The sequence below is a fragment of the Kineosporia mesophila genome, assembly GCF_021129235.1.
GTDB classification, from domain to species: Bacteria; Actinomycetota; Actinomycetes; order Actinomycetales; family Kineosporiaceae; genus Kineosporia; species Kineosporia mesophila.
In genome coordinates, this window is the sequence record NZ_JAJOMA010000003.1 from 56,788 (window position 1) to 172,130 (window position 115,343).

Annotated in this window: 97 protein-coding genes, 1 pseudogene and 1 riboswitch (2 of these 99 only partly in view); of the genes and pseudogenes, 55 read left to right on the forward strand and 43 right to left on the reverse strand. The window is 71.0% G+C overall.

Going from position 1 to position 115,343, the window contains the following annotated elements; all coding sequences use genetic code 11:
• The 4 genes from prcA to dop all read right to left on the reverse strand — a co-directional run.
• Positions 1-473, reverse strand: the 5' portion of a protein-coding gene (gene prcA / locus LR393_RS05220; protein ID WP_231482009.1) for a proteasome subunit alpha. It extends 406 nt beyond the left edge of the window; only the first 473 of its 879 coding nucleotides appear in the window; its start codon is at positions 471-473; its stop codon lies beyond the left edge, outside the window.
• On the reverse strand, positions 470-1,297 hold the full coding sequence (gene prcB / locus LR393_RS05225; RefSeq protein WP_231482010.1) for a proteasome subunit beta: 828 nt from the start codon (positions 1,295-1,297) through the stop codon (positions 470-472). Before prcB ends, prcA begins: the two co-directional genes overlap by 4 nt.
• Before the next feature lie 175 nt (positions 1,298-1,472).
• A complete protein-coding gene (locus LR393_RS05230; protein ID WP_231482011.1) occupies positions 1,473-1,673 on the reverse strand; it encodes a ubiquitin-like protein Pup in 201 nt (66 codons plus the stop codon).
• A 230-nt stretch (positions 1,674-1,903) separates the two neighbouring features.
• Positions 1,904-3,424 carry a depupylase/deamidase Dop gene (dop, locus tag LR393_RS05235; protein WP_231482012.1) on the reverse strand — a complete coding sequence of 507 codons (1,521 nt, stop codon included), beginning with the start codon at positions 3,422-3,424 and terminating at the stop codon, positions 1,904-1,906.
• Between the two features lie 177 nt (positions 3,425-3,601).
• Between dop and LR393_RS05240 the strand changes: the two genes are divergently transcribed.
• On the forward strand, positions 3,602-4,120 hold the full coding sequence (locus tag LR393_RS05240) for a DUF3054 domain-containing protein (protein WP_231482013.1): 519 nt from the start codon (positions 3,602-3,604) through the stop codon (positions 4,118-4,120).
• Positions 4,121-4,123: 3 nt separating this feature from the next.
• Here the strand turns inward: LR393_RS05240 and arc are convergent, their stop codons facing one another.
• The 3 genes from arc to LR393_RS35005 all read right to left on the reverse strand — a co-directional run bounded on the left by arc (position 4,124) and on the right by LR393_RS35005 (position 8,503).
• On the reverse strand, positions 4,124-5,863 hold the full coding sequence (gene arc / locus LR393_RS05245; protein WP_231482014.1) for a proteasome ATPase: 1,740 nt from the start codon (positions 5,861-5,863) through the stop codon (positions 4,124-4,126).
• A 303-nt stretch (positions 5,864-6,166) separates the two neighbouring features.
• Positions 6,167-7,243, reverse strand: a complete 1,077-nt coding sequence (locus LR393_RS05250; RefSeq protein WP_231482015.1) for a tRNA (adenine-N1)-methyltransferase — start codon at positions 7,241-7,243, stop codon at positions 6,167-6,169.
• A 135-nt stretch (positions 7,244-7,378) separates the two neighbouring features.
• Entirely contained in the window at positions 7,379-8,503 is a 1,125-nt protein-coding gene (locus LR393_RS35005) for a site-2 protease family protein (protein ID WP_269326710.1), read from the reverse strand.
• 147 nt (positions 8,504-8,650) lie between these two features.
• Between LR393_RS35005 and LR393_RS05260 the strand changes: the two genes are divergently transcribed.
• The 3 genes from LR393_RS05260 to LR393_RS05270 all read left to right on the forward strand — a co-directional run bounded on the left by LR393_RS05260 (position 8,651) and on the right by LR393_RS05270 (position 13,094).
• Positions 8,651-9,508, forward strand: a complete 858-nt coding sequence (locus tag LR393_RS05260) for a RecB family exonuclease (RefSeq protein WP_231482017.1) — start codon at positions 8,651-8,653, stop codon at positions 9,506-9,508.
• Between the two features lie 309 nt (positions 9,509-9,817).
• Positions 9,818-10,564, forward strand: a complete 747-nt coding sequence (locus LR393_RS05265) for an ABC transporter ATP-binding protein (protein ID WP_231482018.1) — start codon at positions 9,818-9,820, stop codon at positions 10,562-10,564.
• Between the two features lies 1 nt (position 10,565).
• Positions 10,566-13,094, forward strand: a complete 2,529-nt coding sequence (locus LR393_RS05270) for an ABC transporter permease (protein ID WP_231482020.1) — start codon at positions 10,566-10,568, stop codon at positions 13,092-13,094.
• 131 nt (positions 13,095-13,225) lie between these two features.
• Here the strand turns inward: LR393_RS05270 and LR393_RS05275 are convergent, their stop codons facing one another.
• From LR393_RS05275 to LR393_RS05285, 3 genes are all read right to left on the reverse strand, one after another.
• Positions 13,226-13,417, reverse strand: a complete 192-nt coding sequence (locus LR393_RS05275; RefSeq protein WP_231482021.1) for a hypothetical protein — start codon at positions 13,415-13,417, stop codon at positions 13,226-13,228.
• A 489-nt stretch (positions 13,418-13,906) separates the two neighbouring features.
• Entirely contained in the window at positions 13,907-15,481 is a 1,575-nt protein-coding gene (locus tag LR393_RS05280; RefSeq protein WP_231482023.1) for a ferredoxin reductase family protein, read from the reverse strand.
• Between the two features lie 437 nt (positions 15,482-15,918).
• Positions 15,919-16,635, reverse strand: coding sequence for an HAD family hydrolase (locus LR393_RS05285; RefSeq protein WP_231482025.1), 717 nt, complete (start codon positions 16,633-16,635; stop codon positions 15,919-15,921).
• Between the two features lie 256 nt (positions 16,636-16,891).
• Here LR393_RS05285 and LR393_RS05290 point away from each other — a divergent pair, with 256 nt between their 5' ends.
• A complete protein-coding gene (locus LR393_RS05290) occupies positions 16,892-17,764 on the forward strand; it encodes a PAC2 family protein (RefSeq protein ID WP_331282907.1) in 873 nt (290 codons plus the stop codon).
• Between the two features lie 81 nt (positions 17,765-17,845).
• Here LR393_RS05290 and mshC read toward each other — a convergent pair whose 3' ends face one another.
• The 5 genes from mshC to LR393_RS05315 form a co-directional block, all read right to left on the reverse strand.
• Complete coding sequence (mshC, locus tag LR393_RS05295; protein WP_231482037.1) at positions 17,846-19,102, reverse strand: cysteine--1-D-myo-inosityl 2-amino-2-deoxy-alpha-D-glucopyranoside ligase; 1,257 nt, start codon at positions 19,100-19,102, stop codon at positions 17,846-17,848.
• Between the two features lie 87 nt (positions 19,103-19,189).
• Positions 19,190-20,158, reverse strand: a complete 969-nt coding sequence (locus LR393_RS05300; protein ID WP_231482304.1) for an SCO1664 family protein — start codon at positions 20,156-20,158, stop codon at positions 19,190-19,192.
• Positions 20,086-20,652 carry a DUF3090 domain-containing protein gene (locus LR393_RS05305; protein WP_231482039.1) on the reverse strand — a complete coding sequence of 189 codons (567 nt, stop codon included), beginning with the start codon at positions 20,650-20,652 and terminating at the stop codon, positions 20,086-20,088. The genes LR393_RS05300 and LR393_RS05305 overlap by 73 nt, the downstream gene beginning before the upstream one ends.
• A 10-nt stretch (positions 20,653-20,662) precedes the next feature.
• On the reverse strand, positions 20,663-21,397 hold the full coding sequence (locus LR393_RS05310) for a histidine phosphatase family protein (protein WP_231482041.1): 735 nt from the start codon (positions 21,395-21,397) through the stop codon (positions 20,663-20,665).
• A gap of 11 nt (positions 21,398-21,408) precedes the next feature.
• The gene (locus LR393_RS05315) at positions 21,409-22,254 is read right to left on the reverse strand and encodes an undecaprenyl-diphosphate phosphatase (RefSeq protein WP_231482043.1); all 846 of its coding nucleotides are present in this window, start codon (positions 22,252-22,254) and stop codon (positions 21,409-21,411) included.
• A gap of 42 nt (positions 22,255-22,296) precedes the next feature.
• On the opposite strand from LR393_RS05315, the gene LR393_RS05320 reads away from it, so the two are divergent.
• Positions 22,297-23,226 carry an aldo/keto reductase gene (locus tag LR393_RS05320; protein ID WP_231482049.1) on the forward strand — a complete coding sequence of 310 codons (930 nt, stop codon included), beginning with the start codon at positions 22,297-22,299 and terminating at the stop codon, positions 23,224-23,226.
• 74 nt (positions 23,227-23,300) lie between these two features.
• On the opposite strand, the gene LR393_RS05325 is transcribed toward LR393_RS05320, so the two are convergent.
• Together LR393_RS05325 and LR393_RS05330 are read right to left on the reverse strand one after the other, a co-directional pair.
• Complete coding sequence (locus LR393_RS05325; RefSeq protein ID WP_231482050.1) at positions 23,301-25,568, reverse strand: SulP family inorganic anion transporter; 2,268 nt, start codon at positions 25,566-25,568, stop codon at positions 23,301-23,303.
• A gap of 494 nt (positions 25,569-26,062) precedes the next feature.
• Positions 26,063-26,404, reverse strand: a complete 342-nt coding sequence (locus LR393_RS05330; protein WP_231482051.1) for a primosomal protein — start codon at positions 26,402-26,404, stop codon at positions 26,063-26,065.
• 108 nt (positions 26,405-26,512) lie between these two features.
• Here LR393_RS05330 and LR393_RS05335 point away from each other — a divergent pair, with 108 nt between their 5' ends.
• A complete protein-coding gene (locus LR393_RS05335) occupies positions 26,513-26,764 on the forward strand; it encodes a DUF5703 family protein (protein WP_231482052.1) in 252 nt (83 codons plus the stop codon).
• 59 nt (positions 26,765-26,823) lie between these two features.
• Here the strand turns inward: LR393_RS05335 and LR393_RS05340 are convergent, their stop codons facing one another.
• Positions 26,824-28,188 (reverse strand): M20/M25/M40 family metallo-hydrolase, encoded by a 1,365-nt coding sequence (locus tag LR393_RS05340; RefSeq protein ID WP_231482053.1) that lies wholly within the window; start codon positions 28,186-28,188, stop codon positions 26,824-26,826.
• A 241-nt stretch (positions 28,189-28,429) separates the two neighbouring features.
• Here LR393_RS05340 and LR393_RS05345 point away from each other — a divergent pair, with 241 nt between their 5' ends.
• From LR393_RS05345 to LR393_RS05365, 5 genes are all read left to right on the forward strand, one after another.
• Positions 28,430-31,033, forward strand: coding sequence for a sensor domain-containing diguanylate cyclase (locus LR393_RS05345; protein ID WP_231482054.1), 2,604 nt, complete (start codon positions 28,430-28,432; stop codon positions 31,031-31,033).
• Positions 31,030-33,603: a diguanylate cyclase domain-containing protein gene (locus tag LR393_RS05350; protein ID WP_231482055.1), complete on the forward strand. Its 2,574-nt coding sequence runs from the start codon at positions 31,030-31,032 to the stop codon at positions 33,601-33,603. Before LR393_RS05345 ends, LR393_RS05350 begins: the two co-directional genes overlap by 4 nt.
• An 88-nt stretch (positions 33,604-33,691) precedes the next feature.
• Entirely contained in the window at positions 33,692-35,530 is a 1,839-nt protein-coding gene (locus LR393_RS05355; protein WP_231482056.1) for a DUF429 domain-containing protein, read from the forward strand.
• Between the two features lie 15 nt (positions 35,531-35,545).
• Positions 35,546-36,715, forward strand: coding sequence for a 4-hydroxybenzoate 3-monooxygenase (locus LR393_RS05360; RefSeq protein WP_345718719.1), 1,170 nt, complete (start codon positions 35,546-35,548; stop codon positions 36,713-36,715).
• A gap of 96 nt (positions 36,716-36,811) precedes the next feature.
• Entirely contained in the window at positions 36,812-39,070 is a 2,259-nt protein-coding gene (locus tag LR393_RS05365) for a putative bifunctional diguanylate cyclase/phosphodiesterase (protein ID WP_231482058.1), read from the forward strand.
• Here the strand turns inward: LR393_RS05365 and LR393_RS05370 are convergent.
• On the reverse strand, positions 39,051-39,806 hold the full coding sequence (locus tag LR393_RS05370) for an IclR family transcriptional regulator (RefSeq protein ID WP_231482059.1): 756 nt from the start codon (positions 39,804-39,806) through the stop codon (positions 39,051-39,053). The two genes, LR393_RS05365 and LR393_RS05370, sit on opposite strands and share 20 nt — an antisense overlap.
• A gap of 79 nt (positions 39,807-39,885) precedes the next feature.
• On the opposite strand from LR393_RS05370, the gene pcaH reads away from it, so the two are divergent.
• The 4 genes and pseudogenes from pcaH to pcaC all read left to right on the forward strand — a co-directional run.
• The gene (gene pcaH / locus LR393_RS05375; protein WP_231482060.1) at positions 39,886-40,665 is read left to right on the forward strand and encodes a protocatechuate 3,4-dioxygenase subunit beta; all 780 of its coding nucleotides are present in this window, start codon (positions 39,886-39,888) and stop codon (positions 40,663-40,665) included.
• Positions 40,662-41,189 (forward strand): protocatechuate 3,4-dioxygenase subunit alpha, encoded by a 528-nt coding sequence (gene pcaG / locus LR393_RS05380; RefSeq protein ID WP_231482061.1) that lies wholly within the window; start codon positions 40,662-40,664, stop codon positions 41,187-41,189. Before pcaH ends, pcaG begins: the two co-directional genes overlap by 4 nt.
• Positions 41,190-41,235: 46 nt before the next feature.
• The gene (locus LR393_RS05385; protein ID WP_407937292.1) at positions 41,236-42,441 is read left to right on the forward strand and encodes a lyase family protein; all 1,206 of its coding nucleotides are present in this window, start codon (positions 41,236-41,238) and stop codon (positions 42,439-42,441) included.
• A 13-nt stretch (positions 42,442-42,454) separates the two neighbouring features.
• Positions 42,455-42,904, forward strand: a pseudogene (gene pcaC, locus LR393_RS05390) (4-carboxymuconolactone decarboxylase); the annotation flags it as partial.
• On the opposite strand, the gene LR393_RS05395 reads toward pcaC, so the two are convergent.
• Positions 42,803-43,423 carry a LysE/ArgO family amino acid transporter gene (locus tag LR393_RS05395; RefSeq protein WP_231482064.1) on the reverse strand — a complete coding sequence of 207 codons (621 nt, stop codon included), beginning with the start codon at positions 43,421-43,423 and terminating at the stop codon, positions 42,803-42,805. The pseudogene pcaC and the gene LR393_RS05395 overlap by 102 nt on opposite strands.
• Before the next feature lie 69 nt (positions 43,424-43,492).
• Between LR393_RS05395 and LR393_RS05400 the strand changes: the two genes are divergently transcribed.
• Positions 43,493-44,386 carry a LysR family transcriptional regulator ArgP gene (locus tag LR393_RS05400; protein WP_231482065.1) on the forward strand — a complete coding sequence of 298 codons (894 nt, stop codon included), beginning with the start codon at positions 43,493-43,495 and terminating at the stop codon, positions 44,384-44,386.
• On the opposite strand, the gene LR393_RS05405 is transcribed toward LR393_RS05400, so the two are convergent.
• Both LR393_RS05405 and LR393_RS05410 read right to left on the reverse strand, forming a co-directional pair.
• The gene (locus tag LR393_RS05405) at positions 44,383-44,880 is read right to left on the reverse strand and encodes an ATP-binding protein (RefSeq protein WP_231482066.1); all 498 of its coding nucleotides are present in this window, start codon (positions 44,878-44,880) and stop codon (positions 44,383-44,385) included. The genes LR393_RS05400 and LR393_RS05405 overlap by 4 nt on opposite strands.
• Entirely contained in the window at positions 44,877-45,362 is a 486-nt protein-coding gene (locus tag LR393_RS05410; protein ID WP_231482067.1) for an STAS domain-containing protein, read from the reverse strand. The genes LR393_RS05405 and LR393_RS05410 overlap by 4 nt, the downstream gene beginning before the upstream one ends.
• A 115-nt stretch (positions 45,363-45,477) precedes the next feature.
• Here LR393_RS05410 and LR393_RS05415 point away from each other — a divergent pair, with 115 nt between their 5' ends.
• Together LR393_RS05415 and LR393_RS05420 are read left to right on the forward strand one after the other, a co-directional pair.
• Positions 45,478-46,083 (forward strand): biliverdin-producing heme oxygenase, encoded by a 606-nt coding sequence (locus LR393_RS05415; RefSeq protein WP_231482068.1) that lies wholly within the window; start codon positions 45,478-45,480, stop codon positions 46,081-46,083.
• On the forward strand, positions 46,080-48,299 hold the full coding sequence (locus tag LR393_RS05420; protein ID WP_231482069.1) for a SpoIIE family protein phosphatase: 2,220 nt from the start codon (positions 46,080-46,082) through the stop codon (positions 48,297-48,299). The genes LR393_RS05415 and LR393_RS05420 overlap by 4 nt, the downstream gene beginning before the upstream one ends.
• A 4-nt stretch (positions 48,300-48,303) precedes the next feature.
• On the opposite strand, the gene LR393_RS05425 is transcribed toward LR393_RS05420, so the two are convergent.
• Entirely contained in the window at positions 48,304-48,621 is a 318-nt protein-coding gene (locus LR393_RS05425) for a DUF202 domain-containing protein (protein ID WP_231482070.1), read from the reverse strand.
• Positions 48,621-48,983, reverse strand: a complete 363-nt coding sequence (locus LR393_RS05430; protein ID WP_231482071.1) for a YidH family protein — start codon at positions 48,981-48,983, stop codon at positions 48,621-48,623. The genes LR393_RS05425 and LR393_RS05430 overlap by 1 nt, the downstream gene beginning before the upstream one ends.
• 156 nt (positions 48,984-49,139) lie before the next feature.
• Here LR393_RS05430 and LR393_RS05435 point away from each other — a divergent pair, with 156 nt between their 5' ends.
• Positions 49,140-50,066: an LLM class F420-dependent oxidoreductase gene (locus LR393_RS05435; RefSeq protein WP_231482072.1), complete on the forward strand. Its 927-nt coding sequence runs from the start codon at positions 49,140-49,142 to the stop codon at positions 50,064-50,066.
• 98 nt (positions 50,067-50,164) lie between these two features.
• The gene (locus LR393_RS05440; protein WP_231482073.1) at positions 50,165-50,917 is read left to right on the forward strand and encodes an enoyl-CoA hydratase; all 753 of its coding nucleotides are present in this window, start codon (positions 50,165-50,167) and stop codon (positions 50,915-50,917) included.
• On the opposite strand, the gene LR393_RS05445 is transcribed toward LR393_RS05440, so the two are convergent.
• Complete coding sequence (locus tag LR393_RS05445; protein ID WP_231482074.1) at positions 50,904-51,236, reverse strand: thioredoxin family protein; 333 nt, start codon at positions 51,234-51,236, stop codon at positions 50,904-50,906. The genes LR393_RS05440 and LR393_RS05445 overlap by 14 nt on opposite strands.
• Before the next feature lie 22 nt (positions 51,237-51,258).
• Positions 51,259-52,179, reverse strand: coding sequence for a DMT family transporter (locus LR393_RS05450; RefSeq protein WP_231482075.1), 921 nt, complete (start codon positions 52,177-52,179; stop codon positions 51,259-51,261).
• Between the two features lie 51 nt (positions 52,180-52,230).
• Here LR393_RS05450 and LR393_RS05455 point away from each other — a divergent pair, with 51 nt between their 5' ends.
• Entirely contained in the window at positions 52,231-53,184 is a 954-nt protein-coding gene (locus LR393_RS05455) for a LysR family transcriptional regulator (protein ID WP_231482076.1), read from the forward strand.
• 19 nt (positions 53,185-53,203) lie between these two features.
• Complete coding sequence (locus LR393_RS05460; protein WP_231482077.1) at positions 53,204-53,857, forward strand: GntR family transcriptional regulator; 654 nt, start codon at positions 53,204-53,206, stop codon at positions 53,855-53,857.
• 3 nt (positions 53,858-53,860) lie between these two features.
• On the opposite strand, the gene LR393_RS05465 is transcribed toward LR393_RS05460, so the two are convergent.
• Both LR393_RS05465 and LR393_RS05470 read right to left on the reverse strand, forming a co-directional pair.
• Positions 53,861-54,424, reverse strand: a complete 564-nt coding sequence (locus tag LR393_RS05465) for an Rv1733c family protein (RefSeq protein WP_231482078.1) — start codon at positions 54,422-54,424, stop codon at positions 53,861-53,863.
• Positions 54,425-54,598: 174 nt separating this feature from the next.
• Positions 54,599-56,197, reverse strand: coding sequence for an LCP family protein (locus LR393_RS05470; RefSeq protein ID WP_231482079.1), 1,599 nt, complete (start codon positions 56,195-56,197; stop codon positions 54,599-54,601).
• Between the two features lie 215 nt (positions 56,198-56,412).
• Here LR393_RS05470 and LR393_RS05475 point away from each other — a divergent pair, with 215 nt between their 5' ends.
• The gene (locus LR393_RS05475; protein ID WP_231482080.1) at positions 56,413-57,141 is read left to right on the forward strand and encodes a VOC family protein; all 729 of its coding nucleotides are present in this window, start codon (positions 56,413-56,415) and stop codon (positions 57,139-57,141) included.
• Here LR393_RS05475 and LR393_RS05480 read toward each other — a convergent pair.
• Positions 57,138-57,614 (reverse strand): VOC family protein, encoded by a 477-nt coding sequence (locus LR393_RS05480; protein ID WP_231482081.1) that lies wholly within the window; start codon positions 57,612-57,614, stop codon positions 57,138-57,140. The genes LR393_RS05475 and LR393_RS05480 overlap by 4 nt on opposite strands.
• A 172-nt stretch (positions 57,615-57,786) precedes the next feature.
• Here LR393_RS05480 and LR393_RS05485 point away from each other — a divergent pair, with 172 nt between their 5' ends.
• The 3 genes from LR393_RS05485 to LR393_RS05495 all read left to right on the forward strand — a co-directional run bounded on the left by LR393_RS05485 (position 57,787) and on the right by LR393_RS05495 (position 59,652).
• Positions 57,787-58,476 (forward strand): DUF2975 domain-containing protein, encoded by a 690-nt coding sequence (locus tag LR393_RS05485; RefSeq protein WP_231482082.1) that lies wholly within the window; start codon positions 57,787-57,789, stop codon positions 58,474-58,476.
• Between the two features lie 41 nt (positions 58,477-58,517).
• Positions 58,518-58,784 carry a helix-turn-helix domain-containing protein gene (locus LR393_RS36190; protein WP_345718718.1) on the forward strand — a complete coding sequence of 89 codons (267 nt, stop codon included), beginning with the start codon at positions 58,518-58,520 and terminating at the stop codon, positions 58,782-58,784.
• A 97-nt stretch (positions 58,785-58,881) separates the two neighbouring features.
• Positions 58,882-59,652 carry a hypothetical protein gene (locus LR393_RS05495; RefSeq protein ID WP_231482083.1) on the forward strand — a complete coding sequence of 257 codons (771 nt, stop codon included), beginning with the start codon at positions 58,882-58,884 and terminating at the stop codon, positions 59,650-59,652.
• Between the two features lie 6 nt (positions 59,653-59,658).
• Here LR393_RS05495 and LR393_RS05500 read toward each other — a convergent pair whose 3' ends face one another.
• Positions 59,659-60,846: a type III PLP-dependent enzyme domain-containing protein gene (locus tag LR393_RS05500; RefSeq protein ID WP_231482084.1), complete on the reverse strand. Its 1,188-nt coding sequence runs from the start codon at positions 60,844-60,846 to the stop codon at positions 59,659-59,661.
• A 542-nt stretch (positions 60,847-61,388) separates the two neighbouring features.
• On the opposite strand from LR393_RS05500, the gene LR393_RS05505 reads away from it, so the two are divergent.
• Genes LR393_RS05505 through LR393_RS05515 form a run of 3 tightly spaced genes read left to right on the forward strand, consistent with a single transcriptional unit; the run spans position 61,389 to position 62,933 of the window.
• Positions 61,389-61,565, forward strand: coding sequence for a hypothetical protein (locus LR393_RS05505; protein ID WP_231482085.1), 177 nt, complete (start codon positions 61,389-61,391; stop codon positions 61,563-61,565).
• Entirely contained in the window at positions 61,544-62,116 is a 573-nt protein-coding gene (locus LR393_RS05510) for a GNAT family N-acetyltransferase (protein WP_231482086.1), read from the forward strand. Before LR393_RS05505 ends, LR393_RS05510 begins: the two co-directional genes overlap by 22 nt.
• Positions 62,117-62,138: 22 nt before the next feature.
• Positions 62,139-62,933: a nuclease-related domain-containing protein gene (locus LR393_RS05515; protein ID WP_231482087.1), complete on the forward strand. Its 795-nt coding sequence runs from the start codon at positions 62,139-62,141 to the stop codon at positions 62,931-62,933.
• A gap of 71 nt (positions 62,934-63,004) precedes the next feature.
• Here LR393_RS05515 and LR393_RS05520 read toward each other — a convergent pair whose 3' ends face one another.
• Both LR393_RS05520 and ppdK read right to left on the reverse strand, forming a co-directional pair.
• Positions 63,005-63,427 carry an OsmC family protein gene (locus LR393_RS05520; RefSeq protein WP_231482088.1) on the reverse strand — a complete coding sequence of 141 codons (423 nt, stop codon included), beginning with the start codon at positions 63,425-63,427 and terminating at the stop codon, positions 63,005-63,007.
• Positions 63,428-63,449: 22 nt separating this feature from the next.
• Positions 63,450-66,128 carry a pyruvate, phosphate dikinase gene (gene ppdK / locus LR393_RS05525; protein ID WP_231482089.1) on the reverse strand — a complete coding sequence of 893 codons (2,679 nt, stop codon included), beginning with the start codon at positions 66,126-66,128 and terminating at the stop codon, positions 63,450-63,452.
• Between the two features lie 358 nt (positions 66,129-66,486).
• On the opposite strand from ppdK, the gene LR393_RS05530 reads away from it, so the two are divergent.
• The 3 genes from LR393_RS05530 to LR393_RS05540 all read left to right on the forward strand — a co-directional run bounded on the left by LR393_RS05530 (position 66,487) and on the right by LR393_RS05540 (position 69,115).
• Complete coding sequence (locus LR393_RS05530; protein ID WP_231482090.1) at positions 66,487-67,368, forward strand: hypothetical protein; 882 nt, start codon at positions 66,487-66,489, stop codon at positions 67,366-67,368.
• Entirely contained in the window at positions 67,365-67,829 is a 465-nt protein-coding gene (locus LR393_RS05535; protein WP_231482091.1) for a hypothetical protein, read from the forward strand. The genes LR393_RS05530 and LR393_RS05535 overlap by 4 nt, the downstream gene beginning before the upstream one ends.
• 83 nt (positions 67,830-67,912) lie before the next feature.
• On the forward strand, positions 67,913-69,115 hold the full coding sequence (locus LR393_RS05540; protein WP_231482092.1) for an amidohydrolase family protein: 1,203 nt from the start codon (positions 67,913-67,915) through the stop codon (positions 69,113-69,115).
• Here the strand turns inward: LR393_RS05540 and LR393_RS05545 are convergent.
• The 3 genes from LR393_RS05545 to LR393_RS05555 all read right to left on the reverse strand — a co-directional run bounded on the left by LR393_RS05545 (position 69,093) and on the right by LR393_RS05555 (position 71,593).
• The gene (locus tag LR393_RS05545) at positions 69,093-69,959 is read right to left on the reverse strand and encodes a nicotianamine synthase family protein (RefSeq protein WP_231482093.1); all 867 of its coding nucleotides are present in this window, start codon (positions 69,957-69,959) and stop codon (positions 69,093-69,095) included. The two genes, LR393_RS05540 and LR393_RS05545, sit on opposite strands and share 23 nt — an antisense overlap.
• A gap of 20 nt (positions 69,960-69,979) precedes the next feature.
• Positions 69,980-70,549, reverse strand: coding sequence for a GNAT family N-acetyltransferase (locus tag LR393_RS05550; protein WP_231482094.1), 570 nt, complete (start codon positions 70,547-70,549; stop codon positions 69,980-69,982).
• A gap of 117 nt (positions 70,550-70,666) precedes the next feature.
• On the reverse strand, positions 70,667-71,593 hold the full coding sequence (locus LR393_RS05555; RefSeq protein WP_231482095.1) for a LysR family transcriptional regulator: 927 nt from the start codon (positions 71,591-71,593) through the stop codon (positions 70,667-70,669).
• Positions 71,594-71,665: 72 nt separating this feature from the next.
• On the opposite strand from LR393_RS05555, the gene LR393_RS05560 reads away from it, so the two are divergent.
• The 3 genes from LR393_RS05560 to LR393_RS05570 all read left to right on the forward strand — a co-directional run bounded on the left by LR393_RS05560 (position 71,666) and on the right by LR393_RS05570 (position 73,438).
• Complete coding sequence (locus tag LR393_RS05560; protein ID WP_231482096.1) at positions 71,666-72,604, forward strand: EamA family transporter; 939 nt, start codon at positions 71,666-71,668, stop codon at positions 72,602-72,604.
• A 73-nt stretch (positions 72,605-72,677) separates the two neighbouring features.
• Positions 72,678-72,923, forward strand: a complete 246-nt coding sequence (locus tag LR393_RS05565) for a hypothetical protein (RefSeq protein ID WP_231482097.1) — start codon at positions 72,678-72,680, stop codon at positions 72,921-72,923.
• A 62-nt stretch (positions 72,924-72,985) separates the two neighbouring features.
• Entirely contained in the window at positions 72,986-73,438 is a 453-nt protein-coding gene (locus tag LR393_RS05570) for a GNAT family N-acetyltransferase (protein ID WP_231482098.1), read from the forward strand.
• A gap of 45 nt (positions 73,439-73,483) precedes the next feature.
• On the opposite strand, the gene cydC is transcribed toward LR393_RS05570, so the two are convergent.
• The 3 genes from cydC to LR393_RS05585 are packed head-to-tail and all read right to left on the reverse strand — an operon-like array spanning position 73,484 to position 79,741.
• Entirely contained in the window at positions 73,484-77,230 is a 3,747-nt protein-coding gene (gene cydC / locus LR393_RS05575; RefSeq protein WP_231482099.1) for a thiol reductant ABC exporter subunit CydC, read from the reverse strand.
• Positions 77,227-78,225 carry a cytochrome d ubiquinol oxidase subunit II gene (gene cydB / locus LR393_RS05580; RefSeq protein WP_231482100.1) on the reverse strand — a complete coding sequence of 333 codons (999 nt, stop codon included), beginning with the start codon at positions 78,223-78,225 and terminating at the stop codon, positions 77,227-77,229. Before cydB ends, cydC begins: the two co-directional genes overlap by 4 nt.
• A 19-nt stretch (positions 78,226-78,244) precedes the next feature.
• Positions 78,245-79,741 (reverse strand): cytochrome ubiquinol oxidase subunit I, encoded by a 1,497-nt coding sequence (locus LR393_RS05585; protein ID WP_231482101.1) that lies wholly within the window; start codon positions 79,739-79,741, stop codon positions 78,245-78,247.
• 161 nt (positions 79,742-79,902) lie between these two features.
• Between LR393_RS05585 and LR393_RS05590 the strand changes: the two genes are divergently transcribed.
• From LR393_RS05590 to LR393_RS05655, 14 genes are all read left to right on the forward strand, one after another.
• Positions 79,903-80,289: a BlaI/MecI/CopY family transcriptional regulator gene (locus LR393_RS05590; RefSeq protein WP_231482102.1), complete on the forward strand. Its 387-nt coding sequence runs from the start codon at positions 79,903-79,905 to the stop codon at positions 80,287-80,289.
• Positions 80,286-81,296 (forward strand): M56 family metallopeptidase, encoded by a 1,011-nt coding sequence (locus LR393_RS36195; RefSeq protein ID WP_231482103.1) that lies wholly within the window; start codon positions 80,286-80,288, stop codon positions 81,294-81,296. The genes LR393_RS05590 and LR393_RS36195 overlap by 4 nt, the downstream gene beginning before the upstream one ends.
• A 133-nt stretch (positions 81,297-81,429) precedes the next feature.
• Complete coding sequence (locus LR393_RS05600; protein WP_231482104.1) at positions 81,430-82,365, forward strand: ABC transporter ATP-binding protein; 936 nt, start codon at positions 81,430-81,432, stop codon at positions 82,363-82,365.
• Positions 82,362-83,174 carry an ABC-2 transporter permease gene (locus LR393_RS05605; RefSeq protein WP_231482105.1) on the forward strand — a complete coding sequence of 271 codons (813 nt, stop codon included), beginning with the start codon at positions 82,362-82,364 and terminating at the stop codon, positions 83,172-83,174. The genes LR393_RS05600 and LR393_RS05605 overlap by 4 nt, the downstream gene beginning before the upstream one ends.
• Before the next feature lie 31 nt (positions 83,175-83,205).
• Positions 83,206-84,354: a sensor histidine kinase gene (locus tag LR393_RS05610; RefSeq protein WP_231482106.1), complete on the forward strand. Its 1,149-nt coding sequence runs from the start codon at positions 83,206-83,208 to the stop codon at positions 84,352-84,354.
• A gap of 16 nt (positions 84,355-84,370) precedes the next feature.
• Positions 84,371-85,051, forward strand: coding sequence for a response regulator (locus LR393_RS05615; protein ID WP_231482107.1), 681 nt, complete (start codon positions 84,371-84,373; stop codon positions 85,049-85,051).
• A 544-nt stretch (positions 85,052-85,595) separates the two neighbouring features.
• The gene (locus LR393_RS05620) at positions 85,596-88,604 is read left to right on the forward strand and encodes a sensor histidine kinase (protein ID WP_231482108.1); all 3,009 of its coding nucleotides are present in this window, start codon (positions 85,596-85,598) and stop codon (positions 88,602-88,604) included.
• 3 nt (positions 88,605-88,607) lie between these two features.
• A complete protein-coding gene (locus LR393_RS05625) occupies positions 88,608-89,033 on the forward strand; it encodes a roadblock/LC7 domain-containing protein (protein WP_231482109.1) in 426 nt (141 codons plus the stop codon).
• Positions 89,034-89,041: 8 nt separating this feature from the next.
• On the forward strand, positions 89,042-89,389 hold the full coding sequence (locus LR393_RS05630) for a DUF742 domain-containing protein (protein WP_231482110.1): 348 nt from the start codon (positions 89,042-89,044) through the stop codon (positions 89,387-89,389).
• A complete protein-coding gene (locus LR393_RS05635; protein ID WP_345718717.1) occupies positions 89,370-89,987 on the forward strand; it encodes a GTP-binding protein in 618 nt (205 codons plus the stop codon). The genes LR393_RS05630 and LR393_RS05635 overlap by 20 nt, the downstream gene beginning before the upstream one ends.
• A gap of 63 nt (positions 89,988-90,050) precedes the next feature.
• Entirely contained in the window at positions 90,051-91,010 is a 960-nt protein-coding gene (locus LR393_RS05640; RefSeq protein ID WP_231482112.1) for an ABC transporter substrate-binding protein, read from the forward strand.
• 320 nt (positions 91,011-91,330) lie between these two features.
• Entirely contained in the window at positions 91,331-94,894 is a 3,564-nt protein-coding gene (locus LR393_RS05645; RefSeq protein WP_231482113.1) for a glycoside hydrolase family 26 protein, read from the forward strand.
• A 399-nt stretch (positions 94,895-95,293) separates the two neighbouring features.
• Positions 95,294-95,453, forward strand: a riboswitch (cyclic di-AMP (ydaO/yuaA leader).
• Between the two features lie 39 nt (positions 95,454-95,492).
• Positions 95,493-96,311, forward strand: coding sequence for a C40 family peptidase (locus LR393_RS05650; RefSeq protein ID WP_231482114.1), 819 nt, complete (start codon positions 95,493-95,495; stop codon positions 96,309-96,311).
• 202 nt (positions 96,312-96,513) lie between these two features.
• Positions 96,514-97,722: an FAD-dependent monooxygenase gene (locus LR393_RS05655; RefSeq protein ID WP_231482115.1), complete on the forward strand. Its 1,209-nt coding sequence runs from the start codon at positions 96,514-96,516 to the stop codon at positions 97,720-97,722.
• Positions 97,723-97,747: 25 nt separating this feature from the next.
• Here LR393_RS05655 and LR393_RS05660 read toward each other — a convergent pair whose 3' ends face one another.
• The 3 genes from LR393_RS05660 to LR393_RS05670 all read right to left on the reverse strand — a co-directional run bounded on the left by LR393_RS05660 (position 97,748) and on the right by LR393_RS05670 (position 105,786).
• Positions 97,748-98,746 (reverse strand): malate dehydrogenase, encoded by a 999-nt coding sequence (locus tag LR393_RS05660; protein WP_269326715.1) that lies wholly within the window; start codon positions 98,744-98,746, stop codon positions 97,748-97,750.
• Positions 98,747-98,844: 98 nt separating this feature from the next.
• Positions 98,845-100,311, reverse strand: coding sequence for a bifunctional 3-(3-hydroxy-phenyl)propionate/3-hydroxycinnamic acid hydroxylase (locus LR393_RS05665; protein ID WP_231482117.1), 1,467 nt, complete (start codon positions 100,309-100,311; stop codon positions 98,845-98,847).
• A gap of 18 nt (positions 100,312-100,329) precedes the next feature.
• Positions 100,330-105,786 carry a diguanylate cyclase gene (locus tag LR393_RS05670; protein WP_231482118.1) on the reverse strand — a complete coding sequence of 1,819 codons (5,457 nt, stop codon included), beginning with the start codon at positions 105,784-105,786 and terminating at the stop codon, positions 100,330-100,332.
• A gap of 288 nt (positions 105,787-106,074) precedes the next feature.
• Between LR393_RS05670 and lon the strand changes: the two genes are divergently transcribed.
• The gene (lon, locus tag LR393_RS05675) at positions 106,075-108,426 is read left to right on the forward strand and encodes an endopeptidase La (RefSeq protein ID WP_231482119.1); all 2,352 of its coding nucleotides are present in this window, start codon (positions 106,075-106,077) and stop codon (positions 108,424-108,426) included.
• 84 nt (positions 108,427-108,510) lie between these two features.
• Here the strand turns inward: lon and LR393_RS05680 are convergent, their stop codons facing one another.
• Together LR393_RS05680 and LR393_RS36200 are read right to left on the reverse strand one after the other, a co-directional pair.
• Complete coding sequence (locus LR393_RS05680) at positions 108,511-109,254, reverse strand: copper homeostasis protein CutC (RefSeq protein ID WP_231482120.1); 744 nt, start codon at positions 109,252-109,254, stop codon at positions 108,511-108,513.
• 78 nt (positions 109,255-109,332) lie between these two features.
• Positions 109,333-110,547: a DUF1996 domain-containing protein gene (locus tag LR393_RS36200; protein ID WP_231482121.1), complete on the reverse strand. Its 1,215-nt coding sequence runs from the start codon at positions 110,545-110,547 to the stop codon at positions 109,333-109,335.
• Between the two features lie 166 nt (positions 110,548-110,713).
• Here LR393_RS36200 and LR393_RS36205 point away from each other — a divergent pair, with 166 nt between their 5' ends.
• The 4 genes in view from LR393_RS36205 to hrpB are tightly spaced (at most 31 nt apart) and all read left to right on the forward strand, a layout consistent with a single transcriptional unit that may run on beyond the window.
• Positions 110,714-111,895 (forward strand): sensor histidine kinase, encoded by a 1,182-nt coding sequence (locus tag LR393_RS36205; RefSeq protein WP_231482122.1) that lies wholly within the window; start codon positions 110,714-110,716, stop codon positions 111,893-111,895.
• Complete coding sequence (locus LR393_RS05695) at positions 111,892-112,629, forward strand: LuxR C-terminal-related transcriptional regulator (RefSeq protein WP_231482123.1); 738 nt, start codon at positions 111,892-111,894, stop codon at positions 112,627-112,629. Before LR393_RS36205 ends, LR393_RS05695 begins: the two co-directional genes overlap by 4 nt.
• 2 nt (positions 112,630-112,631) lie before the next feature.
• Positions 112,632-113,312 carry a carbohydrate-binding protein gene (locus tag LR393_RS05700; RefSeq protein ID WP_231482124.1) on the forward strand — a complete coding sequence of 227 codons (681 nt, stop codon included), beginning with the start codon at positions 112,632-112,634 and terminating at the stop codon, positions 113,310-113,312.
• A 31-nt stretch (positions 113,313-113,343) separates the two neighbouring features.
• Positions 113,344-115,343, forward strand: the 5' portion of a protein-coding gene (gene hrpB / locus LR393_RS05705; protein ID WP_231482125.1) for an ATP-dependent helicase HrpB. 511 nt of this gene lie beyond the right edge of the window; the window shows 2,000 of its 2,511 coding nt (coding positions 1-2,000); its start codon is at positions 113,344-113,346; its stop codon lies off the right edge, out of view.

Sequence of the window (115,343 nt, forward strand, 5' to 3'; positions counted from 1 at the left end):
GCCTGACCACCCATCACCACGAAACCCTGCTCGTCGGCGACGGATCCGTCGTAGGTGAGCCGGTAGATCTGGTCCTGCTCGGGGGTCGCGCCGACCTCGGCGACCGCGAGCTCGACCTCCATCGGCTTGGAGTCCTGGGTGAACACGTTGCCCAGGATCTGGGCGTAGGCGTTGGCCAGGCCCCGGGCCGTGACATCGCTGCGGTCGTAGGAGTATCCGCGCAGGTCGGCGTACCGGACGCCGGCCACGCGCAGGTTCTCGAACTCGTTGTAGCGGCCTGCGGCGCCGAAGGCCATGCGGTCGTAGATCTCACTGATCTTGTGCAGCGAGCGCGAGGCGTTCTCGGCGACGAAGGCGATGCCGTTGTCGTAGGCGAGGACGATGACCGGCCGGCCGCGGGCGATGTTGCGCCGGGCGTAGTCGGCCCGGTCTTTCATCTGCTGTTCGGGCGGGACGTAGAACGGCATGCTCATCGGGCACTCCCTCCCTCGGCGTTCCGCGCGACGACGGCCTGGAACGCGGCCTCGGTCTCGTCCTGCGAAAGCCGCCGGTAACCCTGGGCCGTCACCACGACGAGCACCGGGTAGATGCGCCGGCCGACGTCGGAACCGCCGGTGGCCGAGTCGTCGTCCGCGGCGTCCTGCAGGGATTCCAGCACCACGCCGACCGTCTCGTCGGCGGTCAGGCCGGGACGCCAGCGTTTCTTCAGCGAGCCCTTGGCGAACAGCGAGCCGGAACCGGTGCTGTGGTAGCCGTGTTCCTCGTAGCGGGCACCGCTGACGTCGTAGGAGAAGATGCGCCCGACGTTGCGGTCGAGGTCGTAGCCGGCGTAGAGCGGCACCACGGCCAGGCCCTGCATGGCCAGCGGCAGGTTGCCCCGCAGCATGGTGGCCAGGCGGTTGGCCTTGCCCTCGAGGGACATCAGCGTGCCCTCGATCTTCTCGTAGTGCTCCAGTTCGACCTGGAACAGGCGGACCATCTCGATGGCGGGCCCGACCGTTCCGGAGATGCCGACGGCCGAGTAGTCGTCGGCCGGATAGACCTTCTCCATCTCGCGATGGGCAATGTAATTGCCCATCGTGGCGCGCCGGTCGCCACCCATGACCACTCCGCCGTCGAACGTGGCGGCAACGATCGTGGTCGAGTGCGGCAGTTCCGGCATGACGGCTCCGGCGGGCAGATTTCGCCCGGGCAGGAGGTGTTCGGCGTGGGCGGCGAGGAAGTCCGTGAACGAGGAGTTGCCCGGAGCGAAGAACGCCTCCGGCAACCGCCCTTCACGGAAGGGATCGGCAGTCACGGGCGAAACCCTATCCAGATGGACGGCGTTCGCTCATCGGCTCGGCACGAGAAGTTTTCCGCGTAGCGCGAACCGGTGGACGACGGCGTCGGGGCGATGTCCGGGGCGGTGTGAGGGCGGCATGAGGGGTTCGACCGGGCCCGCGAGGGGCCCGGTCCGCCCCGGGCGGCTGCCGTCACTGGCCGCCCTTCTGTACGAATCCCTTGACGAACTCCTCGGCGTTGCTCTCCAGGACGTCGTCGATCTCGTCGAGGATCGCGTCCACGTCGGCGTCCGTGGTCTGGGCCGCACCACCCGCGGGCGGCGCCGCGGGGGCGGCGTCGTCGGCGGGCTCGTCGTCGCGTCGGGTCGGGCGCTGCTGTTCCTGACCGGCCATGACTGCCTCCTGCGCTCTGCGATTGCGAGCTTCCTTGCAGTGATCCTAAGCATGTGCCCGCGATTTAGGCGCGTGCCGTAGCCCACTCTGCGAAGAATTACCTGATGGACACCGTGCAGGGGACGGGAAACGGTGCGCAACCGGGCGTGCCGGACCTGGTTCCGGGCCCAGCGCGGACACGGTCCCCGGCGGTGCTCGGTCAGCGGTCGCTCCGGGCGGGCGCTGTGCGCCTATTCGGCGGCCAGGGCGTCCACCAGGTCGGCCGCCGTGCGGCAGCGCTGCAGAAGGGCCTCCACGTGCTCCTTGGTGCCCCGGGACGGGTCGAGGGTGGGCACCCGCTGGAGGGCTCCCCGGCCCGGGATGTCGAAGATCACCGAGTCCCAGCTCGCCGCGGCCACGTTCTCGCCGTAGCGGGCCAGGCAGCGGCCCCGGAAGTAGGCCCGGGTGTCGTGCGGGGGCTCGTGCACGGCCTCGGAGATCTGCGCGTCGGTGACCAGCTGCTCGACCTGCCCGCGCGACGCCAGACGGTGGTAGAGCCCCTTCTCCGGGCGCACGTCGGCGTACTGCAGGTCGATCAGCTGGAGGCGCGCGGCGTCCCAGTTCAGGTTCTCGCGGTTGCGGAAGCCTTCGAGCAGACGCAGTTTGGCCACCCAGTCCAGCTCCCGGGCGCAGAGCATGGGGTCTTCGCCGAGACGGCTGAGCACGCTCTCCCAGCGGGTGAGCACCTCGGTGGTGGCCTCGTCGGCATCGTCGCCGAACCGGTCGCTCACGTAGGCGCTGGCCTGCTCGAAGTACAGCCACTGCAGTTCGAGTGCGGTCATCGAGTTGCCGTCCCGCAGCGTGACCTGCTGTTTCAGCGTCGGGTCGTGCGAGACGTCGTGCAGTGTGCCGACCGGGCGCTCGAGCGACAGGTCGCGGGTGAACGCGGCATCTTCGATCATCGCCAGCACCAGGTTGGTGGTGCCGACCTTGAGCAGGGTCGCCACCTCGCAGAGGTTCGCGTCGCCGATGATGACGTGCAGGCGGCGGAACTTGTCGGCGCTGGCGTGGGGCTCGTCGCGGGTGTTGATGATGGGGCGCTTGAGCGTGGTCTCCAGCCCCACCTCGACCTCGAAGAAGTCGGCGCGCTGGGAGATCTGGAAACCCGTGCCGGTGCCGTCCTGCCCCAGGCCGACCCGGCCGGCCCCGGTGATGACCTGCCGCGACACGAAGAACGGCGTGAGATGACGGACGACGTCGGCGAACGGCGTGGACCGGCGCATCAGGTAGTTCTCGTGGGTGCCGTAGGAGGCGCCCTTGTTGTCGGTGTTGTTCTTGTACAGGTTGACGTCGCCCAGGCCCGGGTTCGCGGCGATGCGCCGGCAGGCCTCGAGCATGACCCGCTCACCGGCCTTGTCCCACCGCACGATGTCGCGCGGGGTCAGCACCTCGGGCGAGGAGTACTCCGGGTGCGCGTGGTCGACGTAGAGCCGGGCGCCGTTGGTGAGGATGACGTTGGCCAGGCCCGGGTCGTCGGGGGCGTCGGTGAGCTGGCTGGAGTGCGCGCTGTCGCGGCTGATCTCCCAGCCGCGGGCGTCGCGCAGCGGGGCCTCGTCCTCGTAGTCCCACCGGGCCCGCCCGGCGCGACTGCCCAGGGGCGCCGCATAGGCGTTCACCACCTGCGACGACATCAGCATCGCGTTCGCGGCGGGGTCGCCGGGGGCGGAGACCCCGTACTCGGTCTCGATCCCCATCACCCGGCGCGCGGTCATCGGGGCACCGCCCTGGTTCGGCTCATGGAACTCAGCCTAGGCGCCGGGTACGACAAGCATCCGGCCACCGGGCCCCGACACCGTCGCGGTACCGGGTTCCCCTCCGGTGAACCCGGCTCAGTGGCTACGCTGACGAGCCCGTAGTTCCGCGACGAGTGACTCCTAGGAGCGCAGGTCATGATCCCCTCCACCTCCCGCACGGCCGGTCGGGCCCTGGCGGTCACCGCACTGGCCGACCTGGTCTGCGTGCTGGTGTTCGTGACGATCGGGCGCAGTTCGCACGAGGAGGGCATCACCCTCACCGGGCTGCTCACCACCGGCTGGCCGTTCTGGCTCGGCGTGGCCGGCGGCTACGCCGGGGTGGTGGCGTTCCGCCTGGCCCCGGCGAGTCTTCCGGGCGCCGCGATGGTGCTGATCAAGACGCTGGTCATCGGCATGATCCTGCGTAGCGTCGTCCAGCACGACGGCACGCCGTTCTCGTTCGTCATGGTCGCCACGGTGTTCCTGGCCCTGACCCTGGCCGGATGGCGCACCGCGGCCCGGTTCGCCCTGCTGCGCCGGATGCGCACGGCCTCCCCGAACTCGCCCCACGCCCTCCCGCAGCAGACCCGCACAGGCTCAACGACGTCCTCAGGCAAAAACACCGACCCGGCCGGCCCGCACGAGGCGAGCCGACCGGAATCGCTGCGCAGCTAGGACTTACAGGTACTGGCCGGTGTTGGCCACGGTGTCGATCGAGCGGCCGGGCTCGGTGCCCTGCTTACCCTGGATGATGGTGCGGATGTAGACGATCCGCTCACCCTTCTTGCCGGAGATCCGCGCCCAGTCGTCGGGGTTGGTGGTGTTCGGCAGGTCTTCGGACTCCTTGAACTCGTCGACGCAGGCGTCCAGCAGGTGCTGCAGCCGGATGCCCCGCTGGCCGAAGTCGAGGAAGTTCTTGATCGCACCCTTCTTCGCCCGGTCGACGATGTTCTGGATCACCGCACCGGAGTTGAAGTCCTTGAAATAGAGGATCTCCTTGTCACCGTTGGCGTAGGTGACCTCGAGGAACTGGTTCTCCTCGGACTCCGCGTACATCCGCTCGACGGTGCGCTGGATCATCGCGTCGACGGTGGCGCTGCGGGAGCCGCCGTTGGCGTCCAGGTCGTCCGGGTGCAGTGGGAGGTCCTCGGTCAGGTACTTGGTGAAGATGTCCTTGGCGCCCTCGGCGTCGGGCCGCTGCACCTTGATCTTCACGTCGAGCCGGCCGGGACGCAGGATGGCCGGGTCGATCATGTCCTCCCGGTTGGAGGCGCCGATCACGATGACGTTCTCGAGCCGCTCCACACCGTCGATCTCCGACAGCAGCTGCGGCACGATCGTGGTCTCGACGTCGCTGGACACACCCGAACCACGGGTGCGGAACAGGGACTCCATCTCGTCGAAGAACACCACCACCGGGGTGCCCTCGCTGGCCTTCTCGCGGGCCCGGCTGAAGATCAGCCGGATGTGCCGCTCGGTCTCGCCGACGTACTTGTTCAGGAGCTCGGGGCCCTTGACGTTGAGGAAGTAGGACTTGGAGTCCTTCTGGCCCCTGGCCTCGGCGGCCTTCTTCGCCAGCGACCGGGCGACAGCCTTGGCGATCAGCGTCTTACCGCAGCCGGGAGGGCCGTACAGCAGAACACCCTTGGGCGGCTTGAGGCCGTGCTCGCGGTACAGCTCGGGGTGCAGGAACGGCAGCTCCACGGCATCGCGGATGTTGGCGATCTGCGGCCCCAGGCCACCGATGTCGGTGTAGTCGATGTCGGGCACCTCTTCGAGGACGAGCTCCTCGACCTCGGCGCGGGGGACCTTCTCGAAGGCGAACCCGGACCGGGGATCCATGGTCAGGGCGTCGCCGACCTTGAGTTTGACCTCCGGGTCGCGCAGGGCGCCGGCCAGGTGGACGACGCGCTCCTCGTCGGCGTGCGCCATCACCAGCGCGCGCTCGCCCTCGTCGAGGATCTCCTTGACGATGACGATCTCGCCGGTCTTCTCGAACTGCCGCGCCGCCACCACGTTGAAGGCCTCGTTGAGCATCAGCTCCTGGCCCGCCCGCAGCTCGTCGACCTCGATCGACGGGCTCACCGCGACCCGCATCTTGCGACCGGAACTGATGATCTCGACCGTGCCGTCCTCGGCCTGGCCGAGGAAGACGCCGAAGGTGTTGGGGGGCTGGGCGAGCCGGTCCACCTCGGCCTTGAGCTGGACGATCTGCTCGCGAGCGTCGCGCAGGGTGCCCGCGAGACGCTCGTTCTGGGATCCGAGTTGGTTGACCTGGGCACGGAGACGCTCTATCTCGTCCCCGGCCGCCCCTGGAGTCCGTGCAGCCGAGAGTCGCTCGACCTCCTGCTGGAGGCGAACGATCTCGCGCCGTAGCGCGGCCTCGTCAAGGCCGTACCCGCTGCTGTGGTCGGTCATGGCGGTAACCCTCCCGTCCGGCGCAAGGTCGATGCTTCGACCCTAGCCCGCCTTCACGCCCTAACGGCGGTCTGGCGTAAATCCATCCACGAGATGAAATCTCGTGCCGGCCGACACCGTCGCCGACCGGAAAGGAGTCATCCTGGCACGTGCGGAGTGACAATGGGTGTCTCAATGGTCACTTGACCGTCCGTAACCGGACAAGCAAGGTGACCGAGATCTCCCCATCGTTCCCGGACGACTGGCGCCCTTTGGCTCAGAACCATCGCCCGGGAACGCGGAAAAAGCCACCCCGCACGGGCATCAATTAGCGGGATCGAAACCTGGACGGGGTTCGCCGTCCTGCTCGTCGGCCGGATCGGAGTCCAGATCCTCGGCGAGCGCAAGCGCCTGGGCGGAGGCGCCGGTGACGTCGCGACGCACCTTGCGGACCTTCTTGTCGGACACCGGGCGCTCCCCCAGGTCGACGGCGGTCCACTCGCCCCAGGCCTCGGCCACGCCCACCTCACCGTCGGCGGCGGCCTTGGCCGGGCGACGGCGCCGCAGCGGCGCGGTCAGGCCGTCGGCCATGCGACGGGTGGTGAGCAGGAAGCCGGTGTGGCCGACCATACGGTGCTGCGGGCGGACCGCCAGCCCCTCCAGGTGCCAGCCGCGCACCAACGACTCCCAGGCCTGCGGCTCGGTGAAACGACCGTCCGCCCGCAGCGCCTCCGCGGTTCGGGACAGCTGGGTGGCGGTCGCCACGTAGCAGATCAGCACACCGCCCGGCACGAGCGCCTTGGCCACGGCCTCCAGGCAGTCCCAGGGGGCCAGCAGGTCGAGCACGAACCGGTCGGCGTCGGTCTCCACCACGTCGGTGGCGACGTCACCTACGGTGATCTGCCAGGACGGGTGCTCGGCGCCGAAGAACGTCTCGATGTTCGCCTTGGCGATGGCGGCGAAGTCTTCGCGGCGCTCGTAGGAGTGCACGAGGCCGGTGTCGCCCACGGCCCTGAGCAGGGACATCGTCAGAGCGCCAGATCCTACTCCGGCCTCGACCACACGGGCCCCGGGGAAGATGTCGGCCATCTGCACGATCTGCCCGGAGTCTTTCGGGTACACCACTGCGGCACCGCGCGGCATCGACAGAACGTAGTCGGCCAGCAGGGGACGCAGCGCCAGGTACTCGACGCCGGCGGTGTTGCGGATCACCGAGCCGTCGGGCTGCCCGATCAGCTCCTCGTGACGGAAGTAGCCACGGTGGGTGTGGAACTCCTTGGCGGGGTCGAGGGCGATCGTGTGCAGCCGGCCCTTGGGGTCGGTGAGCTGCACCCGGTCACCGGCCCGGAACGGGCCCCGGCGGCGATCGGCGCCGGTGGGGGCGGGGGGTGCTTCGGTCATGAGGAGCGAGTCTATGGGCGCGGTGGGGGTGGGTCGCGCCGGGCCGGTTCCGGCCGGTGATGTCGGCAACTTCGGTGACTTCGGCGACGGAGGACGCGGGTGCGCACCGGTGCGGGTCGGTCGGTGGGTCTCTGGTCAGGGGGCGACGAACCGGGCGACGTCCTCCCAGTCGAGCACGCCGACCACGACGTCACCCGGGCCGAGCACGGCGTAGCGGGAGGACGGGAAGTCCTGCAGGGCCTGGATCAGCTCCTGACCGGCCAGGCCGGTGGCCAGGACCGCCCCGGCGGGCAGGGCCTCGGCCACGGCACCCGCCCGGACCTCCTGGGCCCGGGCTGCGGGCACACCGGCGGCCGCGCGCTCGTCGACGATGGCGGAGGGCCGGCCGTAGACGTCGAGCACGACCACGGCGGTCGCCCCGGCCCCGGCGGCCGACATCAGGGCCCCGGCCACGGTGGCCCCGGAGGACACGGCCACGGCGGGCTGGAACAGGTCGTCCACGAGCACCGAATCGGCCCGGATGTTCCAGCGCGCCACCTCGACCGCCTGCCCGGCCGCCCGCCACAGCAGGATGCCGACGAGGACCAGCCAGAAGGCACTGGCCGGCTCGCGCTCGCCGGTCAGCACGGAGAACCCCGCGTAGACCAGGGTGCCGACCGCGATCACCCGGCCGGCGTGACCGGCCACCACGGCGGCCATCAGCCGGTCGCCACTCCAGCGCCAGATCACGCCCTCCAGCACCCGGCCGCCGTCCAGCGGCAGGCCGGGCAGGGCGTTGAAGCCGGCGACCACCAGGTTGGAGGTGGCGGTGGCGACCAGGAGGAGCCGGGCCACGCCGCCCGGCGCGGCCGTGGGCACGGCCTGCTGGGCGGCCAGGGCGATGAGGGCGTTCGACAGCGGGCCGACGACGGCCACGGCGACGGCGCGCCAGGGACCGGCGGAGGGGGTGTCGAAGGCGGTGTGACCGCCCCACAGGTCGAGCACGATCGCCGTGGCCGGGGTGCCGGTGGCCGCGGCGGCGACCGCGTGCGCGGCCTCGTGGACGAACACCGACAGCAGCAGGATCAGGGCGAAGACGAAGCTGATCAGATAGACGCCCGGACCGGTCAGGTCCACCCAGGCCCGCACGGTGGGCGCGAACAGCAGGGTCATCGCGGCGGCGACGAGGAACCAGGACGGGCGCAGGTAGACCGGCACCGGGCCGACCCGGCCCAGGCGGATCCCGGACTCCGTCGCCGGGGTCGGCTCGGCGGCACTCACCGGGCGGGGCCGGATGTCGGGCGGGAGATCTGTCCGCCGGGCCCGGGGTTGCTCACCTGCAGGATGTTAAAGCAGGTCCCGCCACCTGCCCCGGGGACATTCCGGTCCTCACCAGAACTGTCGGACCCCCCGTCTAGGGTTTTCGGCATGGCAGCAGCACTCAGCCCGTCCCGGGCCTCCGACTTCATGCAGTGCCCGCTGCTGTACCGCTTCCGCGTGATCGACCGGCTGCCCGAGGCCCCGAGCTCCGCCGCTGTGCGCGGCACGCTGGTGCACGAGGTGCTGGAACGGCTGTTCGACCTGCCCGCCGACCGGCGCACGGTCGAGGCGGCGCAGGAGCTGCTCCCGGCGGCCTGGGCCCACGTGCAGCAGGAGCGGCCCGAGGTCTCGGCGCTGTTCGACGGCGACGAGCCGCCGGAAGAGCTGGACAGCTGGCTGGCCTCGGCGTCCCGGCTGATCGGCCGCTGGTTCGCCCTCGAAGACCCGACCCGGCTGGAGCCGGCCGACCGCGAGCTCTACGTCGAGACCACGCTGGACGACGGGCTGATGCTGCGCGGTTACGTCGACCGGCTCGACGTGGCCGCCGACGGCCGGCTGCGGGTGGTCGACTACAAGACGGGCCGGGCCCCGTCCGAGGCGTTCGAGGCCAAGGCCCTGTTCCAGATGAAGTTCTACGCGCTGGTGCTGTGGCGCACCCGGGGCATCCTGCCCGCGGTGCTGCAGCTGGTGTACCTGGGCGACGGCGAGATCCTGCGGTACGAGCCGGACGAGGCCGACCTGCTGGCCGTGGAGCGCAAGGTGAAGGCGCTGTGGGAGGCGATCACCGAGGCCGCCCGCACGGGCGACTGGCGCCCCTCCCCCAGCCGGCTGTGCTCATGGTGCGACCACCAGGCTCGGTGCCCGGCCAAAGGCGGCACGCCACCGCCCGTCCCGGCCGGCGCGGTGAGTCGCTTCCTCGATCCGGCCCCGGCCGACGAGCTCCTGGTCATGGCGGAACCCGGATGACGTCGGGGTCCCGGCACGGTGAGATCGTCGCGGTGGCGGCCCCGGCGTATCGGGAGGCCGCGGATCCGGCTCTTTACCGGTGTGTCAATTCTCCGCGCTCCCGCGGCCGGTCCCGGGCCGCACGCGGCCCGGGTGACAAACTGGTCATCGACCGATGCATGATCCCTGACCCGGGCCGGAGCAAGATCGGGGTCGGATCAGGGAGGGACCCGAGGCGTGGGGGTACGCATCTCGGGAACGGTAGGAGGGGGACGCACCTGTCCCCGCTGTTCTGTGCCAGTCGGACGACGAACTCATGGGGAGTACAGGGTGGGAGCGGAAGCAATCGCGCGAGCGATTGATCTGGAAAAGGTCTACGGGCAGGGCGAGGCGCAGGTCAAGGCCCTGCGCGGCGTCAGCGTCGACTTCGGCCGGGGCGAGATGACCGCCATCATGGGGCCTTCCGGGTCGGGCAAGTCCACGCTCATGCACTGCATGGCGGCGCTGGACCGGCCCACCGGGGGCGACGTGGAGATCGACGGTGTGCCGGTCCGTGGGCTCAAGGACAAGGCGCTCACCCAGCTGCGGCGCGACCGCCTGGGCTTCATCTTCCAGTCGTTCAACCTGGTGCCGACGCTGACGGCCAGGGAGAACATCACGCTTCCCGTCGACATCGCCGGCCGCAAGGTCGACCAGGAGTGGTTCGACCGGGTCGTCGACACGGTCGGGCTGCGCGACCGGCTCAGCCACCGGCCCACTGAGCTGTCCGGTGGTCAGCAGCAGCGGGTGGCGTGCGCCCGCGCCCTGGTCAGCCGGCCGGCCATCGTGTTCGCCGACGAGCCGACCGGCAACCTCGACTCCCGGGCCAGCGCCGAGATCCTGTCGTTCCTGCAGAACTCGGTGAAGGAGTTCGGGCAGTCCATCGTCATCGTCACCCACGACCCGGTGGCGGCCGGGTACGCCGACCGCGTGCTGTTCCTGGCCGACGGCGAGATCGTCGACGAGATGGTCGATCCCACCGCCGACAAGGTGCTCGAGCGGATGCGCGGTTTCGACGCCACCGGACGGCGAAGCTGACATGTTCAAGATCACCGTCAAGGGAATCTTCACCCACCGGCTCCGTTTCGCCCTGACAGCACTCGCGGTCTGCCTCGGCGTCACGCTGGTGGCGGGCACGCTGGTGCTCAGCGGCAGCATCACCCGCACGTTCGACGCGATCGTCGAGCAGACCGCGGCCGGCACCGACGTGCAGGTGCGCGGCGCCCAGCTGGAGACCACCGCGGTCGACGGCTCGAAACAGCGCGAACCGCTGCCGCTCTCGCTGGAGAAGAAGATCGAGGCCGTCGACGGCGTGGCTCGGGTCGCACCCGACATGAGCGGCACGGCGATCCTGGTCAACAAGGACGGCACCGCCACCCGGAACGGCGGCGCGCCCAACCTCGGCTTCGGCTACGACCCGGACGACCCGACCATCCGGATCACCTCCGGCCGGGCCCCGGAGAAGAAGGGTGAGGTCCTCGTCGACGAGTCCACCCTCGAGCTGGCCGGGCTCGCGGTCGGCGACACCACCAAGGCCCTGATCCAGAACGATCCGCAGAACGTCACGATCACCGGGGTCTTCACCTTCGGCAGCAGCCTGGCGGGTGCCACCCTGGTGCTGCTCGACGAGCAGACCGCCGAGGCCACCTGGGCCCCGGACGGTGAGGTTCCGTCGTTCACCATCGGCGCCGACGACGGCGTGAGCCAGGAGACGCTGCGCGACCGGATCGCCCAGGTCGTCCCGGCCGGTACCGAGGTCGTCACCGGCGACGTCGTCTACCAGGAGCAGAAAGACTCCTTCGGCACGGCGATCGGGTTCATCACCACGTTCCTGCTGGTGTTCGCCCTGATCGCGGTGTTCGTCGGGGCCTTCATCATCGCCAACACGTTCTCCATGCTGGTCGCCCAGCGCACCCGTGAGCTGGCCCTGCTGCGGGCGGTCGGCGCCTCCCGCGGTCAGGTGCTGCGGGTGGTGCTCGGTGAGGCGGCCATCCTCGGCCTGACCGGCTCGGTGGTCGGCCTGGGCCTGGGCATCCTGCTCGCGGCCGGGCTCCAGGCCGTGGTGAAGCAGTCCGGGCTGGAGATCACCGGCGGCCTGCCGGTCACCGTGTCCACGGTGGTCGTGAGTCTGCTGATCGGTCTGGTCGTGACCATGCTTTCGGCGATCTTCCCGGCCCTGCGGGCCTCCCGGGTCGCCCCGATTGCGGCGCTGCGCGACGACGCGCAGACCCCGCCCGGCGGCGTACTGCGCCGCGGCATCATCGGCCTGGTGCTGGTGCTGGCCGGTTTCGCCACCATCCTGCCCGGGTCGCTGGGCGACAAACCGCAGTGGGCCCTGGTCGGCGTCGGGGCCGCGCTGCTGCTCATCGGTCTGCTGGTGGCCGCGCCCTGGCTGACCCGGCCGGTGGTGCGCCTCATCGGCATCCCGTACACGGCGCTCTACGGCACGGTCGGCCGGCTGGCCCGGGAGAACGCGCTGCGCAACCCGCGCCGCACGGCGACCACGGCGAGTGCCCTGATGATCGGCCTGGCGCTGATGTCGAGCGTCGGGGTGTTCGCCTCCTCGGCGAACGCCAGCGTCTCCGACATCGTGGACAGCGAACTCACCGCCGACTACGTGCTCAGCAGTGGCGGTTTCACCATGATCCCGACCACGGTGGCCGACGAGGTGACCACGATGCAGGGCGTCACCTCGGTGGCGACCATCCGCTCGGCGCCGGTGCAGCTGGCCGACGGCTCGGTGTTCGCGATCGCCGCCGACCCCCGGGCCATGACCGAGAACGTGAAGCTCGACGTCGTGGCCGGTTCGCTGGACTCGATCGATGCGGGTGACGTCGTGGTCAGCCGGACCGCGGCCGACGACCGCGGCTGGAAGGTCGGCGACACCCTCACGGCCGAGGTCGGCACCCGGAAGAATCAGAGCCTCACCGTCGGCGGCATTATCGACGACTCCCAGGCACTGAACAACCCGAACATGATCGTCCCGCTCGACCTGTACGCCAAGACGGTGCCGGCTGCCCAGCAGGGCGACTTCCTGCTCTACGTGAAGTCGGACGGCACGAACACGGCGGCACTGCGCTCGCAGCTGGAAGACGTGGTCAAACCGTTCCTCGTGGTCTCGGTGCAGGACGGTGACGAGTTCGCGGACGCCCAGGCGGCGCAGATCAATTCACTGCTCTACCTGATCTACGCGCTACTGGCCCTGAGCGTGCTGATCGCGGTACTGGGCATCATCAACACGCTGGCCCTGTCGGTGTTCGAGCGCACCCGGGAGATCGGGCTGCTGCGGGCGGTCGGTATGAGCCGGCGTCAGCTGCGGCGCATGATCAGCGCGGAGTCGGTCAGCACGGCGGTGTTCGGTGCGGTGCTGGGCATGGCCCTGGGCCTCGTGCTCGGCCTGGTGCTGCAGCGGGCCCTGGTGTCGCAGGGCCTGGAGACCCTGTCGATCCCGTGGCTGACCCTGGCGATCGTGCTGGTGTCCTCGGCCCTCGCCGGGATGGTCGCCGCGATCATACCGGCCTGGCGCGCGGTGCGCCTGGACGTGCTGAAGGCGATCACGGCCGACTGAGAGCCTCTTCCGGTCGCTATCGACCGGTCGCTATCGGCAGGCATCGTCGGCAGGCATCGTCGGCAGGCATCGTCGGGGAACATCCGTGCGGGCAGAGCGCACGGATGTTTCCCGACACCGGAGGGCTGAGGTCAGATCGGCACTCCGAACGGGGCCGGCGAGGCGAGGTCCAGGGCGTGGCAGTCACTCCCGCCGGGCCAGCTGATCCCGGGAAGATGAGGTAGGTGGCCGGAATCGGACCGGGCGGTGGCACTGATCAGCGCCACCGCGAGGCCGAGACCGATGACCAACTTGAGGAACCGGGAAGGGGGTCTGCGTTCCACGGTGAAGGCTCCTGTCAGGCGGAGTTCAGGGAGGGTTCAGGGAGCGGCAAGACTCAGGAGAAACAAGAGTTTCGGGAGTGCACAAGGTTCGGGGGAACAGGTTCGGGGAAACAGGTTCGGGGAAACAGGCTTGGGGAAACAGGCTTGGGGAAACAGGCTTGGGGAAACAGGCTTGGGGAAACAGGCTTGGGGAAACAGGCTTGGGGAAACAGGCTTGGGGAAACAGGCTTGGGGAAACAGGGCTCCGGGATGAAACTCTTCGGATAGGAACCTCCGGTTCCGACTCCCGAAGATTCCTGCCGAGAAGGCCTTTCGCGAGACATTACCTGGAGTACATCTCGCAGGGAGCGCCTCCCGGGACATGAGCCTCAGCGCGCATCTTTCGAGGCATGGCCCCCAGGAAATGCCCCCAGAACACCTCCCCCGCGAAGAGATCCCTGGAGAGAGATTCCGAAAACCTCTTCCGGGAGGTTTTTGATCTCCCACCGGTCAGATCATGTCGAACTGCTCGGTGTGGATGCGGTGTTCGGGCACCCGCAGACGCCGCAGACCGGCCAGCACCCCGCCGACCATCTGCGGTGAACCGCAGATGTACACGTCGGTCTCGGTGCGCTCCGGACGGGTGCGGAGCACCGAGTGGAGGGTTCCGGCGTCCACCCGTCCTCGCCGGCCGGGCCAGTCGTCCGGGGGCGCCGACAGTACTTCGACCACCTGGAGCGGGAGGTGAGTGGCGAGCGTCCTCAATTCTTGCCGGAACAACAGGTCCTGCTCGTGCCGCGCCGCCATGATGAGGGTGGCGGGACGGAAGTCGCTGCGGTGCGAAAGGGTTCGCAGGATGCTCATCATCGGGGTGACCCCGACGCCGCCGGCGATCAGGAGGAGGGGCCGGGCCTCACGGATGTCGACGGTGAAGTCACCGTAGGGTCCGTCGAGGCGCACCTGGGCACCTACCCGGAGCCGGCCGACGGTGCGGGTGAAGTCGCCGACGTGGCGGATGGTGAACTCCACCTCACGGGGCCGGTCGGCGCTCGAGGCGATCGTGAAAGGGTGCTCCTCCCAGGGTTTACGCGCACTGTCGAGGCGGATCCAGGCGAACTGGCCGGGCAGGAACCGCAGGCCCGGCTGCCAGTTGTGCCGCGGCGCCAGCACCAGTGTGCTCACGACCGGGGACTCCGCGATCACTTCCTGCACCACGAACCTCCGGTCGTGATGCATCAGGGGCCGGACGACCCAGCGCCGGGCGAGCGTCACCAGCAGCACGATGCTGATGCCGATGAACCAGGCCCGCATCGCCCGGTCCCGGATCAGGTGGTTCAGCAGGTAGACGTGGAATCCCGCCGTCACCAGGGCCAGCAGTGCCAGGGTGATGTGGATCCAGCGCCAGACCTCGTACGGCCAGTTCAGTTTCCGGCGGAAGACGGCGAACAGGCAGATGGCCACGATGGCGAGCGTGGACACGGTGGCGTTGCGGGCCCGGGCGGGGGCGTGCACCCAGGTGATCAGGGCGAGGTTGCGGCCCGGGTCGTCGGCGATCACCAGGCCGGTGTGCACCAGCACCATGATCATGACGAGCATGCCGAACGAGCGGTGCGAGACGATCAGCCGCTCGATGCCGAAGGCCTTGGTCAGGGAGCTGCTCCGGCTGATCGACACCACCACGACGACCAGGAACGACGCCGCGAGAAGACCGGTGGAGAGCGACATCTCGAGCACGAAGTCACCGGTCAGCCCGGCCGCCGGGCTGAGCATCAGGGGCAGGACGACCGCCACCGGGACCGCCGCGCCCCAGAGCAGGCGCGCGGCCTGCGTGCGGAACCGGCGCGAGATCAGCGGACGGTGCTCGGCCGCGACCCGGGACCGGCGGGCGGGGACGGCGGGGCGTCCGCGCCGGATGATGCGCTCGCCGGTCTCACGGGAGCGCCGGCTGGGAGCGACGAGAGGCATCTCCTGGGTGAGCAGGAGATCAGTGGTGTTCTCGGGGATTCCGGTGGCCGGAGACAGGGGCGAGGTGGGCTGACTCGGGGGGATCCAGACGGGTCGCGCCTTGCGCTGAGAGGTTGACATCGTGCGCATAGACAAGCGCCCGTTCGCCTAAACGATTCTCAGTCATCGGTCAAGGTCATAAGTCCTACTGACGCTGAATTTGGGAGCCCACAGCAAGACCACATCAAGAAATTCCGGCGCCATTTGACCCATCGACACCGAATCGCAACCGGCTGCCGGGCAACCCGTTCCGGAGGCCCGAGGCCCCGACGAGGCCTGATGTCGCCGCGACCCGGCACGATGTCACGCTGCGAACCGGGCGGTCTCCGTTCGGTGCCCGGCCGGAGGGGATCCGGCGGACGACCGGTGCGGGGGTGCACGTTGAGACGGGGTCAAATCTGTGCGCTAGGACCAAAGACCTAGAAACCTGGGGATCCGGGCAGGAGCGGGCACCAGGATCACCGGAACAGTTTGCGTGATCGCGGAAGGTTCCTGGAGTGCCGCCCGCCCCGGGGGGTTCAGCTCGTGACGAGCTTGCCCAGGTCTTTCGCCGTCCAGCCGGCCAGGCTCCGGGTGACCGTGCGGCCTTCGCGCCCGGGGACGGGGACCAGGTGCTCCACCGCCAGGAGGGGCACACCGGCGGCCTCGGCGGAGGCCACGCCGGTCAGGCTGTCCTCGATGGCCACGCACTCCCCCGGCTCGACACCGAGCAGCTGGGCCCCGCGCAGGTAGGGCTCGGCGTGCGGCTTGCCGTGGGTGACCTCGTCACCGGTGACCAGGAAGCGGAAGAATTCGCCCTGCTCGCGGGGCAGCGTGCCGACGATCGCCTCGGCCATCTCACGGTAGGACATGGTGACGAGGGCGCAGGGCACGCCCAGCTCGTGCAGCTCGAAGAGCAGTTCACGGGCGCCGGGCCGCCAGGGCACGTCGACCGCGATGCGCCGCACGACGCCGGTGGTGAGGCGGGCGATGATCTCGTCGGCGGGCAGGGTGACGCCGCCGTGCTGCTGGATGTACCGGGCCGAGTCGATCAGCGCGTTACCGATGAGGGCGTGGGCGTGCTCGTCACTCCACTCGCCCCCGAACTCGGAGACCAGGAGGTGCTCCTCCGCCATCCAGTACGGCTCGGTGTCGACGAGGGTGCCGTCCATGTCCCACAGCACCGCGGCGGGAAGGCCGGCGGCCCGCAGGGCCGCAGTCGTCGGGCTGGTCGGGGACGCGCTGATCTCTGTCACGGTGGTGGGGTTCTCGCCTCTGACGCCGGATGCGGACTGGGGTACCGCGCGTGACCTCGTCGACGCACGCAGTGGCCCGGAGCGCTCACTCACCGTCGTCATCGGAGGGAATCCGGAATGACTCGGGCGCAGGCTCTCTTACCGAGTCTAGAGTCCGCGTCCAGCCCGTCTGCGGCGGCCGGACCCGCACCGCCCGTAGGCTGGGCGGCGAGGGCGGTGACCTCACCGCGATGACGAGTGTGAGCGAGGAGAAGGCGTGACAGATCTGTCGGGAGTGCCGCCACTGCGGGACCCCGTGATGGTGGCTGCCTTCGAGGGCTGGAACGACGCAGGTGAGGCCGCCAGCGGAGCCGTGGCACACCTGGAACGGGTCTGGGGCGCGACCAGCGTCGGAGAGCTCGATCCGGAGGAATACCACGACTTCCAGGTGAACCGGCCGAGTGTGGGCACGGACGAGGACGGCAGCCGCACCATCACCTGGCCCACGACCCGCGTCTACTGGGCGCGGCCTCCGGGGGCCAGCCGCGACATCGTGATCGTCCGCGGCATCGAACCCTCGATGCGATGGCGCAAGTTCATCGGCGAGCTCCTGCAGTACGCGGACGACCTCAAGGTCGGCACGATGATCACGCTGGGTGCACTCCTGGCGGACGTGCCGCACACCCGCCCGATTCCGGTCACCACGACGAGTGACGACGAACGGCTGCTGGACAAGCTCGCCGTGGAACCGTCCCGCTACGAGGGACCGACCGGCATCGTCGGGGTGCTCCAGGACGCCGCCATGAAGGCCGGGCTGCCGAGCCTGTCGCTGTGGGCCGCCGTACCGCACTACGTGGGCCAGTCGCCCTCCCCCAAGGCCACCCTGGCGCTGCTGCGCCGCATCGAAGACGTCCTCGACGTCACGGTGCCGCTGGGTGACCTGCCGGAGGACGCCCGGGCCTGGGAGCGCGGCGTGGACGAGCTGGCCGAGGAGGACACCGAGATCGGCGAGTACGTGCGCCAGCTGGAGCAGGCCAAGGACACCGCGGACCTGCCCGAGGCCAGCGGTGAGGCGATCGCCAAGGAGTTCGAGCGGTACCTGCGGCGACGCCGGCCGGACGAGGACGGCGGCAAGCCGGGCATGCTGTAGGAAGCCTGGAAACGACGGACGCCCCACGCTCGGTGAGCGTGGGGCGTCCGTCGTGGGGGGCGTCCCCCATTTTCCCAGAGCTCAGAAACGCACGCCCAGCAGCCCGTCGATGGTGCGGGCCACCAGGCCCGGTGCCCCCTCGACCGAACCGCCCGTGGTGAGCACCTCGTCCACCCACGCGTCCACCGCGGCGAGCGCCTTCGGGGCGTCCAGGTCGGTGCCGACCGCCTCACGGACGGCGGCGAGCACGGGCTCCGGGTCGGGGCCCTCCTGCCGGGACAGCGCGTCCTTCCAGCGGTCCAGGCGCACCTGGGCGGCGGCCAGGCCCTCGTCGGTCCAGTCCCAGCTGGTGCGGTAGTGGTGCGCCAGGATGGCCAGGCGGATGGTCTGCGGGTCGACGCCGGCCGCGCGCAGCTTCGAGACGAAGACCAGGTTGCCGCGGGACTTGCTCATCTTCTCGCCGTCCAGGCGCACCATGCCGGCGTGGGCGTAGTGCTGCGCGAACGGCTGGTCACCGGTGATGACCTGGCCGTGCGAGGCGCTCATCTCGTGGTGCGGGAAGAGCAGGTCGTCGCCGCCCGCCTGCACGTCGAAACCCATGCCGAGGTGGCGCAGGGCGATCGAGGCGCACTCGATGTGCCAGCCCGGCCGGCCGGCGCCAAGGGTCTCGCCCTCCCAGGAGGGCTCGCCCTCGCGAGCCACGCGCCACAGCAGCGGGTCGAGGGGGCCCCGCTTGCCCTCGCGGTCGGGGTCGCCCCCGCGCTCGGCGAACGTCGACCGCGCCTGGTCGGCGGGCAGCTGGGCCACCCGGCCGAAGTCCGGGTCGGCACTGACGTCGAAGTACACGTCCTGGGCACCGGAGTTCAGCGCGTCGGGCGTGGGGACCAGGTAGGCCTTGCCGTCCTTGAGTAAATTCTGCACGGCCTCCACGACCAGCGGCACGGACTCCACGGCGGTCATGAAGACGCGGGGGGCGATCACGCCGAGCGCGACCATGTCGTCCTTGAAGCGGTCGGTCTCGCGGTCGGCGAGGGCCCGCCAGTCGTCACCGGTGGCGTTCGCGCGCTCGAGCAGCGGGTCGTCCACGTCGGTGACGTTCTGCACGTAGAACACCTCGTGCCCGGCATCGAGCCAGGCGCGGTGCAGCAGGTCGAAGGCGACGTAGGTGGAGGCGTGCCCGATGTGGGTGGCGTCGTACGGGGTGATCCCGCAGACGTACATGCGGGCCTCACCCTCCGGCCGCGTGGTCACCAGGGTGCGCTCCGAGGAGTCGAAGACGCGGACCGGCGCACCGGAGCCGGGCAGACGGGGGACAGCGGGAGAAGGCCAGGGGATCACGAACGGAGCCTAACTGACGACTCCGAGCGATGTCCGTGCTGGTCCGGCGCCAGTTCCGGGGTATTTCCGGGAATAAATCCGAGCGTTCTAGAAGGGCGGCCAGGGGATCGCGTGCCAGTCGCCCGGGGGCTTCGGGAAGCGCCGGCGCCGCAGCAGCTGGGCGGCCCGGCGGGCGGTGCGGTGCACCTCGTCGGCCTCGAGCAGGCCCGACAGCGCCGTGTGCAGCTCGCTGTCACCGGACAGGTCGGTGACCAGTCGCCCGAGCAGCTCCGCCAGCTCGTCGTCGAGAGGTTCACCCGCCCAGCCCCAGAGCACGGTGCGCAGCTTGTCGTCGAGGTTGAAGGTGAGCCCGTGGTCGACGCCGAACAGCCGGCCGTGGGCGCCGCGCAGGATGTGCCCGCCCTTGCGGTCGGTGTTGTTGGCCACCGCGTCGAACAGGGCCAGGCGGCGCAGGCCCGGGTCGTCGGCGTGCGCGAGGACGATCGGGTCGCCGACGGCGTCCTCGGCCACCAGGACCTGTTTCCAGTCGCCGGGCACGGCCGCGGGCGGCAGCACGTCGACGACGCCCGCCCCCGGCTCACCCATCAGCGGCTCGACCGCGAGCGGCAGGCCACCCAGGCCGGTGGCCCCCTCACCGGCGACCGCCTCGTCCTGCGCGGACGCGTTCACCCACAGCTGCACGCTGCCGGGACCGAACGGCCCGTCGCGCAGGGCCGTCGGCGGGACCACGTCGAGCCCGCTGTAGGCCGACAGCGCGTAGCTGGCGGTCTCGCGCAGGCCGAGGGTGCCGGACGGGAAGTCCCAGAGCGGCTTCTCGCCGGAAATCGGCTTATACACGGCACCCGTGCTGACGCCGTCGAGGGTGACGGCCACGTAGAGCGTGGCGTTGCTCGCCCCGGTGATCCGGCCCTGGACGTCGATCTCGCCCTCGGCGAGGAGCTGGAGCAGTTCCGGCTCCTCGAGCGTCCCGGGCCCGGTCCCCGTCAGCGCCGGTACCCGTTCGCCCGCGGGCAGATGTGCCCTTCCGGATCGAGCGGGAACGTGCAGAACGGGCAGGGCGGACGACCGGCCCCGACCACGGCGAGCGCCCGCTTGGCGAAGGCCCGGGCGGCGGCGCCGGCGAGCGACACCCGCAGGACGGCGCCCTCGGCCTCCTCGTCGGTGTCGGGCAGCTCGTCCTCGTCCTCGTTGAGGTTCTCGCCGGCCTCGAAACACTCGATGACCACGCGCTCGAGCTCGCCGTCCCAGGCGAGGCTCATCGTGCCGACCCGGAACTCCTCCTCGATGGGGGTGTCCAGCGGGGCGGTGTCCTCGGTGCGGGTGGGCGCGAGCGCGGGCACGGTGACGCTGCCCTGGGTGCGGCGCAGCACCTCGTCGAGGAGCTCGTCGACCCGTTCGGCGAGCACCGAGACCTGTTGCTTCTCGAGCTGGACGGTGGTCAGCCGGTGACCGGTGCGGACCTGGAGGAAGAAGGTGCGGGAACCGGGCTGGCCCGTCGTACCCGCGACGAACCGGTCCGGTGACTCGTACTCATATACCTGGCGCGGCATACCCGGGACCCTACGACGTTCCGGACGACGGTGCCGCACCACCACCGACGACCGCGTCGGACGAGGACATCGCGTCGTCGTCCGGGGCGGGGTCGGCGGGCGGAACCGGTACCAGGGACGCCAGGTCGGTGCCGGAGTCGTTGATGCGCACGGCGAACGGGCGCAACGGTGTGAAACGGATCACGGAGACCGAGCAGGGGTCGACGACGAGCCGCTGGAACTGGTCCAGGTGCATGCCGAGGGCATCGGCGAGGATCGCCTTGATCACGTCACCGTGCGAGACCGCCATCCAGACCGCGTGGTCGCCGAACTCGGCCGCGACCCGGGCGTCGTACTCGCGGATCGCGGCGACGGCCCGGTGCTGCATGGTCGGCATCGACTCGCCCTCGGGACCGGGGAAGGTCACCGCCGAGGGGTGCGCCTGCACGACCGGCCAGAGCTTCTCCTTGACCAGTTCCTTCAGCGGGCGGCCGGTCCAGTCGCCGTAACGGCACTCCCCCAGCCGGTCGTCGGTGAGGAGCCCGGGACGGCCCGGGGACCCCAGGAGGGTGGACGCGGTTTCCTGGCAGCGCTGGAGGGGGCTGGAGACGGCGAGCCGGACCGGAATGTTCTCCAGCCGGGAGGCCAGGGTCGTCGCCTGGGCCTGCCCGGTCTCGTCCAGCGCCACTCCCGGCGTCCAGCCGGCCAGGATGCCGCTCGCATTGGCGGCAGTACGGCCGTGACGGACGAGCAGAACGGTGGGCACGGTCGAGCAGCCTACGTTGCCGACAGGACGCCCGACGCGAGCATCCCCATCACCGCGAGCCCCGCCACGATCCGGTACGGGTTGAACACGGCGATCGAGTGCCCGGCGACCAGCTTCAGCAGCCAGGCGATGGCGGCGTAGGCGACCAGGAACGAGACGAAGGTACCCACCGCCATCGGGCCCCAGCCCACGACCTCGGTGTTCACGTCCTTCAGCGAGTAGACCCCGGCGCCGGTGAGGGCGGGGACGGCCAGGAAGAACGACAGGCGGGTGGCCGCGACCCGGGTGGCGCCGACCATCAGCCCGGCCGAGATCGTGGCGCCGGAGCGGGACACGCCGGGCACCAGGGCGACGCACTGCATCAGGCCGATGATCAGGACCTCCCGCACGCCCAGCTCGGTCTCCTCGTACTCCTGCCGCGGGTTGCGCTCGGCCCACCAGATCACCGCGCTCCAGGCGATCAGGGCGCCGGCGACCACCCAGAGGTTGCGCAGCGGGCCGTCGATCAGGTCCTTGCCGACCAGGGCGACCACGACGATCGGGCTGGAGCCGAGGATGACGAGCCAGGCGAAGCGGTAGTCGGGGTCGGGCGCGTGGTGCCGGCCGCGGGCCGGGCCCAGGCCCCGCAGCCAGGCCAGGGCCAGGCGGACGAAGTCGGCCCGGAAGTACAGGAAGGTCGCGACGATCGCGCCGAACTGGATGATCGCGGTGAAGGACGTCACCGCCGGATCGTCGATCTTCAGGCCGAGCAGCCCCTCGGCCACGGTGAGGTGGCCGGTGCTGGACACGGGCAGGAACTCGGTGAGGCCTTCGACCACACCCAGGACGATGGCATCGAGATATCCGACGGAACTCATGTGGGCCACTTTGTCAGCCCGCGCGCGCTAGGTTGACACGTCATGGAGCAGCGATACGTGGGCCGCACCGGCTTACGTGTCTCCCGGCTGGGCCTGGGCACGATGACCTGGGGCCGGGAGACCGACCCGGACGAGGCCGCCAACCAGCTGAAAGCCTTTCTCGACGCGGGCGGATCGCTGGTCGACGCCGGTACCCGTTACGGCGCCGGTGCCTGTGAGGAGACACTCGGCAAGCTGCTCGAGACCCTGGGCGTACGTGATCATCTCGTGATCTCCGCCAAAGCGGTCGTGCCGCTGCACCGGCCGGGCCCCGACCTGTCCCGCCGCTCACTGCTCGCCGCGCTGGACGCCACCATGGCCCGTCTGGGCACCGACCACGTGGACCTGTGGACGGCCCCGGGCTGGAGCGAGGCGGTGCCGCTGGAGGAGACGCTCTCGGCGCTGGAGATGGCCGTGCGCTCCGGGCGGGCCCGGTACGTGGGCATCGCCAACGTCGCGGCCTGGCAGGCCGCCCTGGCGTGCTCGGGCAGCAGCCGGCCCGCCGCCGTGCACAGCGAGTACTCGCTCGTGCAGCGACATCCGGAGAACGAGCTGATCCCGGCGGCCGAGCACCTGGGACTGGGCGTGATCGGCTGGTCACCCCTGGGCCGCGGCGTGCTCACCGGCAAGTACCGGCACGGTACCCCGGCCGACTCCCGCGCGGCCTCGGTCCATCTCGCCCGGTTCGTGGAGCCCTACCTGGACCGCCCGTCGCGCCGCATCACCGATGCCGTGATCGCCGCGGCGGACGGGCTGGGGTTCAGTCCTCTGGAGATCTCCCTGGCCTGGGTGCGTGACCGGCCCGGCATCAGCTCGGTGCTGCTCGGGGCCCGCACCTCCGGTCAGCTGCGTCAGGCCCTGGGCAGCGAGGACGTCGAACTGCCCGCCGAGATCCTCGGCGTGCTCGACGAGGTGTCGGCCTCGGCCCTGTGAGAAGCCCCGCGCACCCGATGCGTTCGTGATCGTGCAGAACCCCCGGGGAGGTTCTGCACGATCACGAACCGGTTCTACACGCCGGCGGGCAGGTCGAACTCTCCCGTCACCGGTTCCAGCACCCGCACCTCGGCCTCGCCGATGTCGAAGAACATCCCGACCAGTTCCAGCGAGCCCGCATCCACCCGGCTGCGCACCAGCGGGTGCTCCATCAGGTGCCCCAGCTGGGCGATCACGTTCAGCTGGGCCAGCCGGTCGGTGTCGTCGGTGCCACCCAGGTCACGGAACCGGTGCAGCGAGTCCTGCGCGTGGGCCAGCCAGCCGGGCAGGGCACCGCCGAGGTCCCCGTCCGGTTCCAGCAGGGCCCGCATCGCACCGCACCCGGAGTGCCCGCAGATCGCGATGGTCGTCACTCCGAGCACCCCCACCGCGTACTCGACCGCGGCCACGGTGGAGTCTCCCGGGTCGGAAGGCCGCACCGGCACCAGGTTCCCGACGTTGCGCACGGTGAACAGGTCGCCCGGGCCGGAGTGGGTGATGAGGTTCGGCACCACCCGTGAGTCGGCGCAGGTGATGAACAGCGTGCACGGTGACTGCCCCTCCCGCAGGTCGTGCAGCACCCCCCGCATCCGGGGACCCAGCCGGTCGTGGAAACTGCCCACGCCGTCGAGGACCCGGACCCGGTCGGCCGGCTCGCCGGCGTCCACCGGGACGTTCGAGGAGATCTCCACCAGGCCGTGGTCCCAGGGTGCGGCCGACCCGGAGCTGCCGTCGTCGAGATTTCTTCCCTTGCGGGCCTTCCCGCCACCGATCAGCTCGCTCAGCACGGGTGCGCCCTGTTCCCGCACGCTGACGGGGCCGCCGCCGCGGCGGTGCTCCTCCACCCAGTCGAGCAGGTGCTCGCTCGCGGCCTGGTCGAGGTAGTCGACCTCCAGCTCGACCTTGACCGGCGCCCCGGCCGGGACGGCCGACAGGCGGCGCGCCAGGGTGGGCAGCGACACGAAAGTCACGGTGCCCGCGAGCACGACCCGCCAGGTGCCGTCCGGGTCGTCGGCCGGGGGCACGACCTCGACCTTGGCCAGGATCGAGCGGCGGGCCGCGAAGCCGAGCGCCACCACCAGACCCACGACGACGCCCTCGAGCAGGTTGAGCAGCAGCACCCCGGCCAGTGTGGCCACCCAGACCGCCGCCTCGCCGTGCCGGTGGGCACTGCGCAGATGGCCGAGATTGACCAGCCCGAGCCCGATCACGACGAGCAGGCCGGCCAGCACCGACAGCGGGATCCGCATGACCACCGAGACCAGCACGACGGAGAACAGGGCCACCCAGACCGAGTGCAGCACGGCCGACCACTTCGTCCTCGCGCCGGCCCGGACGTTGGTGGCGCTGCGCACGATCACCCCGGTCACCGGCAGGCCGCCGGCCAGACCGGAGAGGATGTTCGCCGAGCCCTGACCGATCAGCTCCCGGTCGAGATCGGCCCGCCGGCCCTCGTGCATCTTGTCCACCGCGACGGCCGACAGCAGCGTCTCCACGCTGGCCACCAGCGCCACGGTGAGCACCCCGACCCCGATCGAGAGCCAGGCGGTGTCGGGTAGTTCCGGGAGCTGCACGGCGGACAGCAGGTTGCCGGGCAGATCGACGCGCTCGACGCTGAACGGCAGCGAGACGAGCGTCATCAGGGTGACGGACGCCAGCGGGGCCGGCACCGTGCGCAGCGGGCCCAGGTACGTCACCACACGGGGCCAGAGCAGGGTGAGGGCGATCGTGCCGAGCCCCAGCAGTGCGGACGCCGTGTGCAGGCCGATGACCTCCCCCGGCATCTGGGTGATGCTCTCCAGCGCCGAGCTGGGCGATTTCGCTCCGAGCAGCACGTGTAGCTGGCCGACCACGATGGTCAGGCCGATACCGGCGAGCATGCCGTGCACGACCGCCGGGGAGATGGCCAGGGCCGCCCGGGCCACCTTGGCCAGGCCGAAGCCGATCTGGACGATGCCCGCCATCACGGTGATCAGGCAGGTCACCCGCCAGCCGTGCTCGGCGACGAGCCCGGCCACGACGGCGGTGAGACCGGCGGCGGGGCCGGTGACCTGAAGTGGCGCACCACCGATCAGCCCGCAGACGATGCCGCCGATGACGGCGGCGATGATGCCGGCCACCACGGGCGCGCCCGAGGCGACGGCGATCCCCAGTGACAGGGGCAGGGCGACCAGGAAGACGACCAGCGACGCCTCGATGTCGGATCGCCAATGAGACTGCGGTGCAGTGGTTTTAATCTCTTCGTCACGGTTCTCCGGCACACCGGCGGGCGGCGTGACGGTGGACGTGGACTCCTCGCTCATGGATCTCTCCTGGCGTCGTTCGGCGGCGTCGGGGAGGTGCATGGGACATGTGGGTCGGGCGTCCATGCCCGGAACTCCAGTCGGTGGCCCTCGGAAGACACGTGGTCGAAACCGAGCGTGACCGAATGCGGTCGACTGGAGACTTACAGTGAACAGATTGCGGGCCGTCCGACCCTGCGGTCAATCCGAGATGCAGGAGAATTCGCTCATGCATCGGCGCAATCCGCCGGGAGGACCACCAAAGACGCTGCCGGGAAACGTCTTACAGATTCATCAAAAGATTTGCGGAAGGCGATGCGCGGGCGCGGGATTTCTCCGGATGCCACGGGAACGGGAACGACGCGGAGTATTCACACGTTGAACCGTGGTCCCGGCGAGATACTGCTTAGTAATTGAATGGCGTTTCACCACTGCCCCGGACAGCACGAAGTGCCGGCCCGGCTCAGCCGGCCGGCACCCCTGGTCGGGCGGGCTACGAAGAAGGACGCAAGAGGTCAGGGCCGCTGTGCCGCGGCCGGCGTGCCGTCCTTCTCGTCCTCCTCTTCCTCGTCGTCGTCCTCGTCGTCCTCGTAGTCGTCGTCGAGGTCGTCCTCGTCGTCCTCGTCGTCGTCCTCGCCGTCGATCGCGTCCTCGGCCTCGTCGTAGAGGACGAAGGGCGTCACCTCGTCGAAGGCGTCGTAGAGCGACTCGTCGTAGGTCTCGAAGGCGTCGGCCAGGGTCTGGTAGGCCGCCACCACCGCGGGGTCGGCCTCCCCCGTCCGCTTGCTGGCGGCGTCCAGGTGCGCCTCAAGAGCAGCAATCAGGCGGTCAAGCGCAGCTCGGGGCTCCGTCGTCATGGCATGACCGTATCGGTTCGTGATGACATGGGCAGACCCGACTCGTGCGGGCCTGCGTCCGAAGGGATCGGACTCCGACCGATGGGAATACCGACGAAGAGAGCTGCCTTGAGCGACAACGTGCGTGATCTCGCCCCCAGGGTGCGCCCCACCAGCGCAGAAGCGACCCCGTTCTCCGCCGACTACGAGTACCGCATCATCAATCTGCCTCGCGGAATCAGCAGGTCAGAGGCTCGGCAGCAGCTCACGGAACAGGCCGAGTACGGCCGCTGGGAGCTGGCCCGCGTGCAGTTGTCGTTCGGCGGCGGCCGGAGGGTCTGGCTCCGCCGGCGCATCATGCGCGTCGAGCGCACGATCTAGACGCGAGCGCGGCGGGGCCCGGCCCGGGCCCCGCCGCGACCAGCGTCACCAGCGAGCGTTCAGGCCAGTTGCAGGAAGCGGTCGAACGTGCGCACGCCGAAGCGCAGCGACTCCAGCGGGACCCTCTCGTCGATGCTGTGGAACATGCCGGCGAAGTCCAGGTCGGCCGGCAGCTTGAGCGGCGCGAAACCGTAGCCCCGGATGCCCAGCCGGCTGAACGCCTTGTTGTCGGTGCCCCCGGACAGGCAGTACGGCAGCACCGCGGCCCCCGGGTCCAGCTCCAGCAGCGACTGGCGCATCGCGTCGACCAGACCGCCCTCGAAGCCCGCCTCCAGGGCCACGTCGCCGTGCAGCACCTCGACCGTGACGCGATCGCCCGCCAGTTCGGTCAGGGTGCGCATCAGCTCGTCGCGCTGGCCCGGCAGGTAACGGCAGTCGATCAGGGCCGACGCCTGGCCGGGGATGACGTTGTGCTTGTACCCGGCGTCCAGCACGGTCGGGTTGGCGGTGTTCTGCACGGTGGCCTCGAGCCAGCGCGCGGTGGTGCCGAACATCTCGCGCAGCTTCTCGACGTCCACCTCCTCGCCCGCCAGCAGCGACACGCCGGTCTGCTCACGCACACCCTCGAAGAAGGCCCGCACGGTCGCCGGGATCACGGTCGGCCAGCGGTACGCGCCGATCCGGGCGACCGCCTCGGCCAGGTGCGTCACCGCGTTGTCGCCGTTCACCTGGGAGCCGTGACCGGCCCGCCCGCGCGCGGTCAGCCGCACCCAGGCGATGCCCTTCTCCGCGCTCTGCAGCAGGTACGTGCGCCGGCCCTGGAGCTCGACCGAGAAACCACCGACCTCGCTGACCGCCTCGTCCACTCCCTCGAACAGACCGGCGTGGTTGTCCACCAGCCAGCTCGAGCCCTTGACCCCGCCGGCCTCCTCGTCGGCCATGAACGCCAGCACGATGTCGCGCGGGGGCTTGCGGCCCTCCCTGCGCATCTGCCGGACCGTGGCCAGGATGATCGCGTCCATGTCCTTCATGTCCACGGCGCCGCGGCCCCACAGGCAGTCGTCCGCGATCTCGCCGGAGAACGGGTCGATCCGCCAGTCCTCCTTCTGCGCGGGCACCACGTCGAGGTGACCGTGCACGAGCAGCGCCGGGCGGCTGGAATCGGTGCCGGGGAACCGCGCGACCACGCTGGTGCGGCCGGGCTCGCTCTCGAACACCTCCGGCTCGATCTGCACGTCGGACAGCAGCCCGGCCACGTACTCGGCGGCCTGGCGCTCGCCGGGGCCGCTGTTGTCGCCGTAGTTGCTCGTGTCCATCCGCAACAGGTCACGGCAGATCGACACGACCTCGTCGCCGGCCGATGGGTACTCCCCGGCGAGCGCCGGGTCGGCTCCGGCGGGCACGGGTGCCGATGGCCTTCTCATGACGTGGACCTCCGCAAGTCGTCTGGTCCGGCCACCGTACACACGAACGGGCACGAGCTCTGATGGAGGACGCGTGAACTGACCCTTTGCGTCCAGGCTCACGGACGTGGTTGCGAGAGTCCCGGGTCAAGTCCGGTGACCGGCGCGCCGATCTTCCTGCCAGGAGCGTGAAGAAGACGCGCGAACAGGGGTGTCAGCAGTGCCGATCTCTGCGGTCCGCCGACCCGACAGGAGGCACGCCGTGACTGCCCCGGGGCGGCTCGCGCGGGCCTGCCTGCTCCTCGTGAGCTGCCTGCTGATCGGGCTCGGGGTGTCCGAGTTCGGGATCCGCCTGCTGCGCGACCCGGCCCTGCACGTGTCGGTCTGGTGGCCGCTCTCCGGTTTCGGGGTGGCTCTGCTGGCCCGGCTGCGGCCCCGGTCCTGGCCGATCGCCCTGCTCGCGCTGGGCGCCGGGCAGTTCGTCACCAATCTCAGCACGTACTACGCGTCCCCGGACCGAGCCCTGCTGGTGCTGAGTGCCGCCCTCGGCGAGACCCTCGTCATCAGTCTGCTGCTGCGCCGGGCCTTTCCCGGCGGGGTACTGCTGGACTCGCCCCTCGCGGCCGCGCGGTTCGCGGGCTGCGCGGTGGGCGGGGTGATGTGCGGGGCGACCGTGTTCGCCCTGGTGCAGAACGCCCCGGACGGGCAGTCGGTCCTCGGCCTGGGGAACGGGTACCTGCGCAGCCACTCCCTGGGGCTGCTCATGGTGTCGCCCCTGTTCCTGGCCTCGGCCGACGCGCACAGTCTGCTGCGGGAGGTCGGGCGGCACCGGCTGAACCTGGAGTGGGCCGCCCAGGCCCTGGTGCTCGGCCTGACCACCGCGGGCGTCTTCCTGACCGACCAGCGGGTCGTGCCCGACTTCGTCTGTGCGGTCCCGCTGATCTGGGGCGGCCTGCGCCTGGGCCCGACCCGGGCGATGGGCTCGCTGCTGATGATGGCGGTGATCACGACCGTCGGCACGTTGCGCGGAGTCGGCCCGGTGGTGCAGGAACCGCCGGCCGCCCAGACGTTCGCGGTCCAGGCCGTACTGGTCTCGGCCACCCTGTGCACGCTGTTCGTGGTGCTCGCCGCCGAGGCCCGGTCCCGGCTGCTGGAGAGGACCCGGACCGATGGCGCCGATCTCGTGGAGGCCGAGCGGATCGCCGGCCTGGGCTCGTCCATCTGGGACCTGCACTCGAACGAGACTCGTTGGAGCGCCGGCATGTTCGTTCAGATGGGACGCGAGCCGGGGAGCGTGGTCCCGACCGCCGACGCGTACCTGGAACTGATCCACCCGGACGACCGGGGCGTGGTGGTGGCCTCCCTGTCCCGGGCCCTGGAGGGTGGCGGGCTCCCGGACATGCAGTTCCGCCTGCTGCGCCCGGACAACACCGAGCGCACGCTGATGGTGCGTAACCGGCTCGAGCGCGACCCCGACGGCCGGCCCGCCCGGATGCGCTCGACGGTGCTCGACGTGACGCAGATGCGGCAGGCCGAGCTGGATCTCCAGCGCGCCCACACCCGGCTGGCCGGCGTACTGGACGCGGTGGAGGACGTGGCGATCGTCGGGTGCGACGCGACCAGTCTGCTGATCACGTTCTTCAGCCGGGGCGCGGAGAGGATGCTGGGGTGGCGGGCGGACGAGGTGGTCGGCATTCACCAGCCCTCGATCTATCACGCCCCCGAGGACCTGGAGCGGGCGCAGGCCGGGGCCGGCGTGGGTGAGCAGCTGCTGGGGCTGGGCGACGAGGTGATCCGGACCGGTCATTCCAGCAGCCGCTGGATCTGTGTGCGCCACGACGGCTCGAGGTTCCCGGCTCAGGGCAGCCTGACCCGGGTCCTGGGACAGGACGGGCAGACGGAGAGCTTCATCGCCGTCATCGTCGACCTGACCCAGGTGCTGCGGGCGCAGGCCGAACTCCAGGAGAGCGAGGACCGGTTCCGGCTGGCCTTCGACTTCGCGCCGATGGCGATGGCCGTGGTGATGCTGGAGGACGGCGACCCGGGCCGGATCGAGCGGGCCAACCCGGCGCTGTGCCGGTTCGCGGCCCTCACCGAGGCGAAGCTGGTGGGACGCCGCCTGGCCGACCTGATGACCCCCGCCCACGCCGCTGCGGCCGCCACCGACCTGCAGAGCCTGCTGCTGGAGGGGGGCGACTCGACCACTGCCGAGCGGGCCTTCCACCGTGCCGACGGCAGCGAGGTGTGGGGGCTGCTGTCCACCTCGGTGGTGCGCCCGGCCGACGGCCCGCCGTACCTGATCACGATGATCGAGGACATCACCGCCCGCATGCAGCTCACCGAGCGGCTGCGGCACGAGGCCTCGCACGACCCGCTCACCGGGCTGCCGAACCGGCAGGTGCTGCGCCGGCGGCTGGAGGACGCGCTGGGTGAGGCTCCCGCGGACGGCCCGGTCGCGGTGCTGTACGTCGACCTCGACGGGTTCAAGGCGGTGAACGACACCCTCGGCCACGGGGCGGGCGACGAACTGCTGGTGCAGGTGGCCGACCGGATCGCCGGCTGCGTGCGCGGCACCGACGTGGTGGCCCGGCTCGGGGGTGACGAGTTCGCCGTGCTCCTGCCCCGGGTCGGCTACCTGGGCACGGCCCGGGCGATCGGCGAGCGCATCGTGCGGACGCTGGCCGAGCCGTTCACGGTCGAGGGCTCGTCCTGCCGGATCGGCGCGAGCATCGGCATCGCGCTGTCCACGCCGCAGGACGCCCGGCGGGCCGGGGACTCGGTGCCGCAGTTGCTGAACGCGGCCGACGAGGCGATGTACGAGGCCAAACGCAGCGGCAAGGGCCGGGTGGAGGTGAGTACACGATGACGGCGGGCCGCGAGGTGCGGCGGCTCGTGGCCTGTTTCGCCCTCTCCCTGGCCCTCACCGAGCTGGGACTGCACCTGCTGCGCGACCAGGACCTGCACACCTCGGTCTGGTGGCCGCTGGCCGGGGCCGGGCTGGCCCTGATGGCCCGGCTGCCGCCGCGCTCCTGGCCGGCCGCGGTGATCGGCATCGCCGTGGGTCAGTTCGCCGGCAATCTGACCTACGGCTACGACATAGCGGCCTGCGTAGGCATGGCCGTCACCACCACCACCGAGCTGCTGGCCGTGACCGTGCTGCTGCGGATCGCCCTGCCCGGTGGTGCGCACCTGAACAGTCCCCGGCTCGCGGCGCGCTTCTCGTTCTGCGTGGTCGTGAGTGTCGCCCTCGGTTCCACGCTCTTCAGCATCTCCCAGACCTTGTCGGGCGGTGGGCAGTTCGCCGGCCTGTGGGGTGGCTACTTCTGCACCCACGCCCTGGGCATGATGCTGCTCTCCCCCGCCTTCCTGGTCTCCACCACCGGCGAGGTGTGGAGCAAGCTGCGAGACGGGCGGACCAACGCGGAGTGGCTGGCCCAGCTCGTCGCGGTGAGTGCGGTCGGTGCGGCGGTGTTCGTGGCGCACCAGCGGCTCATCGCCTCGGTGGTCTGCGCCCTGCCGTTGCTGTGGGGAGGCCTGCGTCTGGGGGCCCTGCGGTCGATGGTGTCGCTCCAGGTACTGGGGCTCCTCGCGACCATCGGCACCCTGCACGGGGGCGGGCCGTTCGGTAACGAGCCGGGTCTGCACCGGACGTACTCCATCCAGATCACCCTGTCCTCCCTGACCCTGCTGCTGCTCTTCGTCGTGGTGGCCGCCCGGTCCAAGAACGACGCCCTGCGGCTCAGCGAGGACCGGGCCTCCGCCCTGGTCAAGGCCGAGGAAATGACCGGCACCGGGTCGGCCGTCCTGGACGTGCAGACCGGTGGGGTGACCTGGACGCTGGGCCTGTACCGGCAGCTCGGCCTCGATCCGGCACAGGTGGCACCGGACACGGGGCTCTACCTCGCCGCCATCCACCCGGACGACCGGGAACGGGCACTGCGTGTGGTGCAGGAGCTGTCCACGGACGGCCGGGCGAGAGAGGGGAGGGAGTACCGGCTGGTGCGCCCGGACGGGTCGCAGCTGCTGGTGGTCGGCCGCAACGAGGCCGAGACCGACAGCTCCGGCCGGGTCGTGCGCCTGCACACCACCGTGCACGACATCACCGGGATCCGGGAGACCGAACTGGCCCGGGACCGGTCGGACAGCGACCTCGCCGCCGTCATGGGGGCACTGACCGAGACCGCGATCCTGGGCATCTCGGCGAGCACCGGGCTGATCACCCGGTTCAACCGCGGCGCCGAGAAGATCCTCGGCCGGGTCGCGCCGGAGGTGGTCGGGAAGATGAGGTCGTCGGCCTTCCTGACTCCCGAGGCCTGGCAGGCCGCCGTGGCCCGGTTCGGTACCGACGACCCGGCCGTCGTCTTCGAGGCCATGTCCCGCCGTCACGAGGGCTCGGCCAGCCACCAGACCGTCTGCGTCCGCGGTGACGGCACCCGGTTCCCCGGGCATTTCAGTCTCACCCCGCACACCGCTCCCGACGGCACCGCCGAGTTCATCGCCGTGCTCACCGACCTGAGCGAGGCACTGCGCACCCGGGCCGAGCTGGAGGAGAGCGAGGACCGGTTCCGCCTGGCCTTCGACGGCGCCCCGCTGGCGATGGTGATCGTCGGCCTGGACCCGGCCGATCCGGGTCTGGTGCTGCAGACCAACCCGGCGTTGTGCGCCTTCACCCGCCAGACCCCGGAGGACCTGCTCGGGACCCACTACATGGACCTGCTGGAGGAGCCGTACGCCTCCGGGGCCGCGGTCAACCTGCAACGGCTGCTGACGGGCGAGATCGACAGTGTGCAGGGCGACCGGAAGTTCCTGCGCCCCGGTGGCGGGGAACTGTGGGGGCACATGTCCACGGCCGCCGTACGTCCCGCCGACGGCCGCCCGCCGTACCTGATCATCATGATCGAGGACATCACCGCCCGCCGGGAACTCACCGAACGGCTGCGGCACGAGGCCTCGCACGACGGGCTGACCGGTCTGCCGAACCGCTCGACGCTGCGCCGGCGGCTCGACCGGGCCCTGTCCGAGCCCGGCCGGGCGGGCGACGTGGCGGTGCTGTACATCGATCTGGACGGGTTCAAGGCGGTGAACGACACCGAGGGTCACGGTGTCGGCGACGAGCTCCTGATGCAGGTGGCAGACCGGATCGCGGCCTGCGTGCGGTCCGGCGACGTGGTGGCGCGGATCGGTGGGGACGAGTTCGCGGTGCTCTGCCCGGGCGTGGCCGACGTGCACACGGCGATCGCGATCGGGCACGGCGTGATCGCCACCCTGGCGGAGCAGTTCGACCTGAACGGGACGTACGCCCGGATCGGGGCCAGCGTGGGGGTGGCGCTGTCGGGCCACGACGACAACGGCCCGGCCCTGCTCGACGCCGCCGACGCGGCGATGTACCAGGCCAAACGCGCAGGCAAGGGACGGGTCCGGGTCAGCCCCCGCTGACCGGAAAGCCGGCCCGGAAAGCTGACCCGGCAGCCGATCGGCCGGGTCGTGTGCGAAGTTCCCCGCGGCATACGGCAGGCTTTCTCCCGTGTACTTCGTCGGACTGGATCTTGCCTGGGGCGAACGCAAGCCCACCGGACTCGCCGTGCTCGACCAGGAGGGCGCGCTGCTGCACGTCAGCGCCGCCCAGAGCGACGAGGACATCCTCGCGGCGCTGGCGCCGTACACGGCCGGTGACTGCGTCGTCGCGATCGACGCCCCGCTGATCGTCCGGAACGAGACCGGCAACCGGCCGGCCGAGGCGGCCCTCAACAAGGACTTCGCCCGGTTCCACGCCGGTGCCCACCCGGTGAACACCACCAAGCCCGAGTTCTCCGGGGTTCCGCGCGGCGCCCGGATCGCCTCGGCGCTGAAGCTGGACATGAACCCGCGCTCGGGCCGGGGCCGGCGGGCGCTCGAGGTCTACCCGCACGCCGCCACCGTCTCGCTCTTCCGGCTCGGCCGGACGCTGAAGTACAAGGCCAAACCGGGCCGTACACGCGACCTTCTGCAGACCGAGCTGCTGCGGCTCATGGGCCTGGTCGCCGGCCTGGCCGGGGCCGAGCCGGCCCTGCACCTGACCCGGCCCGGGTCCCGCTGGCCGGAGCTGACCGAGGCCGCGGGCAACGCCGGGAAGAAGAGCGAGCTACGCGTCGTCGAGGACCAGGTCGACGCCGTGATCTGCGCCTACGTGGCGCTTCTGGCCACCCGCCACCCGCAGATGATGACCACCTACGGCGACGCCGAGAACGGTTACATCGTCACCCCCGCGCTGCCCGAGGGGCTGGAGCCGAGCTCGCCCGACGACCCCGCGCAGGAAGACCCGGTGTCGCTCGTCGTGCGCGAGTACGCCCTGCGCCAGCCCGCCCTGACCGAGGCGGCCGACACCTTCGTCGCCCTGGTCACCTCGATCCTCGACGAGGCCGGCATCAACTACCTGAGCGTCAACGGCCGGGCCAAGACGGTGGCCTCGTTCGCCGGCAAGGCCGGGCGGCGCACCGCGGACGGCGAGCTGGTCTACACCGACCCGCTGCGCGAGATCAACGACCAGATCGGCGTCCGGGTCATCACCTACGTGCAGCACGACGTCGCCACCGTGGCCGACGTGATCCACGACCAGCTGCTGGTCAAACGCGACCGGGACATGGGCGAGGAGACCGCCCGGCAGGGCCGTTTCGGCTACCGCAGCCGGCACATGCTGATCGCCCTGGACGCCGCCCGGGAGGGCCACTCCGACTACGAGGCTCTGCGCGGGCGGGCCGCCTCGCTCCAGGTGCGCACCGTGCTGCAGCACGCCTGGGCCGAGTTCGAGCACGACATCCGTTACAAGGGTTCGATTCCCGCCGAGCAGGCCCCGGAACTGGACCGCCGCTTCACCCTGGCCGCCGGCCTGCTGGAGCTGGCCGACCAGGAGTTCTCGAACATCCGCGACCGGATCGCCGAGAGCCACCCGCTGCCCGGCGGTGAGCCGGCCGCCGACGACGAGACCACCGGCCGCGACATCGCCGACGACGACTCCCGGGTCGGCGCCCGCGAACTGGCGGCCTTCCTGGCCGGGCAGTACCCGGAGGCCGGCTGGTCACGCACCGAGCACTACACCTGGATCACCGGCCTGCTGTCCGAGCTGGCGATCACCTCGCTGCCGGAACTCACCGAGGTGCTGCTGCCGGTCAACGAGCTCGACCTGAACACGCGGATGGCCTACAAGTACCCGCCGGGCGCCGTGCGCCGGCTCGACGACGCCCTGCTCGCGGCGTTCGGGGAGAAGTACGCGGCCCTGCCCGGCAACGCCGACCGGCGTCCCCTGCTGCGCTCCCGGCTGGAGAAACTCCAGCCGACCGCGCTTTCGCCCAGTGAAACGCCGGACGCGCCCGCCGACGAGATCTGAGGTGCACTGATGGCCATGCGCACTCGGGTCGCCATCGTCGGCGCCGGCCCTGCCGGATTGCTCCTGTCCCATCTCCTCGAGGCCGAGGGGGTGGAGTCGGTGGTGCTGGAGACCCGCACCCAGGAGTACGTCGAGGCCCGCATCCGGGCCGGCATCCTCGAGCAGTCCACGGTCGACCTGCTGGTACAGAACGGGCTGGGCGACCGGCTGCTCGCCGAGGGCGACCCGCACCGGGGCATCCACCTGCAGTGGCCGCAGGAACGCCACCACCTCGACTTCGTCGACCTGATCGGGCGCACGGTCACCGTGTACGGGCAGACCGAGGTGCAGAAAGACCTCGGCCAGGCCCGGGAGGCAGCCGGGCAGCCGATCCTCTACGGGATCGGCGACACCGGCGTCCACGACGTGGAGTCCGACCACCCGTACGTGACTTTCACGGACGCCGACGGGAAGCGCCGGCGGCTCGACGCGGACGTCGTGGTCGGCTGCGACGGCTCGTTCGGACCCAGCCGGGGCGCGGTGCCGCCGGCCGCGCGCCAGACCTGGGAACGCACCTATCCCTACGCCTGGCTGGGGGTACTGGCCGCCGTGGCACCCTCCACCGACGAGCTGATCTACGCCCGGCACCCGGACGGCTTCGCCCTGCACTCGATGCGCTCGGCCGACGTCAGCCGCTTCTACCTGCAGGTGCCGGCCGGCACCGACATCGCCGCCTGGCCGGACGACCGGATCTGGGAGGCGCTGTCCACCCGCCTGAACCTGGACGGCTGGGAGCTCGCCACCGGCGCGATCACCGAGAAGTCGGTGCTGCCCATGCGCAGTTTCGTGCAGCAGCCGATGCGGCACGGGCGGCTCTTCCTGGCCGGCGACGCCGCTCACATCGTGCCGCCCACGGGCGCGAAAGGGCTCAACCTGGCGGTGGCCGACGTGGCCCTGCTCGCCCCCGCCCTGGCCGGCCTGCTCGTGCGCGGCGACCACCGGGCCGCGGACGCCTACTCGGACACGGCCCTGCGCCGGGTCTGGCGCTGCACCCACTTCTCCTGGTGGATGACGACCATGCTGCACACCGGGGACGACCCGTTCGACGCCCAGCTCCAGCTGTCGCAGCTGCGGTGGGTGGCGGGCAGCGAGGCCGCGGCCCGGGGCCTGGCGGAGAACTACGCGGGGATGCCGATCGGTCTCTGACCGTCCCGGGTGACGCACGGTCACGACCGGGGGCCGGAGGTATGACACCCGGGAAGCCTCCTTCACCCCACGCCCGGCCGGGTCGATCGCTGGCCCATGCGCCTCGACGCCGGCCGGCGGTACCTCGTCGTCGCCGCTCTCCTCCTCAGCGGCTACTGGCTGGTACCAGCCGGCTCGGCCCGGAGCGTGGCCCAGGTCGCCGTGAGTCTGAGCAGCACGGCGGCCGTGCTGCTCGCCGCCCGGCGGGACCGCCCCCGGCGCCTGGCCTGGCCGGCGTTCTCCCTCGGCTCCGGCCTGGGCGCGGTCGCCGACGGATACGTCGCCTGGCACGCCGCGACTGGTGATCCGCTTCCCTATCCCAGCTGGGCCGACGCCGGCTGGCTGACCGGCAACGTCGCCGCCGCGCTCGGCCTCCTGCTGCTGCAGCGCGGTCGCCGGGTGGACGCGACCGGTCTCCTGGACACGGCCGTGGTCACCGGGGCCGGGGGGCTGGTGCTGTGGGTGGCCCTCTACCAGCCGCTGTCCGGCAGCCTGGATCTCGCCGAGACCGTCGGCCTGCTCTACCCGGCCACGACGATCGGGATGCTGGCCGCCGCCATCTGGCTGGTCACCAGCGTGCCCGCACCGGTGGAGGGCTGGGCCACGACCGCGCTGACCGGGGGTGTGCTCGCCGGGCTGCTGGGGAACGTGACCTACGGCGTGAGCCAGGGCACCCTGAACCCGCAGGACCGCTGGTTCGAGACCATCTACCTGGTGATGTACATCGGCTGGGGCTACGGGGCGCTGCGCTCGGCCAGCGTTCCGGCCCGGGTCAGTGCCCTGCCGACCTGGGAGGTGTCCCCGGTCCGCCTGGTCGCCATGTACGCGGCCCTGCTGGTCGTGCCGGGTGTGCTGATGGTCGACTACTTCAACCAGCTGAACCTCAATCACCTGCCGATCGCCGTCGTCTCCTCCGTGCTCTCCCTGCTCGTGCCCGCCCGGCTCTGGCTGTCGATGGGGCAGCTGCGGGCGTCCACGCAGCAACGCGACGCCTACCGCGAGGACCTGCAGCACCAGGCCGCCCACGATTCACTGACCGATCTGCCCAACCGCGCCTACATCCGGGAACTGCTCACCTCGCTCATGCACCGGGCCGCGCGGGCCGGTGACGAGGTCGCGGTGCTCATGGTCGACCTGGACTTCTTCAAGAAGGTCAACGAGCAGCTCGGCCAGCCCGCGGGCGACGAGGTCCTGCGCACGGTGTCCGAGCGGATGAGAAGTGTTCTGCGCAAGGGCGATCTGCTGGGCCGGCAGGGCGGTGACGAGTTCGTCGTGCTGATCGACCCGGTGCCGTCCCCGGCCGAGCTGGTGGCCGTCGCCGAGCGCCTGGTGGCCGCGGTCAGCACCCCGATCATGACCCGGGCCGGACGGGCCTCGGTAGGCGCCAGTGTCGGCATCGCCCTGGCCCGCGACGGTGAGACGGACGCCGAGAAGCTGCTGCAGAACGCCGATCTGGCCGCCTACGGGGCCAAGGGCAAGGGCCGGGGCCGGGTGGAGATGTTCGACACCACCCTGCGCGAGGAGCTCGAGGCCCGGGCCCGCCTGGAGGCCGGTATCCGCGCCGGGCTGGCCTCGGGCGAGTTCGAGCTGCACTACCAGCCGGTGATGAGCGTGGCCACGGGCACACTGCGCTCCTACGAGGCCCTGATCCGCTGGCGGCACCCCGAGCGGGGCCTGGTGCCGCCCGACGAGTTCATCCCGGTCGCCGAGGAGAGCCTGCTGATCTGCGAGATCGGCCGCTGGGTACTGAATCACGCCACGCAGCAGCTGATGGTCTGGAGCCGGCAGGACCCGGACGGCCACGGCGACGTCACGATGGCCGTCAACATCTCGGCCCGGCACCTGGCCTCCCGCACGCTGGTCGGCGAGGTGCGCCACGCCCTGCAGGCGAGCGGCCTGGAGGCGCGGCGGCTGGTGGTCGAGATCACCGAGACCGTGCTGCTCGACGAGCCCACCGCCGACGCCCACGTGCGGGACCTGCGGGCACTGGGGGTGGCGGTCAGCCTGGACGACTTCGGCACCGGTTACACCAGCATCGGCCAGTTGCAGAAGCTCCAGGTCGACACCCTCAAGATCGACCGGAGTTTCCTGCGCCCGGACGATCCCGGCACCCAGGCGCTGGTCCAGCTCATGGTCACCGCCGCGCACGCCTTCGGCCTCGACGTGGTCGCCGAGGGGGTCGAGACCCAGGAACAGCTCGACCGGCTCGCCGTCATCGGGTGCGAGCTGGCCCAGGGCTACTACCTGGGCCGGCCGAAACCGGCCCGGGACATCCCCGTCGGCACCACCCCGGGTCTCAGCGCAGCGAGCGGCTGATCCCCTCCGCCGCCACCCGCAACGCGGCCACCAGACGGGGCCGGTCCCGTTTCAGCGAGGGCACCACGAGGCCCAGCGCCGCGACCACCTCGCCCCGGCTCCCGCGCACCGGTACGGCGACCGAGCAGCCGCCCAGGCTCATCTCCTCCACCGTCTGCGCGTACCCCTCGCGCCGGACCCGCTCCAGCTGCGCCGTGAGCCGCCCGGGCTGGGTGATCGTGTAGGGCGTGATCCGGGTCAGCCGCTCCAGGGCACCCCGGCGCACCCCGGCCGGAGCGTGCGCGAGCAGCACCTTGCCCACCCCGGTCGAGTGCAGCGGCAGCCGGGAACCGACCTCGCTCACCACCGGCACCGACTGGTGGCCCGCGAGCCGGTCGACGTAGAGCACCTCGATCCCGTCGCGCACGGCCAGGTGCACGGTGGCCAGGGTGGCGGCGTAGATGTCGTGCAGGAAGGGCGAGGCCACCTGCCGCAGCCCGGTCTGCACCGGGGCCAGCAGCCCGAGGTCCCAGACCCGGCGGCCGACCACGTAGCGGGCGGAGTCGGGCAGACGCTCCAGCGCACCCCACCGCACCAGCTCGGCCACCAGCCGATGGGCGGTCGGCACGGGCAGCCCGGCCCGGTGGGCCATCTCGGTCAGGGTGAGCCGCCGGTGCCGGTCGTCGAAGGCGCCGAGCAGGGCCAGGGCCCGGGCGGTGACGCTCTCCCCCGCCGTCGCACCCCGCGAGCCGACCATCGGCACTCCTCCCCGGAACTTCCGCTGGACGGAAGTCTCACCTGTTCCGCACCGGAAGTAAACGCCTACCGTCACCAGCATGCCGACGCCGTCATCGGACGCCCCGACCACCACGCAGCGCCAGATCAGCGACGAGATCACCGCCTTCGGGAATGCCCGGCGGGGAACCGATCTCGCGCAGCCCGCCCTGGACTACACCCCCTACCGCAGCAGCATCCTGCGGCACCCGACCCAGGATCCGCACCCCGCCGACCCGGAGGGCGCCGAGCTGTGGGCACCGTGCTTCGGGCATCAGGACGTGGACCCGCTGGAGGCCGACCTGACGATCCAGCACTCCGGTGAGCCGATCGGCGAGCGCATGGTGGTGACCGGCCGGGTCACCGACGGCGACGGGCGCCCGGTCCCGCACCAGCTCGTCGAGATCTGGCAGGCCAACGCCTCGGGCCGGTACATCCACCAGCGCGACCAGCACCCGGCGCCGATCGACCCGAACTTCACCGGGGTGGGTCGCTGCCTGACCGACGCCGAGGGCACCTACCGGTTCACCACGATCCGGCCCGGCCCTTACCCGTGGCGCAACCACCGCAACGCATGGCGCCCGGCCCACATCCACTTCTCGCTGTTCGGAACGGATTTCACCCAGCGCCGGATCACCCAGATGTACTTCCCGGGTGATCCGCTGTTCGCCTACGACCCGATCTACCAGTCGATCACCGACCCGGCCGACGGGGCACTGCTGGTCGCCCACTACGACCACGACGTGACCACCCCCGGGTGGAGCACCGGCTACCGCTGGGACATCGTGCTCACCGGCACCCACCGCACCCGGTTCGAGCCGGACGAGGAGGGCGAGGCATGACCCACCGCGCCACACCGGGCCAGACCGTCGGCCCCTTCTTCGGTTACGCGCTCCCCTACCCCGGCGACAACCATCTGGTGCCGCCCGGTTCCCCCGGGGCGGTCCGCCTGCACGGCGCGGTGCGGGACGGTGAGGGGAACCCGGTGCCGGACGCGCTGATCGAGATCTGGCAGCCCGGTCCCGACGGTGCGGTGGTGCGCTCGGCCGGGTCGCTGCGCCGCGACGGTTTCACCTTCACCGGCTGGGGCCGCGCGAGCACCGACGCCGCCGGCCACTACTCCCTCAGCACGCTGCGGCCCGGCGGCGAGGTCCCGTTCTTCGCGGTCACCGTGTTCGCCCGCGGGCTGCTCGACCGCCTGTTCACCCGCGCCTACCTGCCCGGCGCCGACCTCGGGGCCTTTCCCGCGGACCGCCGCGACACCCTGCGCGCGAGGGAGGAATCCACCGGCTACCGCTTCGACATCCGCCTCCAGGGCGAGGGCGAGACCGTGTTCCTGCGATTCCCGGGACATCGGGCAGACTGACCCCGTGACGATCTTCTGGCCCGGCGACGAGCGCGCGGGCGCGCTGATGTCCCCCGCCGCACTGCTCACCGCCATGCTCCGGGTCGAGCAGGTCTGGCTCGACGGTCTGGTCACCGCCGGGATCGCGCCGGCCCGGGCCGCGGGTCGCCTGACGGTCAAAATGGCGGACGCGGACGGGCTCGCCTCCGCGGTCGCGGCGGGCACCGAGGCCGGGGGCAATCCGGTCATCCCGCTGACCCGGTGGCTGCGCTCGACGCTGGACGGTGACGCTGCCCTGTGGGTACACCGCGGCCTGACCAGCCAGGACGTCATGGACACGGCCCTGGCCATCTGCCTGCGCGACGTGCTGGAGCGGGTGCGCGACGAGCTGGACGCCCAGATCCACGCGCTGGCGGCCCTGGCCGGGCAGCACCGCAACACCGCGATGGCCGGGCGCACCCTAACCCAGCACGCGGTGCCGACCTCGTTCGGGCTGAAGGTCGCGCAGTGGCTCACCGCGCTGCTCGACGCCCGCGACGCTCTCGACCGCCTGCCGGCCCTGAAGGTGCAGCTCGGCGGGGCCGCGGGCACGCTCAGCGCCGTCCTGGAGCTGGCCCGCGGCAGCGGTGCGGCCGATCCCGGCCGCACGGTGCGCGAGCTGCTCGAGGGCACGGCCTGCGGACTGGGCCTGGCCTGGGCGCCGCCGTGGCACACCGCGCGGGGCCCGGTCACGGCCGTCGGCGACGTGCTGGTCGGCGCGTGCGACGCCTGGGGCCGGATCGCCCGCGACGTGATCGTGCTGGGGCGCCCGGAGATCGGTGAGCTGGCCGAGCCGAGCGTCATCGGGCGCGGGGGCTCCTCGACGATGGCCCAGAAACAGAACCCGGTGCTGTCGGTGCTGATCCGCCGCACCGCACTGAGCGCCCCGCAGTGGGGAGCCACGCTGCACCTGGCCGCGGCCGAGGCCGTCGACGAGCGGCCCGACGGTTCCTGGCACACCGAATGGCCCGCCCTGCAGTCCCTGTCCCGGGCCACCGCCTCGGCCGCCGGGCAGGCCAGCGAACTGCTGACCGGCCTGCGGGTGGACCCGCACCGGATGCTCGCGAACCTCGAGGCCGCGGGCCCGGCGATCCTGGCCGAGCAGACCAGCATGCGCGAGCTGTCCGGGAACACCCCCGGCAGCGATCCCCGCGACTACCTGGGCCTGACCGGGTTACTGGTGGACGACGTCCTCCATCGGGCCCTCACCTCCGGAGGCCACCATGGATCGTGACCAGAGCGTGGGCGAGCGCATCGACGCCGGTACGGCCGTGCGCCGCGAGGTGCTCGGCGACGCCCACGTCGACCGCGCCACCGCGGCCGTCACCGACCTGACCGCCGAGTTCCAGCAGTTCATCACCGATTACGCGTGGGGCGGCATCTGGACCCGGCCCGGCCTGGACCGGCGCAGCCGCTCGATGATCACGCTCACCGCGCTGATCGCCCGGGGCCACCACGAGGAACTGGCCCTGCACGTGCGGGCCGCACGGCGCAACGGCCTCACGGTGGGCGAGATCAAGGAGGTCATCCTCCAGAACGCCATCTACTGCGGCGTTCCCGACGCGAACACGGCCTTCCGCATCGCCCAGCAGGTGCTAGACGCCGACCGCGATCCGCAGGCCCAGGGTCAGCATCACGACGGCGATGACACCGTCGAGCACCCGCCAGGCGACCGGCCGGGAGAACACCGGCCGTAGCAGCCGGGCCCCGAAACCCAGAGCGGTGAACCAGATCATGCTGGCGGCAACGGCTCCGGCCACCCACCACCAGCGTCCCTGCGACTGGCCGTTGGCGATCGATCCGAGCATGACCACGGTGTCCAGGTAGACGTGTGGGTTGAGCCAGGTCAGGGCCAGCATCGTCAGGACCGCCCGGCGGGCGCCCGCCCCCGGGGCCACCTCCCGGGCCTCCAGTGCCCCTCCGTCCGGCCAGATCACCCGGCGGGCGGCCATCAGCGCGTAGGTGATGAGGAAGGCCGCGCCCACCACCCGGATCACCGTCAGGGCCATCGGTGCGCTCTGCACCAGGGCACCCACCCCGAGCACCCCGGCCAGGATCAGCACCGCGTCCGAGGCCGCGCAGACCACCACGGCCGGCAGCACGACCCGCGTCGTCCCGGCGATCCCGAGGCGCAGCAGGTAGGCGTTCTGGGAGCCGATGGCGACGATCAGGCTCAGTCCGGTCATCAGGCCGAAGACGGCGGGCATCAGGTGCATGCCGATGACGCTACGAGCGGGCCCGTCTGTAGTACAGCTCATCTTTCTGAAGGTGCTTAAGCTGAGCTCATGCGCTTTCAGCGGGATCATCTCCAGACCCTGCTCGCGGCGGTGGACGAGGGCACGTTCGACGCGGCCGCGGCCCACCTGAACATCACCGCGAGCGCCGTGTCGCAGCGGGTCAAGGCGATGGAGCAGGCGGCGGGGCGCATCCTGCTGCGGCGCACCACCCCGATCCGGCCCACGGCCGACGGTGAGGTGGTGGTGCGACACGCCCGGCAGGCCGCTCTGCTGGAGGAGGAGACCGCCCGGGCCCTGGCCGGCACCGGCCACGCCGGTGTGCCCACGATCGCGCTCGCGGTGAACGCCGACTCGCTGGCCACCTGGTTCCTGGGGGCGCTGGCCGGCGTGCTGGACGACACGGCGGTGGTCTTCGACCTGCACCGGGAGGATCAGGACCGCACCTCCGACCTGCTCCGGTCGGGCACCGTGATGGCGGCCGTGACGGCGGAATCGGCTCCGGTGCAGGGATGTTCGTCGGTACGCCTGGGCACGATGCGGTACCACGCGGTGGCCTCGCCGGCCTTCGTCGACCGGCATCTGAACGGTGAGGCGGGAACCGCCGGCCTGGACGGCGTCCCCCTGGTGGACTTCGACCGTCAGGATGGCCTGCAGCAGGCCTTCCTGCGCACCGCCGTGGGCCACGACCCGATATCGCCGCGGCACTACGTGCCCACCTCGCAGGACTTCGCCCGGGCGGTGAGGACGGGTTTCGGCTGGGGGATGCTGCCGGAGCAGCAGTGCCTGGACGACCTGGCGGCCGGCCGGCTGGTGGCGCTCGCGCCGGACCGTCCGGCGAGCGTCGAACTGCACTGGCAACGCTGGAAATTACAGTCTGTGGTGCTCGACCGGGTCACTGCCGCGGTAACTGCGACCGCCGCCCGGGAGTTGTTGCAGGATTAGGACACTGCCTGGTCGAGCCGGTGGACGAGGCCCGGTGAGGGCGCGTCTGCGACGAGCGCCCAGACCAATTTGCGGTCTTCCTCGACGCACCAGCCGACCTCGACGGCCATGGACAACACCAGGCGCAGCCCCAGACCGCCCACCGCGGTGAGGTCGGTGCCGGGCGGCACCGGTACCCGGTCGGCCGCCTGGTCGGTGACCACGAGCAGCCAGCCCTGGGTACCCCGGGACAGCGATGCCGTGACCGGCGGACCGCCGTGGCGCAGGCCGTTGACGGTGAGCTCGCCCATGGTCAGCTCCACCCGCTCGCTGGCCGCCGAGAAGACGTGACCGGAGGGGTGGGCGGGGTGCACCGACTCACCGGCGGCAGCCACCGCGTCACGGGCCTGGGTACGGGCCTCGACCGAGCTGCCGAACGAGTCGATCTCCCAGTCGAGGCGCTGCGCCCAGAACCCGGACGGGGGCCGGCCCTCGGTGAGTACGGCGGCGCTCACGACCGCTCCACCACCGCGGCGGCCGCCGGCGTCTGCTCCGGCAGCCAGCGAGTGAGCTCGTTGGCCCCGACCAGGCTGATCAGCTCGGACACCCGCCGTGAGGGCCCCTGCAGCAGGAGCTCCGTACCGGCGGCGCGAAGACCCGCGGCCAGCCTCACCACGAACGAGACGCCGACGGAATCCATCATCGTGACCTGACGCACGTCCATCACCGTGCACCGGCCGGCATCGATGGAGAACCGGCCCGCATACTCCAGGTCTTCACTGACGCGGACGTCGACATCCCCGTAGAGGATGACCAGCGTCCGGTCACCCTGCGAGAGCACGACCACATCACCAGGGGCATTTTCCTGCAGCCCCGAGGCCGGGTGGTCCTCATCCTTGCGGGACACCTTCGCCTCCTGTTCTCCCCGCGCGGCGTCGTCGTCACCGGACAGCCGTCTCCTGTTCCGCCCCGGACCGGTCACCACGGTGTTCTCCATGGCGTGGGCCCGGGCAGCTTGCGTCGTTATGCTAGCTCACCAGGGTTTTCTGGCCCGACGTGATCGACATGACCAGCGATGTCGTGACGTTCCACCACCGCGGACGGAGCAGTAGGTGACCGACACCCCCACCGAGCACGGGATCCAGGCCCTGCGCGCGGCCACCCGTGCTACCCACGAGCGCCTGGACTCCCTCGTCGACCTGCGGGCCTGGGACCAGGCCACCCACCGCTGGTGGCTGCAGCGCATGCTGGGGCTGCACGAGCCCCTCGAGCGTGAGCTCGGCTCCTGGTACGCCGGGCAGTCCGGCCGGACCGCGCCGGACGTGCCCTCCCGCCGCCGGGCCGGGGCCATCGCGTCCGACCTGCGCTCGCTCGGCCTGACCGACGAGGAGGTGCGCGACCTGCCCCGCAGCCCCCTGCCCCCCGCCCCCTCGACCCGGGGGCAGGCCCTGGGCCACCTCTACGTGCTCGACGGTTCCGCCCTGGGCGGCTCGGTCATCGCCCGGCACGCCGTCGCCGGCGGCATCCCCCACGACGCCTGCACCAGCCTGGCCCACGACCCCGGTCGCATCGCGAGCTGGCGCGAGACCAAGGCCCTCCTCGACGACCTGACCCCCGCCGAGCTGGCCGAGGCCGTGCTCGCGGCGTCCGAGCTGTTCGCGGTCTTCGAGGCCTGGCTGCTCACCCCGACACCCGACGGCAGGATCCCTCCGCAGTGACTCTTCCCGAACCCGATCTCGACGAGTGCGCCCGCGAGCCGATCCAGTACCCCGGATCGGTGCAGCCGCACGGCGTGATGATCGTGGTGCACCCCGAGCGGCACACGCTCCTGACGGCCTCGGAGAACCTCACCGAGTTCGTGCCGGGCGCGCCCTCGGCCCCGGGCACCCCGGTCGCCGAGATGCTCGGCGACCAGCTGTGGTCGGAGGTGGCGCAACGCGTCGCGGACGACGACCTGCTGGAACCGGTGCGCTGGGGCGGCCCGGCGGGTGGCCCGTGGGCCGGGCGCGCGGTCGACGTGCTGGTGCACCACGCCGGCCCGGGCCGGCTGGTCGTGGAGCTGGAGGCCGTGACCGACGTGTCGCTGGGCCGCTCGGTGTCCCTGTCGGCCACGAACACCCAGATCTCCCGGCTGCGGATGGCTCCCGACAACGGCGCCGTGTTCGAGCGGCTCGTCGCCGCGGTGCAGCGGGTCACCGGTTTCGACCGGGTCATGGTCTACCGCTTCGACCGGGAGTGGAACGGCGAGGTGATCGCCGAACGGCGCCGTCCCGACCTGGAGCCCTTCCTCGGCCAGCAGTACCCGGCGGCCGACATCCCGGCCCAGGCCCGCCGGCTCTACGTGCTCAACCGGCTGCGCTTCATCGTCGACTCGCACGCCGGGGCGGCCCGGCTCGTGCCCCGGGTCCCCGGCGACGACGGGGGCGAGCTCGACCTGTCGTACGCGCCGCTGCGCAGTGTGTCGCCGGTTCACCTGGAGTACCTGCGGGGCATGGGGGTGCGCGCGTCGATGTCGGTCTCGATGGTGCGGGGCGGCGCCCTCTGGGGCCTGATCGCCTGCCACCACTACGACGGGCCGTTGCAGCCCTCGCACGACGAGCGGGCCGCAGCCGACTTCCTGGTGCAGGCCGCGATGGAGATCGTGACCACCCGGGAGACCACCGACGACGCGGCCCGGCTGGCGGCCGGTCAGCAGCAGGTCGACCAGTTGCTGCCGGTACTGCAGCAGCCGCAGCTGTCCCCGGTCGAGGCCCTGGCCACCGCCGACCTGGCCCTGGTCGCCGGGCTGGCCGACGCCGACGGGGTACTGCTGCGCCACGGCGCGGTCCGGGCGAGCTGGGGCGAAGTACCCGGCGCGGCGCTGGCCGACCAGGTCGCGACCGCCCTGGCCCGCACCGACGGGATCCCGGCCTTCACCGACCATCTGGAGGCGCTGCGACCCGGTCTGGGCAGCGAGGCGGTGGCGGGGGCCATGGTGCTGCCGCTGGCCCCCGGCTCCTGGATCCTCTGGGTGAAGCGGGCCGTGGAACGCACGGTGCGCTGGGCCGGCGACCCCCACGACAAGACCGTCACGGTGCGCGCCGACGGCAGCGCCCGGATCGGCCCGCGTCGGTCGTTCGAGGTCGCCGAGGAGAAACTGCGCGGCCGCAGCACCCCCTGGGACCTGTGGCAGGTGCAGGCCGTGACGTCCCTGGGCACCGCCGCCACCGCCCAGATGCGCCGCTACGAGCGCGAGGCCGTCAGCATCGTCGAGGACCTGCACGACGCGTTACGCCCGGCCGGGCTGCCCTCGGTGCCGGGCGCCGAGCTGGAGGTGCGGTACCTGCCCGCCCCGGAGGGCCGGTTCGCGGGCGACTGGTGGGACTGCTTCGAGCTGCCCGACGGACGGCTGGCCCTGGTGGTCGGCGACGTCACCGGGCACGGCAGCTCGGTCACCGCGACGATGACCCAGCTGCGCACCGCCCTGCGGGCGTACCTGCTGGAGGGCGCTCCCCCGGCCGAGACCCTGGCGCGGCTGGACTCCCTGGCCCATCTGGTCTTCCGCCCCACGCTGGCCACAGTGGTACTGGCCCTGTACGACTCCGTCACCGGCGAGCTCGAGGTGGCCCGGGCCGGGCATCCGCACCCGGTGCTCGCGCGGGCCGACGGCGCCGGCCCCCTCCTGGTCACGGCCCGGCCCCCGATCGGCCTGGGCGTGGAGGTGGTGGCCGGGTCGTGGTCGGGCACCCTGGCCCCGGGCGAGTCGCTGGTGCTCTACTCCGACGGGCTGAGCGAGCACCGGTCGCTGAGCCCGGACGAGGGCATCCAGCGCGTCGCCGACACGGTCGGGGCGGCCGGCGCACTGCCGCTGAACGCAGTGGCCGACCTGCTCATCGACTCGGTCCCGGCGGCCCGCACCGACGACACCACCCTGCTGATCGTGCGCCGCCGTTAGGGTTTCACGACCAGACGCACCACAGCGCGGCCCCGGCCAGGAGCAGGGTCAGCACCGTGCCCGCGGTGACCGCCCGGAAACCGGGCACCGGGACGGCCTCGTTGAAGTCGGTCACCCGGTCGCGGTGCCGGGACCGCTGCACCAGGCCCAGCCCGGCACTGGCGACCAGCCCGGCCAGGGCGAGAACCACGGCCACGACCACGGTCTCGGGCCGGCTGGTGCGAATCATCAGCAGCGACACGACGGCAAAGGCCATCGAGGTACGAATCCAGGCCAGGGTGGTGCGCTCGACCTGCAGGCCCGGGTCGAAGGAACGGGCCATCAGCTGCTGAGCAGCACGACGGCGACCAGCACCAGGGCCGCGATGCCCACGCCGTAACCGATCAGGCCGACCACGCCGAGCAGGGGCAGGGGCAGGTTCGAGCGCATGGCCCGCTCGCTCGCCCACCACCGGCGGTAGGCCGCGACGCCCAGGGCCCCGCCCATCATCAGCAGCAGGGAGCTGAGCAGCTCACGTTGCAGGTCGGGCACGTCGGTGAGGAAGGCGTCCGCACCGATGCCACCGGCGATCAGGCCGAGCGACGTGCGGATCCAGGCCAGGAACGTGCGCTCGTTGGCCAGGGTGAACCGCGGGTCCGGAGCCTCCCCCTCGGACAGCAGTTTGCGCTCCCAGGAAGGCACCATGCCGCCATGGTCGGTCATTAACAGTCCGTTCACAAGGAATCTGTCAATAGTGAGATCTAACTAATTTCAGACTGTTTCGAGGTACCCACCAGGGCCGATAGACAAACATCGCCGGGTGCGTGGGCGCCCCGCACGCGGATCTGAAAGGCTGGCAGCATGCGTCTGGTCATCTTCACCGAGCCCCAGCAGGGGGCGACCTATCAGGATCTGCTCAAGGTTGCGCAGTGCGCGGAAAGCGCCGGTTACGACGGCTTCTTCCGCTCCGACCACTACCTCACGATGGGTGGCGACGGCCTCCCCGGCCCGACCGACGCCTGGGTGACCCTGGCCGGTCTGGCCGTGCAGACGTCCACCATTCGCCTGGGCACCCTGGTGACCTCGGGCACCTTCCGCTACCCGGGACCGCTCGCGGTCAGCGTGGCTCAGGTCGACCAGATGAGCGGCGGCCGGGTCGAGCTCGGCCTGGGCGCGGGCTGGTTCGACGCCGAGCACTCCGGCTACGGCATCCCGTTCCCGCCGGTCGGTGAGCGCTTCGACCGTCTGGCCGAGCAGCTCGAGATCATCGAGGGCCTGTTCACCACGCCCGTCGGTCAGACCTACGACTTCGACGGCAAGCACTACCAGCTCACCGACTCCCCCGCACTGCCCAAGCCGCAGCAGGAGAAGCTGCCGTTCATCGTCGGCGGCAAGGGAGCCAGGCGTACCCCGGCCCTGGCCGCCCGGTTCGCCGCGGAGTTCAACACCCCGTTCGTGAAGCAGGACGAGGTCGGGCCGCTGTTCGAGCGGGTCCGCCGGGCCTGCGCCGAGGCCGGCCGCACGAACCTGCCGGTGTTCTCGTCCGCCGCCGTGGTCTGCGTGGGCCGCGACGACGCCGAGCTGAAGCGCCGGGCCGCCGCGATCGGCCGGGAGGTCGAGGAGATGCGGGAGAACGGCGGCATCGTCGGCACCGTGAACGAAGCCGTCGAGGCCATCGGCCAGTACGCCGAGCAGGGGGCCGAGCGCCTGTTCCTGCAGGTGCTCGACCTGGCCGACCTCGACCAGGTGGAGCTGATCGCGGCCGAGGTGGCCCCGCAGCTCGCCTGATCCGGTTTTTTCGTGATCATGCGAACCTTCCCGGGGAAGGTTCGCATGATCACGATTGCTTCGGGGACGTCCTAGACAGGTCGGTAAGGAGCAGGACGATGAAGTCGGTCCGGATGGAGAAGGACGGCCCGGTGCGTCACATCGTGCTGGCCGCGGCCAAGCGACGGAACGCGCTGTCCGCCGTGATGCTCGACGAGCTGGCCGAGGCCGTGGCCCGGGTGGCGACCGACGACGGGGCCCGGGCCCTGGTGGTGCGGGCCGAGGGTAAGGCGTTCTGCGCCGGGGCCGAGGTCCCCGGTCTGTTCGGCGACCTGAACCGGCCCACCGCGCAGATCCGCGACGACCTCAAACGCATCTACGCCAGCTTCCTCGGGGTGGCCGACCTGCCGATCCCGACCATCGCCGCGGTGCAGGGCGTAGCCGTCGGCGCGGGCATCAATCTGGCTCTGGCCTGCGACATCGTGATCGCCGGGCCGGCCGCCCAGTTCGCCGTCACGTTCGCGGACATCGGCCTGCACCCGGGTGGGGGCGCCAGCTGGTTCCTGACCCGGCGGATGGGTGCCGACCGGGCCCTGGCCGCGATCATCGCGGCCGAGACCATCGACGCCGACACGGCCCTGCGCAGCGGCCTGGTGACGCAGCTGGTGGACGACCCGGTGCGGGTCGCCACGGTCCTCGCCCACCAGGCGGCCCGGCGGGACCCGGGCCTGATCCGCGACGCCAAGCGGGCCGTGCAGATGTCCGAGACCTCCGAACTGCCCGAGGTGCTGGAGTTCGAGTCGTGGGCCCAGGCGGCCACGGTCGGCCGCCCGGACTTCGCCGAGTTCGTGGAGCGCTTCACCCGCCGGTAGACAGCCACGGGCGAACTTCCGTGAGGATCAGCTCCCGCGGCTTGAGGCCCTTGATGCGGGCGACCTCCTGCCCACCCCGGAACAGGACGAGGGTGGGCGTCGCGGTGACGGCGTAGAGGTCGGCCACCACCGGGTTCTCGTCCACGTCGACGGTGAGCACGTGCAGCCGCGCGGCCTCGTCGGTGGCGATCTGCTCGAGCACCGGCTCGATCACCTGGCAGGGCGGGCACCAGCCGGCCGAGAAGTCGACCAGCACCGGCCGGGGACTGGCCAGCACGTCGGCGGCGAACGCGGCCTCGGAGGTGGTGGTCAGGGGCACCCCTCCACGATAGCGCGGGTGCTCAGGCCGCCTGCAGTTCCCGCCCGGTGTCCGGCAGCGCCGGGGCGGCCTCGCGTCGGGTGCCGTTGACCAGGTAGGACCCGGTCAGTACGAGGGCGAAGCCGAGCACAGTCCAGAGGGTGACCTTCTCGCCGAGGAACAGGGCGCCGCCGATCACGGCGACCACCGGGTTCACGTAGACGATGGTGGTGGCGCGCACCGGGCCGAGCTCCCCGATCAGGGCGAACAGCAGCAGGAAGGCGGTGGCGGTGCAGACCACGGCCAGCACGGCGACGGCCACGAGCACCTTCCCCGAGGGCACCTGCGCGGGCAGACCGGGCCCGAGCAGCACCACGGGCAGGTAGATCAGGGCGGCCAGCACGATGCTGACAGTCACCACCGGCAGACCCGGCAGGTCGCCCAGGTACCGCGACAGGATGACCGGGCCGATGGCGTAACCCATGACCACGACGCCCATCTCGGCCACCGCCCCGAGGTCGGAGACGTTCACGTCGAGCCCGACCAGCGCGGCCACGCCGGCGGTGCCGAGCAACAGGCCGAGCCCGCCGCGCAGACCGAGCTTCTCGGCACGGCGGGTGATCAGGGCGATCACCACGCCGACCACGGGCACGGCGGAGATCAGGATCGCGGCCGTGGAGCTGGACAGCCGCTGCTCGGCGTGGTTCAGGGCCACCCAGGGCAGCGCCACCTCCACGACGGTGTAGGCGGTCACGGCCTTCCAGTGCCGCAGGACGAGGGGCACGGCGGCGCGGTCGCGCCGGCTGATCAGGGTGATCGGCACGAGCAGGAGGGCGGCGAGCGCGGTGCGGGCCAGCACGAGCACGGACGGCGACAGTTCCTCGCCCGCCACCTTGATGAACATGTAAGGGATACCCCAGGCCAGGCCCAGGGAGAGGAAGAGGATCACAGCGCGGCGGCTCATGCCTCACAGGATGCTCTCGACTTAATCATTAAGTCCATCTAGATTTTCTTCATGTCAATCGACAGTCCAGGCTTCACAATCGACCTGCGCAAGCTGCGGCTGCTGCGGGAGGTCGAGCAGCGGGGCACCGTCGCGGCGGCGGCCTCGGCCCTGCACCTCACCCCCTCGGCCGTCAGTCAGCAGCTGGCCGGCCTGGCCCGCGAGCTGGACGTGCCCCTGCTGGAGAAGCAGGGACGAGGTGTGCGGCTGACCGGGCATGCGCGGGTCCTGCTCGGGCACGCCCACGCGATCGAGGCCCAGCTGGAGCGCGCCCGGGCCGACCTGGCCGCGTTCGACGACGGCCTGGTCGGCGAGGTGCGCGTCGCCACCCTGCCGACCGCGGTGGCGGCCGTGCTCGGCCCGGCCATGGCTCAGCTGCGCGCGGAACGACCGGCGCTACGGGTGCGCGCCCGCGACGCCGACCCGGTCGGGGCCATCCGCGCCCTGGACGCCGGGGAGGTCGACGTCGCCATCACGGTCGACCATCCCGGCGGCCCGCGGCGCGACGACCCGCGGTACGCCCGGATCGACCTGATCACCGACATCCTCGACGTGGTGCTGCACGAGGACCATCCCCTGGCGCGGGGCCGGACGGTCGACCTGGGGCTCCTGGCCGGCGAGGAGTGGATCTCCGGCAACCCCCACGACGCCTGTGCCGCGATCGCCGACAACGCTTGTGCGGCAGCTGGCTTCATTCCCGACGTACGGCACTGGACGGTCGAGTACGACGCGCTCGCGGCGCTGGTCTCCGCCGGGGCCGGGGTCGGGCTGCTGCCCCGGCTGGCGCAGCCGCTGCGGTTCGGCAACGTGCGCACCGTCCCGGTGGCCGGGCCACCGCCCGCCCGGCTGGTGTACGCGATCACCCGGGCCGGCCGCCCCGCCGACGCCACCACGTCCATCGTCCTGCAGAAACTCCGCGAGGTCGCGGCGGCCCGCCACGATGCGACGTCTCCGCTTGTGCCGTAACGAAAGTTAGGATGAGCGGATGACGGCGGGCGGGGGTTCTGGTCGCACGGCACATCGTGACGTCACCGAGCGGCTGCGGGAGGCGATCGTCACCGGCACGCTGCAGACCGGCACCCACCTGGTGCAGAGCGAACTGGCCGCCGGCCTCGACGTCAGCGTCACCCCGGTGCGGGAGGCACTGCGCGAGCTGGAGAGTCAGGGCCTGATCGACTCCGACCCGTTCCGCGGGGCGACCGTGCACGGCATCAGCCTCGACGAGCTCGAGGAGATCCACGAGCTGCGGCGTCTGCTGCTGCCCCTGGCCGTGCGGGAGCGCATCGCCACCGTCACCGATGCCGAGATCGACGAGGCCCGCGCCGTGCTGGCCCGGCTGACGCCCGACCTGCCCAATCGTGAGTGGGTGCAGACCGATCGCGCCCTGCGGCAGATGCTGGTCGGCACCCCGCAGCGGCGCAACCTGCGGGCCATTCTGCGCCGCCTGTCCGACGTCTCGGAGCTCTACGCCGGGCTGGCCGTGCACGGTGAGGCCGACCGCCGCCGGGCGCTGGCCGGTAACCGGGACATGCTGCAGGCCTACGCCGAACGCCAGACCGGCCGGGCCGTCACGCTCACCCTGCGTCGCCTCGACGAGGCGACCCGGCTGACCGCGGCGGCCCTGACCCGCCGGTCGTGACCGCTAGTTCAGGTAGCCCTGCGAACGGCTCTCGTTGAAGCGCCGCCACTCCACCTCGAGGTCATGGGTGCGACGCCGGTTCAGCACGAACCGCGAGGCCCGGTACCCGGCGAGGCCCACCAGCACGGCCGCGAAGGTCAGGCCCAGCCCGAGGCCGAGGGTATCCAGCCAGACGCTGAGCCGTGTGGTCGGGGCCGAGGTCATGGAGCCGGAGTCGTTGACCCATACCGGCACCCGGTCACCGACCTGGGTGGTCTGGGTGATGGCGAGGTGGCCCGAGTGCTCCACCCGGTCCGGGTACGTCCACGACACCTCGGCGAGATAGTTTCGGGCCAGCCGGGTTTCGGGGTCGGCGGCGACGACCGTGGCCGTGACCAGGTGGCTCGACGCGAGCTCCTGATCGGAGATCGCGGAGTAGTGGTGCCAGGTCTGCAGACCGATGATCACCGCCACGGGCAGGACCGCCAGGACGAGGAACACCGCCCCCAGCGCGCAATAGCCCTGGATACGGTCGCTGCGACGGCGTAACGGGTTGCGTTCCCGGCCCAGTCCGGGTCGGGCAGCCATCGAGCAACGGCGGAACCAGTTCCCTACCTGAGACCTCATCGTCAGCCCCTCATTCCCTGCAGCCGCATCTCCCCTCTATTCAGTCCCTCTCCGGCCCAAAGCGCCAGCCGGTCCGAGCACGAATTATCAGGAGGGGGACGAACGGACGGCAGAAAAGGGCGAACGTCCCGAGCTTCAGGAGTCGGAATCCTTCACGCCCGTCGCGAGCGCGTAGGCCCGGATCGGAGACATCGAGACACCGTTGTAGGTGACGGTGTTCTGCGTGCTGACCGGGACGCAGCCCGAGGTCTTGGCGGTGGACGCGTGCGAGTCGGTGAGGGCGTCCTGGCGCTCCTCGTTGGTGAGCTTGGGGTAGGTCTCGCCGGTGGTCCAGTCCTCGCCCACCACCAGGGTCACCACGTCGACGTCCTCGTCCACCGCGAGCAGGGACGAGGGGACGCCGAGGTCGGAGGCCAGCTGCTGGGCCTGGTCGAGCTGGTGCTTGCCGCTGTAGAGGATCGCCGTGCGTTCCCGGGCCGTCCCGGTGGTGGAGTCGGTGGCCGCGATGTAGCCGTCACCCTTGAGGACCTGCGTGATCTTCTTGGCCCGGCCCTCCTTGCCGCTGCGGTTACGTACCTTCACCGAGAAGTACGTGGCGGCCGTGGTGCTCGGGCTCGCGCTGGTGGTGGCGGTGGACGTCGCCGCGTTCTTGTCCTTGCTGAGTGAGCGGTCGTCGACGATCGTGTCGAAGAGCTTCTGGGCGGCCGCCGCGGGCACCACGCGGTTGGAGTCGTTCGGGTCCGGCACGGTCTGCATCGTGGTGAAGGTGATGCGGTCGGTGTCGACCTTGTTGAACTCCGTGGCCAGGTCGATCAGCTTCGGGATGCTGTCCAGGCCCTCGTCCACCGTGAGCGCCCTGGTCGCCGCGTTCGCCACCCCGTACAGCTTGGTCGGGTTCAGCAGCGTGCCCTTGTCCTTCAGCGAGCGGATCGCCGCCGCCAGGAACGCGTGCTGGCCGTAGGTGCGGCCCAGATCGCTGCCGTCGCCGAAACCGTGGCGCGTGCGCACGAACTGCAGCGCGGCCTCGCCCTTGAGCGTGTGCTTGCCCTTGGACAGTTTCAGGTGCGAATAGGTGTCGTAGACGTTGTTGTCCACGCAGATCTGCACCCCGCCGGTGGCGTCGGACATGTCGATCACGCCGGAGAAGTCGACCATCGCGAAGTGGTCGATCGTGATGCCGGTGAGCTCGTGGATCGCGGCGACCGTGCAGCCCGGGCCGTACTGCAGGCTGGTGTTGATCTGGCCGTAGCGCGCGGCCACGCTCTCGCCGGTCGTGGCGTTCTTGCAACCGGGCAGGTCGGTCATGGTGTCGCGCGGGATGCTGACCGCGGTGATGTTGGTGCGGTCGGCCGAGACGTGCACGAGCAGTTCGACGTCCGCGTTGTTGTGGGTCTCGTCGCAGGCGCCGCCGAGCTTGCAGTTCTCCTTCGACGCCCGGGAGTCGGTGCCGATGACGAGCACGTTCACCGGGAAGCGGCCCTGGTCGTCGGCCTTCTGCACGCCGGCGCTGCCGGTGGTGCCGGTGAACAGCGCCGAGGAGGAGATGTTGCCGTTCAGCCGGCGGAACATGAAGTAGCCGCCACCGGCGGAGACGACGAGCAGCACCACCAGGCCGTAGAGGGCGATGCGTAACCAGCGGCGGCGCCGGGCCCGGACCCGCGCGTGGCGCATCGGCCGGTCACTGTCGTCCTGGCGTTCCGGAGGGTCCGGGGGGCTGGCAGCGGCCGGGCTCACGAGATGGATCTCTGCGCTGCCACGAAGCGGCACACTAACCCGGCCGGCACCGGACCTGCCCCGGTTGTGCCACACGTCATACCCGTCACCCGGATCATGTCGGCAGGTGCCCGCCCCGGCGTTAGGCCGATCGAGCGCCCAGGTCCGGTCCCGCGGATCATCGCCTACTACGGGGCACCCGGTGGGCCGTCCGGACAGGCCCTAAACTCCCTGCGGTGCAGATTCGCTGGATGACGATCTTCCTGGACTTCCCGATCCACCAGTTCGGGCCCGGGGTGGAGTTCTGGCGCCGGGTCACCGGCAGCCGGCTGTCGGCCCCCCGGGGTGGGGACGGCGAGTTCGTCACGCTGCTGCCCTCCACGGGCGACGCTTACCTGCGGGCACAGGCGCTGGGGTCCGGTCCGGCCCGGCTGCACCTGGACCTGCACGTCGACCCGGAACGGCGGGCCGACGCCGTGGCGCAAGCGGTCGCTCTCGGGGCGTCGCCCGTTCTGCGGGGCGGGGAGCACGACGTGCTCACCAGCCCGGGCGGTTACACGTTCTGTTTCGTGCCGTGGGAAGGGGAGCGGGCCGTGCCCTCACCCGAGGACAACACCCGCCTCGACCAGCTGTGCCTCGACATCCCGCCCGCGCTGTGGGATTCCGAGAGCCGCTTCTGGTCGGGGCTGACCGGCTGGGAGCTGCATCCCCTGGGTGACTCCGCGTTCATCCGGTTGCGACAGCCCGCGGGGCTCCCGGTGAAACTGCTGCTGCAGCGGCTGGACGACGCCGGTGCCGCCGGTGGCGCCGTCACCTCGCACCTCGATCTGGCCGCGCCCGGACGGGCCACGCTCGCGCCGGCCCACGCCGCCGCGGGTGCGGTCGTGGGCCCGGCGAACGAGGAGTGGACCGTGATGACCGATCCGTTGGGCCGGCCCTACTGCCTCACCGGCCGCACCCCCTAGTCTCCGTCGGCGGCCCTGACCAGGTCGGCGATCACGAGCCGCTTCATCCCGAGCATGGCCTGGGTGGCCCGGTCGCGACGACCAGGATCGGGGTCGCCGATCAGCTCGCCGAGCACTTGCGGCACCACCTGCCAGGACACCCCGAACCGGTCTTTCAGCCAGCCGCACTGCATCTCCTGGCCACCGGCGGCACTCAGGCCGAACCAGTAGTGGTCCACCTCGGCCTGGTCGCCGCACAGCACGGTGAACGAGACCGCCTCGGTGAAGGGGAACTGCGGGCCGCCGTTGACGGCGTTGAACAGGCGGCCGTCGAGCTCGAAGTCGATCGCCATCACCTGTCCCTCCGGACCGGGCGTGCCGGGCCCGAAGTAGGAGGTGCGCAGGATCGACGAGTTCGGGAACAGCTGGGTGTAGAGGCCGACGGCCTCCTGCGCGTTGCCGTCGAACCACAGGCTGGGATGAATGGTGGGCATCGTCTCGGTCCTTTCCGTGCTCGCCGGATTGCGATCAGCTTTTGGACGACGGTGGGCTTACGGAGTCATCGGCACCCTGGTCACATTCCTCTGGACATATCGAAAAACGATGGCCCATACTCAGGGAGGGGGCTATCGACAGTCGATATGTTCACGGACGAGGGGGAGACCGATGAGTGCAGCAGCCATGGGTGCTGGGCCGGTGATCGCACGGGTGAAGAACGATCAGCGGTACGTGAGCCCGACGGTGTTGCGCGTGATCACCTGGATCATGCTCGTCGTCGGGGTGGTGTCGGCGGTCGTGGCGATCGTGCTGCTGGTGACCTCGGTGGCCGGATCGCCCCGGGCGCAGGACGTGGCGGTCGAGCTGATCGACGGTGCCACGATCGATCAGGCCACCAGTTACGTCACCGGAACGGCCGCCGGCACCGCAGACACCTCGTTCACCGCGGGCAACGACGGCCTGGTCGTCTCCGCGGCCGGTCCGACGAGGTTCGAGATGCTGCTGAACAACGGTGGCACGATCCTGCTCGGGATCACGGTCGCCGTCGGCGCGTTCCTCCTGCGCCTGGTGCTGACCTCCATCGCCGCGGGCCGGCCCTTCGGCTCGGGCAACTCCTCCCGCCTGAACCTGCTCGGCGCCGTCACCGGCAGCGCGGCGGTGCTCGTCCCCCTGCTCCCCCAGTTCGCCACGCTGCTGACACTCGAACGGCTCGGACTGTTCACCGCCGGCAGCCCCTTCGTCATGGGTGTGGGCCTGTCTCTGGCGCCGGTCGTCGGGCTGAGCGTGCTCTTTGTGGTGCTGGCTGAGGCGTTCCGGCAGGGCGAGAAACTCCACCGCGACGTCGAGGGGCTGGTGTGAGACGGCCTTCCGAGCAGGTGCCGGAACAGGTGTCCCATCAGATGTCCGGGCAGACGTCAGAGCCTGGGCATGACCAGCCGGAACACGATCACCACGTCATCTGTCATCTCGACGACCTGCTGGCCGAGCGCAGCATGACCCTCACCGAGCTGTCGGTGCAGGTGGGGGTCACGGTGGTGAATCTGTCCGTGCTGAAGAACAATCGGGCCCGGGCCGTGCGCTTCTCCACGCTGAGCGCGATCTGCGAGGTCCTGCGCTGCTCCCCCGGTGAATTGCTCACCGTCGAGGTCGGCCCGGCGAAAAGCTGACCGGCCGCTCCCTCAAGCCCGGCCGGGCGGATGCCGACATGGCCGTTACCGCCGGTGGCATCGGGGTCTCCGGCCACTGCTCCGCCCTGGAGGAATCATGTCGGTCGCGGACATCATCCGAGCTTTCGGATGGATACCGGTGGCCTGGCTGCTCACCGTCCATCTGCTGATCCGGTTCGGGCGGGTGCCGCGACACGGCTCCGCGATCCGGATCGCCGGCTGGGTCGCCGCCCTGACGATCATGGCGGCCGCCCTGGCCACGCGGATGTGGCCGATCGTGGCACTGGGCCTGCTGTTCATGCGCACGGAACTGCTCGGGCACCGGCACTCCGACGAGCGCGAGGCCCACCGGGTCCAGGACCTGCTCGACCGGTTCCGCCGGCACGAGGACGAGACGCGCCATCCGGTGCCGGGAGCCCGGACGCCTCTGGACGACATCCACGCGCTGCACGACCAGGAAGAGGTGCTGCCCGACGTCCACATCCACCACGGCGGCAGCGGTCTCGCCCCGGCCTCGGCCCGGCACCCGGAGTACACCGTGCCCGGCGTGACCGCGGCCTCGGCGGCAACCCTCCGCGCCCGCACGCACGACAAGGCCGATCCGGACTTCGTCCCCGCGGCGGTCGGCCTGCGCGAACCGCACCATGACACCCACCATGACACCCGCCACCGGGCGGAGACCGCCCATCCGACCACGATGCGGGCCATCGGCTCGGCCAAGCGCTTCACCGACCTCCTGCTGAAGGTGGAGATCGTCGTCGTGGTGGTGGTCGCCCTGGTGCTGTTCGGTATCTGGGCCGAAGGGCAGCGCCGGGAATTCACCCGCAACTCCGACAGCACCGTCTGCAAACTCAGTTACAGCTGCTGAGCGCGCTCACTCCGCCGGGTCGAGGTACGCGAAGGTCGGGTGCGGGTGCATGAGGAAGTCGTGGTGGGAGATGTTCCAGGCGTAGGCCCCGGCCATCCGGAACACCAGCAGGTCACCGATGCACAGGTCCTGCACGGGCACACCGGTGGCGAGCTGGTCCTTGGGCGTGCAGAGCTGACCCACCACGGTGAGCTCGTCGTCGTTCAGCGGCTCGCCGGAACGTCCGGGGCCGGGGAGCGCGACCAGGGGCTGACTGTGGCCCTTGGTCGCCGGCGTGCGCAGATGGTGGGTGCCGCCCCGGGCGATCGCATAGGCCTGGCCCCGCGTGTACTTCAGGTCGAGCACGTCGCTGACGTAGTACCCGGCGTGCACGCTGACCGACCGGCCCGGCTCGACCCGCAGCACGGCCGGGCCCCGGTCGAGCTCGGCCAGGCCCTGGGCGTAGGCCTCCCAGTCGAAGTGCCGCCCGGGGTCGGCGTAGTCGACGGTCATGCCGCCGCCCAGGTTGATCTCGGGGCGGTCCCGGCCGGGCAGGTACTGCTCCAGCCAGCACCGGGCCCAGGCCAGCACCCGCGCGTCGAGCGTCAGTTTCTGCCCGGCGTCCAGCCCGGAGGCCAGGTGCACGTGAAGACCGCGCACCCGCACCCCGCTACCGGCCGCCGCGGCGTCGCGGGCCGTGCGGGCGGCGACGGCGAGCGTGTCCTCGTCCATCCCGAACGGCCCGCTCATGGTCAGCGCCGCGCCGCTCACGCCGAAGGGCAGGTTGGCCCGCAACAGCACGTCGACGGGACGGCGCCCGGCCAGCGCGATCACCCGGTTCAGCTCGCGCACGCTCTCCACGTGCAGACGCCAGACGCCACGGCCGATGGCGGCCATCAGTTCCCGGTCGGTCTTGCCCGGCCCGCCGAACGCCACGCGCGCGCCGGGCGCGGCGTCCATAACGTGCTCCAGCTCGCCGCCGGAGGCCACCTCGATGCCGTCGGTCAGGGGCGCGATCACGCGCAGCAGCGCCGGGTCGGGGTTGGCCTTGGCGGCGTAGAGGAAATCGACCCCGGCCCCCGCGAGCGCGTCGCGGATCGCAGCGGCCTGCGAGCGCAGGGCGGCCAGGTCGTAGAGATAGGCCGGGAGCTGGTTCTCCGCGGCCAGGGCGAGCGCACGCTCGCGTACGGCCTCGGGGAGCACGTCATCACGCATTCGCCGATTGTCGCCGAAAGGCGGCGTCGCGGCGGCATTCTTCACGGCGTTCCGGCGTCAAGGTGACATGACCGACAGTGCCGACCGGGTCGAGTAGGAAAAGTCGGGCCGAGCGTGAGAACCCGGACACGCAGTGCTGATCGCCGAGGCCGCGCAGAGAGCCTTCGTGCTGGTCGAAAGAACCAGGAAAGCGATGTGTTCAGTGATTGAGTTTGCTATTTCCCAGATAAAAGAATGCCACCCAACGCGGCCGACTGTATTTGCCGGAGGAACAATTGTCAATTACCGACCTGGCGTTCGAGCAGGAATATATTCCATGCCCTACGACCACATCGACGAGCTCCGTGAGCGGCTCGCCGCACGTCAGACCCGGGCGCCCGCCTCCGCCACGGGTACCCGTCAGGCCCTCGTCGAACGGAAGGCCGTCGTGCATCTCTCCGGGCGTCTCCCCCACACTCGTCGAGACCGGCGCGGTCACGGCCCTCAAGGGACATCTCCTGATGGCGGACGTCGTGGCCGGCGCGGTCGCGGACCGGTAGTGGGTGCCCCCGGACGACGACGAGAACGGCGCCCGCGTGGTCGTGCTCGGGCCCGACCAGATCGTTGCCCCGTCCCCCCGTGGGCCGGGCGATCTCTACGTGGCGGTCACCCGGGCGACCCCGAGGCTGGGTGTGGTGTATTCGGCTAGCCTGCCGAAATGTCTGGACTCCCTGGCCTGAGCGGCCCCCTCCGTCTGGAGGGACCGAAAGTCGTCCTGCGCGAGTTCTCCCCGACCGACACCGACGGGGTGGCCGCGGTCGTCGGTGACGACCGCGTCACTCATTGGCTGGCTTTCGGCTCCCTCTCCCGGGACGAGGCCGCGATGCTGGTGGAGGGAGCGATGACCTCGGCCCACCAGAGCCCGCGCACCGAGTACTGGATGGCGATGAACGAGCCCGGCGACGACACCTTCCTGGGTTTCGCCCGCCTGTCCCTCGGCGGCACCCGGGCGGCCGAGCTCGGGTACGCCATCCACGCGGACGCCTGGGGCCGCGGCTACGCGACGGCCTCGGTGCGGCTGCTGGCCGGTTACGGCTTCGACGCCCTCGGCCTGCACCGCATCTCCGCGGCGATCGGCCCGGAGAACGTCCGCTCGGTGGGCGTGGTCGAGCGGCTCGGCTTCCGCCTCGAGGGCCGCATGCGCGATCACGTGTTCACGAACGGCGCCTGGCGCGACAGCCTGCTGTTCTCAGTACTCGACCGGGAGTGGAGAACGATGGACGCACAGTAACCATTGATCCATAATGTCCGGGATGAGACTGCGATACCGGGGCCGTTGTCACCGCTGCGGCACCGATCTTCCCGCCGGATCGACCGCCGAGTACGACCGTGCGACCAGGCTCGTCACCTGTACCGGCTGCCTGACCGCTTCCGGGCACGATCCGGTCTCGGCACCGCCACCTCCTCCGGTCCCCCATCGCGCCGGCGCTTCGGCCCGCCGGGAGTACGAGCGGCGCCGGACCACTCGCCGGCAGAAGGTCCAGCAGGCCCATCCCCGCCTGGGTGGCCTGATCCTGGCCCTGACGAACGACCCGCAGAACGTGCGGGCCTGGGCCACCGGCGCCGAGGGCGAGGAACTACTCGGACGGCGCCTCGACCAGAACGCCGGTCCGTTGCTGCGGGTTCTGCACGACCGGCGAATCCCTGGTACCAGAGCCAATCTCGATCATCTCGCGATCACCCCCGGCGGGGTTCACGTGATCGACGCGAAGAAGTACACCGGGCGGGTCCAGCTGAGAAGCGTCGGCCCGGAACGCCGGCTGTATGTCGGCAGCCGCAACTGCACCCGGCTCGTCACGGCGATGCACGGGCAGACGAGGATCCTCCGCGCGGCCCTGTACGAAGCCCGGATCCCCTCGCCCGTCCACGGCATCCTGTGTTTCGTCGATGCCGGCTGGCCGCTCCTGAGGCTGCCCATGACCCTCGACGGCGTCCGGGTGCAGCACCCAGCCCGAACGGTCCGGGCCCTGCGCCGCGCAGGTCCCTTGTCCGAGAACGACATCCAGCACACCTACGCGAGGCTGAGCGAGATCTTCCCGCCCGCCTGAACCACGACGCCAGGGACGCCGCGAGCCGGAGGCTCAACGACGTCCCCAGTTCGAAGCTCTGACGACACCCCTTACTCCGCCGTGCGCACCGCGACCGGCGTCCCCGCCTCGATCGTGCGTGACACCGTGCAGGTGTGGTCGTGTGATGCCTTGATCGCGCGGGGCAGCAGGGTGCGGGCGGCGTCGCCGGCCTCACCCTCGGGGAAGCGCACGTCGAAGGTCAGGGTGATGTCCTTCAGGGTGTTCTCCCCGTTCTCCCGCACGGCGACGGCGTCCACCCGGGCGCTGAAGTGCCCGGCCGGCGACCGCCGCCCGGTGACCACGTCGACATCGACGGCGGAACAGCCGGCGATGGCCGCCAGCAGCAGTTCCACCGGGGAGAACGCGTCCTCGGCCTTGCTCCCGAAGCGCAGCGTGTCACCACGCTTGTTCGTGGCCAGGTACACGCCTTCCTCGAGTCGTTCGATACTCACCGAGCGGTTGTCGTCAGTCATTCCGTGACTTTCTCACGACGTCTCAGATCACCGCCGCGCGCCCCGCCTCGAGCCGGGCAATCGGTACCCGGAACGGGGAGCAGGACACGTAGTCGATCCCGACCCGGTGGAAGAAGTGGATCGACTCCGGATCCCCGCCGTGCTCACCGCACACCCCGAGCTTGAGGTCGGGGCGGGTGCGGCGACCGTCCTGGGCGGCGATCCGGATGAGGCGGCCCACCCCGTCCACGTCGAGACTCTCGAACGGGGACACCATGAACACGCCGCGGTCGAGGTAGGTGGCGAAGAACCCGCCCTCCACGTCGTCGCGGGAGAAACCCCAGGTGGTCTGGGTGAGGTCGTTCGTGCCGAAGGAGAAGAACTCGGCGGCCTCGGCCACCCGCGTCGCGGTCAGGGCAGCCCGGGGCAGCTCGATCATCGTGCCGATCGGGATGGTCAGCGCCACCCCCTTCTCCTCCTGCACGGCCCGGAGGATCTGGTCGGCCTCGTCGCGGATCAGGAACAGCTCCATCACCGAGCCGACCAGCGGGATCATGATCTCGACCTGCGGCTCACCACCATCGGCCTTCACGATGGCCGCCGCCTCACTGATGGCCCGCACCTGCAACGCGAACAACCCGGGCAGCACCAGCCCCAGCCGCACACCCCGCAGGCCCAGCATGGGGTTGGACTCGTGCAGCCGCTCCACCGCCGCCAGCAGGCGTTCCTCGTCCTCGTCCACCTGGCCGGTGGCCCGGTCGACCGCCACCTTCACCGACAGCTCGGTGCGGTCGGGCAGGAACTCGTGCAACGGCGGGTCGAGCAGCCGGATCGTCACCGGCAGCCCGTCCATCGCGGTGAGCAGCTCGACGAAGTCCTGACGCTGCAAGGGCAGCAGCTCGTCGTACACGGTCTGCCGCGTGGCCCGGTCGGGAGCCAGCACCAGCCGTTCGATCAGCACCCGCCGCTCCCCCAGGAACATGTGCTCGGTGCGGCACAGCCCGATGCCCTGCGCTCCCAGGTGCCGGGCCCGGACCGCGTCCTGCGCATTGTCGGCGTTCGTGCGCACCCGCAGCCGGCGGATCGAGTCGGCGTGCGACAGCAGCCGGTCCACGGCCCGCACCAGGTCGGCCGTGTCCTCGTCGATGTCCTTCACCGCCGTCCCCAGCCCGCTCTCCAGGTAGGTGGCGACCGGCGACGCGACCACCGGCACCTCACCGGCGAACACCTCCCCGCTGCTGCCGTCGATACTGATCAGGTCACCCTCGCGCAGCACCCGGCCGTCCACCGTCGCGGCGCCGTCCTTCACCTCCAGCTCCGAGAACCCGCACACACAGGTCTTTCCCATCCCCCGCGCCACCACGGCCGCATGGCTCGTCTTCCCGCCCCGCGAGGTCAGCACGCCGCGCGCGGCAATCATCCCACCGAGATCGTCGGGGTTCGTCTCCTTCCGGACCAGGATCACGTCCTTCCCCTCGGCCGCGCCCTTTTCGGCTGTCGCCGAGTCGAACACGAGGTATCCCGAGGCCGCTCCCGGCGACGCGCCCATCCCTTTCCCGAGCAGATGCTTTTCAGCCGCACCGTCGAACCGGGGGAACATCAGCTGCGCCAGCTGGGCCCCGTCCACCCTCTCGAGGGCCTCGTCCAGCGTGATCAGGTTCTCGTCCACCAGTTGGGTAGCGATCCGGAAGGCCGCGGCCGCCGTACGTTTTCCCACCCGGGTCTGAAGCATCCAGAGCTTGCTGCGCTCGATCGTGAACTCGATGTCGCACAGGTCGCGGTAATGCGTCTCCAGCCGGCGCATCACCTGGAGCAACTGCTTGTACGACGACGGGTCGAGGTTCTTCAGATCGGCCAGGCTCAGCGTGTTGCGGATGCCCGCGACCACGTCCTCGCCCTGCGCGTTGACCAGGTAGTCGCCGTACACCCCGCCGTGGCCGGACGCCGGGTCCCGGGTGAAAGCCACACCGGTGCCGGAGGTGTCGCCCATGTTCCCGAACACCATGGTGCAGATGTTCACCGCCGTGCCCAGATCCTGCGGGATCCGCTCGCGCCGCCGGTACAGCCGGGCGCGCTCGGTGTTCCAGGAGTCGAAGACCGCGCGGATCGCCAGGTCGAGCTGTTCGCGGGGATGCTGCGGGAACGGCGACCCGCTCTCGTCCAGGATCACCGCCTTGAAGGTGGCGACCAGATCCCGGAGACTCTCCACGCTCAACTCGACGTCGACGTCCACCCCCTGGGCCGCCTTGGCGTCGTCCAGGGCCCCCGCGAAGATCTCCCCGTCGATCTCCAGCACGGTCTTGCCGAACATCTGCAGCAGGCGACGATAGGAGTCCCAGGCGAAACGCTCGTCGCCGCTCTCCTCCGTCAGGCCCTTCACACTCGCGTCGTTGAGCCCGACGTTGAGCACCGTCTCCATCATGCCCGGCATCGAATGCATCGCCCCCGAGCGCACACTCACCAGCAGCGGATCATGACGATCACCCAGCTGACGCCCCAGGTCGTCCTCCAGCCGGCGCAGGGCCATGGTCACCTGCACCCGCAGCTCACCGGGTTCACTGCCCGCGGCCAGGTAGGAGCGGCAGGCCTGCGTCGTGATCGTGAACCCCGGAGGAACCGGGAGCCCCAGGTTCGTCATCTCGGCCAGGTTCGCGCCCTTGCCACCGAGCAGTTCCCGCTGATCCCTGTTGCCTTCCGAGAACGCGTACACGTACTGGGTCATGGATACGTCATCGCCCTTCCGTCCACTGGCCGGCCCGGCTCCTGAACCAGCGAGAGTAAGCACGGAAAAGGCTGTCCGGACAGGGGGTCGCCTCGTCGCCCCAGACCTCCCCCGACCCAGTTGGCCTGCGCTTTCGCGCCCACTTCGCGGGTCGGTCACCCAGCGCCCGGCGGTCGGCCTGCGCTCGCTTCGCACTGATTGAAGACGACTGCCCGCACCTTCGGTGGATGAGGATAGTTTGCGCTCGGCGGCGACCGATCGGAGTCGGATGAGTACGGTGGGCGATCTTGGGAACCGACTGCGTGCTGTCTGCACCGACCTCCGGGACGCAGCGGTGGACGCCGGGTCCGGGAGGCAGGTGGCGATCTCCCTCGCCTCGACGTCGTCGGTCCACGGCTGGCACGGCCTGGCCCGGGGCCTCACGGCATCGGCGGAAGCCCTGGGGCAGACCTCCGCGCAACTGACCGCAGCGGTGGACGAGGCCGAACAGGCCCTCGGGAAACTCCAGGTTGTGCCGGCCCGGGGAGCAACCTCGGAGGTCTCCGACCAACTCGAGACGGCAACCGTGCTCCTGCTCCTGTGCCGCAGCGCCCTGGAAGAGGCCGGACCGCATCTGGACGACGCCCGGCTGGCCGCGGAACGGGCGGAGATACCGGTGCTGGTGGTGCGCGGGCGGATGCTGGGCGAAACCGTCATCCGCCTGCGGCAGCAGATCGAGGAGATCCGGGCGGGGGTCGAGGCGGAGTATCGAGAGGCCTTGAATCTGGGGGAGGCCGAAGGCGACGGACCTTCCGGAAGCACCACGTCGGGATCGAGGCGCCCGGACGGCCCGGCCGCCCAGCGCTCACCGAACTCGCGCCATCTCCTCAACCGGATCGGGAGACGCAGCCCGCAGAAGAACCGGAACACCCTGGTCCTGCCCGATGTCGATGTCTCCGCCGACCTTCAGGACATTCAGGAAGGGCGTGCCCGGTGGAACCGAACCACGAGCCGCTACGAGACGCCCGGCGGACGCACGTACGGCGTCGAAGAACCCTCCGGTACCGTGTTTCCCGATTCTGGGCCAGGCTTCATCCACCTGGGCCGCCACGAGTATCACGCCCTGAAGCATTACATCCAGGCCGACGGTGATCGCCGCAAGGCCGAGGAGGCGATGACCTTCTTCCCGGCCCTCACCGAGTCGGTACAGCGCCGAGCGTACGAAGTATTCAAGCATCACAAAAGTTTTCGGGGAGAATGATGGAGAGTTACGAGCTTCTGTACGACGGCACCGTGGACCCTCGGACCCTGATCGACGCTCTGGCCGAACTCGGCATCCCGGCCGATCGGGTTCTGAGCGAGCCGTACGACCCATCGTCGGGAGACAGCATTCCCGCGGTCATGCTGGAGCGCGGCGATCCCGGTGCCGATTTCAGCACCGTCGTGCAGGGCTTTGCCGAACTGGTCACCGGGATCGACCTTTCCCTGCTGGAATGGGCGCAATTCCTCACTCCGAAACTAGGAAGGCGCTGCCTCGTCGACGACGACACCCCGCAGCCCAACCGCTGGTACCTGGTGACGCCCCAAGGTGGTTGCGGCGTGGTGCACGTGGACGGGGACGACGCCGACGAGGGCCACATCCGTTTCCTCTACGCCACCACGCCGATAGCCGGTGCCGCCGAGATCCCGGTGCGCGCCGAGCCGGACTGGGCATCACGCTGATCCGATGGACGGGCCTGTGACCATGGCCATCATCACGATGTGAACGCTTGATTACGGTACGCCCCGTTATGAGACTGAACTCCATGCCGAGCCCGGAGCGTGTCGCCCACATCGCACCACTGGCCTTCGACGGGGAACGGTTCTGGCCCGACGGCGCGACCGTACTCACCGAGGGTGCCTCGATCGTCAGTGTCAGTGCTGGTCAGGGGCCCGCTCCCGAGGGTTTCGAGGTGCGGCGGCACGACCGTGGAACGCTGCTGCCGGGGCTCATCGACACGCATGTGCACCTGATCGCGGACGGGCGGGACGGGGCTCTGGGGCGGGACGTGCACCGGTCCCCCGAGGAACGGGAACAGGTGGTGCGGGCGTCGTTGCTCGCCCAGGCCCGGGCCGGGGTGACGACCGTGCGGGACCTCGGCGACAACCGCTGGTCGGTGCTGGAGCGGGTCTCGTCGCCCGGCGAACCGGCGGTGGTGGCGTCGGGGCCTCCGATCACGACACCGGGTGGGCACTGCGCGGCGATGGGTGGAGAGGCCGCCGGGGCTGCGGAACTGGCCGCGGCGGTGGACGAGCGGGCGGAACGAGGAGCGCCCCTGGTGAAAATCGTCGTCAGTGGTGGCGCGATGACGCCGGGGTCGGATCTGCTGTCGTTGCAGTACTCCGCCGAGGACCTCGCCCTGGTGGTGGAACGGGCTGCCCGTCATGGTCTTCCGGTGGTCGCCCACGCGCACTCGCTGGATGCCGTGAATCTCTGCATCGACACCGGGGTGCGGGGTATCGAGCACTGCACCTGCCTGACGACGAACGGGGTTCAGACCCCGCCCGATCTGGCGAACCGGCTGCGGGACCGAGGGATTCACATCGGGCCGACGTTCGGGCGGATCCCGGGCAGCCGGCCCTCGGCGCAGGCGCAGGAAGTCACGCAACGCACCGGCCTGGTGCCCGCCCACCGGTTCGTCCAGGTCGAGAAGCTTCACCGGCAGGGCGTTGCGGTGATCAGCGGATCCGATGCGGGGATCCACTCCGCGAAACCGCACGGCATCGTGGCGTATGCCGTGGCCGAACTGGTGGGGGCCGGGATCGCCACGGACGACGCGATCGCCACGGCCACCTCGGTGTCGGCGCAGGCCTGCGGCCTGGGATCCACGAAGGGACGCCTGCGGCCGGGTACCGACGCCGACCTCCTGGTCGTCGACGGCGATCCCCGGGCCGACATCGCCGCGCTGACCAGGGTTGGCACCGTGGTCGTGCGCGGGACGACGATTACGGGCGACGCAGGACGATGACCGAATTGATGACGTCGTTGAGTGGGTGGAGCACCCCGAGCCGCTCCCATCCGCCCAGCTCGTGGGTGCCCACGGCCGGGTAGAGCAGCCGTCTCAGCCCGGCCGCACTGCGCACCAGCAGTACCGCACCAGGACCCAGCCGTTGCCGGAGCGAGGCCAGGATGGCGTTCTTGGCCTCCGGCTCCAGGCCGGCCAGGGCTCCGAGCACCACCACGTCGGCGTCCGCCACCTGCTCGAACTCAGCCGCCTCGGCCCGGTGGAACCGCACGGCACCCGGGCCGATCAGCGCGTTCACGCAGGCGGATCCCAAGGCGACGGCCTCGGTGGACCGATCCACGACGTCCACCGGTACCCCGAGCTCTTCGTGCAGGCAGAGGGCACTGAGCGGGAGCGGCCCCGCGCCGAGGAAGCAGATGCGCCGGGCCTTTCCGGGCTCCACGCCGAAACAGCGCAGCAGGTTGATCTCCAGCCGGGTCAGTTCCCGGTAGTTGCCGATGTACGGGAACTGCTCGAGCACCTCCCGCGGCCGGCCGGCCGCGGCGATACGACGTGACCAGTGGGTCTCCATCAGGTACTCGCCCTCGGCGCACAGCTCGTGCAGGCCGGCCAGGCGGGAGACGATGCGCTCGTCACCCAGCACCCGGGCCGCCCTCGGCGACAGGTCGCCGCCGTCGTCACCGCACAGTTCGACCAGCTCGGTGAAGAGCCGATCGACCCTGGTGGACGGGGCCAGCCCCGGTTGCCCCCGCAGGCTTTCGTAGATGGTGGCCACGCGGTCAGCGAGTTGCTCGGCGTAGGCCTGGTCGACCGAACGATCGTCCAGGAGAACGAGATCACCAGCCACTGCCGGTCCTTCGCGCCGCATCACCGCTGTTCTGCCCCCTTGCCCGGTCGCCCGGCGATCTTCGGCAGGTCGATCTCGAAGTGCACGGTGTTGAACGGGTCGGGTCTTGCGTCGTGGACCTCGACGGTCGGCATCGAGCGCCAGAACGCCTCCGCACCGGGCACTCCCGCGTCCGTGTGCAGGTAGACCGTGTCGTACCCGGCCACCTCGGTGGCCCAGGCGGACGCCTCGGCCACCAGCCGCCGGGCCAGCCCCCGACGGCGCGCCTGCGGGCGCACCCAGACCCGCACGAGCTGGCAGGTCTCCGGGCCGTTGTAGCGGGCTGCGAGCCATTCCGGGTTGGGCGGCGACACCAGATGACAGGGACGGACAGCGGTCGTCGCGAGTACGCGTCCCTCATTCTCGCCGTGCTCGACCGCGACGAACAGCGCGGCCCGGGGCGCCTGGAGATAGGTCACCGCCAGGTCGTCGATGTCGCGGTGCCAGCGCTCCTGGTAGCCACCCATGTCGCGATCAAGCACCTCACGCATGCACGCCGCCGCGCCGGCCAGGTCCGCGGGCCCTGCCGCCCGGATCTTCACCTCACCCATGATCTTGCCGTCCCCCGTCGAATGTCAGTGCCGTCGGTCTCTTGTCGGGCGCCTGCCCGCCGGAAGACCATAGCGGATAATTTGATAATGACTCTCATTCACTCACCGGTAACGCTTTCAGAGTGACGGGTCGAAAACCTCGGCATGGTCGGCGAAGACGGAGACACACCGGTCACGCACATGCCGGACGGCCGGGCTGGCGGACATCGAGTCCCGCCAGATCATCTCGATCACCCGGGTCGGGGCCGGACCCGAGACCGGCACCGCGATCACCCCGTCGGGCAATGCCCCACGACCCAGGCGGGGCACCAGGGCCACCGCGACCCCTTCCTGCACCAGCCGCAACTGCGAGGCGAACTCGAACGACCAGAACCGGACCGAGGGCGGACGGGCGAAACCGGTGAACATGTAGAGGAACCAGCCGTGGCAGATCGTGCCGACCGGGGTCGAGGCCCAGGGCTCGTCGACCAGGTCGGCGGGCGTGACCATCTCCGCCCCGGCCAGCGGATGGTCGCGGTGCACGAGCAGATCGGCGGTGTCGAAGCCGACGAGCTGCGCGGCGACGTACTCCGGACGGTGCAGCGGCACGCCCACCCAGTGGTGCACGAGCCCGATGTCGGCCTGCCCGGCGGCCACGGCGTCGAGCGCCTCGAAAGGGTCGCGCTCGAACAGCTCCGGCACGAGCGCCGGGCTGGTCCGGGCCAGGTCGGCCAGCAGGGGTGCCACCAGGCCACGTACGGCCGTGGAGAACGCGACGATCCGTAGCGGCCCCGACGGTTCGCCCTGGTCGGCGCTGAGGCCCGCGGTCGCGGCCTCGACCCGGCGCAGGATCCCCTGCCCGTGCTTGACCAGCGTGCGCCCCTGTTCGGTCAGCACGACGCCTCGCCCGACCCGCTCCAGCAGGACCGCCCCGAGGTCTTTCTCCAGCCGTTTGATCTGCTGCGACACCGCGGACGGGGTGTATCCGCCGGAACTCGCGGCGGCCGCGACCGTGCCGTGCACGTCGACGGCGATCAGGGATCGCAGGGCCACCAGATCCATCATGAAGCAATGCTACCGATTCCCCGGCAGCGATACTCGATGGACGTACATGGTCGCCCGGTCCATCGTGAGTCCGTGACCACTCGCGACTCGTTCCTGGCTGTCCTGGTGACAGTGATCTGGGGCATGAACTTCGTCGTCATCGACGAGGGACTGGCCGGATTCCCGCCTCTACTGTTCGTCGCCCTGCGGTTCGTCGTGGTGCTGCTCCCCGCGTTGTTCCTCCTGCCCCGCCCGGATGTTCCCTGGCCCACCCTGCTGCTGGTCGGCACCTTTCTCAGCCTGGGCCAGTTCACCTTCCTCTACCTGTCGCTGGACGCGGGTATGCCGGCCGGGCTCGCCAGCCTGGTGTTGCAGGCCCAGGTGGTCGGGACCGTGGTGATCGCGGCCGGGGTGCTGGGTGAACGTCCTGGTCTCAAAGCCCTGATCGGGGTGATGCTGGGGGCGATCGGGCTCGTCGTCGTGGCGGTCGGCCGATCCGCCGAGACGCCTCTGCCCGGCCTGGCCCTGGCCGTCTGCGCGGCGTTGAGCTGGTCGTGCGGCAACGTGCTGAGCCGCCGGGCCGCGGTGAAGTCAGGGCTGGCGATGACGGTGTGGTCGGCGATCGTGGTGCCCGTCCCCCTGGCCCTGCTCTCCCTGCTGATCGACGGGCCGGCCGAGGTGGGCCACGCGCTCACCCACATCACGCTCGGCAACGTGATGTCGACGCTGTACACCGCCGTGCTCGCCTCGCTGGTCGGATACGGCATCTGGAACACGCTGCTGGCCAGGTACGCCGCCGCCCAGGTGGTGCCGTTCACCCTGCTGGTGCCGGTGGTCGGGCTGATCACCGCCTGGCTGGTGCAACACGAGCAGCCGGGCCCGTTCGAACTGCTGGGCGGGCTGGTGCTCCTGCTGGGAGTAGCCGTGACGGCCATCCGCCGTCCGGGTATACCCCGGCCCGTCGCTGTCCGCCCGGAGGATGACGCCGGTACTCAGGTACCGCCGAATTCGGCCCACGGGGTGACGCTTTGAGGGTCGGTGCCGACAGATGCTGGAAGCCGGGCAACGGTACGGCGCCGCCGGCCGGCATCAGGAGGAAACTGTCATGTTCGTCGAATTCGTGGTTCTGGCTCTGGCGGCCTGCGTGATACTGGCCTGCTCCCTGGGCCGTGCCGTGGCAGTACGCGGCCGGGCGGTCGGGGCGCAGGTGCCGTTCACGACGGTTGACCCGCCTCTCGGCCGGCCCTCGATCGTCGCGGCCACCGCCGGTCCCATCGATGATCTGCCGCTCGTGGCCCCGGCCGGGGCGGGCTACGGCACAGCCGGCCGGTTGCTGGTCCTGGCCGCCTGAACCGGATCCACCGGGCCGCCACGGCTGGCGATGAGCCAGTCCACTTCTGAAGATTCGGGACAATGACTGACATCCGGTTCCGCCGCGCAACCCTTCTCGACGTCCCCGCCGTCGTAGGCCTGCTGACCGACGACCGGCTCGGGGCGCAGCGCGAGAGCCCCGACGATCTTCCGCTCTACGAGGAGGCTTTCACCCGGGTGGAACAAGACCCCGGCCAGTTGCTCGTCGTCGGCGAGCGGAACGGCACGGTGCTGGCCACGGCCCAGATCACCTTCATCCCCGGGTTGTCCCGGCGCGGGGCGACCCGGGCCGTCGTCGAGGCCGTACGCGTGTCGAGCACCGAGCGCGGGGCCGGCCTGGGATCGGCCCTGATGCGGTGGACGATCGACGAATGCCGTTCGCGGGGTTGCGATCTGATCCAGCTGACGTCCGACCTCACCCGTGCGGACGCCCACCGCTTCTATCGCGGGCTGGGTTTCGTCCAGTCGCACGCGGGTTTCAAGTACCAGCTGTAGTCACGCCGGACCGGCCCTCTTCCCGGAAGCGACTCGATGCGCTCGTCATCGACGCCTCAGGCTGCCCTCCTCCAGATTTCCGTTCTCCATGCTTGCTTCTCCGAGACTTCCGTTCTCCAGGTGCAGCACGGCGTCCATCGCGTCGAGACCCTCCGCCCGATGAGTGACCAGCAGCACGGATTTCCCGGAGGAGGCGTCGAGCAGGTCGGTGAGCACGGCCTGCGCGGTCTCGGTGTCCAGGCTCTCGGCGGGTTCGTCGAGCACCAGCACCGGCCGGTCCGCCAGCAGGGCGCGGGCCAGGGCCAGCCGGCGACGTTCACCGGCGGACATCGTGGCACCCCGCTCCCCCAGCCAGGTGTCGAGTCCGCCCGGCGTGGCGTTGAACCAGTTCCCCAGCCGGGCCCGGGTCAGCACGACACGCAGTTCACCATCGCTCGCCGTGGGTTTCGCCAGTTTCAGGTTCTCCCGCAGGGTGCTCGCGAAGACGTGGTCGTCGTCCGGGACCAGTCCGACGCTCTCCCGCACCCGGTCACCCGCGAGGGTCCGGTAATCCCGGCCGGCCAGGCTGACCTGACCTTCCCGGGGGTCGAGGAACTTCAGGACGAGACCCGCCATCGTCGACTTGCCACACCCGGACGGCCCCTGCACCGCGATCCGGCGCCCCGGGCGCACGGCCAGGTTCAGACCGTTCAGCACCGGAGCACCGGCCGGGTCCCAGCTCGCGACGACGGACTTCAGTTCGATGCCCGGACCGGCCGGAACCGGTTCCCCGACCGAAGAATCCGCGACCGCATCGACACTGGCCGCCGGAGTCTGGAGCACCTGGGCCAGACGGCGCCGGGCGACGTGTCCTCGGGTACGGGCGTTGACAGCGTCGGGCAGGGTCGCCGTGACGTCGGAGAGGGCCAGGGTGCCGAGCACGAGCACACCCACCTGCTGGAGGGTGAGTCCGGTGGATCCGGTGATGCCGGTGGTCACGAGCATGACCCCGGCCACGGCGAGGCCTGCGCCGCCTGTCCGCAGAAACTCGGCCAGGGCGTTGCGGCGCACCTGGACCCGGTCGGCCTCGGTGGCGTGGCGACCAGCCGCGCGTACCGGTTCGACGCCCGTCGACAGAATGCCGAGCGCCTTCACGTCCTCGCTCCCGGCCAGCACCTCGACCACGGTCTGCGAATAGCCGGCCTTCGCCTCGGCCGTGCGCTCGGCCCGCCGATCGGCTCCCGCGCCCGCGACGACCGGTGCGACCACCCCGGCCAGCAGAAGCCCGGGCAGAGCCGCGAGCGCGGCGGTCCAGTCGATGATCGCGGCGACGAGCAGCGCCACGACCAGCGTGGCCGCGGCCACGGTCACCGGGCGGCGCCAGCGCAGCACGGTGTCACCGACCGCGTCGACGTCGTCCACCAGACGGGTCAGCAGGTCACCGCGCCGGGGCAGGGCCGGACCGGGCACCCGCGGAACGAGATCGGCGTAGACCCGGGCCCGCAGCCGGCCGAGATCGGCGAGCGCCACGTCGTGGGCCACGAGCCGGTCCAGATAACCGAGCAGAGGACGCGTGACGGCGAACAGCCGCACCCCCACCACCGCCACGGTGAGAGTCAGGATCGGTGGCTGCCCGGAGGCCTTCGTCAGCAGCCAGGCGGCGACTGCGGTGAGGGCCACACCGGACAACGACGACAGCGTTCCCAGCACCACGGCCAGGTTCATCGAGGCGGTTCGCAGGCGGGCCGGGATCCAGCTGCGCGCGGGCCGGGCGTCGGCCCAGGCCCGGCCGAAGCCCGGTAGCACGGCGTCGTCCTGAAACTTCTGTGCCGGAGCGTCCGAGGAGGAACCTACGGGACTGTTGTTGCTCGAAGAAATTCCATTTCCTCCTTGCGAAAGCCTGTTATCGCCCCCGAATAAGGACGCCGGGGCGGCCAAGGACGCCGACTCCGCACGAGGGCGGGGAGACGGAACCAGACCCGGCAGACTCCCCCCGGCCCCGGCCGAACCCCCCTCGGGGACGCCCACCGGCGCGATCTCCTCCACCTGCGACCACACCACCGCCCGGTCGACCGGACTCACCACCCCGGACACACCGGGAGCAGCCGACGAACCATCAGCAGCCACGTCCGTACCGGGCAGGGTCACCCGGGACGTGTTCCCCCACAGATGCGTCACCTCATCCGCCGCCGCGATCGCCGCCGGGCGATGCGCAACCATCACGACCGCGGTACCGCCGTCGGCGCGACGACGAAGACCGGCCAGCACCTCCTGCTCGGTGACGTTGTCGAGGTGGGCGGTCGGCTCGTCGAGCAGCAGCACGGCGGCCCCCACCTGGACCTCGTGCGCAGCCGCGTGTACGTAGGTCCGGGCCAGCGCCAGACGCTGACGCTGGCCGGCGCTGAGATCACGTCCGTCCTCGGTGAGGGCCGTGTCGAGCCCGGCGGGCAGGGCATCGATCCAGTCCCGGGCCGCCGCATCCCGCAGGGCCGCCTCGACGACCTCACGAGGGGCCTGCGGCCAGGCCACCGTCACCGCCTCCCGCAGCGTGCGGGCCAGGGGAAAACTGGGACGCTGCGGAAGGTAGACCGGGTCGGCGCCGTTCACGAAGCCCGATTCCGGGGTCCGCTGCCGGGCGAGAACCCGGATCAGGGTGGTCTTCCCGGCCCCCGAGGGTCCCACGATCGCCGTGATCGACCCCGCGAACACCCACAGTCCGACCCCCGACAGCACCGGCTCGGACCGCCCGGGCACCCGCACCGTGAGACCGTCGGCGACCAGCGCGACACCCGACGGGAGCGAAACTCCGGCAACGGGAACGACCGGGGCCCGAACATCGTCCACCAGTACCGAGGCCTCGTCGAGAACAGCCGCGGCATCGGCACTCTCGTGGAACCGGGCCCCCAGCTCACGGACCGGGCGATAGGCCTCGGGAGCAACGAGGATGGCGACGAGCGCGGTACCCAGGCCCAGATCACCCGCCGCGACCCGCAGCCCGGCCTCGACCGCGACCAGACCCACGGACAGGGTCGCCACCAGGTCGAGCGCGGTGCCGGAGAGGAACGCGATACGCAGGACCCGCACGGTGGCCGCCCGGTGCCGCTCCCCCACCGCGGTGAGCACCTCGACCTGCCGGTCGGCCCGCCGGTAGGCCCGCAAGGTGACGAGACCCTGCACCACGTCGAGGAAATGGGAGGACAGCTTCGACATCAGCTGCCACTGCTGCACCGAGCGCCGCTCGGTCAGCCGGCCCACGAGCACGGCGAACAGCGGGATCAGGGGCAGGGTGACCACCACGACGACGGCCGAGCGCGGGTCCAGCACCGCGAGGATCACGATCACCGCGGGCGGCAGCAGCACGGCGGGAATCACGGCGGGCAGGTACCGGGTGACGTACTTCTCCAGCGAGTCGACACCGTTCGTGGCGAGCGCCGAGACCCGGCCCGGACCGGCGTCCGCCAGCTGGTCCGGGGACAGGCGCAGCGCCGAGCCGACGAGAGCGGCCCCGAGCGCGACCCGGGCCCGCCCGGCCGCCCGGGCGGTGAGCACCGGCTCGGCGAACCGCAGCGTGCTGCGCACGAGAGTGGCGGCCACGAAAGCGATCAGCGGAGGCCAGGGCGACGTCCCGGCCTCGACCACGGTGACCGCCCAGGCCGCGGCGACGAGCTGGCCGAGCAGCGCGAGGGCCCCGAGGGCGGCCAGCGCGCCGAGCCCGGCCGCGTCGCGGCGCAGGGTCGGGACGAGCCGGAAGACGCGGATGTCCACCGGGCCGCGGGGGCGCGGCACGACCGGAGCAGCCGGAGATGTACTCATGCCGTGGTCACCCGGGCGCTGCTGATGCGCTTGCGGAAGATCCAGTAGGAGAAGGCCTGGTAGATCACCACGGCGGGCATGATGAACAGGGCGGCCCAGCTGATCAGCTCGAGCGAGAAGTCCGAGGTGACGGCGCTGTCCATGGTGATCGACCAGGTGGCGTCCAGCGTGCTGGGCACCAGGGTGGGCGCGTGCCAGGCCAGTCCGAGCACGGTGGCCAGGGCAATGGTGACCGCCCCGGCGGTGAAGGCCAGGCCCTCGCGGCGCAGCTGGGCTCCGGCCACGGCCACGGCCGCCGGCACCACGAGCACGGCGACCACGAACTGACCGCTGAGGACCGCGACCGCGAGAGTTCCCACGGCCAGAACACTTCCGGTGCGCACGGCCAGCCCGCGCGACCAGTCGCGCAGCGGGCCGGTGGTACGCAGCGACAGGAACAGCGCCCCGACCAGCAGGGCCGCCAGCACGGCACCGAGGGCACCGGCCGCGGCCTCCCAGGTGAGGAGCGGGTCGATGCTGCGGCTCCAGCCACCGCCCATCACCTCACCCTGCTCGTCGATCGCCAGGCCCCGGGCCAGCACCGCGACAACGGCGCCCCAGAGCGCGACGACCAGCAGGGATGACCAGGCCATGATCGCGTCGCAGCGGTCCTTCCAGCGTTCCTCGCCCTCGCCGTGGTACTTGCCACGGAACTCCAGGGCCACCCCCCGGGCCGCGAGCGCCAGCAGGATCAGCACCATCGGCAGGTAGAGGCTGGAGAGCACGGACGCGTACCAGTCCGGGAAGATCGCGAACATCAGGCCGATCGCGCCGACCAGCCACACCTCGTTGCCGTCCCAGGTGGGGGCGATGGTGCGGACGGCGGCGTCACGCTCGTGCAGGGGGCGACGGGCCAGGCCGGCGATCATGCCGACCCCGAAGTCGAAACCCTCGAGCACGAAGAAGAGCACCCAGGCGGCGATGATCACGCCGAACCAGATCACGGGTAGATTCATGAGAAGCCTTCTCCGGCAATCAGTAAGTGAGGACGAGGCGCGCGTCGTCGCGGTCGGGACCGGTTTCGGTAGGGTCACCGTCGCTGTCGCCGTCACCATCGCTGTCGCCGTCGGAGGACGCCTCCGGCGCGTGGTGCTCCGTCTCCCCCGATCCCGGCCCGGAACGCACCAGGCGGCACATCAGGCGCACCCAGACGACGGCGAGAATGCCGTAGACGACGGTGAATCCGACGATCGAGATGATCACCTCGGCCGCCGTGACGCCGGGGCTGACCCCCTGCTCGGTGCGGAACAGCCCGAAGGCGAGCCAGGGCTGGCGGGCGGTTTCGGTGAAGATCCAGCCGATCGCGTTGGCGGCCAGCGGCATCAGTCCGATGACCGCGGGGACGAACACCACGACCGGGCGCAGGCGCGCATGGCGCAGGAAGGCGGGCAGGTCGCGGTCCCTGCGGGTGACGAACAGGTACAGCGCGGCCAGGGCGGCGGCGCTCATCCCGACGCCGATCATCAGCCGGAACGACCAGAACGCGACGGGCACCCAGGGCACGTAGTTGGCCTCGCCGAACTGCTGCGTGTACTGCGCCTGCAGGTCGTTGATGCCCTGGACGGTGCCGTGGAAGTCGTGCGTGACCAGGAAGGACAGCAGGCCGGGGATGTCGATCTGGATGGACGGCTCGGCCTCGCCCGGCCCGGCGTAGGAGAAGAGGGAGAAGGGGGCTCCGGTCGTGGTCGTGTAGAGGGCCTCGGCGGCCGCCATCTTCATCGGCTGCACCTCGGAGATGACCACGCCGAGCCGGTCACCGGTGATCGAGACGAGCGCGCCACCGACGACGACCACCCAGGCCCCGACCCGGCCGAGCACGCGCACGGCGGCGCGGTCGACACCGGGACGGCGCAGCTGGTTCCACAGCGAGATGGCCAGCAGCAGGGCACCACCGGTCATCAGGGCACCGGACGCGGCGTGCGGGTAGGCGGCCAGGTTCAGTTGGTTGAAGAGCAGGGACGAGAAGTCGTTCAGCTCGGCGCGGCCGGTCTGCGCATCGATGGAGTAGCCGATCGGGTTCTGCATGAACGAGTTGGCCGAGAGGATGATGAACGCCGACAGCTGGGTGCCGATGGCGACGACCCAGATGGTGGCCAGGTGCAGGCCTTTCGGCAGGCGGTCCCAGCCGAAGAACCACAGGCCGAGGAAGGTCGCCTCCAGGAAGAAGGCCAGCATGCCCTCGATCGCCAGGGTCGGGCCGAACACGTCGCCGTAGAAGCGGGCGAAACTGCTCCAGGCCAGACCGAACTGGAACTCCTGCACCAGGCCGGTGACCACCCCGACGGCGAACGTGATGAGCAGCAGCTGGCCGCAGAGCACCGTGACCCGCTTCAGGTCGTCGCGGCGGGTGCGCAGCCAGGCGGTGTGGAATCCGGCGGTGAGCAGCGAGAGGCTCATCGACAGGGGCACGAACAGGTAGTGGTAGACCGTCGTCACCGCGAACTGGAGCCGGGCGAGATCTGTGACGTCCACGGGGCTGACCCTTCTGAGTTCCACCCGCCGGCACGCACCTGCACGGGGACCTGTGGCGAAGTGGTTCGGGACGATGAACCCTACGGCCCATCTACGACAGAGTGTAGTACGACTCGCTGTCGTACTACGAACCCTCGTACCTGGAGCCGCACAAAGGTAGGATGAGCGACGTGAGCCTGGGCCATCTCGAACGCGACGTCATGGACCGCCTGTGGGCGTCCCCTGCCCCGATGACGGTGCGCGACGTGCACGCCGCCCTGGGCGAGCAGCGCGACGTGGCCTACACCACGGTGATGACCGTGCTCCAGCGGCTGGCCAGGAAGGGCCTCGCCAGCCAGACCCGTGACGGCAAGGCACACCTGTACTCCGCGTCCGAGTCCCGCGAGCAGATGGCCGCCGAACTGATGATGGACGCGCTGGGTGACGTCGGTGGCGCGCAGGCGCGACAGGCGGCGCTGCTGCACTTCGTCGGGCGGATGTCCGCCAACGAGACCGAACTTCTCAAGGCCGCCCTCAGTGGTGGAAGCTCGCCGGAACGCGCTCCGTGACCACCGCGGCCTGGCTCTGGCTGCTCGCGATCACGCTGATCTGGCCGGTGCCGGCCGTTCTCGCGCGGGCCCGGTGGCTGCTGACCGTGCCCCGGCCGGCCGTGGTGCTGTGGCAGGCCGTCGCCGTGTCCGCCCTGCTGGCCGTGTTCGGGGCCTCGCTCGCCACCATCCAGGCCCTGGTGTTCAGCCTCCTGCTGCCCGACGCCGCCGTGCGCGCCGGTGAGCGCCCGGCGTCCCTGTCCGGGATCGACGCCACCGGGGCCCTGCACCTCGCGATCGCCGCCGGTCTGCTCGTCCTCACCGTGGTCGCCCTGGTGAAACTCAACTACGTGGGCATCCAGGTGGCCCGCCGGCTGCGGCGTCACCGCAGCCGCCACCGCGACCTGGTCGACCTGCTGGCCGGCACCGGCATGCCCGACGCCCACGACATCCGGGTCCTCAGCAGCGGCGAGACCGCCTACGCCTACTGCCTTCCCGGCCGCGACGCCCGCGTCGTCATCAGCGACGCCGCCCTCCGTGACCTGACCCCCGAACAGGTCGCCGCCGTCATCGAGCACGAGCGCGCCCACCTGCGGGCCCGGCACGACCTGCTGCTGGAGTTCTTCACCGTGCTCTACGAGGCCGCCGGGCGCCGGGCCGGCACCCAGGCCGCGCTGGAGCAGTCCGCCGTGCTGGTGGAACTGCTCGCCGACGACGCCGCCCGCCGCCTGCACGGCCCCCAGCCCCTGATCGCCGCCCTCGCCACCCTGGGCAGCAGCACCGCGCTGGAGAGCCCCGCCTCCCCCACCCCCCTGACCGGGCAGAAGAGCGCCGGCAGCAGCGACAAGGCCGAGGTGACCGGCCTCGGCGTCCTCCCCCGCCTGCGCCGTCTCGTCGACGCGCCCGTCTCCGTCGCCCCGCCCGGCCTGGCCGCGGCCGTCTACGCTGGGGCCCTGGCCCTGATCGCCGTCCCCACCGGCGCCCTCGCCCTGCCCTGGCTCCTGACCACCTGGCACGCCGTCCGCTGACCCGGGCCTCCAGCGACCGGCCGCGTACGACCAGAGGCATACCCACGTCCCCCGTCAGCCTTACCCGGCCGGCCCCGAAGGCGTGCCGACAGACAGACGCGCACCGACGTCCACCATTTCTAGGCTCGTAGCCATGATCGAAGTGGAGAACCTGCGCAAGGAGTACGGCGACAAGGTCGCCGTCGACGACCTCACCTTCACCGTGCAGCCCGGAACCGTCACCGGTTTCCTGGGCCCGAACGGCGCCGGGAAGTCCACCACCCTGCGGATGATCGCCGGCCTCGACGAGCCCACTCGCGGTCGCGTGCGCGTCAACGGCGCCGACTACCGCCGGTCGGCGGCCCCGATGGCCGAGCTCGGCATCCTGCTGGAGGCCAAGGCCGTGCACACCGGCCGTTCCGCCCGGAACCACCTGCTCGCGCTCGCCGCCACGAACGGCGTGCCGGCCCGGCGGGTGGACGAGGTGATCGAGATGGTCGGGCTGGCCGAGGTGGCCAGGAAGCGCGTCGGCGGGTTCTCCCTGGGCATGGGCCAGCGCCTCGGCGTGGCCGGTGCGCTGCTCGGCGACCCGCGCGTGGTCATCCTGGACGAGCCGGTCAACGGCCTGGACCCGGAGGGCGTGCTGTGGATCCGGAACCTGCTCAAGGCCCTGGCCTCGCAGGGGCGCACGGTGTTCGTCTCCTCGCACCTGATGAGCGAGATGGCCCAGACCGCAACCCGTCTGGTGGTGGTCGGCCGGGGGAAGCTGGTGGCCGACACCACGGTCGACGAGTTCGTCTCCCGCGCCACCGGTAACGGCGTGCTCGTGCGCACCCCCGAGGCCCCGCGACTGCGGGAGGCCCTGCTGCGCCCGGGCATCACCGTGACCAGCGAGGAGCAGGGCGTGCTGGAGGTCTTCGGCCTCACCGCCCAGGAGATCGGCACCGCGGCCTGGCACGCGAACCTGCCGCTGTACGAGCTGACCAGCCGCACCGCCTCGCTGGAGGAGGCGTTCATGCAGCTCACCCACGACGCCGTGGAGTACCGGAACCAGCCCGTCGACCAGATGAAGCAGGAGGTGGCGGTATGAGCACCACGATGATCGAGCGCACCGGGAACCCGGTGAGGGTCACCCAGTCCCGCGTCGTCGCCTCGGAGTGGATCAAGTTCCGCTCGCTGCGCTCCACCGTCTGGACCCTGGTGGCCGCCGTCGGGCTCCTGATCGGCATCGCCGCACTCTTCAGCGCCGTGATGGTCAATCAGTGGGACACGATGGACGCCGGCCAGCGCGCCCTCTTCGACCCGGTCACCGCGAGCGCCCAGGGCAGCACCTTCGCCCAGCTCGCCACCGGGGTCCTGGGGGTGCTGCTGATCAGCGGCGAGTACTCGACCGGGATGATCCGGGCCAGCCTGACGGTCGTGCCCCGGCGCCTGCCCGTGCTGTGGGGCAAGATCGCGGTGTTCACGGCCGTCACCTTCACCGTGATGCTGGTGGCGTCGTTCGTGGCGTTCCTCGTGACCCAGGCCGTCCTGGCGGGCCAGAACCTCGACGTCGCGATGGGTACCACCGGTGTGCTGCGCACGATCGTGGGCGTGCCCCTGTACGTGACCGTGGCCGGGATCTTCGCGATGGCTCTGGGCACCCTGCTGCGCAACACCGCCGCCGGCATCTCCACCCTGGTCGCCGTGTTCTTCGTGGTGCCGCCCCTGTTCAGCCTGCTGCCCTCGAGCCTGGCCGACCCGATCATGAAGTACCTGCCGAACACCGCGGGGCAGGCCGTCTTCGGTAACGGTGGTGACGGGTCCCTGGCCCCGTGGACCGGTTTCGGGGTGTTCTGCGTCTACACGGCCGTGCTGGTCGGCTTCGCCGCGTGGCGCCTGCGCCGGGTCGACGTGTAGCAGCTGTGCAGAAGCGGCGAGAATGAGCAGCATGAGCAGGCGTTCCTGGGCGTTCGACGTGGTGGTCACGCTGCTCGTGATGTCCACGTTCGTCGTCCGGGCCGACGTGCGGGGGCTGAGCGACACCTCCGCCGTGATCCAGATGCTGTGCTGCCTGCCGCTGGTGCTGCGCCGGGTCCGTCCCACCCCGGTGTTCTGGACGCTGGCCGCCCTGTTCTCCACCGTGCCGCTGTGGAGCGAGGTCACCGGCCCGAACCTGGCGCTGCTGGTCGCGCTCTACACGGTGGCCGCGTACCGCTCGCGGCTGCGGGCCGCAATCGCCGCCGTCGGCCTGGACATCGTGTTCATCACCACGCTGAACACGTCGCCGCAGGTCACGCTGACCGACTCGGTGATCTTCACGTTCGCCGCGACCGCCGCCGCGATCGGCCTGGGCCTGTGGACCGGCACCCGCCGCACCTACCTGGCCGAGCTGAAAGACCGGGCCGAGCGCCTGGAGCGCGAGCGGGACCAGCAGCACGAGCTGGCCGTACAGACCGAGCGGGCCCGGATGACGCGGGAGATGCACGACATCGTGGCGCACCACCTCACCGTCGTGGTGGCCCTCAGCGACGCGGCCGCCCGCACGGCGGTGAAGGCGCCGGAGCGGGCGGCCGAGGTGATGCGGCAGGTCTCGGCGACCGGGCGACAGGCGCTGGCCGAGACCCGGCGGGTGCTCGACGGCAACGCCCCGGCCCCGGGCGGCTCCGGCGCCGATCCGCCCGAGCGTGCCCCGGTGCCCGGCCTGGACGGCATCGATGCCCTGCTGGAGAACGTGCGGGCGGCCGGGTTGCCGGTGTCGTACGAGGTCACGGGAAAAATGGAGGACGTGGTGGCGGGCTCGGGCGTCCAGCTCACCCTCTACCGTCTGGTTCAGGAGTCACTGACCAACACCCTGAAGCACGCCGGGGCCGGGGCGAGCGCCCGGGTCGAGCTGTCGTTCGGGAAGGACGAGGTCCTGGTCCTGATCGAGGACGACGGTGGTGGCCGCCGCGCGGAACCGGCTCCCGAGCGTGGGGGCGGGCGGGGCCTGACGGGCATGCGCGAGCGGGTGCACGCCTATGGTGGTGAGGTCGCGTCGGGACCGATGTCCCCGGCCGGCTGGCGGGTCCGGGCCCGCATCGAGGTTCTGCCGGAGTGAGTGAACAGGTGGCGTTGTGATCAAGGTTCTCCTCGTCGACGACCAGCAGCTGCTGCGTATGGGGTTCCGGATGATCCTCGACGCCGAGGACGACATGACCGTGGTCGGTGAGGCCGGCGACGGCCGGGCCGGGGTCGGCATGGCATCGGCACTGAAGCCCGACATCGTCCTCATGGACGTGAGAATGCCTGGTATGGACGGCATCTCGGCGACCGAGGCGATCCTGAAGGCCGATCCGTCCGCCCGCGTGCTGATCCTGACCACCTTCGATGTGGACGAGTACGTGTACGCCGGGCTGCGGGCCGGCGCCAGCGGCTTCCTGCTGAAAGACGCGCCGACCGACGAGCTGATCGGCGCCATCCGCACGGTGGCCGGGGGCGAGTCGGTGCTCGCGCCGACCACCACCACCCGGCTGATCAGCCGCCTGGTCACCCTGCTGCCCCCGGACCGGCACGACGCCGGCGAGGGCCGCACGAGCCGCGACGCCGCCGCCGGGCTGACCGATCGCGAGCGCGAGGTCTTCCTGCTCGTGGCCGCCGCCCGGTCGAACCGGGAGATCGCGCAGGAGCTGCACCTGTCCGAGGGCACGGTGAAGATCCACGTCGGGCGCATCCTGGCCAAGCTGGACCTGCGCGACCGGGTGCAGGCCGTGGTGCTGGCCTACGAGTCCGGGCTGGTCGTGCCCGACCGGGCCTGATCCCCTCTCGATCCTCAGGTGATCAGGCCTCACTACTGCGGGTAGTCCCGGGATCGTTCGCCGATGTCGCCCCAACCCCCCGCCTTGCGCATTCGGGGAATTCCGAAATAAGCACGCCCGGCTTTTGACCGACGGTTAACAAGAAGCATTACCAGAGACATCATTCGTAACACTGATCCCAGATGTTGCACTGTCATGGCATCGCGGGTTCGAGGCAATTTCCGAATCACTGAAATTAACCCGGGATAAAACCGCAATTAACCGGCCGAGCGTCAATCGGATTGAACCCGGATCTCGTTCGAAACATCAGGTTATCCGAGGCGACATCATTCACTCCCGCCACCCCTGATGACCCGGAGCGCATCCAGAATCGCGTTCTGCCAACGAATTCCGTCATTTGGCTGTTCAAGAGGCGCGAAGGACTGGTTAAGTACATCCAGCCGCGACTACTCCTTTACACACAGCTACGAACCATTCGTACGGGTCGGGCCGCCGGGCAAGTGCTTCTTGCCGGGCGGGCCAAAAAGCAGCCACGGAGGAACCGTTGACAGCGGTCCAGCACGAGCCGGCGCAACTCGGCTCCGGTCGGCCGGGACCGTCCCCGGATCCGGCGAACCCAGCCGGCTCCTCGGCCGGCACCGCCTTTCCCGAGCCGCGTCACCGCACGCCCCCGGGGCGACGTGGCGGTAACCGGGCCGGTGACCCGGGCGGCAGCACCATCGGCCGCCGCGTCGCGCGCATCCTGGCGCTGCCCGCCGCGGTGATCCTGCTGCTGCTGGGCATCCTGTCGGCCCAGCAGATCGGCAGCTACCGCGACGCCGCCGCCACCGCCGACGCGGTCACCCTGTCGCTGGAGGTGCAGAAGCTGGTCAGCGCCCTGCAGACCGAGCGTGGTGTGACCGCCGCGGTGCAGGGTGGCAACAGCAGCTTCACCCCCGAGCTCGCACCCGCCCGCAGCCAGGTCGACAGCCAGCGCCGGGTGGTGCAGGGGCTCGTCGGCAACAGTGACGGCGACCGGGCCCGGGTGGACTCCGCCCTCAGCCAGCTCGACGGGCTGACCGCGATCCGGGCCTCCACCGACGCCGGCAAGAACACCGACAGTGCCGGACGTACGGCCACTTTCGAGTACTACACCGAGCGCATCGCCGGCCTGGCCGACGTCGACCTGGGCCTCGGCAACAGCGGCGACACCCAGCTGCGCCGCGGCCTGACCGCCTTCCGCTCGCTGCAGCACGGCATCGAGGGTCTGTCCCAGGAACGCGCCTTCCTCAACGGCGTCTACTCCGCGGGCGGCTTCAGCGGCGACGAGTTCGTGCGCCTGGCCGACATGCGGGCCGAATACCAGTACTCGCTCGACCAGTTCGGCGAGTACGCGACCGCCGGGCAGAAGCAGTCGCTGAGCTTCATCTTCTCCACCGGTGCGGCGCAGGTCGTGCAGTCGTTCGAGCAGACCGCGCTGGAGGCCGGCGACGGCCGGCACCTGAACGTCAACCCGCAGTCCTGGTGGTCAGGCATGGGCACCCTGCTCGCCGACGCCAACCAGCTGGAACAGCACGTCGGCTCGCAGATCCAGGAACGTGCCCACGACCTGCAGCAGGCGGCCGCCGGTCGCATCGGGCTGCTGCTGGTCGCCGTGGTGGTCTGCTTCGCCGGTTCGGTGTACCTGTCCACGCTGGCCGCCCTGTCCATCTCCCGCCCGCTGGCCTCCCTCGCCGCCGAGGCCGACGACCTGGCCGTGAACCGGCTGCCCGAGGCCGTGCGCCGGGCGCAGAACGCCGACCCGGACTCACCGCCTCAACGACCGGAGACCGTGCGTGTCCCCGATCGCGCCACCGACGAGATCCGTTCCGTGGCAACCGCTCTGGACCACCTCCAGACGGCCGCCTACGAACTGGCCACCGAGCAGGCCCTGCAGCGGCGCGACACCATCCAGTCGCTGGCCAACCTGGGCCGGCGCAACCAGAACCTGATCCGCCGCCAGCTCGGGTTCATCACCTCGCTCGAACGTGAGGAGGTCGACCCGAACGCCCTGGCCAACCTGTTCGAGCTCGACCACCTGGCCACCCGCATGCGGCGCAACGCCTCCAGCCTGCTGGTGCTGGTCGACGCGTCCAGCCCGCGCACCTGGTCCCAGGCCGTCCCGGTCGCCGACGTGATCCGCGCCGCCGTCTCCGAGGTCGAGGAGTACCGCCGGGTCGCGCTGCGGCGGGTGGACGAGGCCAACGTGCTGGGCAGCGCCATCGGCTCGATCGCGCACCTGCTCTCGGAGCTGATCGAGAACGGCCTCACCTTCTCCCCGCCCGACAGTGAGGTCGAGGTGCAGGGCCGCCGGATCGCCGACGGCTACCTCATCGCCGTCACCGACCAGGGCGTCGGCATGACCCCCGAGGAACTGCGCGTGGCCAACAGCCGCCTGCGCGGCGAGGGTGACTTCATCGCCGCGCCGACCCGCTTCCTGGGGCACTTCGTGGTCGGTAAACTGGCCCGCGACACCGGTGTTCAGGTCGAGCTGCTGCCCTCCCCGGTCACCGGCGTCACCGCCCGGGTGATCCTGCCGGCCTCGCTGCTGGCCGCGTCGCTCTCGGTCGAGGTGCGCTCGCTCCAGGAGCCGCCGGTCGTCCAGCACTACGACCAGCCCGCCCCGCTGCTGGCCCTGCCCCGTCTCGACCCGCTCGACGACCCGCTGCACGACATCCCCCGGGTGCCGGACGACCCGGGCGAGCTCGTCGACGACGCCCAGATCAGCGAGATCGGTGGGGTGCCCGGCCCCCGGGCCCAGGACCTACCCGTGATCGAGCCGGTCATCGACCGGTTCGACGAGCGCGGGTTCGCCCCCGAGATCAGCCGGGCCCCGGCCCACCGGGATGACGACCCGGCCTTCGACGAAAAGGCTTTCGACGACCAGGGCCTGACCGCCGATCTTCCCGTGCCCGGTCACGTCGCGGGTACTCCCCGGTGGGCGAAGCCGGGTGATCTGGTGGCCCACCAGTTCGAGCAGAGGACGCACGAGGGCCCCGGTGCCGACGACGAGGACCGTGGGGGGCCGGGTTCCCGGCCCGCGAACGGTAACTTCATCGACCTGCGCACCCCGGCCGCCGGTCTGGGGCTGCCCGCGGCCAAGCCGGCTCCCGGCACCCCACCCTCGGGCACCCGCCCGACCGGGTCCCTGAGGCCGGCCCAGGCCCGCACCCCGGGAATGCCCCGCCGGGTGTCGCCGCCCGGCTCCCCTCAGACCGCGGGCATTCCGCTCGCCGGGGGTGCCGGTCCTGTCGACCACACGCAGAACGGCCTGCGCAAGCGGGTTCCCCGCAGCCAGCGGCAGGACGGTGGCGGCCCGGCCCGCACGCCGCGCCGGGTCATCGACCTGGACGCGGCGGCCGAACGCTCCCGGCGGGGGCGGCCGGGCCTGGCCGACTCGCCCGCCGACGTGAGCGCCCGTCTGACCGCTCTGCGCGCAGGGATGCGCCGTGGGCAGGGCGGTCAGGGTGACCGGCCCGGTACCACCGGGACGGTCACGAACACCTCCAGCCGCCCGACGTCAGAGGAGTCCTAGAGGATGAGCGTCCACACCCATACCGACCGGCATCAGTTCGGCTGGCTGCTGGGCAACTTCGTGCACAACACCGACGGGGTGCGGGAGGCCGTGGCCGTCTCGTCCGACGGGCTGCTGATCGCCAGTTCCGACGGCCTGAGCCGCACCGAGGCCGACCACCTGGCCGCGATCGTGTCCAGCCTGTCCAGCCTGGGGCGCTCGGCCGCCCGGCGCTACGACTTCGACGGCCTCAAGCTGGTGATGATCGAGATGAACCGCGGATTCCTGCTGGTCTCCGCGATCGCCGGCGGCAGCTGCCTGGGCGTGGTCGCCGAGGGCGACTGCGACCTGGGCCTGATCGGCTACGAGATTGCATCCCTGGCAGAACGTTTCGGCCCGCTGCTGACCCCGTCGCTGATCTCCGAGTCGCGGCAGCACCTGCCCCAATGAACGCCCCGATGAACGCGGACGCCTACGATGCGGCCGAGGACATGGTGATCCGGCCGTTCCTCCTCACCGGGGGCCGCACCCGGCCGGTGCAGGACGGGCTGAGGGTGGAGACACTCATTCACGCCCGCGACCGGATCACCTCGGCCGGGCTGCGTTTCGAACACCGTCAGATCGTCCAGCTGTGCCGCGAGCCCACCTCGCTGGCGGAGATCTCCGCCGCGCTGAAGGTGCCGTTCGGGGTGGCCCGGGTGCTGGTGTCCGACCTGGTCGCCGACGGCTCGGTAGTCGTCACCCAACGCGAAGAGCTGTCGATACAGCTGATCGAGAGGATCCGCGATCGTGTCCGCGCTCTCTGACCGGTCCGCCGGCCGTCACCCCGGCAACGCCGTCGCCCCGATTTCCGTCAAGATCGTCATCAGTGGCGGTTTCGGCGTCGGCAAGACCACTTTCGTCGGCTCGATCTCCGAGATCGAGCCGCTGCTGACCGAGGCCGACATGACCGACGAGTCGGTGGGCATCGACAACCGTGACCCGGTACCGGGCAAGGTCACCACCACGGTCGCCCTCGACTTCGGCCGGATCAGCCTGGACGAGGCCCTGCGCCTGTACCTGTTCGGCACGCCCGGGCAGGACCGCTACGCCTTCCTCTGGGACGACCTGGTGGAAGGTGCCCTGGGCGCGGTGGTGCTGCTCGACACCAACCGCATCGAGGACTGCTTCCCCGCCATCGACTACTTCGAGGAACACGGTGTGCCGTTCCTCGTGGCCGTCAACCAGTTCCAGGACACCCGCCGCTTCGAGCTGGAAGAGGTCCGCGAGGCGCTCGGCGTCGACGGCCTCGTACCGCTGGTGCTGTGCGACGCCCGCCGGCGCGAATCGGTCAAGAGCGTGCTGGTCGCGCTGACCGAGGAGGTCCTGGTGCGCCGGCTCGCCGAGCAGGCCGCCGCGTACTGAGCGGGCCGATCGACCGGGCCCACCGGCGTCCCCCATTTTTGTTCTGTTCTTCGAGGAGAGACCGTGACCCGCCGCACCCCCCTGATCGCCCGCCTCACCGGGGCGGGCCTCCTGGCCCTCACCACCCTGACGGCCTGCGGCGGGCCGGCGCCCGAACTGGTCGCGGCGCCCGGGATCCAGCCCACGGACTGCGGCACCGTGACACTCGCCGAGAACCCCTGGGTCGGGTACTCGGCCAACCTCGCCGTCGTCAGTTACCTCGCGCGCACCGAGCTGGGCTGTGAGGTCAAGGTGAGTGCCGAGGCGGAGGACGCGTCCTGGCAGCACCTGGCCGACGGCAGCGTGGACGCGATCCTGGAGAACTGGGGCCACGACGATCTGAAGAAGAAGTACATCGACAACGAGAAGGTCGCCGTCGAGGCCGGGCTGACCGGCAACAAGGGCGTGATCGGCTGGTACGTGCCGGAGTGGATGGCGCAGAAGTACCCCGACATCACCAACTGGAAGAACCTGAACGAGTACGCCCACCTGTTCGACGGCAAGTTCCTCGACGGTGACCCCAGCTACGTCACCAACGACAAGGCCCTGATCGAGAACCTCGGGATCGACCTCACCGTCGCCTACACCGGCAGCGAGGACAAGCTGATCTCGGCGTTCCGGAAGGCCGAGGCCGACCGCACCCCGATGATCGGCTACTTCTACTCGCCGCAGTGGCTGCTGTCGGAGATCGACCTCGTCAACATCAAGCTCCCCGCCTACACCCCGGGCTGCGACGCCGACCCGAAGACCGTGCGCTGCGACTACCAGCCCTACGACCTGGACAAGATCCAGAATCGGGAATTCGCCTATTCGGGCAGTCCGGCCGCCGAACTGATCCAGAAGTTCCAGTGGAGCAATGATGATCAGAATCAGGTCGCACGCGATCTGAACGACGGGATGAAGCCCGACGAGGCCGCCCGGAAATGGCTGGACGCCCATCAGGATAAATGGCGTGCGTGGCTTCCTTCCGGCGTCGCCGGTTGATGACAACGCGTATATCCCGGATCGCCCGTTCGGCCCCTCTCCGCATGACCCCGCTTCGCCGCATTTGCCGGTGAATTCCCTCTGACCTGCAAAGACGCACCTGTGAGGAGAGGTGTGGCTTCTCACACGCCATGCACCGGATGTCATCGATCGGCTGACCTGTCCAGCCGGAAATGAGTAGGGTGGCCGAGCGCTCGCGTGATGCCGGGCCCATTGATGAGAAGCCTGTCCATGCTTGAGCGAAGGCAGAGAGGTCTAGCTGCGACATGCCGCACCCGAGCGCGCCGGATCAGGGAGAACACCCCCGCAGCCGAAGAGAGATGCGGGAGCTGGAACGCCGACGGGCGTCAGCCCCGCAGTCCGACGCGGCCCCCGGTTCCACCCGTCCCGACCCGGATTCCGGCCCGCGGCCGTCGGCACCCACCGAGTCCGACGCGCCACGCAATGCGTTCCGCCAGGCACCCTCGGTCACGCCAACCGTAACGGAAAACTCCGCCCCCACGGGCCTGGACGCGCTCGGCCGCCGCAGCGACCTGGCCTGGAGCCGCCACCGCGGCGCCGGGAACGAGTCCGCTCCGCAGCAGTGGGTGCAGGACGTGCCCGGCCGGCCGGGTGATCAGCCCCGGCCCGCGCGCCCGGCCGGCGACGCCTGGGCCCCGCCCCGCCCTTCCCCCGTCCCACCCGTCTCGCAGCCCTCCGGGCTCGACGGGGGCCCGGGAATCTTCAGCCCGTCCGCGGAAACCCCCGCGTCCATCCCCCTTCCGGTCGACGCTCCCCCGGCCTCCGGCCCCGGGACCACCGGTGCCCCGCACCATCGCCACCCCTTCAGCCCCCAGGACCAGCCCGACCCCCATGCCTCTGCGGGTCGGCGCGGCTTCAGCACCCCTGAGGACCAGCGCGCCTCGAACACCCCGCAGCGTCAGCACGACCCGCCCCCGGGCCGGCCCGACTTCAGCGCCCGTCAGAGGCAGCGCGATGCCGGCGCCCCTGACGACCGGCCCGAGGCCGACATGCCTCCGGTCCGGCGTGACTTCGGTGCTCCTGACAGCCGGCGCAACTTCGGCGCCCCCCGTAGCGGGCCGGGCTTCGGCACTCCTGTGGATCCGCGCGCCTTCGGTACTTCCGACGAACGTCCCGACCTCGGCGCCCCCGCCCATCCACGCGGCTTCGGTGCTCCTGACGAACGTCCCGGTCCCAGCGCCCCCACCGATCCACGCGACTTCGGCACCCCCCACGAACGTCCCGGTCCAGGTGCCACCACCGATCCACGCGACTTCGGTCAGCGCGTCGTGGAGCAGCGTGGTCTCCGGCACAGCCGATCCGACGCTGCCGGCCGCGATGTTTTCCGGCCCGGTATTGCTCAACCCGGTGTCGCTCAACCCGGTGTCGCTCAACCCGGTGTCGCTCAACCAGAAGCGCTCCGACCCGAGACGTCCCGACCCGACGCTGCCCGGCCCGACGCTGCCCGATCCGAGGCGTTCCGGCCCGATGATTTCCGCCCCGAAACCCCTCGGTCCGGCACTCCCTGGCGCGATCACCAGCCCGAGACGCCGCGGTCCGGCGTCTCCCGCTCGCGGATCTCCCCGGCCGGGCCGGACGGGCCGGCCGGGCCGGACGGACGCTGGAACCGCCCCCTCCCCGGATCCCGTCCGGTCGCCGCCCCCCTGTCCGAGGGGGCGGCCCCGCAGAACCGTGACGCGAGCGGCCCCTACACACCGGCGCCCGCCGGTTCCCTGTCCGGCGGCCCGAGGACCGGCGGTTCTGCGCGCCCGGCCGACGAAGCCCGCCGGCCCGGCGACGACCCTTTCCCGGGAGCTCGCCCTCCCCGCGACGCCGGTCCGTTCCCGTTGTTCCGCAACGATTCCCAGCGCACCGAGACCCACCGAAACGGCTCCTCCCTCCACGGTTCCGACCCCAGCTCGCATCGTGACCCGCTTCCCGGCGAACTTCCCGGCAGCCGGAACACCCCTCTGCCGGGCGACCACGTCGGCGCGCCTTCCCCCGGGCGGCGCGAGCGGGACGAGGGGGTCCCCTTCGAGAGACTGCTGGGCCACCACGACGACACTGCGGAAACCACTTCCGGACCCGACGCCCGATCCGACGCCGGCCCCACTCCCTACCTGGCTCCGCCAGAACCGACGGCCCACGACGACCACCCCGACCAGGCAACGCCTTTCCCGGGGCTGCCCGGGGGTTCCCCGCCGGAGTTCCCCGATCCCGCCGGTCCCCCCCATCACGAGCCCGCCCCCGGGAACCCGCCGGAACGACTGCTCGGCCGCGACGCCCGGGCCCGCGAACGGGGTCGCCGCGAACGGGGTGCGGACGCGTCCGGTACCCCGCTGCCGGGTCTCCTCGGCCGCGATGCCGAAAGCTTCGGGAACGCCGGAGACATCTCCGACGAGCCCGAGGCTCCCCGCGGATGGGGCCGCCGGGACGGACGGCTGCCCGGATTCGGTTCCGGGTCACCGGTTCAGGGGCTCTCCGGACCGGACGCCGAGTTCCCGGGGCCGAACCGGCGTCCGGTGCTGGGTCGCGGGCCGGGACCGAACCAGAACCCCGGCCCGCACCAGGATCCGGGTGCGAACGGCCGCCGCGACCGCACCATGCCGCGCTTCGACGGCGCCCGGCCCGGCCGGCCCTTCGACGAGGACGGCCCGAGCCTGCTCGGCGGTCCCCCGCAGCGCCCGCCCCGCCCGAACCGGGGGGTTGGCCCGCGCCCGCAGAACCGGCCGCAGCCGCAGGGCCTGCGCCCGCAGAAGAAGACCTGGCGCGACTGGCGTCCCAACCAGATCACGCTGCGCCGCAGCCAGGTGATCACGCTCGGGCTGGTCACGGCCCTGGTGATCCTCATCGCAGTGGCCGGGGTGTACAAGTCCGGCCGGTCCACGACCACGGGTCTGGGCGCGTCCGCGACGACTCCCGGGGCGGCGACCGCCACCCCGACGCCCCTGGTGACCGAGGCGTCCCTGAAGGGGAAGCTGGGCGTGTTCAGCGGCACCGACCTGGCCCGGACGAAGTCCTTCGAGAAGTGGATGGGCCGCAAGCTCACCTACGCCACGATCTTCGGCGACCGCGAGACCTGGGACGACATCGCGAACCCGGGCGAGCACCTGACCGAGTGGAAGGACAGCGGCTACCGGGTCGTCATGGCCGTGCCGATGATCCCGAACGACCTGGACGACACCAAGGTCGCCTCGATGAAGGACGGCGCGAACGGCGACTTCGACGAGTACTTCGTGACGCTGGCCGAGCACCTGGTGGAGAACGGCCAGAAGACGGCCATCCTGCGCGTGGGCTGGGAGTTCAACCTGAAGTCGTGGCCGTGGGGCATCGAGGACCACGCCACGTACATCAAGTTCTACCGGCAGATCGTCACCGCGATGCGGTCGGTGCCGGGCCAGGAGTTCGAGTTCGACTGGAACCCGAACAACGGCTACAACCCCTACGACGGCCAGGACTACTACCCCGGCGACAAGTACGTCGACTACGTCGGGGTGGACGTCTACGACCTCCACAGCGGCCTCTACCCGTACCCGAAGAACTGCAACCAGGCCTGCCGGGAGAACCGCCAGACCCGGGCCTGGAACGAGGTCATCTTCGGCGGCGACCGGGGCCTGGTGTTCTGGACCGACTTCGCGAAGCAGCACGACAAGCCGGTCTCGCTGCCGGAGTGGGGCCTGTGGGACCGCTACGACGGCTCCGGGGGCCAGGACAACCCGCTCTTCATCGAGTTCATGCATGACTACATCACCTGGGCACCCAACCACGTCGCCTACGCGAACTACTTCAACCTGAACTCCTACCAGGGCGAGCACAGCCTGACGGAGTCGTTCCCGAAGGGCGGGAAGAAGTTCCTGGAGCTCTTCGGGGGCAACCAGAAGTAGATCTTCGACTCACAGCGCGTCACGACCGGCCGGGGCATCGCCCCCGGCCCGTACCTATTTGATGCAGGCTTTGCGTTATTTAACAATCACGGTCAGCTATTTGACCCTTGAACTGGACGGATTCCCGAAAGGGCGACGTAGGACACAGTGCGTAGCGGTGCATGTTAAATCCGCATGACGCTGGACACGTCGCGTCACCGTTGATCACCAGAGTGTCTGAGCTGCAGAAATACAGGTTCCAGGGCCTCACGGAGGGTGTCCGGACACGTAGCACACAAGGTGCCACGGACTATTACGAGGGTCACATTTCGGTGATCACATTTTGATTACTCCCCGATTGCCCGTAGATTCCCCATCGGTCCTTCACCCGAAGGGCCGGGTGACCGTCCTGCCGAGGTCCGTCGGCGGCCACCCAAGTTCCCAGACGGACGCCGGGGAACCACCTCGACACCGGACCCACCCACAGTCCGGTCGTCACGGGGCTAAGGCGGCTCGCGAGAGCCGCCCGGGCAACTTCCGCCCGAGCCCGTCAGCTCACCTGGTAGGCGAGGGAAGGACACCCACCCCTTTGCAGAAATCGCGCGTTCGAAGATCCGTCATGCCGCTCAGCGCCGTCGTCACCGGTGCTGCGCTGACGCTCTCGGGAGGCATTCCGGCCATGGCCGCGGACAGCTCCGCGGCCGCAGGCAACGATGAGGCGAACACCGAAACAGCGAGCCTCAAGAGCGCCACCGTCAAGGTGAGCGACACCGAGACCGCACGCATCACCCGCAAGGCCACGGCCAAGGCCACGGCGCGCATCACCAAGAAGGTCAAGGCCACCGCGAAGGTCACGGCGTGGAGCACCCGCACCGCCAAGGCCACCCGCACGGTCACGGTCACGACCAGCGCCTCCAGCTACGACGGAGCGGTCGCCCAGGCCCGGTCCGAGGCCAAGAAGAAGGCGCACGAGCGGGCCCGGGCCGCCGCCATCGCCGCGGCCAAGAAGCAGGCCGTCGCCAAGTCGAAGCAGAAGGCCAAGCACCGGGCCGTGGAGAAGGCCGAGCGTCTGGGCCGGGTCAAGTTCGGCGCCAAGATCGTCTCGGACGCGGCGAAGAAGAAGGGCACGCCGTACGTCTACGGCGCCACCGGCCCGAACGCCTTCGACTGCTCCGGCTACGTGGGCTACGTGCTGCGGCGGGCCGGCGTGACGCACCTCAACCGCACCTCCTCGGGCCTGGTGTCCGACACCAAGAAGGTCTCCAAGCGCGCGAAGAAGAAGGGTGACCTCGTCTTCTTCTCCAGCGGTGGCCACGTCTACCACGTGGGCATCTACGCCGGTGACGGCAAGATCTGGCACGCGCCGAAGCCCGGTAGCTCGGTGAAGAAGGAAACCATCTGGACCTCCAGCTACTCGGTGGGACGGGTCAAGGTCTAGATCGGGCAGCACCCCCGGAACGACACGTCAGGGTCCAGACAGTGGGCCCGACGCCCGCACCCCCTCCTGCGGGCAGGAGAGACCGGGAGCCCTAGGGCTCCCGGTCTCTTCGCGGTTTGCGGGCAGAACTCCAATAACGTGCCCGATAGAACCATCCGCACCTATGGTGATCATCAACCCCATTTCCCCCGAGGAGGCATTCGTGGCACGACGACGCGCACTGATCGCGGGCGGAGGCCTCGGGGGCCTCACCACTGCGCTGGCCCTGCACCGCCGGGGCTGGGACGTCTGTGTGTTCGAGCAGGCGATCACCCTGGAACCGGTCGCCGCCGGCATCAGCGTGTGGCCCAACGGGCTGCGGTCCCTCGACCGGCTCGGCATCGGCGACGCCGTGCGGCAGATCGGCCGGGTCCCGGGCCCCGGAGGTCTGCGGCAGCCCGACGGAACCTGGCTGATCCGCAACAACATCTCCGCAGCGGTGCAGGAGAAGTTCGGCGACCCGGTGGTGGCGCTGCACCGGGCCGAGCTGGCGAACGTCATCGTGCAGGCCCTGCCGTTCGGCGTGGTGCGGGCCGACACCCGGGTGACCGGGGTGCGGGCCGGTGACGCCGGCACCCCCGCCACGCTGATCACCGAGCACGGTGATGACGAGGGCGATCTGGTGGTCGCGGCCGACGGCATCCGGTCGGTGGTGCGCAGCCTGCTGTTCCCCTCGCCCGAAGCCCCCGCACCGGTCGGGTACACGTCGTGGCGGATGGTCGTGCCCGATCCCGGAGGGCTGTCGCCCGACGACACCGGCTTCGAGACCTGGGGTCCGGACGGGCGCCGGTTCGCCGTGATGCCCCTGAAGGACCAGGGCCTGTACTGCTACGCCACCGCGCCCGGGGACGACGACTCCGGGGTCGAGGGGCTACGGCAGCTCTTCGGTGACTGGCACGACCCGATCCCGGCTCTTCTGGAGAACCTGGTGGAGGAGCAGATCATGCGGCACCCGGTGGAGGAGCTGAATCCCGGGCCGTCCGCGTTCCACCAGGGCCGGGTCGCTCTCATCGGCGACGCCGCGCACGCCATGACCCCCGATCTGGGTCAGGGTGGTTCGATGGCGCTGGAGGACGCGGTGGTGCTCGCGTCGCTCGTGGGTGAGGGACGGGTGGGTGCGGAGTTCGAGAACGTGCCGATCCCGCCGGCCCTGGAGAAGTTCACCGCCGCGCGGCAGGAACGCACGCAGATGGTGGCCCGCCGGTCCCGGCAGCTGGGCCGGCTGAGTTCCGCGACCCCGCACCGGGCCCAGGTGCTGACGGCTCAGGTGCTCAACGCGCTGCCGGGCACGCCGCTGGCGAGGGGTCTGCATTCGATCGTGAACTGGGAGCCGCCGCAGCTGCCCCCGGCCGACCCGCGCTCCCGGCTGTGAGTTCCGGGAGCACGGGCCGGGCGCATCAGATGAGGCCGAGCTTCTGCACGGCCTCGCGCTCCTCGGCCAGCTCGGCCACGGAGGCGTCGATGCGGCCGCGGGAGAACGCGTCGAGCTCGAGGCCCTGGACGATCTCCCAGGAGCCGCCGGTCGAGGTGACGGGGAACGAGGAGATCAGGCCCTCGGGCACGCCGTAGGAGCCGTCGGAGACGATCGCGGCCGAGGTCCAGTCGCCCTCGGGCGTGCCGTTGACCCAGCTGTAGACGTGGTCGACGGCGGCCGACGCGGCGGAGGCCGCCGAGGACGCGCCCCGGACCTCGATGATCTCGGCGCCGCGCTTGGCCACGCGCGGGATGAACTCGTTCTCCACCCAGGCCTGGTCGTCGATGGCCTCGGTGACGCTCTTGCCGTCGACCGTGGCCTGCGTGACGTCCGGGTACTGGGTCGCCGAGTGGTTGCCCCAGATGCTGACCTTGGCCAGGCTCGACACCGGCACGCCGAGCTTGATGGCGAGCTGGCCGAGGGCCCGGTTGTGGTCGAGACGGGTCATCGCGGTGAAGCGCTCGGCCGGCACGTCGGGGGCGTGCGAGGCGGCGATCAGGGCGTTGGTGTTGGCCGGGTTACCGACCACGAGCACCTTGATGTCGTCGGCGGCACCGGCGTTGATCGCGGCACCCTGCGGCTTGAAGATGCCGCCGTTGGCCTCGAGCAGGTCGCCCCGCTCCATGCCCTTCGTACGGGGGCGCGCGCCGACCAGCAGGGCGACGTTCGAACCCTCGAAAGCCTTCGTGGGGTCGTCGAACACGTCGACGGAAGCGAGGGCGCCGAAGGCCCCGTCGATCAGTTCCAGCGCGGTTCCCTCGGCGACGCGCACGGCCTGGGGGATCTCCAGGAGGCGCAGCCTGACCGGGACGTCGGCACCCAGCAGCTGCCCGGAGGCGATCCGGAACAGCAGCGCGTAGCCGATCTGGCCGGCGGCGCCCGTGACGGTCACAGTGACTGCTGATGGTGCGGACGAAGTCATGGCCTTCTCTTCCTCGAGGGTGCTGCGGGCTGATGTGCGTCCCGTTCACTCTATCCACGGCGACCTGGCGGGACCGGGCAGGTGTCCGGACACCTTCGTCACACTGACATCACGCCCAGGTTTCGCGCCGCGCCCCGGGCCGGTGCGGTCGCGACGACGACCCGGTCGGGTCGCACCAGGGCGGCGTCCGTCGCGTTGTCGATCAGCCAATGGTGGACGCGCGTCAGCTCCGGTGCGTCGGTGTCGAGCACGACGGCACCCAGCCGGGCGGCCAGGTCCCTGAGCCCGGCCGGCCCCGGACCGCCCCGGGTGAGCAGGGCGAACCCCGGGCCCAGGAGATCGTCGAGGCGAGGGTGGTTTTCCTCGTCCATTGTTGTTTCTGTAGTGGGAAATTGAGGGACGAGCGAGCCGACCAGCGAGGTCCGCCGGGAACGGCGGGGCGGGGTGAGCGCGCCCGCACGCAACGGTGGGCCGGTACCGGCGAGGATCCGCCCGGTCAGGCGCGCCGAGCGCCCGGCGATCCCCGCCAGCGGGGCGGCGGGCGAGGCCATCAGCCCGCCGGCGAGCGCGGCCAGCCGGATCAGGGCGGTGGCGTGCGGGGCGCGCTCGGACTGGTAGGTGTCCAGGAGGTCGTCGCCGGCCTGGCCCCGGAGCACCCGGGCCAGTTTCCAGCTGAGGTTGGCGGCGTCGCGCAGTCCCGAGCCCAGGCCCTGGCCGATGAAGGGCGGGGTGAGATGGGCGGCGTCGCCGGCGATCAGGACGCGACCGCGGCGCCAGCGGTCGGCGACCACGGCGCGGAAGGTGTAGGCGGCGGTGCGCAGGACCTGCCGCTCCCCCACCCCGTCGTGGGTCCAGGGGTCGACGAGCCCACCGAGCCGGGCGGTCAGGTCGCCGGGGGTCTCACCCGGCCACAGGCGGAACTCCCAGCGCAGCCGGCGTTCGCCCACCCGCAGGTAGGTGGCGGGGCGGCGGGGGTCGCAGATCTGCTCGACGAAATCCTGGTCCCGCACCGGAGGTTCGCCGAGAAGGTCGGTGACGAACCAGGTCTGGTCGCCCGCCAGGGTGCGCCACCGGGCGCCCAGCGCCCGCCGCACCACGCTGCCGGCCCCGTCGCACCCGACCACCGCGTCCGCCTCCAGCACTCCTGTGCCGCAGTGCACGCGGCCCGACGCGTCCACCCCCGTGACCTCGGTGCCGAGCCGCAGCGAGATCAGCGGCGAGGCCGAGACTGCCTCCCGCAGAACAGCTTCGAGTTCAGGCTGGTCGAACAGCCCGGCCTGTGGGTGCCCGTGCACACCGACCGCCTGCGAGCGCCGGAACTCGGCGAGGGGCCGGTGCCGGGCGTCGAGCAGGCGCAGACCCGCCGCGGGGCGGCTGATGCGGGCGAATCCGGCTGCCACCCCGGCATTCTGGAGGATCCGCGCGCACTCGTCGTCGAGGTGGACCGCCCGCGGCAGGGGGTAGACCGCGTCCTGTCGGTCCAGGACCGTCGAGCGCACGCCCTGACGGGCCAGCAGCAGGGCGAGCACCAGCCCCACCGGTCCCGCTCCGACGATGACGATCACATCGACGACCCTAACCCGCTATCCGGCGGTGTTCTCCTCGAGTTCCTCCTGCAACCGCACCTGGTTGCGGCCGTTCTGCTTGGCCTTGTAGAGCCCCTGGTCGGCGCGGGCCAGCAGGGTCTCGACGGTGTCGTCCTCGTCGCCGAGGAAGGTCATGCCCACGCTGACCGTGATCTCCAGCGGACCGGACCGGGTCTGTACCGGCTCCTCGCAGATGCAGGCCCGCAGCCGCTCGGGCAGGGCCCCGTCGAGCTGGGCGTCCTGCAGCAGCACCGCGAACTCCTCGCCGCCGTAGCGGCCGAGCACGTCGGTCTTGCGGATCTGCTGGCGGATCCGGTCGGCGACCGTCTTGATCACGTCGTCCCCGGTCGGGTGCCCGTAGGTGTCGTTGACCTTCTTGAAGTGGTCGATGTCGATCATCAGCGCGGTCAGGCTGCGGCCGTGCCGCTTGGCGCCGGCCAGGTCGCGCGCACTCACCTCGAAGAAGCGGCGGCGGTTCGGCACGCCGGTCAGCTCGTCCACCACGGCCAGGTTCTGCACCTGCTGGAACAGTGTGGAGTTGTCGTAGGCGCTCATCCCCTGAGCCGCGAGAACCGCTGCGGTGTCGATGGTCTGAGCCAGGTCAACGGTGGGTCCGTGGGCCGAGGTGCTGGCCACGATCATCACGCCGAGGTCGGCCCGCCGCGAGCGCATCGGCACGGCGATCCACGAGGTGGCCTCCCCGAGCTGGTCGGACAGACCGCCCGGCACCAGCTCGGCGCTGCCCACCCGGGGCTGCTGGATGGTCAGCAGGCCGCGCAGTTTCGCGTCCTCCACGATCTCCACCGGGTCTGCGTCACCGGCGTCGCGCAGCCGGTGGGTGCCGTCCTTGACCGACAGCAGCCAGGCCCGGTCGGTGCCGAGCACCGGGCCGGTCGAGTTCAGCAGTTCCTTGAGCACCTTGGCCGGGTCGTCGAGCTTCTCGGCCATCTCGCGCAGGGCGTCACGCAGGTTGTTGGCCACGGCCCGCTCGCGGTCGGCGGTCTTCACCGAGACCTCCAGCTGGGCCACGCGCGCCGTCTCCATCGAGGTGGCGATGTGGTTGGTCAGCGCGGACAGGATCTCCACGTCGCCGGAGGTGAAGATGCCCTTGGCGACCTGGCTGTCCAGGTAGACCACGCCGGTCATCCGGCCGTCGACCTTCATCGGCGCGGCCAGCACCGAGCGCAGGCCGTGGGCGACCACGCTCTTGGTGCCGAGCACGGCCCCTTCCTCGGTGCCGGTGAAGACCTGGGCCTGGCCGGTCTGGCGCACCCGGTCGACCAGGGTGGTGCTGTATCCGGTGAGCTCGGGCACGTCCCGGCCGTCGGCGTCGCGCCCGAGGTACTTGGCCAGGCCGCCGGAGAGGCTGGCCTCCTCCTCGTCGTCGGGCACCAGGAACAGGTAGGCGCGGTCGGCCGAGAGCAGCTTGATGGTCTCGTCCAGGGCGATCCGGGCCAGCACCCGCGGGTCGAGCACCTTGGCCGCGGCCGCGCTGACAGTCTGCAGGGCCGCCAGCCGCAGCCGCTCGTGGCCCGCCGTGTGCGTGCCGCCACCGGTGCTGTGGTGCGAGCCGCTGCCGCCGGAGCCGAGCCAGTCGGAGCCGAGCGCGAACTCGGTGCCGACCGCCTGGGCCCGATGCGGCCAGCCCTCGCCGACCGCCACGGCGTAGGCGTGCTGCGCCTGCCGGCGGCCCTCCGGGGTCCCCAGCGCGTTCAGCGCCCGGGCCCGGATGCGGGCCACCTCGAACGACACGGTGGGGGCGTCCGGGGTCAGGAACTGACCGATGCGGGTGAGGGTGACCAGGGCGTCGCCCGGCCGGCCCTCGGCGACCTCCAGGTCGGCACGCACCAGCCGGGCCAGGGCCTCCAGCTCGGGGGCGACCGGGTGCCGGGAGGCCTGCTCCACGGCGAATCGGGCCATCTCCAGGCGCGCGGGCCGCTCCGCCTCGTCCGCCGCCCGCAGCTGGGCCAGGCGGCCCACCGCGATCAGGTAGAACAACGGGTGGTGGGCGCGGAAGACCAGTTCGGGGCGGGGGTGCGCGGCCTCCACCTCGGAGGCGACGGTCTCGAAGGCCGAGGCGAAGTCCTGCTGCTCGGCGAGCTGGAACAGGGTGGCCAGGTGCCGCAGGACGTCCAGGGTGGGCACCCGCTCGCAGACCTGCCGGATGTGCCGCAGTTCGGTGCCCGCCTCGGGGAAGCGGCCGAGCAGCGACAGGACCATCGGGGCGGCGACGATGAACGGCGTGGCGTCGACGTTGCGGCCGGTCTGGCGGCTGCGGCCCCGGTCCAGCCAGTGCTGGGCCTCGGCGGTGCGGCCCATGACGACCGAGCGCACGGCGAACACGGCGATGGCGTCGAGCTCCTGGCCGAGGTCCATCCACGGACCGTCGGCCTCCATGTCGCTCGCCCACTGCGTGCCGTCGTCGAGACCGCCTCCGTACAGGGCGGTTCCGCGCAGGTAGGAGTTCGTCGCGCGGCGCGTGGGGAGCTGCGAGACCGGGTCGGCGTCCATCCGCGCGAAGGCGCGACGGGCGCTGCCGCGCCGGCCGTCGAACGCCGCGACCATGCCGATCGCGGCCTGCGACACCACGTTCGCGATGCCCTCGCCGAGCCGGAGCGCCCAGGCCCGGGCCCGCAGCGCGTGCGAGAACGCCAGCAGGTGGTCCTGGGTGAACAGCGCCACGAACGAGGCCGTGCTGTGCAGCTGCACCGTGACCAGCCGGCGCTGCCGGTCCTGCTCGGCCGGCGGGCGGCGGTCACCGAACAGGCCGCGCAGGGTGGCCCCGGCGAACATCAGCATCGACGTGACGACCAGCGCGACCCGGTTCCGGGGCCACTGCACCCCGAGCTCGGCCAGACCGCTGCGGACCGCGGTCATCGCGGCGTCGTTGTCCCAGTCGTCCTTGTACAGGTCCGCGAGCAGGGAGTACATCTCGGCCCGGCGCACCGGCGCGGTCTCCCCCGCGAGCGCCTGCTGGGTGCGGTTGCGCGCGGCCTCCATCCGGCCGTTCTGCTTGAGCGCGTGGGCCAGCTCGACCAGGAACGCCGTCGGCGGGCGGGCCTGCAGGCCGGCGGCGAACTCGAGGAAGTTGATGGCCTCGTTCGGCGCGTGGTTGGCCAGCGCCAGGCGACCGGCGCGCCAGGCGGCGCTGAAGATCCGCTCGAGCCGCTCGTCGCTGTCCGGGTCGCACTGCATGTAGTGGTGCGCGATCGCGTACGCGTGCTCCGGGCGCACCGTCATCGGTGAGTCGGGGGCCGTCTCCAGGGCCTGGGCGATGCGCAGGTGCAGGGCGGCCAGCTCGTCCTCGTCGAGCTGGGCCTGCAGCGCCTGCCGAACGCGGTCGTGCAGGAAGACGTAGGCCCCGCCCTCGCGGGTGTCGATGAGCCGCTGGCCGACCGCCTCGGAGAGGGCCGGCAGGACCTCCTCCCCGGTCAGGCCCATCACCGAGGAGAGGATCTCGCCGTGGAACTCGTTGCCGATCACCGCGGCGGTGACGAGCAGCTCGTAGGTGCCCGGGGCCAGGTTCTGCAGGCGGGTCAGCACCAGGCCGACGGCATCCTGCGGCAGCTCGAGGCGGTCCAGGCCCTCCTCGTCGAGTTTCCAGGCACCCCAGAACGGTTGCAGAAGACCGGCGTCGATGACGGCGCTGAGGTACTCGCCGGCCACGAACGGGTTGCCGTTGCTGCGGCGGGCGAGGATGTCGACCAGGCTCGAGCCGACGTCGAGACCGGGGATCAGCGAACGGATCTGCTGACCGATGGAGCTCTCGTCGAGCTCCGGCACGGGCACCTCGACGTCCAGCGACATCCCGGCCGCGTGGTAGAACGCGCCCAGGCCCTCGGCGTACTCCACCTCGTCGCGGCTGGCGGCGAGGATGAGCACCTTGCTGTCGGCCATCTGGCCGGCCAGGTGCGACACCACCTGACGCGAGCCCTCGTCGAGCCACTGCACATCGTCCAGGAACAGCAGCAGATCACCGGTCTGGCGGGCCAGCGCCGCCAGGAAACCGGCGATGGCGACGGCGAACTGGCTCTCGTTCATCGGCTCGGGCTCGGACTGGCGGGCCTGCTCGGGCGGGGTGTGCCGGGCACCTCCCAGCCCCGACCGGGCCGTCAGGTTGTCCTTGCCCTTGAGGGTGTCGGAGCCGTTGAGGATGGCCTCCAGACCGGGGGCGATCCGGCCCAGCATCGACGGCGACCAGCCGGCCGAGGCCGCGCGGATCTTCGAGCGGCGGCGCCAGCGGTCGCCCACCGGCATCCGGGCGATCTCCTGGAGGTGCCCCAGGATCGCGTCGCGGATCGGGGCGAACGGCACCGGGCTGTCCGGCACACAGGTCGCCTGGAGCACCGTGCTGCCGGAATCCCTCACCTGGTGCAGCAGTTCGGCCACCAGCCGGGTCTTGCCGGTACCACCGCCGCCGTGCACCAGGGCGATACCGCTGCGGCCGTTGCGGACCTCGTTCCAGCGCCCGGACAGCACGCTGATCTCGGCGTTGCGACCGAACAGCGGGGCCTCGCCACCGCTGGTGACCTCGGCCGTGCGGCGCGGCATGCCGGCCAGCGCCCGCAGGTCGGCGGCCAGGTCGCGCCCGCTCTGGTAGCGGTCGTCCGGGTCTTTCTGCAGCAGCGTGCCGACAATCCCGGCGAGCGCCGGCTGGATGCTGGGCACCAGCTGGGTCAGGTCGGGGGCGGGCACCACGGCGTGCATACGCAGCAGCTCCCCCAGGTCCGAGCTGTTGAACGGCAGCACGCCGGACAGCGCCTGGAACATGATCACGCCGAGCGAGTACAGGTCGGAACGGTTGTCCACCGGGCGCTTGAGCGTGCCGCCCTGCTCGGGCGCGGAGTAGGCCAGGGTGCCGACGGCGGCGTGGGTCTCGTCGTCCTCTCCGTCACGGGCCGTGAGGCCGAAGTCGATGAGGCGCGCCTCGCCGCCCTCCATCACGATCACGTTGGCGGGCTTCAGGTCGCGGTGCACCAGACCCTTGTCGTGCACCGCGGACAGCGGCTCGACGATGTCGAGGGCCAGCGCCACGACCTTGTCGGCCGCCAGCGCACCACCCTCCAGCACGCCGGCCAGCTGCCTGCCCGAGACCAGGTCCATCACCAGGTACGGGCGCCGGTCCAGGGCCCCGACCTCGTACACCCGCGGCAGACCCGGGTGGTTCACGCCGGCGAGCAGCGCGGCCTCGCGGCGGAAGGCGACCTCGGCCTCGTGCGAGTCGGCCAGAGGCTTGTCGAGGATCTTGAGGGCGTACTCGGCCCGGCGGCCCTGCTGGGTGGTGTCCTCGGGGCGACGGACCTTGAACACCGTGCTTTCGGCACCGCTGCCGAGCTGCTCGACGATCTCGAAACCGGCGAGCATGCCGTGCTGAGCCCGGCCGTCCCTGGGGTCCCGGGCAGCGGGGACCCTGGTGGTCTCTCGCGGCGGCGAGACCTGGCGGCTGGAAGTCACACCCTCTTATCGGCCCAACCGGCACCGATCCTGAGGAAAACTCGAAGTCACCCGCTCGGGGGACACATCTTCGCAGGTCGGACGGGCCGTCCGGGCCGCCGTCCGGCACGGTCCGCGGCCGGAACCAGACCGCCCGCGGCATCGCGCACCGTGAGCGGGACCGCCCCCGTCACCCGTCCGGCAGGCGGCGATCGCGGTGGCCCGGTCACGGAACCCACCCGTACGTTGAGTCGACTCCGCTCAGGGCGAACCCGGAACTAAGTAATCAAGTAATCGCATTGACCGGGCATGACCACCGAGACCTACCCCGTCCTCTTCCTCGATGATGTCGTCGTCCTCCCGGGCATGGCCCTGCCGATCGAGCTGACGGCCCAGGCTCAGCAGACGATCGACGCCGCCCGGGCTGCTCGCGGCTCGGACTCCCAACCCCTCGAAGTCCTCGCCGTTCCCCGCATCGACGGTAAGTCGGGCGTGGTCGGCTCCATCGTGCAGGTCGTGCAGATCGGCCGGCTGCCCAGCGGCGAGCCCGCCGCGGTGCTGCGCGCCGACCGCCGGGCCCGGATCGGCCAGGGCGTGGTCGGCACCGGGGCGGCGCTGTGGGTCGAGGCCGAGCCCCTGGTGCCGCAGACCCCCAACGGCCGGGTGAAGGAGAAGGCCGCCGAGTTCAAGCAGGTCCTCACCACCGTCCTGCAGCAGCGCAACAACTGGCAGGTGCTCGACGCGGTGCAGCGGATGACCGACCCGTCCGAGCTGGCCGACGTGGCCGGGTACGCCACCTGGATCGAGACCTCCGAGAAGGTCACCCTGCTGGAGACCCTCGACGTGGAGAAGCGTCTGGACTTCCTGCTCGCGCGCGGCCGCGAGCACCTGGCCGAGACGGCGATCTCCGAGAAGATCGCCGAGGACGTGCAGGAAGGCATGGAGAAGACGCAGCGGGAGTACCTGCTGCGCCAGCAGCTCGCGGCCATCCGCAAGGAACTGGGCGAGGAGGACGCCGGTGGCACCGACGACTACCGCTCCCGGATCGAGGCGGCCGACCTGCCCGCGAAGGTCCGCACCGCGGCGCTGGCCGAGGTGGACAAGCTGGAGCGGGGCTCCGAGCAGTCCCCCGAGGCCGGCTGGATCCGGACCTGGCTGGACACCGTGCTCGACCTGCCGTGGAACTCCCGCACGGTCGACAGCACCGATATCACGCACGCCCGCGAGGTTCTCGACAGCGACCACACCGGTCTGGACGACGTGAAGGAGCGCATCGTCGAGCACCTGGCCGTGCGCGCCCGCCGGGCGGCCCGCGGTCTGGAGGTCGTCGGCGGCCGCGGCTCGGGCGCGGTGCTGGCCCTGGTCGGCCCGCCCGGGGTCGGCAAGACCTCGCTGGGTGAGTCCGTGGCCCGCTCGCTGAACCGGAAGTTCGTGCGGGTCGCGCTGGGCGGCGTGCGCGACGAGGCGGAGATCCGCGGGCACCGGCGCACCTACGTCGGCGCGCTGCCGGGCCGGCTGGTCCGGGCCCTGCAGGAGGCCGGCACGATGAACCCGGTGATCCTGCTCGACGAGATCGACAAGGTCGGCTCGGACTACCGCGGCGACCCGGCCGCGGCCCTGCTCGAGGTGCTCGACCCGGCGCAGAACCACACGTTCCGCGACCACTACCTGGACCTCGACCTGGACCTGTCCGACGTGGTCTTCCTGGCCACCGCCAACGTGCTCGAGACCATCCCCTCGGCCCTGCTGGACCGGATGGAGGTCGTCCGGCTGGACGGCTACACCGAGCGGGAAAAGGTCTCCATCGCCCGCGACCACCTGCTGCCCCGGCAGCTCGAGCGGGCCGGCCTGACCGACGACGAGGTGACGATCGACGACGAGGCCCTGCGGGCCGTGGCCGCCGAGCACACCCACGAGGCGGGCGTGCGGCAGCTGGAGCGTTCGCTCGCGCGCATTCTGCGCAAGGTCACCACGGAGCTCGAGGACGCGGCGGCGGACCGGTCGCGGGTCACGGTGTCGGTGGACGACGTGGTCAGCTACCTGGGCCGGCCCCGGTTCACGCCGGAATCGGCCGAGCGCACGGCAGTTCCGGGCGTCGCGACCGGCCTGGCCGTGACCGGTGCGGGCGGCGACGTGCTGTTCGTCGAGACCACCGCGATGGAATCGGAGCACGGCGGGCTGGAGCTCACCGGGCAGCTGGGTGACGTGATGAAGGAGTCGGCGCAGATCGCGCTCAGCTACCTGCGGGCCAACGGCTCCCGGCTCGGCGTGAACACCGACGAACTGTCGCACCGCCGGATCCACGTGCACTTCCCGGCGGGCGCCGTGCCCAAGGACGGGCCGAGTGCGGGCGTCACGCTGACCACCGCGCTGGCCTCGCTGCTGACCGGCCGCCCGGTGCGCGCCGAGATCGGCATGACCGGTGAGGTCTCGCTCACCGGCCGGGTGCTGCCCATCGGCGGCGTGAAGCAGAAGCTGCTCGCCGCCCACCGGGCCGGCCTGACCGAGGTGATCATCCCGGCCCGCAACGGACCCGACCTGGACGACCTCCCCGAGGATGTGCTCGGCCAGCTGATCGTGCACCAGGTCAGCGACGTCGCCGACGTCCTGGGGATCGCCCTGGAACCCGCCGCCGCAACGAGCCGGTCCCAGGCCGCCTGATCATGCACGACGCCTCCCCGGAGTTCTCTGACTCCGGGGAGGTTTTGCATGATCACGAACAGAGGGAGACGGGACCTTTCGTAATCATGCGAAGTGCTCCCGCCCTTCGTCGAGGGCCTTCCTCATCGCCCGCACCGCCGCCCGCGACGTGACCCCTCGCCCAGCCGCGTCGTAGGGCACGGCCGGGTTGCTGAAAAGCGCCGCTGAACGCACCGTTTCCGCGGCCCGGCCGTGCACTTCGGTCACCCCGGACCGCTTCACCAGCTCGGCCACGTTCGCCGGCCGAACTCCCCCGCCGGCCAGAATCGTCAGACGGTCCGCCACCTGGTCCGTCAGACGCCTCAGCACCGCCGCTCCTTCGAGGGCCGACGCCGCCCCACCGGAGGTCAGCACCCGGTCGAACCCCAGCTCCACCAGGGCCTCCAGGGACGCGGGGAGGTCACGGCAGGCGTCGAAGGCCCGGTGGAAGGTGGTCGGTGCCCCGGCGCAGGCCTCCACCAGACGCTCCAGCACCGGCCCGTCGACGCACCCGTCGGCACTCAGCGCACCCAGCACGAAACCCACTCGAGGGAGAGACCGGAGCTGGTGGACGTCCTCGATCATGACCTCGACCTCAGCGGGACTGAAGACGAAATCGCCGCCCCGCGGGCGGATCAGCACCTGCACCCCGATCCGTGAGGTGCTCGCGAGCACCCGGTGCACCAGGCCCGCGCTGGGGGTCACCCCGCCCTCGGAGAGGGCGGAGCAGATCTCGACCCGATCGGCCCCGGCGGCCTCCGCGACCGCGGCGCCGGCCGCGTCCTCCAAGCAGATCTCCAGCAGTGTCATACGCCGCAAACTAGTGAACCGGACGGGTCCGCAGAGGCCTGACTCCCTGGCGAACCCGTCCGGTTGATCAAGGGTGGATCAGAACTTCCCGTCACTGGCGCAGGTGACCAGCTGACGTACGCAGCTCTTGACCCGGTCGTTCATCGTCTTCACGTCCCAGGCGACGAACGCGTCGGCGTGCATCGAGGAGGCCATGCCGGACGAGAGCGAGTACCCGGCCTTGCTGCCGTGGGTGGGGTAGTAGATCGAGAAGGTCATCGCCGGGATGCGCACCGGGAAGGCCTTGGGGCAGTCACCCTGCGAGCCGTAGCTGACGTGCGACTTGTGGTCGGGGCTGTCCAGGTGCTTGCCGTCCCAGCAGTCCGGGAAGCGCATCATGAAGTGCACCGTGCCGCCGTCACCGCAGACCGGCCAGTTGCCGTCGGTGCTGCGGGCCTTGCCCTCCAGCGGGCCGCCCGAGCAGTAGAACGCGTCGCGGCTGCCGGCCGGCGTCTTGACCTGCTTGCTCGCATCGCCGTAGATCATCCGCATGCCGTTCGGCATCGGCACCGTCTTCTTCTTGTTCTTGTCGTCGAGAAGGCTTCCGTAGTAGGCGATCAGCATGTTCGGCTGGACCTTCTTGCCGGTCGCCTTGTTCGTCAGCGAGGGCACCCAGTACGAGGAGTGGTCCTTCTTCGGCACACAGGTCGTGGCCGTGAACTTCATCAGGTCGTCGACCGTGGTGTTCGCCTTGGTGATCTTGTTGCCGTAGAACGAGTGCAGGTGCGAGGCACCGGTCTGGTTCGGGAACACGATCGGGTCGTTCTTGCCCGAGTGACTGTACGAGCAGGTCGCGTTGAACTCGGGGTTCATCTTCGCGCCGGCCTTGACCTTGCGGGGCTGGGTGGTCCTGAAGTCGGCGAGCTGGGCCGCCCAGGCCTTCTTGTCCACGTTGATCCACTTGCCCTTGGGCATCTTCATCACGTGGATCGGGGCGTCGGTGGTCGCCGCGGCCTTCGAGGTCGCGGCCTTGGTGGCGGCCTTCGACGTCGCGGTCGAGGCGGTCTTCTCGCTGTGCGCCGTGGAGTGCTCGGTGGTGGGCGCGGCCGTGCTCGCCCCGGCCTTCGCCTCCTGGGTGGCCTCGCTGGTCGCCGCCTGCTCGTGGCCGTGCGTCGCGGTGGCGGCCAGGGGCGCCGAGTTGGCCGCGCTGGCACCCGGCACGACGTCGAACGCGACGGCGGCCGTCACTCCCAGAACAGCGGCCGTGGCCACTGCCAGCGCCGGGCGCAGCAACCGGGGACGTCGTGGTGACACGTGTTCTTCTCCTTCGGGGCGAGCTCGGTGTGGTCGGGGACGACTCAACCGCGGACCGCCGAAACCGCTGTAGGCCCAAAGTCCTAGGCCCGTGGCCGGGCTGGGGCCTGCCGGTTGGTACCTTCACGGCGACGGAACGCGCCGGAGAGGATGCCGAGAGGACCAGGTGGACGAGCTCCCCCAGCACCGGGTGCAGCAGATCGTGGCTCTGGCGCTCAGCCGGGCGGTGCTGCTCACCCGGGCCACCGTCTGTCTGACCAGCGCTGTCGTCAGTCTGCTGGTGCAGACCGACGGCGTGCGGTCGGCCGCGCTGATCGTGGTGCTGCTGCTGTCCACCGCCGCCGGGGTCGCCGCGCTGCCCCGCTGGCCCACCCTGGTGCGCTCCCCCGTGCCGCTGCTCACCGCCGACGCCGGGCTGCTGCTGGTCGTGCTCGGGCTGAGCTCGGGCGGCATGACCTACTTCGTGTACGCCGCCGGGGCCGCGGCCCTGGCCGGCGCCGCGCTGGGGTTCGCCGCGATCCCGCTGTGGGCGGCCCAGACCGGGCAGGGTCTCGTGGTCTGCGCCGTGCTGCTCGACAGCCAGGAAGTGCCCAGCGCCCTGGCCGGTTTCCTGCTCGCCGCCCCGCCCGCCGCGGTGCTGGCCGGGATCGGCACGGTGCTCGCCCAGCGGATGCTGACCCGGCAGATGAGCCGCACGGTCGAGCTGATCACCGACGCGCAGCGCTCCGCCGCGGCCGCCGAACGGGCCCGCCTGGCCCGGGAACTGCACGACTCCGTGGCCAAGACACTGCGGGCGATGTCCCTGGCCGCGGTCGCCCTGCCCGGTTCGCTGCGCCGCCAGCCCGCCCTGGCCGAGCAGCTGGCCGACGTGATCTCGCAGGGCGCCACCGCCGCGTCGGCCGAGGCCCGGCAGCTGATCGACGGGATGCGGCTCGACGCGCCGGAGGAGGACTTCGCCACCACCCTGCAACGGGTGTGCGCCCTGTGGTCGGCGGAGACCGGGATCAGCGCCACCGCCACCGTGGCCCCGGTCGACCCACCGGTGGCCGTGCGGTACGAACTCAGCCGCATCGCCGGCGAGGCCCTGGTCAACGTGCAGCGGCACGCGGCCGCCACCCGGGTCGGGATCACGGTCAGCGAGCGCGGCCGGGGCCTGGTGATGACGGTGCGGGACAACGGGCGGGGGTTCGAGGTCCCGTTCGATGCGGACCTCGCGGCTCTTCAGCATCGGGGTCACGCCGGTATCGTCGGCATGATGGAGCGCGCACGCACGATCGGGGGCTCACTGACGGTGGAGTCGGAGCCGGGTCTGGGCACGATGATCCGCGTGCGGGTGCCGGTGCTGTGAGCGGCTTCGACCCCGGTTTCGACGCTGTGGGCTGGCTGAATACCGGTTCCCGGCCGGCCTCGCCGGCCGGCCGGCGGATCACGGTGCTGCTGGTGGACGACAACGCCACCATCCGCGCGACCCTGCGGCCGTTGCTGGAGTCGGACGGGCAGATCAGCGTGATCGCCGAGGCGGGCAACGGCGCGGCCGGGCTGGCCGAGGCCCGGCGGTTGCGGCCCCTCGTGACCGTTCTGGACTACCAGATGCCGATCGCCGACGGGCTGTCGGTGATCGAGGACATCTCCCGGCACAGCAATGTGCTGGTGCTGACCAGTAACGACAGCCAGGAGATCATCGCCCCGATGCTGCAGGGCGGGGCGCGCGGCTACCTGGTCTACGGCAAGTTCGACCCGGGCGACCTGGTGAGCGCGGTGCGGGCCGTGGCCTCCGGGCAGGGCTGGCTGATCCCGGCGGCGGCCTCGGTCGCGACCGGGGCCGTGCGCGACGCCTATGCCCGCGAGCGCGCGGCCGGGGCCCGGCACGGCAACCTGCGGCGCACCCGGCGGGGTTTCGGGCTGAGCGGGCGGGAGATCGAGGTGCTGGAGCTGGTGGGTGACGGGCTGTCCAACGCCGCGATCGCGCAGCAGCTGCGACTGTCGGAGAAGACCGTGAAGAACCACCTGAGCAACGTGTTCGGCAAGCTCGACGTGACCAGCCGCACCGAGGCGCTGGCCCGCTGGCACGGCTGGCGGTAGCGATGGCCTCCCGCACACGACCGGTCTCGACCCACTGGTGGGGCATCGGGTTGCTGTCCCTCCTGGTGGCCGCCTCGTCGTTCGCGGTGCCCCGGGTGCTGCCGGCGAAAGAGCCGATGAAGGACGAGGTTGCTCTCCCGAGCGTGTCGGCGACGGTGTCGCCTTCGGCGTCCCCCTCGATGACGCCCTCGATGACGCCCACCGTGGTCCCCACCACCGCGATGATGACCCCGACCGCCGCGCCGGCCACGGCGTCCCCTCGTCCCACCACCACGAAACCCCGCCCGAAGCCGACGTTCCAGGCCCTGACCATCAATCCCTGGGCGAAGGCGAACGAGACCTCGGGCATCGCGGTGATCGCCTGCCCGACCTGCGCCTCGGGAAAGCGGGTGCAGTACCTGGGGCAGGGGCATTACGTGATCGTGCGCCTGAAGAACCTGCGGGTGGGCGGCCGGCGCACCATGACGGTGATCTACACCTGTGCCTGCGACCCCGAGGAACGGGAGCTCGACATCATGGTGAACTCCGACCCGGTGCGAACTTTCAGCGTGAAGGGCGCGCGGAGCTGGGACACGCCGGCCCGGTTCAGCACGAAGATCGACCTGGTGAAGGGCGACAACGTGATCCGGTTCTTCAACCAGAACGACCCGGCGCCCGACCTGGACCAGATTCTCATCCGCTGAGCCCGGCCGGGCGGGCTGCGAGGATGGGCCCATGCTCCTGGCCACCGCCGAGCGCGCTCTCGGGAGCGCGCTGCCGATCAGCTCGACCATTCCCACGCTCCTGGCCGCCCTGACGTCAGCGGGCGCGGGCGTGCTCGTCTCACCGCCCGGCACCGGTAAGACGACGCTCGTGCCGCTCGCCCTCGCCGATGCCGTGGAGGGGCGGGTCGTGGTCGCGGAGCCGCGGCGGGTCGCGGCCCGGGCCGCCGCGCGGCGGATGGCGTGGCTGCTGGGTGAGGAGGTCGGCGACCGCGTCGGGTACTCGGTGCGGGGGGAGCGGCGGGTGGGCCGGCGCACGCGGGTCGAGGTGGTCACGACCGGTCTGCTGGTGCGGCGGCTGCTCTCCGACGCCGAACTGCCCGGCACCGCGGTGGTGCTGCTCGACGAGTGCCACGAACGGCATCTGGACACCGATCTGGCACTGGCGTTCTCGGCCGAGGTGCGCTCGGCGCTGCGCCCCGACCTGTGGCTGCTGGCCGCCTCCGCGACCGCCGACAGTGACCGGATGGCAGCCCTTCTCGGGAACGCCCCGGTGATCGGGGCGGATGCTCCGCTGTTCTCGGTGAATCCGGTCTGGTGCCCGCCGACGGGGCCGGTCGACCCGCCGCACGGGCTGCGGGTGGATCCACGCCTGCTCGACCACGTGGCGTCGGTCGTCCGGCGGGCGCTGGCCGAGACCACCGGTGACGTCCTGGTGTTCCTGCCCGGGGCCGGTGAGATCGAGGGGGTGGCACGGCGTCTGTCCTCGGTCGGGGCCGAGGTGCTGCGGCTGCACGGGCGTCTGAGCGGCCGGGACCAGGACGCGGTGCTCACGGGTGGTCGCAGCCGGCGGCGCGTGGTGCTCTCGACCTCGGTGGCCGAGAGCAGCCTGACCGTGCCCGGCGTGCGGTGTGTGGTGGACGCGGGCCTGGCCCGGGTGCCGCGCACCGACCTGTCGCGGGGGCTGAGCGGGCTGGCGACCGTGCGGGTGTCCAGCTCGTCGGCGCACCAGCGGGCGGGCCGGGCCGGGCGCGAGGCCCCCGGTGTGGTGTATCGCTGCTGGTCACAGGCCGAGCACGACCGGCTGCCCGCGCATCCCGCACCCGAGGTGGACGTGGCCGACCTGACCGGGTTCGCGTTGTCGCTCGCGGTCTGGGGTTCGCCCGACCCGGCCACGCTGCCCCTGCCGTCCCAGCCCCCGGCCTCGGCGATGGCCGTCGCCCGGCAGACCCTGCAGGCGCTGGGGGCGGTCTCCGACGACGGCCGGGTGACGGACCGGGGCACCCGGCTGACCACGGCCGGGGTGCATCCGCGGCTGGCCCGGGCCTTGCTCGACGGGGCCGCCCGGGTGGGCGCCCGGCGTTCCTCCGAGATCGTGGCCCTGCTCGCCGACGACTCGCTGGGCGGGGGCACGGACGATCTCGCGGCGGCCTGGCGGCGGCTGCGCAATGCCGGCGCGGGCGATCCCCTGGCCGCACGCTGGCGGGACGAGGTGCGACGGCTGCGGTCGGCGATCCCCGAAGGCCCTGTTCGTGATCAGGCCGACGTTCCCGGCGACGACCTGGCCGCCGGGCTCGTCACCGGGCTGGCTTTTCCCGAGCGCATCGCCCGCCTGCGCCGCACCGGCGGCTACCTGATGTCCGGGGGCACCGGGGCCGGGCTCTCCCCCGGCTCCGGCCTCACCGGCATCTCCTGGCTCGCGGTCGCCGTGGCCCAGCGGCAGGCCGGGGCGCAGGCCGCGCGGGTGCGCCTGGCCGCGGCGATCGACGAGACCACGGCGCTCGAGGCCGGGGGCGAGATGCTGCGAACAGTGGACGAGGTGGTCTGGTCGGGCGGGGACGTCGTCGCCCGGCAACGCGACCTGCTCGGGTCGATCGTGCTCAGCGAGCGTCCGCTGAAGAACCCGGCGACACCCCTGGTGCAGGAGGCGCTGCGCGCGGGGATGGAGAAGGAGGGCCTGGGACTGCTGCGGTGGACCCCCGCCGCCCTTCATCTGCGGGCGCGGCTGGCCCT

Coding starts and splice junctions, on each gene's coding strand:
- LR393_RS05460 (WP_231482077.1), top strand. CDS start 53,204: ATGACGGCGGGCGGGGGTTCTGGTCGCACGGCACATCGTGACGTCACC.
- LR393_RS05450 (WP_231482075.1), bottom strand. CDS start 52,179: ATGAGCCGCCGCGCTGTGATCCTCTTCCTCTCCCTGGGCCTGGCCTGG.
- LR393_RS05360 (WP_345718719.1), top strand. CDS start 35,546: ATGCGCACTCGGGTCGCCATCGTCGGCGCCGGCCCTGCCGGATTGCTC.
- LR393_RS05325 (WP_231482050.1), bottom strand. CDS start 25,568: ATGAGCGAGGAGTCCACGTCCACCGTCACGCCGCCCGCCGGTGTGCCG.
- LR393_RS05500 (WP_231482084.1), bottom strand. CDS start 60,846: ATGCGTGATGACGTGCTCCCCGAGGCCGTACGCGAGCGTGCGCTCGCC.
- LR393_RS05430 (WP_231482071.1), bottom strand. CDS start 48,983: ATGGTGCCTTCCTGGGAGCGCAAACTGCTGTCCGAGGGGGAGGCTCCG.
- LR393_RS05320 (WP_231482049.1), top strand. CDS start 22,297: ATGGAGCAGCGATACGTGGGCCGCACCGGCTTACGTGTCTCCCGGCTG.
- LR393_RS05660 (WP_269326715.1), bottom strand. CDS start 98,746: ATGACTTCGTCCGCACCATCAGCAGTCACTGTGACCGTCACGGGCGCC.
- LR393_RS05650 (WP_231482114.1), top strand. CDS start 95,493: ATGCCGCTCAGCGCCGTCGTCACCGGTGCTGCGCTGACGCTCTCGGGA.
- LR393_RS05700 (WP_231482124.1), top strand. CDS start 112,632: ATGGCCTCCCGCACACGACCGGTCTCGACCCACTGGTGGGGCATCGGG.
- LR393_RS05570 (WP_231482098.1), top strand. CDS start 72,986: ATGACTGACATCCGGTTCCGCCGCGCAACCCTTCTCGACGTCCCCGCC.
- LR393_RS05400 (WP_231482065.1), top strand. CDS start 43,493: ATGCGCTTTCAGCGGGATCATCTCCAGACCCTGCTCGCGGCGGTGGAC.
- LR393_RS05370 (WP_231482059.1), bottom strand. CDS start 39,806: ATGGTCGGCTCGCGGGGTGCGACGGCGGGGGAGAGCGTCACCGCCCGG.
- ppdK (WP_231482089.1), bottom strand. CDS start 66,128: ATGACCCAGTACGTGTACGCGTTCTCGGAAGGCAACAGGGATCAGCGG.
- LR393_RS05535 (WP_231482091.1), top strand. CDS start 67,365: ATGATGGAGAGTTACGAGCTTCTGTACGACGGCACCGTGGACCCTCGG.
- LR393_RS05495 (WP_231482083.1), top strand. CDS start 58,882: ATGTCGGTCGCGGACATCATCCGAGCTTTCGGATGGATACCGGTGGCC.
- LR393_RS05550 (WP_231482094.1), bottom strand. CDS start 70,549: ATGGGTGAGGTGAAGATCCGGGCGGCAGGGCCCGCGGACCTGGCCGGC.
- pcaG (WP_231482061.1), top strand. CDS start 40,662: ATGACCCACCGCGCCACACCGGGCCAGACCGTCGGCCCCTTCTTCGGT.
- LR393_RS05230 (WP_231482011.1), bottom strand. CDS start 1,673: ATGGCCGGTCAGGAACAGCAGCGCCCGACCCGACGCGACGACGAGCCC.
- pcaH (WP_231482060.1), top strand. CDS start 39,886: ATGCCGACGCCGTCATCGGACGCCCCGACCACCACGCAGCGCCAGATC.
- LR393_RS05520 (WP_231482088.1), bottom strand. CDS start 63,427: ATGACTGACGACAACCGCTCGGTGAGTATCGAACGACTCGAGGAAGGC.
- LR393_RS05590 (WP_231482102.1), top strand. CDS start 79,903: ATGAGCGACGTGAGCCTGGGCCATCTCGAACGCGACGTCATGGACCGC.
- LR393_RS05315 (WP_231482043.1), bottom strand. CDS start 22,254: ATGAGTTCCGTCGGATATCTCGATGCCATCGTCCTGGGTGTGGTCGAA.
- LR393_RS05260 (WP_231482017.1), top strand. CDS start 8,651: ATGGCAGCAGCACTCAGCCCGTCCCGGGCCTCCGACTTCATGCAGTGC.
- LR393_RS05350 (WP_231482055.1), top strand. CDS start 31,030: ATGACGGCGGGCCGCGAGGTGCGGCGGCTCGTGGCCTGTTTCGCCCTC.
- LR393_RS05440 (WP_231482073.1), top strand. CDS start 50,165: ATGAAGTCGGTCCGGATGGAGAAGGACGGCCCGGTGCGTCACATCGTG.
- LR393_RS05425 (WP_231482070.1), bottom strand. CDS start 48,621: ATGGCCCGTTCCTTCGACCCGGGCCTGCAGGTCGAGCGCACCACCCTG.
- LR393_RS05540 (WP_231482092.1), top strand. CDS start 67,913: ATGCCGAGCCCGGAGCGTGTCGCCCACATCGCACCACTGGCCTTCGAC.
- LR393_RS05510 (WP_231482086.1), top strand. CDS start 61,544: ATGTCTGGACTCCCTGGCCTGAGCGGCCCCCTCCGTCTGGAGGGACCG.
- lon (WP_231482119.1), top strand. CDS start 106,075: ATGACCACCGAGACCTACCCCGTCCTCTTCCTCGATGATGTCGTCGTC.
- LR393_RS05240 (WP_231482013.1), top strand. CDS start 3,602: ATGATCCCCTCCACCTCCCGCACGGCCGGTCGGGCCCTGGCGGTCACC.
- LR393_RS05280 (WP_231482023.1), bottom strand. CDS start 15,481: ATGTCAACCTCTCAGCGCAAGGCGCGACCCGTCTGGATCCCCCCGAGT.
- LR393_RS05630 (WP_231482110.1), top strand. CDS start 89,042: ATGAACGCGGACGCCTACGATGCGGCCGAGGACATGGTGATCCGGCCG.
- LR393_RS05250 (WP_231482015.1), bottom strand. CDS start 7,243: ATGACCGAAGCACCCCCCGCCCCCACCGGCGCCGATCGCCGCCGGGGC.
- LR393_RS05340 (WP_231482053.1), bottom strand. CDS start 28,188: ATGAGAAGGCCATCGGCACCCGTGCCCGCCGGAGCCGACCCGGCGCTC.
- LR393_RS05515 (WP_231482087.1), top strand. CDS start 62,139: ATGAGACTGCGATACCGGGGCCGTTGTCACCGCTGCGGCACCGATCTT.
- LR393_RS05645 (WP_231482113.1), top strand. CDS start 91,331: ATGCGGGAGCTGGAACGCCGACGGGCGTCAGCCCCGCAGTCCGACGCG.
- LR393_RS36190 (WP_345718718.1), top strand. CDS start 58,518: ATGTCCGGGCAGACGTCAGAGCCTGGGCATGACCAGCCGGAACACGAT.
- LR393_RS05365 (WP_231482058.1), top strand. CDS start 36,812: ATGCGCCTCGACGCCGGCCGGCGGTACCTCGTCGTCGCCGCTCTCCTC.
- LR393_RS05600 (WP_231482104.1), top strand. CDS start 81,430: ATGATCGAAGTGGAGAACCTGCGCAAGGAGTACGGCGACAAGGTCGCC.
- LR393_RS05565 (WP_231482097.1), top strand. CDS start 72,678: ATGTTCGTCGAATTCGTGGTTCTGGCTCTGGCGGCCTGCGTGATACTG.
- arc (WP_231482014.1), bottom strand. CDS start 5,863: ATGACCGACCACAGCAGCGGGTACGGCCTTGACGAGGCCGCGCTACGG.
- LR393_RS05680 (WP_231482120.1), bottom strand. CDS start 109,254: ATGACACTGCTGGAGATCTGCTTGGAGGACGCGGCCGGCGCCGCGGTC.
- LR393_RS05305 (WP_231482039.1), bottom strand. CDS start 20,652: ATGCCGCGCCAGGTATATGAGTACGAGTCACCGGACCGGTTCGTCGCG.
- cydB (WP_231482100.1), bottom strand. CDS start 78,225: ATGAATCTACCCGTGATCTGGTTCGGCGTGATCATCGCCGCCTGGGTG.
- LR393_RS05605 (WP_231482105.1), top strand. CDS start 82,362: ATGAGCACCACGATGATCGAGCGCACCGGGAACCCGGTGAGGGTCACC.
- LR393_RS05270 (WP_231482020.1), top strand. CDS start 10,566: ATGTTCAAGATCACCGTCAAGGGAATCTTCACCCACCGGCTCCGTTTC.
- LR393_RS05625 (WP_231482109.1), top strand. CDS start 88,608: ATGAGCGTCCACACCCATACCGACCGGCATCAGTTCGGCTGGCTGCTG.
- LR393_RS05610 (WP_231482106.1), top strand. CDS start 83,206: ATGAGCAGGCGTTCCTGGGCGTTCGACGTGGTGGTCACGCTGCTCGTG.
- LR393_RS05410 (WP_231482067.1), bottom strand. CDS start 45,362: ATGGAGAACACCGTGGTGACCGGTCCGGGGCGGAACAGGAGACGGCTG.
- LR393_RS05395 (WP_231482064.1), bottom strand. CDS start 43,423: ATGCACCTGATGCCCGCCGTCTTCGGCCTGATGACCGGACTGAGCCTG.
- LR393_RS05555 (WP_231482095.1), bottom strand. CDS start 71,593: ATGATGGATCTGGTGGCCCTGCGATCCCTGATCGCCGTCGACGTGCAC.
- dop (WP_231482012.1), bottom strand. CDS start 3,424: ATGACCGCGCGCCGGGTGATGGGGATCGAGACCGAGTACGGGGTCTCC.
- LR393_RS05385 (WP_407937292.1), top strand. CDS start 41,236: ATGTCCCCCGCCGCACTGCTCACCGCCATGCTCCGGGTCGAGCAGGTC.
- LR393_RS05455 (WP_231482076.1), top strand. CDS start 52,231: ATGTCAATCGACAGTCCAGGCTTCACAATCGACCTGCGCAAGCTGCGG.
- LR393_RS05465 (WP_231482078.1), bottom strand. CDS start 54,424: ATGGCTGCCCGACCCGGACTGGGCCGGGAACGCAACCCGTTACGCCGT.
- LR393_RS05330 (WP_231482051.1), bottom strand. CDS start 26,404: ATGACGACGGAGCCCCGAGCTGCGCTTGACCGCCTGATTGCTGCTCTT.
- cydC (WP_231482099.1), bottom strand. CDS start 77,230: ATGAGTACATCTCCGGCTGCTCCGGTCGTGCCGCGCCCCCGCGGCCCG.
- LR393_RS05485 (WP_231482082.1), top strand. CDS start 57,787: ATGAGTGCAGCAGCCATGGGTGCTGGGCCGGTGATCGCACGGGTGAAG.
- LR393_RS05435 (WP_231482072.1), top strand. CDS start 49,140: ATGCGTCTGGTCATCTTCACCGAGCCCCAGCAGGGGGCGACCTATCAG.
- LR393_RS05480 (WP_231482081.1), bottom strand. CDS start 57,614: ATGCCCACCATTCATCCCAGCCTGTGGTTCGACGGCAACGCGCAGGAG.